A 115,343-nucleotide genomic window follows, 5' to 3' on the forward strand; every position below is an offset into this window, starting at 1 on the left:
TACCTACTGCTCCATCCCGCGATATTGGATTGCAAATGTACGACTATTTTTTTAAATTCCTAATTTTTCTTTTAAATAAAGGAGTTTTATGAAAACTATTCATTTATTTGTATCTTTGTTTTATGGCAAAAATATTAAAAATTTATCCTGATAATCCTCAGGAAAATCTTATTAATGAGGTCATTAAAACCTTAAATAACGGTGGATTAATTATTTATCCTTCAGATACTATTTATGCATTAGGCTGTAATATTTTTGATATCAAAGCCATGGAAAAACTGGCTCAATTAAAGAAAATGAAGCTTGATAAAGCACAATTTTCGATCATTTGTAATGATCTGAGTCATCTTTCTGATTTTACAAGACCTATTGACACTTCTGTTTTCAGATTTTTAAAAAGTCATCTCCCGGGACCTTTTACATTTATTTTAGATGCCAATAAAAGTGTACCTCTAGCCTATAAGGGACATAAAACCATCGGTATTCGTGTTCCTGACCATCCTATTCCACAACTTATTGTTGAAAAGTTAGGCCACCCAATTGCTTCCACCTCTATCAGAGATGAAGATGAAGTAATTGAATACTCTACAGATCCTGAATTAATTGCTGAAAAATACGACCATTTAGTAGACATTGTTATCGATTCCGGTTATGGTGATAATGTAGCATCTACGATCGTTGACCTTACTTCCGGAGAGCCTGAAGTGATAAGACAAGGAAAAGGAATGATCTAATTGGTGATATTGCTTACTAAAATGAGTCTTAATGGAAAATATTCTTTAGGAATAATCCTTGCTTTTACGCTTCTTGCATTGGCAATGCTTTATTCAATCCCTTTGATAAATGTGATCACAGATTCTAAAAGCATTAATACCCATGTTTTTTTCTACAGTAGGATTGTTCTTTGGATGATTATGTCATTAATTTTTTGTTATAATGCCGTAATAGAAAAAGAGCCCTTCTTTCTTTGGAGAGAGAAAAGATATTCTTTATTCTTTTATATTGGAACTGTTGTCTGTCTTTATTTTATCTGTGCGGTCGGAGGAGCATTTATTAATGCTGTCATTATGACTTTACATCGGGAACAAATCAGTAATAAGCTTATTCAATTGCAATCTTTGTTTAAGGGTAATTATTTTCTCATCATTTCCATTTGCCTAACAGCAGGTGTTGTAGAAGAATTGCTAATGAGAGGCTACATTCAACCTAGAGTAGAGAAAATATACCATAGCCCGATTTTAGGAGTCTTGGCGTCAGCTGTTTTATTTGGCATTCTCCATAGCACGTATGGAACGATAGGCCAAGTCGTAATTCCATTTTTTATTGGAGTAGTTTTTGCTATATTTTACAAATTATATTCGAATATTAAAATCCTTATTATCTGTCATTTTATGTATGATTTTATCTCTTTGATGATCATGAATTTTATTGATATTAAACACTTATCTTCTTTTTAACATTATGAAAATTATTACATCACCTGCCAAATTAATGAATGTAGAAAACTCAACTGATTTGCTGAGATCTACTACTCCCAAGTTCATTGAAGATGCAGAATTTATACAATCTTTTTTAAAGCATAAATCCCCCAAATACCTTTCCGAATTAATGGAGATCTCTCCTAAACTGGCGGATGAAAACTGGGAAAGAAATCAAAAATGGAAATCAAATCCAAAACCAAAAGAGTCTGCTCCTGCAATGTTTGCTTTTACAGGTGAGGTCTATAGAGGTCTTGATGCAAAAACTTTGGATAAAAAAGCTATAGATTATCTGCAAAAACACTACAGAATGCTTTCCGGATTATATGGTTTACTAAAACCTTCGGATAAAGTAATGCTGTACAGACTGGAAATGGGTCGTCATTTTGAATTTGATCACTATAAAAATCTCTATGAGTTTTGGCGTGAAAAAATTACTGAGCAATTAAATTCGGAGATGAAAAAGAATGAAATTTTACTTCACCTAGCCAGTAACGAATATGGAAAGGTAATTGACAGAAAGAAACTGAATCATAAGGTAATTGATTTCGATTTCTATGAGTTAAAAGAAGGAAAATTAAAAACCATTGTTGTCTATACTAAACATGCAAGAGGTCTGGTTGTGAGATTCTGTGCCGAGACTAATGCAAAAACACTTAATGATGTAAAAGCTTTCAATTATGATGGCTACAGAATAGATGAAGATAAGTCAACTGATACAAAATTGGTTTTTACAAGATAAATGACAATATCAGAATTCAAGATATATTTTAAGACCGAACTTCAGGATCTGTATACAGAGTCGGAAAGCACATTTCTGTATTCTATTTTCGTTGAAAAAATTGTAGGTTTTGACTCATTTCAGCAAAGAAGGTTTTCACATCAGGAGTTATTGGTTGATGATGAAAAAAGACTTCAGGGAATTATTTTAGAATTAAAAACCAATAAGCCCTATCAGCATATTTTAGGAGAAACTGAATTTTACGGAATGAGATTTTTTGTAGATGAAAATGTTTTAATACCACGTCCTGAAACTGAAGAATTACTGGAAATAGCTATTGATAAAATTCAACGTTTAATACATAATACTCAGGATTTAAAAATTCTCGATATTGGAACAGGAAGTGGAGTTATTCCTTTAGTTTTAAAGAAGTATTTTCCTGAAGCTAACGTTTCATCCATTGATTTTTCTGAAAAAGCTTTAGAAACAGCAAAAAAGAATTCTGCTTTTCATCAACTTGATATTAATTTTATCCACGGTGATTATCTGAATTTTGAACTTACTGAAAATTATGATATTATAATTTCAAATCCACCTTATATTGGAATGGAAGAGGAAATTGAAATTGTAGATTCTGTGAAAGAGTTTGAGCCTAAAATGGCGCTCTTCTCTCCTACTTCCGATGCTTTGATCTTCTATCGGAAGATCGCAGAAGACTCAAAAAAACACTTGAATGAAAATGGAATGTTATTTTTAGAAATCAATCAAAAGCTTGGTCTTGAGACATTGGAACTTTATTCCTTTTTTTCAGAAGCTCAACTGGTTAAGGATCTGTCTGCGAATGACCGGTTTATTATTGGAAGAAAATAATACAATCAGAATTTTTTAGTTCCGTATCTTTAATTAAAATTCCGAACGTTATGCCACACTTTATTGTAGATTGTTCAGAAGAGGTTTTAAATATAAAATCTCCCCATGAAATAATGGATGCCGTATACGAAGTAGCCGAAGCGTCGGGGCTTTTTGCCAAAAATGATATTAAAGTTTGAATTACACCTTTCAAATATTATAAACTTGGTGATGAAAAGAATAATTTCATTCATATTTTCGGAAATATTATGGCGGGAAGAAGTACTGAGCAGAAAGCTAATCTATCAAAACAGATCATTAAACGATTTAATCAGATGTTTCCTGAAATTCCCATCTTATCAATGAATATCACAGAGTTTGAAGCAGCAACATACTATAATAAATCACTGATTGATCCTGAAAATACTAATGGTGACAGACATTTCAATAATAAATAGTACATTTTCTGTTTCATATTTATCGTTTGAATTAATAGATCCATCAAATATTTCGTTAATTAATACTACAATTTATTAGTAACTTTCGTTCTTAATCATTGCCTTTAGCAACCAAGGAAATGCATTTCCTTTACAGCATTTTTAGATAATATGAAGTTGTCGATATCAAACAATTAAGTCACTATGGAAATTAAAAATCATATCATTAATAACACAAAAATAGCAGAAATCGTTACTGATGAACTTATTATACAATCGGCTCAAGACAGTCTGGATCTCTTAGGAAATATTTACTATCAGGGGTTCGACAGATTAATCATTTATGAAAAAAATATGACACCGGATTTTTTTGATCTTAAAACAAAAATTGCAGGTGATATACTCCAAAAATTTTCTAATTACAGAATGCCGTTAGCCATTATTGGAGATTTTAAAAAATATGAAAGTAAAAGCATTAAAGATTTTATTTTTGAAAGTAACAAAACAAGACATATTAATTTTGTAGCTGTGCTTGAAGAAGCATTAGAAAATTTTTCAAAATAAATAATTTTTCTTTAGTTTAGAGGATCAATAAAGATTAATTTATTCAAATATTCCCATAAAATTATTTTATGGATTTTTTATTTTCATTTTTCACTAAATGAAAGTATTTCAGAACGTTACTACTCCATATATTAGAAATAATCTATTAAATAGATAATATAAATAATAATTTAAATCATAAAATTATTTTTAATTTAAAATTTAAGCCAAATAAAAATTCACATCTGAAAGACAGGGGATTAAAGTAATTTATTCCTATATTTGCAACAAACACAAGAAGTATGAATTTTAGTTATTTACCAGCCGGACAATATTGATATCATCATATTAAGGCTTTTAACTCACATTTTTTTCACTCTTTTTTAACGGAATTTTACAGAATCTCTTCTTAGAAGTTCTTATAATCCTACAGCAACTTTTGTATGGCGTAGATTAAATCTTATTATGCAGTAAAACTAACTGTTATAGATTTTTTCTGCCATTCAAAGCTATTTTATTAAAAGAAACTGATATATAAAACACAAATTATTTCATAGATCACAAACCTTAACAAAAAATAAATTACACTATGATGAAAAATCATTTCTTATCCTTCGCTTTTTTATTTATTGCTTTATTTTGCCAAGCCCAGGTTGGGATTAACACACCTAATCCTGATAACAGTGCTGCTCTGGATATTTACAGTCAAAATCGAGGAATGTTAATTCCCAGACTCACGACTGCTCAAAGAAATGCCATTGCAAGTCCGGCCAATTCACTGCTAATTTATGATACTGACAAAAAATGTTTAAGCCAGAATATCGGTACCCCTACAAGTCCGGATTGGTTATGTATCAGTGGTAATGCTGTTAAAATGTTTTACATGCCAAGTGTTTCCTTTGATACTTCCAAAAATGCCAATGCTCAAACAAAGGATTTATATACATTATACAAGAATCAATTTGGGTCTCCGAAAGCAAAAAGTACTAGTGCACCAGCATCTATTCCCTTTTTCCCGTCTAATAAAGACCTTTACTATTATGTAACTGATGCCGATTCCAATGTATTTAGTAACATCTCCATCTCGGACACAGGTGTCATGACGTATGATGTAAGAGCAGCAGCAACAGATTGCTCTTTTATTAATATTGTTTTTGTAGTAAAATAATTGAGTTATGATGAAAAATATCTCAATTTCAGTATACAATAAGCTTTTATTTATTTCTCTATTGTTCATTTTTTCTCAAAATATCAGAGCTCAAAACGAACAAGGAACAGGTTATCCGTATTTCGTGAGCTTTACCCAAGGATTACAACCTCAGGAAGCTTATAAAGTAACGACAAGTGGTGTTCAAAATGATGCAACTTTTACTACCGATGGCTTACGCCTGACCAGAAGCGTGAATAATATCTCTGGTGGAGTTATATTGGCCGACAGAATATTTAAAAGTGATCAAGGAATAAAATTTGAATTTGAATATGTAATCTATGGTGGAGGCTCCAATGGAGGAGATGGTATCTCTATATTTTTAATCGATGGATCAATTCCTAAAGAACAGCTCAATATTGGGTCTTACGGAGGTGGATTAGGTTATACTCATGTTATGAGAATTTCGAGATGGGGAGGAAATTTAGAAGGGCTTAGAGGAGCTTATTTAGGCATTGGTCTGGATGAATTTGGAAATTTTAAAACCAGCTGGCGTCAGGGAGACAGAACAAGGAATGGGCTTACCGATGTATCAATAGCCGGATGGCGCAGTAATATAACTTTGAGAGGTAAACGAGGAAATCAATATTTATCATCTTCTGAACCTGCCGGATACAATGGGTATCCGTTACTCTACAGTGCGGCGACCAATGTGGCTGCTTCAAGTAATAACCGGTCAGTCTATCTGGATGTTCAAACCGGCAAGCATGTAGGTATTAAAAACCCAAACTTTAGCCAGTTCAATATAGAAAGTGGTGGAAACTCAATTCCTCAAAGTGATACGGACGTAAGATTCCGTAAAGCATATGTAACGTTAGTCCCTAATCCTTCAGGTGGTTATAATATTACCTTAGAAATTCAACATGGTAATGTTAAAGAGAAAATCGTTGACAATTATTATTATCCAACGTCTTTAAAATATACGGAGAATGCCATGCAAAATAATCAGGTAAGAACATTGGATACTTCTCCTCCTGCTACTTTCAGAATTGGATTTGCAGCCTCAACAGGTGCTGCTAAAAATATACATTTATTAAAAAATTTGGGCGTAAGTAAACCTTATGCAGCTGAAGTAACAGATGATTTATTTGAAGGATGTCCTAAAATAAAATCGATATACTCGCCATTATTAAATGACGCCGCTTATTCTAAAAAAAATGAACAAAATCCTCCCACGGCTTCTTATGATAACATTGATTTCAACTCGTTCCGGTTTTTGGACATTAATGGTAATGTCATTCCAAATATTGTGGGTGGAGTTTACACTAACAATGAAGGCACCTGGACCTATTATCCCTCTACGGGAAAACTTTCTTTCAAACCAGCTGACGGGTTTACCGGAGTTGCTCAGATAAGATATGATATTAAAGGTGGAGGCAGAGACGGAACTGAGATTCCTTATAATCAGGAAGACTACAGATCAATGCCTGGATTGATACAAGTCAACATCTCAAATTCTAACAACTGCAGTAAATCCTGCGTTATTTCGAATAAAAATGTAACTCAAAAAATAAAAACCGAGTAAGAATTAACAAGAAACACATCATCCTAAAGCCGATTCTTTAGGATGATTTTTATTAAAGAGCAATTGTATCAATTCAGATTGACTTTAGCTCAACCCTAAAAATCAATCTATTTTCATTAGCCTAAAATATTCGATAGCATCTTGTAGTGCTTTGCCTACAAGCTGATACTGAATCCTCAATTCTTCTATTGATTTCTGATTGGAATAGTAATTATGAACCTGCAGAGCTTTCATATTGGAAGTACAGAGGTTCGTTTTTATATTCATTTTTCTCAATCCATCTCCTATATAGCCTAGAATACTCAGAATTGTATCAGGAATTGGGATCATAACTGTTTTCTGATTGGTAATATGGTTTACTTTTTTAAAAAAATCTTTATATTTTAGGTTTTCATTGGCTAAAAGGTATTTTTCACCGCTTTTTCCTCGTTCCATAGCTTTTACAACTCCATAGGCTACATCTTTTGCATGAACAAAATTTTTTCCGCCTTTAGGGTAAAAAATTACTTTCTTCTTCCAGGCCCAAAAGATGATTTTTCCAGAACTGGGCTTATGATCATATGCCCCTATCATAAAAGTAGGATTAAGAATAATGACATTTGTACTTTCAGTATGTTGCAACAAATAATCCTCTGCCTCCAGCTTGCTTTGAGCATACATCGATTTTGTAAAAGGATAACGTTGAGGGTTCTTTTCATCTCCAGGGGTTTTCTCGCTTCCATACCCCAGAGTATTAGCTGAACTAATAAAGACAAATCTTTTTACACCACAAGCTTGTGCCTGTGTAAACAAATTTACTACTCCATCATAATTCACCCTCTTATAATCTTTGTAATGAATAAGATTCTGACGGGTTTCTGCGGCAATATGGATAAAGCTGTCTATTTCCGGAAGAAATGAAGAAATATCAGAAAATAAATCCCCTTCAACAAGCTTCAGGTTCTCGTTCTTTTCACCCAAATAGCTGCTTTTCTTGCGCACCAAAGCAATAACAAAATAACCATCTTTTAATAATTTTATAACAACATTAGTTCCTAGAAGTCCTGTAATTCCGGTCACAAAAACTTTTTTCATGCTTCTATTTCTTTTTTAATTGCATTTGTCATCAACGGTAATTTGATCCAGATAGGCAAAATTTTCATAACAAGCCAGCTTATTGGATTTACCATGATCACAGAATCCCTTTTGAATAATTGATTAACGCAACGTGCAGCTACTTTATTGGGATCTAATAAAGTTAATTTCCCTAAAAAACCCTGTTTTTCAATTCTCTTGCAAACATCTATATTTGTTTTCATCGCTCCCGGGTTTACAACACTTACAAAAACGTTGGTGTCTTTCAGCTCCTCATGCAAACCTCTTGAAAATGAATGAATAAATGTTTTGGAAGCAGGATACACCGTTTTAAAACCAATAGGTGAGAATGCGGCCATACTGGAAACATTTAAAATATAAGCCTTAGGCTGTTTCAATAAATTAGGTAACAGTTGATGGGTCATCATCGATGTAGCCATAACATTAACCTGTAGAATGGTATTGATGTAATCGGGTGTAGCATCCACAAATTTTTGTGTTCCTCCTAATCCTGCGTTATTGATCAGAATATGAATATTAAAAGATCTGTTTAGCTCTTCTGTAAGATTCAATACATTTTCATTCGAAGAAAGATCAATCTCATAGTAATGTGTTTTTACTTCATAGCTGTCAGCAATTCTTTCACTAAGCTCCTTTACGTTCTGATTGGGTAGGCTAATAAGAATGACATTAATCTTCTTCCTAGCAAGATGTTCGACGAAGGCTTTACCTAATCCCTGGCTTGCTCCTGTTACTACAGCGAATGATTCTTTGGTATCCATAACAAAAAATTATGGTACAAATGTATCTTCATCAAGCACTTTTTCTGTTCCAGATTATATGCATGAACACATTTTGAACAAATATATAAACAATTAAAAATCAATCAATTAAAAACAATGGAAGTTAAAATTTATAAACCTGAACTTATTTTTTGAACTCTGAAGGAGTCTTATCTGTGAATTTTTTGAAAGTAGTGTTAAAAGATGTCTTGGAATTGAATCCTGACTCGTACGCAATTCCCAAAATGGAAAGCTTGTTTGCGCTGTTATTTTTTAAAAGCTTTTTAGCGTGGTCAATTCTGTATTCATTGACAAACTGGAAAAAGTTCTTTTGAAATCCCGTATTGATCACATAAGATAAATGATGCGTAGAAACAGAAAGCTGCTCGGACAGTTTAATTAGATTAAGTTCACTATCGAGATAAAGCTTTTCTTTTTCCATTATCTTTTCAAGCTCTGTTTTGATTCTTAATAATTCATCATCAGAAATTAACTTCCGTTTTACCTCTTCGTTTTCATCTTCAGTATTAATTGATATCAGCTCTTCACGCTGTTTCTCTTCAACCGGATAAATTTCCTTTTGTTTTAAAGAATAAAAGGCTACAAAATAAACAACCAGTAAGAACGCTATATTAATGAAAGCATTCAGCGATGTTGAATTGTAGGAAAGGTTATAAATAACATATATAATATTGATGATAAAAATAATGAGAATGATATACTCCAGCCAATTGAGATTAATCCCTTCTGTATTTGAGGAAAACTGCTGAATCCGTTTTTGATGTTTTCTGATGGTAACATAGGAAAGACCTGTATAGAACAGTGCCTGAAATAAGATCAGCCCTATAAATACATATCCAAACAATCTTTGGTCCTCAAAATTTCCAAACCGCTGTAACAATAAATTAGCAAGGAAGATAATGGGGAGGATGGCATATTTTACATCCGAAATCTTAAATTTAAAGGAGGGATTAGAAAAAAATAAGACACTGAAATAAAACATAATGGGTGTCAGAAACTGGATAAACTGAACAATGAGAATTGAATGAAATTCTACCTCAGATCCTTTAACTAATGAGCAAATTTCATCCAGCCAAAAAGTTGACCACAAAAAAAGAAATATCCCAAACCAACGGTTGGCTTTAGTGTTAACTTTAAGTGGATTGGTTAGTTTTAATAGAGAAAGCAAAACCAATGAACCATATATAAGTATAACGATAAAACGATTTAACTCAATTGTGTTCATTGGTTTTGATATTTTATATAAAGATAACTTTTTTATCCTATTCTTTTCCTTATAAAAATTTCATAGCTTAAATAGGCCAATGGAAGCGACATTATTCCAAGATAAAGTATATTGCTCATTGCCAAGTCCGGATGTAGTAAAATAGCATATACTAAACCAAAAAATGCACCTCCCAGATGAGCTGAATGTCCTAAATTATCCCATTGCTTTGGATTTAACATCATATAAACAGAATAACCGAAATATAATGTTCCAAAAAGCCAACCTGGTAAAAAGTTCACACTAATTTCATTCGGAGCCATTGCAATAGCTGCAAAAATAATTCCTGAAACCGCACCCGAAGCTCCAATAGCAGAATACCAGGGTTGATTCTTATAAATTAAAAGACTAAATAAATTACCAAGAAGCATCGAGCCAAAATAAATGACTAAAAAGCCTATTTCCCCAAAGAAGCTAATTACTGCCCCCTGAAAAAAGTATAGAGATAACATATTGAAAAACAAGTGCATAAAATCTGCATGTAAAAAAGCAGAGCTTACTAATCTAATGTATTCCTTTCGGTTTGCGATTGCAGCAACATTAAATTTATATTTTTCAAATAAACTCACATTATTAAGTCCCATGTAGCTTATGATACATGTAACAGCTATAATGATTAAGACAACTATACTCATAATAATTTTTAATGTTTAATTTTCACTATCATCACTCTCAAACAGGTCTCCGATGATACCTCCATCTTCATCAATCCCTTCTGTAGGTTCCGGTTCTTCATATACTTCAGGCTCTTCCTCTTCGATTTCAGGTAAGACAACATTGATCGCTTTTACCTTAAACTTGGTGAATTGATTTCCTATCGCTTTTATTCCCTTCACCATTATAAATTCGTCGATATTCACTGTTTCAGGATCACGTTCTTTTCCTTTTTCCTTAGCAAAAACAATTTCCGCCGTAGATCCATTTGCCACAATCACATTTTCAACAAATGACTTGCTATGTTCCGATGGCATGAAATTCTGTGGATTGGTATTATTTTCCAATAAAAATCTCTTAATGAAATACATATCCTTTTCACCATCGTAATAAATACAGGTTACAGGTTGTTGTGGTCGCCACTTCTCTAAAATCAGATACTCATCATCAAAGCGGTTTCCAAGGTCAAAACTTACTAATTTCGCTTCACCATTAGAATTGATCGTTAAGATTTTATCATCCCCTTTAAAGCTTCCTAATAAAGTTCCTCTTCCATCAGCATTTAATCTTCTTACCGTGTCATCAAACCAGATCCTTCTTGGAGCCAGCGTAGAAATACCCTCTTCCTTAAGATCTACCTTTTTAACTGAATATTTGGTTACCAGATTTCCTTTAGAATCACGTCCTTTAATCGCTAATTCAGAGAAATCGATATCCATTTTATTTTTTCTGATTCTTGGATTCGGTTTCAAAAGGACTGTAACTGTTTCTGCCTCTCCATTTGGATTTGCAGAAAAGTAAAGCATCTCTGAACCTTTTTTATCTGAAGCTAATGGATAATCAGTATTTCTCGTTACTCCTGTTACAGAGAAACGTTTCATATAATATGGTCCTTCTTTACCTTCACGATAGATCATATTATAAACCGTCCTTTTATCATTTTTCTTCCAGATCGCAACGTGTAGAAGGTCTTTCCCTATAAATGTTTTAGCCTCTACTTTAACGATCTTCATGCTTCCGTCTTTTCTGAAGGTAATGATATCATCAATATCCGAACAGTCGAACAAATATTCATCCTTTCTTAATGATGTTCCAATAAACCCTTCTTCACGGTTGACATAGAATTTTTCATTAGCCACAGCCACTTTAGTCGCATCAATAGTATCAAAAATCCTAAGTTCTGTTCTTCTCTGTCTGTCTTTACCGTATTTTTTCTGAATATTTAAATAATATTCAATTGCATAAGCAATAAGATTGGCTAAATTATGCTTTACCAACTCTATCTTACCCTCAAGAGCTGCAATGTTTTCTTTAAATTTATCTAAATCAAATCTTGAAATTCTCTTGATCCTGATCTCGGTTAATTTTAAAATATCTTCTTCAGTTACCGCCCTTAAAAGATGTTTTGTATGAGGTTTTAAACCTATATCAATCGTTTTTATAACATCTTCCCAGGTTTCTACTTCTTCAATATCGTGATAGATCCTATTTTCAATAAAGATCCTTTCCAGTGAAGAAAAATGCCAGCTTTCCTGCAATTCATGAAGCTCGATCTCCAGTTCCTTTTTTAATAACGAAACCGTATGTTCCGTATTCATTCTTAAAATTTCGGAAACATTCAGGAACATTGGTTTATCTCCTACAATTACACATGCATTGGGAGAAATTGTAACCTGACAGTCTGTAAAAGCATATAAAGCATCAATTGTTTTATCTGGCGATACATCATTATGCAAATGGATCAGAATTTCTACTGTATCTGAAGTATTATCTTCAATTTTTTTGATCTTGATCTTTCCTTTTTCATTGGCTTTTAAGATAGAATCTATCAGGTCACTTGTCGTTTTAGAAAAAGGAAGTTCAGAAATAACTAACGTATGTTTATCTGTCTGTATTATTCTGGCTCTTGTTCTTACTTTTCCACCTCTATGTCCATCATTATATTCCGAAACATCCAAATATCCTGCAGTCAGGAAATCTGGAAACAACTCGAACTTTTTACCTTTAAGATGAGCAACAGAAGCATTGATCAGTTCATTAAAGTTATGTGGAAGTATTTTGGTCGACAGTCCTACCCCGATACCTTCTACCCCTTGTGTCAAAAGCAAAGGAAATTTTACCGGCAAATCAATGGGTTCATTATTTCTGCCATCATATGATTTAGACCATTCTGTGGTTTTAGGATTGAAAACAACTTCAAGAGCAAAAGGGGTTAATCTTGCTTCAATATATCTGGCAGCAGCTGCAGAATCTCCAGTAAAAACGTTACCCCAGTTTCCCTGGGTATCTATCAGAAGTTCTTTCTGCCCGATCTGTACCATTGCATCTGTAATTGATGCATCACCATGTGGGTGATATTTCATGGTATTCCCTACAATATTAGCTACCTTATTATAACGTCCGTCTTCCAGCTCCCGCATGGAATGCATAATCCTTCTTTGAACCGGCTTTAATCCATCATAAACTGATGGAATTGCTCTATCTAAAATCACGTAAGAAGCATAGTCCAGAAACCAGTCTTTATAAAGTCCGGAAACTTTCTTTAAGCTCTCACCTTCATGCGAATTTTCTTCTGTCATTATTTGTTTTAACGTTTTTTCTCGTTATTAGCTTTTACTACTTTATTTAAAGAAAATTTTAAATCGTTTACTTCTTTTGTCGTTAAATAAGAAATTTCATACTTCAACATTGTTGAACCTGTATTCTTACTTGAAATGGTGACATATAGTCTTTTTATAAAAAGTAGATTTACTATTTCATATTTTATTAATTTATACTTTGGAAACTCATCACTCAACGGTTTACTCAAAAATGGAAGGATATTCCGGTTTTTGAAATTGAGAGCTTCTCCATCGCTATCATATTCAAAGATCTGTCTTCCTGTAAGGTAGAAAGCACATAGCATCATCAATGGGATAATGATTAATAAATAGCTTTCTGACCCTAAAATTTCAAATCTATATTCTTCTAAAAAGAAGGCTACAATTCCGCCCATTAACATCATTATTAATAGCGTATTAATAAAGTTATAACCCGGCGCTTTATTGCGGTTACTTAATCTCATTAGTATTTGTGTTTTCGTTAAAGTTTGTTTCTTTTTAGGTTATCTTAATTTTGGTTAGAAAGTTTTTGGAGGGATGATTTTAACTTTCTACTTCGTTTATAATTTCTCTGCTATCAATATCGCCATCTTCTACCACTAGATTTTCAAGAATAAAAACCTGTCTGTCCGGTGTATTTTTACCCATATAAAATTCTAAAAGCTGTTCAATGGTCTGATCTTTTCCAACGACTACAGGTTCAAGACGAATATCTTTGCCTATAAAGTGTTTAAATTCATCAGGTGAAATCTCTCCCAATCCTTTAAATCGGGTAATTTCCGGGTTCTTTCCTAATTCATTTAAGGCTTTTACCCGCTCCATTTCACTGTAGCAATATCTTGTCTCTTTTTTATTTCTGACCCTGAATAATGGGGTTTGAAGAATATAAAGATGTCCATTCTTAATCAAGTCGGGGAAAAACTGTAAAAAGAATGTAATCATTAAAAGACGGATATGCATCCCATCAACATCGGCATCGGTTGCAATGATAACATGATTATATCTTAAGTCTTCAAGACTCTCTTCAATATTTAAAGCAGCTTGTAATAAATTAAATTCTTCATTTTCATACACTACTTTTTTTGTTAAGCCATAACAGTTCAATGGTTTCCCTTTTAATGAAAAAACGGCTTGGGTTTCAACATCTCTTGATTTAGTAATTGATCCGGATGCTGAATCTCCCTCAGTAATGAAGATCTGTGTATCTCCTTTTCTTTCTGCTTTTTGATCATTATAGTGTTGTCTGCAATCACGAAGCTTTTTATTGTGAAGCGATACTTTTTTGGCTCTTTCTCTGGCCAGTTTCTGAATTCCTGAAAGTTCTTTTCTTTCTCTTTCTGAAATTAAAATTTTCCGTTGAATTGCCTCTGCAATCTCAGGGTTTCTATGCAGGAAGTTATCAAGTTTACTTTTTAAAAAATCAATAATAAACGTTCTTACTGTCGGACCATTCGGTCCCATATCATTGGAACCTAATTTAGTTTTTGTCTGAGATTCAAAAACAGGTTCTTCTACATTAATGGAAATTGCTGCAATAATAGACTTTCTAATATCTGATGCATCGAAATTTTTATTAAAAAACTCACGTATTGTTTTTACATATGCCTCACGGAAAGCATTAAGATGGGTACCACCCTGAGTCGTATTCTGACCGTTTACGAATGAAAAATAAGTTTCAGTCTGTGATCTGTCCGAATGGGTAATAGCGAGTTCAATATCCTCCTCCATTAAATGAACGATCGGATAAAGAATCTCGCCTTCCAATTCTTCTTCCAATAAATCTTTAAGACCATTTTCTGAATAATAGGTTTCCCCGTTAAAGATAATTTTAAGTCCCGGATTCAGATACGCATAGTTTCTGAGCATTCTTTCGATATACTCTTTTCTGTATTTGAAATGAAGAAATATCTCTCCATCTGGAACAAACGAAATTTCAGTACCATTTCGATCTGAAGTATCCTTTTCATCGTGATTTTCCGAAATAATTCCTCGTGAAAATTCTGCTATCTTCATCTTTCCTTCACGAAAAGACCTTACTTTAAAATATTCAGAAAGTGCATTTACTGCTTTGGTACCAACACCATTTAAACCAACAGATTTTTTGAAAGCTTTGCTATCGTATTTACCTCCGGTATTCATTTTGGACACTGCATCTACTACTTTTCCTAATGGAATCCCACGTCCAAAATCACGGACAGTTACCTTACCATCATCTACTTTTATTTCAATTCTCTTACCTGATTTCATTCTGAACTCATCAATAGAGTTGTCGAGAATTTCTTTAAGCAAAATGTAAATACCATCATCAGCAGAAGAACCATCTCCGAGCTTTCCGATATACATACCGGGGCGCAAACGAATATGTTCCTGCCAATCGAGGGTTCTGATATTATCTTCAGAATAGATTGGATTTATTTCTTGTGACATAAGTTATTTCAGCAAACATACAAAAGTACGAAAATGATCAAAATTATCCGAATTTTTCTAATTCATTTTTTAATAATATTATCTAATATGTATTGCATTATTGTCAAGCAAATTTTATATTTACGCCATTATTCAATATTAAGTGAAAAACCTATGTGATTTCTCTATATTTTTATTAATACTATTCTTTCCTTTTATCTCTTTTAGCCAGATCCCAGGATTGGTAAATTATAGTGAAGAGGATGGACTGAATAGTTCCACTACTTATACGATCAATCAGGATAACAAGGGGTTTATCTGGATTGGTAGTGACAATGGACTGTTCAGATTTGACGGAAGGGAATTCAAGCAGTTCAGTAAAAAAAACGGACTTAAGAACATTGATGTTTTGGGGTGTAACCCTCTGTCTAACGGAGAAAATTTCATTATGCCTTATTTAACTGATTTCGCTTATCTAAAAGATGGAAAAGTTATCAACTCAGATTACAATAAAGAGCTTAAAAAGCTTACTCATATATCATCAAGTTATAGCAGTGGAGATTCACTTTTCACATACAATTATGACAATCCCAAAGAAATTTTTCTATACAGACATGGAAAGGTAAAAGCGATTCCACTATTTATAGATAAGGGTCTGCCATTAATGGACAAATATTTTGCATTCTCTTACGACACTGCCAATCACTTACTTTATGTAACTAACGATCGTGATAAGATAGTCGCTTATAACATTCTCACCAAAAAGAAAACACTTTGTAGTGTTTCTATGCCTAAAATGACTATCTATAGAAGGGGGGATTATTTTGTTGCAAACCTTAATAATAAGGTGGAAATTTATAAGAGAAGTAATAAATATTATTTAAAAAAAATTCAGTCTTTTTCTATTCGTGAAAAGATTCATCAACTTGTTATAGACAAGAATTACAGACTTTGGCTTTGTCTGGATAAAGGGGGTGTCATTTATTATAAACAGACATTGCAGGAGGGGAATCTTTCCCATCCTTTAAAGCTTATGGATGACTTTGTCATGAATCATATTATGATAGACCGGGATAATAACGTTTGGTTTTCAACAAAAAATAACGGCATTTATTTTATTACAGAAAAGTTTTTCAATAACTACATTCATTTGCCTGTAAAAAATAACTCATCTTTCATAACGGCTATAGGAAAAAATGGCAAAAATATTGTTTTAGGATATAATGAAGCAAAAAGTGGTATTTTAAAATCCAATACTATAAAGGATCTAGTCCTTGAAAAAAACAGAAAAACCGAAACTAAAAGTATATTTTCAAAAGGAAATATGATTATTTTCGGATTTAATCTAAGTGTTATTCAATACAATACGCTTACCCACAAAATAAATCATCTGGGAGATTACAGTTTAAAGAGTATTTTGCCTTACACTGATGATTCTGTACTTATTTGTTCTTCTGAAAGCCTTACAGTTTATAATTTTACTACTCACCGTAAATTTAAGTTGCTTAATGAAAGGACTTACAACGCCTTATCCTACGACAAAGACAGTATTTTTGTAGGTGACTTTAAAGATTTATATAAGCTGAATGTTAAAACAAAAAAGAAGATCTTATTTCTGGAAGGGTATTATTTCACAGACATTAAAAAGCTCAAATCCAACATATATGTAGGATCTACCAACCTTAATGGCATTGTGTTTTTCAACAATAAAAAAATTATACGAAGAATAACTGAAAAAAACGGCTTATCTACTGATCAGATAAAAAAGATCGAAGTTGAAAACGAAAATATTTTCTGGGCCAGTACCAATTCAGGATTAAGCAGGGTTGAAATAAAAGGAGCCCATATTAAGATCAACAATTTCACCCAGACAGACGGACTCCCATCTAATGTAGTCGCTGGATGCGTAATAAGAGACGACACTATTTTTGCAGGAACATCAAAAGGTTTAGCCATTCTCCCTATTAACAACCTGCTGGCACAACCAAAATTTATCAATAAGAAAGTAATCGTTAATTCTGTTACGATTGGAGATCGGGAAATATTTAATCTCAATCGTAAAATTATAGGTCAGACCCCAGAAAATACGGTGACTTTTGATGTTAGTTTTCTCGATTATACTTCTCAGGGAAAGGTAAGCTACAAATATAAAGTTGAAGGTCTGAATGATGAGTGGCAAATCAGTAATTCATCTAAAATTACATTCAATGCCCTTCCACCGGGAAAATATACTTTTAAAGTTTTCGGACTGGGTTATAATGGAAAGCAGTCTTACTCTTCTACTGATCTTAGTTTTGAAATTAATCCCAAATTCTGGCAGACCTGGTGGTTTAAACTTTTAGTGATCATCATTATCGGTTCCTCAATTTTTTCATTAATCACATTATACTTTCAAAGGAAACGAAACAAAAAACTGGAAACACTGTATTATGAAAAGAAAATTGCCGAGCTTGAGCTACAGGCTATTAAGGCACAAATAAATCCCCATTTCATTTACAACTGCCTTAATTCCATTCAGTTTTTATTATATAAAAAAGATTATGTTGAGACAGAAAATTATTTAGACATTTTCTCTCAAATGATCAGAAAAACACTGCATTATTCAGAAAAAACTTTTATGCCGATTAAAGAAGAAACCGAGTATCTTTCACTTTATTTACATATGGAAAAACTCCGGCTAAAAGAGCAGTTTGATTATAAGATAATAGTTTCCAATACCGTAAATGAAAATTGGATCATTCCTTCCCTTTTGATTCAGCCTTTTGTTGAGAATGCTATAAAGCATGGAATCTCCAGTTTAAAAGACAGAAAAGGATTTATTCATATCCTATTTGACTATGTTGATTCATTACTTTGCATTACAATCGAAGACAATGGTATCGGAATAGGAAGCAAACCAGAATCTACTGCAAAGGCCAATTCTTTTGGTGTAAAATTATCTCAAAAAAGAATTGAAACATTCAGGCAGCTTTTTGAGACTAATATAACTTTAGAACTCAATGATCTTTTTGAAAAAGAGCAAAAATCAGGTACACAAATAAAACTATACATGACTCCTTATGAAAACGAAAGTACAAGTCTGCATCATTGATGACGAACAAGACGGAAGAGATTATATTTCTCTTTTGCTTAAGAATGAATTTCCGGATATTCAGATTTCATTTCAGGCTTCAAGCGTAGAAGAAGCATATATTAATCTTGTAAAGAATGCTCCGGACATACTGTTTTTAGATATTCAGTTAAAAGATGGGACGGCATTCGACCTGCTCTCAAAGTTTAGAGAAATCAATTCTCAGATCATTTTTATAACTGCTTTTGAGCATTTTGCAATTCAGGCTATAAAAAACGGTGCCACAGATTATCTCCTGAAACCGATAAAAAAGATGGATTTTATTATGGCTGTTAATAAGGCTTTAGAAATCAATAAAAAAAATAAAAGCTCCACAACAGCAATTAATCAAAATAAAATCAGCCTTCCTACTTTGCAGGGTTTTAAATTAACTAATATTACTGATATTGTACGTTGCGAAGCCGATTCCAGCTATACAACTTTTTATATGAGTGATAAGACGAAGATTATTGTATCTAAAACACTGCATGAATTTGAAGAATTTCTAGCGGATTATAATTTTTTCAGAATACATCATAAACACCTTATTAATCTCAGTCATTTAAAAGAATATATAAAAGGAAAAGGTGGTCAGGTTATTATGACGGATAATTCTGTTTTGGATGTCTCAGTACGTAAGAAAAATGATTTTCTAAATAAAATTGAACATATGGAATAATTACAAGGGATGTCAGATTTTTTATAAATAGTATACTCATCTATTCCTGCTTACTAGCCATACTCCTTTTACTTTAGGTTAAATAGTTCTTTTAGAATACAGATCTCCCCATTAAATAATTTAGTGGGGAGATTTATATATCTAAAAATACTCAATTTCGTTCAAAAAGCACTCAATTAGTCACAATTAAGGGAAGTTACATCACACTTACTAATGAAATAAGAACACTTATTAAATCAATATATTATGATAAGTAATATCGTTATACTTTTATCAGGAGTTCAATACACAAATTATTAATACTAAAGTTTTTCTTGGTTTTTGATTTATAAAATCAATATTATATAATGACAAGAATATATTTTTTTTTAATCTATCTATTACTCGGATCTCTTTTATTTAAAGCACAAAGTCCCTGTTCCGATTTCAACAGCACCACCAATCCCCAGGGAAATTGGAATACTGCTCCATATCCCAACGGAAATGTTCTTGCTTCAAGCGGCAGCCCTAATACATTTGACAATTCCCAATATCTCGCCTTAGAAGATCAGTCGGGGGGTTCATTTTTTATCAATACCACTGATTTTAAAAATTTAGGTCAACGCTTTTTGGGTCAATGCCTGTATTTTGATTTTTATCTCGAAAAAGACGGGAACTTTGGAGCTCCTATCCACCCTGCTATTCATATTATGGCAGGTGATAAGATCATAACATTTACTGCCAATATTACGGTAACTCCAAATAGCGGCTGGGTTCGCGTACGTGCTCCAATAGCTAATGCTACAGCCTCAGCCTTTCCAAGTAATGCAGAAGGAACATGGAGCATAGCAGGGGGAGTATGGACAGAATTCAATAATGTTATGAATAATTCTACCGCTGCAATGATCACTCCTGACTATACTTCCAATATTGGTGAGAGGGTATGGTACGATAATATCTGTATTAAATCATGCGATGGATGTTCTGCTGATTTTAAATTAGAGACTATATTTGGTAGCAACACCAATACAGCATCTGTAAAGTTAACGCTTAATAATCCAATTTTAGTATCTACACCATCCAGCCCTGGAAGTACCTATACAGTAACCTGGGGTGATGGAACATCATCGGCGTATACTTTATCAGCGTTAACACATACGTATGCCAATTCTGGTACTTACACCATATGCGTAACCGAAAAACAAGGAAAATTAACACTATGTACACGATGCTTTACTTTCTGTTATTCGAAAGCCAGCGTACCCTCAAAAGAAATTAATACAGCGAATACACCCCCTCAAATCGACATTAAAGCAATTGGCAAAGCAGAACTTGCCACAAATAATGACTACAAATTAGTTCCTAACCCAGCCAAAGCCTATGTAGATGTTCAAACAAATCTATCAGCGAGAGGCTCTGTTTCTGTGAGAATAATTGATATGTCCGGAAAAACAGTTTTGGAAAAATCCGAAACTTTAGAAAGCGGCCGTCAAAATATAAAACTAAATACTCAAAATCTTATTCAGGGAAGTTATATTGTTGAAATTAAAACCGACAATAAAACGAACTCTCAGAAATTACTTATTTCAAAATAAATCCTTTTGAAATCCAAAAATAGAGCTACCCTTTTGGGGTAGCTTTTTATAACTTCTTATTTTACTATTGAAAAAAATAAATTAAATTCGGTGTACATAAAATACCATCAATGATACAACTTCCTTTTTCCAAGCTTTCTGATATCGGAACTACAATTTTCAGCCAGATGACTCAATTGGCTAATGAAAACCAGGCAATCAATCTATCTCAAGGATTTCCTGATTTTATGCCTGACAATGAACTTCTGAACTATGTAGATGAATTTATAAAAAAAGGATTTAACCAATACGCTCCTTTAGGAGGTATTATGGGACTAAAAGAGGAAATTGCCCGAAAAATTGAAAACAGTCACCAGGCTATTTATCATCCTGATTCTGAAATTACAATTACCGCTGGCGGAACGCAGGCTATTTTTACCGCCATTGCTACCTTTATTAAAAGAGATGATGAAGTAATTATTTTTGAACCCGCCTATGACTGCTACGAACCCACTGTAGAACTTTTTGGAGGAGTTGTAAAACGTTTTGAAATGAAAGCTCCCGATTATGAAATTGATTGGAATGTGGTGAGGCAGCTGATCAGTGAAAAAACAAAAATGATCATTCTAAATAATCCTAATAACCCTTCAGGAAAGATATTAAAAGAAAAAGATATTCAGGAACTCATCAGTATTGTAAAAGATACATCAATACTTATTTTGAGTGATGAAGTATATGAAAATATTGTATTTGATGGAAAGCAGCATTTAAGTATCTGCAAGTATCCTGAACTGAAAGAAAGAAGTCTCCTGGTCGCTTCATTTGGAAAACTTTTCCATGTTACGGGCTGGAAAGTAGGATATTGTGCTGCCCCGAAGGCATTAACGGATGAATTCAGAAAAGTACATCAGTTCAATGTTTTTTGTGTAAACACACCTATTCAGCTTGCGTTAGCAGAATACATGAAAAATGATGATCATTACAATTATCTGAACGAATTTTTTCAGGAAAAAAGAGATTTCCTAAGACGAGGACTGGCCAATACTTCATTTGAATTGCTTGATTGTGAAGGAACCTATTTTCAAGCATTGAAATATGATAAAATATCTGATAAAAATGATTTTGAATTTGCGAGTGAATTAACGATTACCCATAAAGTGGCTAGTGTTCCTTTCTCTTCTTTCTACAAAAATAAACTGAACGAAAATGTGATCCGATTATGCTTCGCTAAAAAAGAGGAAACTTTAGAAAAAGCAATCGAACATCTCATGAAAATTTAATCTAAACAAATAACCACAACATGAAAGCCCTCAATTTAAACAAAGCTAAAATATTTGATTATTTTATACTAGTCATAAGATTCTTATTGGCTTATACCTTTATTCGTTATGGGTATTCTAAATTAACAGATGGACAGTTTGGTTTAAATGAAAATGAGCTTTTACAGCCTATAAAAGATCTAAACCTAATGAAAGTGGGTTGGTACCTATTCAGTTTTCAACCTTTTTCTTACTTTATAGGTGTATCTCAAATATTATGTGCCATTTTCTTATTGTTTAACAGAACAGTTCTATTAGGTGCATTATTGTTTCTTCCTATTGCTGCTAATATTTTAATAATAGACCTAACAATTATGCCAAAGCAAATGGCAAATGCTTTTGCTTTTCGTCTTTCTTTTTATATCCTTTTAGATCTGCTTATTTTCTATCACTACAGAGAGAAAGTAATAAATGCTTTTAAATCCTTAACATCAGGAATTAAGTTTAAATTCAAGCATCATTTCTCATTATATCTTCTTCTTCCTCTTTTTGCTCTTGTTCTTGAGTTCTCTTCAGCAATACCTACTGCTATATTTATATTTTTGAAGGAGCCTCAGAAAAGCTGGAACTATATCACAAGTATCGTAAATGTATTATTGAAAAATATTTAAAAAGCAGTAGAAAAATCCACTGCTTTTTTTTATTCTATTCTATTTCTAAAAGTTCTTACTGAATGTTCTTATTATATTTCTTATTACAATGCCATTCCTCCGGAAACTTCAATTCTCTGTCCGGTTATCCAACCTGCATCATCGGTACATAAGAAGGCTACCACTCCACCAACATCTTCAGGAAGTCCTGCTCTGCCCAGAGCGGTAATATTTGAAACCAATGTGTTAACTTCTTTATTATCTCTGGTTCTGCCACCACCAAAATCCGTCTCTATAGCTCCAGGAGCAACAACGTTCGCTTTGATCTTTTTAGGACCTAATTCTTTTGCCATATACTTTGTAAGCATTTCTACCCCAGCTTTCATTGATCCGTATACTGAAGATCCTGGTAAAGCCACTCTGGCAAGTCCTGAAGAAATATTGATAATTCCTCCACCTTCATTTATAAAAGGTAAAAACTTCTGACTAAGGAAAAACACACCTTTAAAATGGATGTCAACAATATCGTCCAACTGTTCTTCTGTAGTTTCTGAAATGGGTGAATACAAAGCTGTGCCTGCATTATTGATAAGATAATCAATGTTTGTACTTCCCATATTCTCTTGTAAATGATTAGTCACATTTTGTACAAAAGCATCAAAACTTTTTATATCTTTCGTATCCAGCTGATAAGCAACAGCTTTTCTTCCTAATGCTTTGATCTCATTAACGACTGTATCAGCTTCCTCTTTACTGGTTTTATAAGTTATAATAACATCAAGCCCTTTTTCAGCAATTCTAAGCGCTGAGTTCCTTCCTATTCCACGACTTCCGCCGGTTACTAATGCGATTTTTGTTTTTGGATTCATTTTTTGTTATTTTTAATGGGACAAAGTTCAGATATTTAAGAGTGTCGATGTTTGCTTCAATCAATCTTATATTTGCAAAATTCAAATCAAGAGCGAAACTGCAATGGATTGAAAGATGTTTTTCTCTTAAAAAAGTTTGAAAAATGAGCGATCTCCTCAAAACCGAGAGCATATGATATTTCGGAAACATTCCATGTAGTTTGTCTCAGTAATATCTTAGCTTCCTGAATAAGCCGGTCAGCAATAAATTCTGTTGTTGTTTTACCTGTATTTTCCTTAAGTTTTTTATTTAGATAGTTAACATGCACGGCAAGCCTGTCGGCATAGTCTTTTGCTGTTTTTAGCTGCAACCTCTGATCGTAGGATTCGATTGGAAACTGCCGTTCCAATAGTTCTATAAATAATGAAACCACCCTTAATGAAGCATCATTAGATGTTGATAATTTAGTTGCCGGTTGTAATTTCTGCCCGTAATGAATAAGTTCCAATACATAGTTTCTGATGAGATCATATTTAAAAATATAGTCAGATTCTATTTCATTTTTTATTTTCTTAAAAAGCATCTCTATTTCATTGGCGAGCTCATCATCAATTTCAAATAAAGGAAATCCTCCCGGCTGAAATATTGGGAGATCTTCAAGAGAATTGTGCGATTTATCTTTAATAAAAAAATCCTCCGTAAATACACAAAAACTACCTGACTGATTGGGATCCTCGGGAACCCAGTGATAAGGAACTTTTGGTGTAGCAAATAATAACGCATTATTTTTTATGGCGATTACTTTATCAGCATATTCAGCTCTATTGCGTCCGCGGATCAGACTTATTTTATAATATTTCCTTCTATTATAAGGCATTTCAGAAGTTGTTCTTGCTTTTTCGATCGTTTGTGCTATATCAAATACATTAAAATGGCCTATATCTTTATGTAAACCTTTTGGAAAAATACTTTCCAGATCTTTCCCAAGCTTAGCCGTCATTTCTTTATAGAAATCTTCTAATGAAGCATGAACAATTTTTTCCATAATCAAGAATTTGTAAAATTCAAATATATAAAGTTACGTAAATATTGAATTTGATTACTTTATTGCGATAAATAAATATTTTTCATAATAACGTGATATAATAAGTATTTTTTTATAACTTAGATTTAAACTAATCTATTAAACTCATTATCATGAAAAATCAAAATTTACAAAAAGGAAAAAAATTAAACAAAAGAGAGCTAAGAACAATTACCGGTGGTCTGCAAATGTGTATAGATCCTGACACTAATCAGTGTATTGCTTATGGACGCCAGTGTGCGGAATTTCAATGTAGATATATTCCTTAAAATTGATATTTTTTTTATACAACCACTCGTAATGAGTGGTTTTTTTATTCACAAAATCTTATAAAACCCTAACAACCTTACATATACAAACGGAGAAACGTGTAAAAAATAAATATTATTCATAAAAACGTGAGATACATTGAATTATTTTTAATACATTCGTTATCAACAAATTTATTAATTTATAATATGAAAAATCTAAACCTTGGAAAAGGAAAAAAACTGAACAAAAAAGAATTGAGAGTAATTACTGGTGGACGAATGATATGTATTGATCCATTTACGGGAAGCTGTAAAAGAGTCGGGGCATTTTGCGCGGAACCAGAATGCAGGCCTGATCCTATTGAACCATTAAATTAAATTCTTTAATTACTCACGATCATTTTAACTAACTTATAAAATCAATATTATGAAAAATCTAAACCTTGAAAAAGGAAAAAAACTGAACAAAAAAGAACTGAGAGTAATTACAGGTGGATTAATGCAATGCCGCGATCCAAAAACAAATGGCTGCAGAGTATTTTCAAATGGCTGCGCTGAGATTGACTGTCGTCCGGGATTGATTCCATAAGATAAAAAAGATTATAAGAAAATGCCACTCCACTATTGAGTGGCATTTTTTATTATTTAATTAATTACCCATTGTTTCATTAAAACAAAATACTTTTTTATTATTTACAACTAAATTAATCCTTCAAAAGTGACATAAAACTAATTATTTTTCCTACCTTAGTTTTATCTAACCTACTAAAAATCATTAACATGAAAAATCAAAACCTACAAAAGGGGAAAAAACTAACAAAAAAAGAATTAAAAACAATTGTTGGCGGGATGCTGGATTGCAAGCAACCTATTGCATGCCCTACTTACCCTTGTGATCCTCCACTTCCAGATTATCCAAATGGTTGTACTACTATTGCTGTAGGTTGTGCACAAAAAGAATGTCGCCCAGGAATTGATCCAGTATAAAAGACTGTTACCGAACAATCCTTTTAAAAATTTATTTATAAAAAACTATAAAAACAATCCTATATAAAGTGTTATTTAAAATAAACTTTATTCCACTTAATTTTTAACTAAAAATCCTTACTATGAAAAATCAAAATGGAAAAAAACTGAGTAAAAGAGAATTGAGAAGCATTACAGGTGGATTACTTGACTGCATCGATCCTGCTACAGGAGGCTGTAAAAGAATATCAATAAGTTGCGCTCAATTACAATGCAGACCAACAATAGAGCCTTAATAAAAATACTATTAAAAAAAATGCCATTCTTTAATTAGAATGGCATTTTTTTTAATATTCTATTCTCCATCTATTACCCTTCGCTGAATATTTTGTATGATCATTGCATACAAAAAACGCTCCCAAATTCATGAAAGCGTTTTTTTAATTACTATAACTTTAATATTCTTTATACGTTGAATCTGAAGTGCATAATATCACCGTCCTGTACGATGTATTCTTTTCCTTCTACAGATAATTTTCCTGCTTCTTTTACTTTAGCTTCAGAGCCATAGCTTAAATAGTCGTTATATTTAATAACTTCTGCACGGATAAATCCTTTTTCAAAATCAGTATGGATCACTCCAGCAGCCTGAGGAGCTGTCCATCCTTGTCCTATTGTCCATGCTCTCACTTCTTTAACTCCAGCCGTAAAATAAGTCTGAAGTTTCAACAGGTCATATGCTTTTCTGATCAAACGATTAACACCTGGTTCCTCCAAACCTAATTCTTCCAAGAAAATCTCTCTTTCTTCAAAAGTTTCCAATTCATTGATATCAGCTTCAATCTGAGCAGCTAAAACAACAATCTCAGAACCCTCTTTTTGGGCCATCTCATCGATTTTAGCAATCCATTCATTTCCATTTTTAATTGAATTTTCATCAACATTACAAACGTAAAGAACCGGCTTATTTGTCAACAACTGAACATCTTCAATAATAGCCTTTGTCTGATCAGTTAAAGGAAATTCTCTTGCATTTTTACCATCTTCTAAAAACTTCTGTAAATTCTGAAGAGTCTCATAGGTAAGAATATCTTCTTTTTTTCCAGATTTAATAAACTTTTTAGCCTTTTCAACCGCTTTTCCAACAGTCTCAAGATCTTTAAGCTGAAGTTCGATGTCGATAATTTCCTTATCTCTCATAGGGTCTACAGAACCTTCTACGTGAATAATGTTTCCATTTTCAAAACATCTTAAAACATGTATAATCGCTTCACACTCGCGAATGTTTGCTAAGAACTGGTTTCCTAAACCTTCTCCTTTACTCGCTCCTTTTACCAAACCTGCAATATCTACAATTTCCACAACAGCCGGTAAAACTCTCTCTGGGTTTACTAATTTTTCCAACTCAAATAATCTTTGATCTGGCACAGATACCGTTCCTAAGTTCGGTTCTATAGTACAGAAAGGATAATTGGCTGACTGGGCTTTTGCATTGCTCAAACAGTTAAAAAGAGTTGATTTACCAACATTCGGTAAGCCTACGATTCCACATTTCATATTGTTCTATTCAAAGTTTAATGTTCTATTCTGACTTCAAGGTTTATATATCTTCAATCATTAAAATTTTAAATCAAGCACCTTGAATTATAAGTTTGCAAAGATAGTGATTTTAAGACGAGTTTCATAATAAAAAAATCTGCCAAAAGTTTGGCAGATTTTTATAATTTCTATTTTACTGTTAAGGATTTGAGCCTGTAGCATTTTGAGCCAATGGGGCATCATCTGGTGTATTCTGTAACGTTTTATCTAAAGTAAATAAAGATTCATCTGTTGCACGATCACCACCGGCAATTTTCAACTTGTCAATTAAGTTCTGAGCCAAGGTTTCTTCTTCTATTTGCTCTTGTACGAACCACTGCATAAAATTCCATGTTGCCCAGTCTTTTTCCTGTAAAGAAAGATCAACAATCTTATAAATTGCAGTTGTATTATCTACTTCATGTTTAAAGATCCCATCAAAACAAGCAGTTAAGGATTCGGGATCAGCAGGAGGCACAGGAATAGCATCTACTTTAGGCTTTCCTCCTCTGTTTAAAACGTACTCCATAAATTTAATCGAATGATTTCTCTCTTCCTGCGCGTGTCTGTATAAGAAATTAGCAATCCCCTGATATCCTTTATCGTCGGCCCAAATTCCATAAGACAGAAATGTATGTGATGCATGAATTTCTTTGTTCATCTGATCACTTAAAGCTTTTTCAATGGCAGGTGAAAGTCTGTTGGTATTCATAATATTTATTTTTAGTGATTATGAATAAAATGATGCAAAAATGGTTCCGATAAAGTTTTTAATTTTAATTAAAACAAGAAAAACGTCCTATAAATAAACTGATAATCAATAATTTAAATTATTAATTTATAGTTATTCTAAAATAAAAACCAATTCTTATTAGAACTGGTTTCTATTTTTTTCGGGTTGTAAGCTGTTATAGCTCATGTTTTATATGGAATGACTATTTTACTTTCTTTGCCATATAATCACTCTCATTTCCTAATCTATCTACTGCTTTTATAGCCACAGCATTTAGTGTTTTTCCATCTTTATATTTTGGAATATCTTTTGAAAGTGTATCCAGTGTTAAAATTTCTGTTTCCCAAACACCATTGTACTGCTTAAACAGTACCCATTGAAAAACGTCTTTCAGGTTTTTACTGCTCCAGTTTGCCTGCGCAAAGCTTCCATTCTCCGTAATGAATAGTGTTGGAGTCAATATTGGTAAAGCTTTAATCCAAGGGCTCTTAGGAACCAAAGCTTTTTCTTTGTAGGGCCCGTTCTTCAATGTACTTAGCATCATTGGATTTTTTGTTAATCCCGCAATACTCCAATGAACCTCTCCGGCATCACTTTTTAAGATCTGTCTGGAAAGTTCAATTTGGTTTTTAATTTCATTAGGACGATCTGGCGTTCGAATTTCGACCGTGTTCAATCCCGGCCATAAATGACGATTCATTGTGTTTTCAGATTTCCACCAATTTAATAAAGCTTCAAAACCTTGTCCCTTAGAATCAATCGGCCAGTATAATTGTGGTGAAAAATAGTCTACCCAGCCCTTATTTAGCCATAACTTTGCATCAGCATACAATTCGTCATATTGAGAAGAACCTGTAATTCCTGCGGGGTATCCGGGCTTCCAAATTCCAAAAGGGCTGATCCCAAACTTTACATAACTTTTTTCAGCATGAATTTCTTTATAGATCCGCTCTACAAACTTATTTACATTATCTCTTCGCCAGTCAGCTCTGGATAATGTCCCACCACTATTTACATAAGTACTCCAGGTAGCATTATCCGGAAAATCAGCGCCTTTGTTATAGGTGGCATAAGGATAGAAGTAATCATCGAAATGAACAGCATCTATATCATATCTTGTCACGATATCTTTTACTACATTGGAAACGTGTCCCTGGGTTTTAGGATTTGCCGGGTCAAACCAATACATTCCATTCTTTAATCTCACAACAATATCAGAAAGCTTATTGGCCATTGACAGACTGTTTACAGAACCTCCATTCGTATGATGTGCTCTGTATGGGTTTAGCCAGACATGAAGCTCCAACCCTCTTTTATGTGACTCTTCAATCCAGAATTGTAAAGGATCATAATTGGGATATGGTGATCTTCCTGTTTCACCTGTCAAAAAATAAGACCATGGCTCCAAAGAACTTGTATATAATGCATCTGCTGATGGACGTACCTGGAAAATAACCGCATTGAAATTATTATCTTTCAGCATATCGAGCATACTGATTGCCTCAGCTTTCTGTTGATCAATAGACAAATCATTTCTTGACGGCCAGTTGATATTGGCAACACTTGCGATCCAGGCTCCACGAAATTCTCTGTTCACAGCTGGAAGAATGACTTTCAAATCTTCATCAACAGGTTTTACGGGATTGGGTTTATTCACTACCACCGGATCTTTAGGAATATTTTTAACGGGATTTGTTGTGTTTGGATTTCTGGTAGGTTTTACCGTGTTATTCTGAACAGTATGGGTACTTCCACAAGAGGCTAAGACACCCAGAAACAATACCAGTTTTAAATTTCTCATTTTCATAGTTTGCAAAACTACATTAAATTATTTTTTTTAGAATTTTAAAAATATTATAATAAAATGGATTATGTATCTTTTTAAACATAAAAAAGCCTCGAATTCTCGAGGCTTTTATTATAATAAGGAATTTTTATTAAGCTTTTCCTGATCTTTCCATTCTTTTTCTTTCTTCTTCAGAAAGAACTTTCTTTCTCATTCTGATGAAGTTTGGAGTTACCTCAATCGCTTCGTCACCTTGGATGTATTCCATACATTCTTCAAGTGAGAATAAGATTTTCGGGGCAACACCTGTATCTTTATCTTTTCCAGAAGCTCTCATGTTATTTAACTGTTTTGCTTCTACGATGTTTACAACTAAGTCACCTGGCTTGTTTTGCTCCCCAATGATCATACCTGCGTAGATTTCCTCACCCGGATCAACATAGAACTTACCTCTATCCTGTAATTTAGCGATAGAATATTCTGTAGCAGGACCTTGAGTTTTGCTGATTAACACCCCGTTGCTTCTTCCAGGAATAGCACCTTTGAAAGGCTTGTATTCTGTAAAACGGTGTGCCATAATAGCTTCACCCGCAGTAGCTGTTAACATTTGAGAACGCAATCCGATCAAACCTCTTGAAGGAATTTCGAATTCCATGTGTTGCATCTCACCTTTGGTTTCCATAATGTGAAGGTCACCTTTTCTCTGTGTCGCTAAATCGATTACTTTAGAAGCAAATTCTTCAGGAACGTCAACAACTAAAGATTCATAAGGCTCACATTTTTCTCCGTCGATTTCTCTTAAGATAACTTGTGGCTGTCCGATAGTCATTTCATACCCTTCTCTTCTCATTGTTTCAATTAAAACTGACAAGTGAAGAATACCTCTACCAAAAACCAGGAAAGTGTTTGCATCACCAGTCTGCTCAACTCTTAATGCTAAGTTCTTCTCTAATTCTTTAGTTAATCTTTCCTTTAGATGGTTAGAAGTTACATATTTACCATCTTTACCAAAGAAAGGTGAATTGTTGATAGAGAACGTCATGTTCAATGTAGGCTCATCAATTGAAGTTCTTGGTAATGGTTCAGGATTTTCAAGATCTACAAAAGAATCACCAATCTGGAATGCATCGAAACCTACTACAGCACAGATATCTCCGGCTTTTACTTCACTTACCTTTTTCTTTCCAAGACCTTCGAAAACGTATAATTCTTTTACTTTTCCTTTCAAAACCTTACCGTCAGCCTGTGCCAGACCAATCCATTGAGATTCTTTGATATCACCTCTGATTACTTTTCCGATAGCAATTCTCCCTAAGAAAGAAGAATAATCTAAAGAAACGATTTGCATCTGTAAATTTCCTTCCTCAACTTTAGGTTCAGGAACATATTGTAAAATACCATCTAATAATGGGAAGATATCTTCAGTTTGCTCTAATGAAGTGTTGAACCAACCTTGTTTAGAAGAACCATAGAACGTAGGGAAATCCAATTGTTCTTCTGTAGCTTCTAAGTTGAAGAACAAATCAAATACCTGATCGTGAACTTCATCCGGACGACAGTTTGGTTTATCAACTTTATTGATAACAACCAATGGTCTTAATCCTAATTCCAAAGCTTTTTGAAGTACGAATCTTGTTTGTGGCATCGGCCCTTCAAAAGCATCTACCAACAAAATTACTCCGTCCGCCATTTTTAAAACTCTCTCAACTTCACCACCAAAATCGGCGTGACCAGGAGTATCAATTACGTTAATTTTAACGTCTTTATAAGTAACAGAAATATTTTTAGATAGAATGGTAATTCCTCTTTCTCTTTCAAGATCGTTATTATCCATTATTAATTCTCCACTTTCCTGATTTTCTCTGAAAATGTTTGTAGCATGAATAATCTTGTCAACCAAAGTCGTCTTCCCGTGGTCAACGTGTGCGATAATCGCAATATTTCTAATGTTTTGCATGAATGATTTTTACGGGTGCAAAAATAGTGTTTTTTAATTAATTAATTAGTATGATTATGTATTATTTAACAAATTCATAATGAGAAAGTTAAAATAAATAGTGGAGTTAAGGCCTTACACTATAAGTTATCATATAAACTCTAAGTGCTTAATAGTCCGATTATAAGATCATACTTGATATATAATCTCAGGTATATTTTCTGAAAAAATAAATCAATGCTATTTGAATAAGAAGGATCAGTCCAAATTTAAGTAAGAAAGATTTTTTAGAAATTTTGTGCCTGAAAATCAACATTCCCAATATCGCACCAATTGTTCCGCCCAGAAATACTGAAATTAACAGGGTGTTTTCCGGAATTCTTCTTTGATGCTTTATAGCACGCCTTTTATCGAACCCAAATACAGCAAAAGAAAATAGATTAATAATCAAAAGAATGTAAATCATAAGTTTGCAAATGTAATAAAATTGGTAATTCGGAATTTCTCTGCATCCAACGATTGATAGTAATAGGTGGCTCTCGAAGCCACCTCTGCCCTCGAGGACCCCGGATCACATCAGGTAATCTCGGTATCAGATTCATTTCTTACATCTCTATAAGCAATTGCCAATTTTGGTAAAAGTTCCGGCATACCATTGATCAGTGCTTCTTTTTTCTTTCTGCTCCATCCCCGCACCTTCTTTTCCCGATAGAAGGAAAAATACACCTGTTCATACTCTTCAAAATAAATAAGATATACAGGAAGTCTTTTACGGGTATGATTGGCACCTTCACCCTTTTGATGTTGTAAAATCCGCCTTCTCAGATCATTTGTACTACCGGTATAATAGCTACCATCGGAGCATAGCAATATGTACAACCATCCTTTCATTGCTTTCTTTATGTTTTATATAAAGATAGAAAATTTAGTTAAAGGTGGCTTCGAGAGCCTCAGCCACCCGGTAGAATTCTATAACGTATAAAATTAGTCCAAAAAAAAGCATCCAATTTAAAGTATTAAATAAACCTTACTTCATCATCCTGGAAAAGTCAGTATTTTAGCGGTCTAATTTTACATAATGACACATATTGAATTCATCCAGAAGATTGTAAATATTTCCGAAAAAAGTATCCGTGCTACGCTTGAGCTATTGGCAGAAGACTGTACCATTCCTTTTATATCCCGCTATAGAAAAGACAGAACCGGAAATCTGGATGAAGTACAGATTGAACAGATTTCAAAAATCAATAAGCAGTTCGAAGAAATTTTAAAAAGGAAAGAAACCATTTTAAAATCTGTTGAAGAACAAAATGCACTAACATCAGAATTCAGGCAAAGAATAGAAGAAAGCTTCGATATTCAGGAGCTTGAAGATTTATACCTTCCTTTTAAGAAACGTAAAAAGACAAAAGCAGATACTGCAAAGGAAAAAGGATTAGAGCCTTTGGCAAAGATCATAATGAGTCAGAAAAGTAATGATCTTCAATCTTCAGTGTCAAAATATTTAAATGATAAAGTCATCTCTGAAGAAGAAGCTCTTCAGGGAGCCCGAGATATTATGGCAGAGTGGATCAATGAAAATATGTATGTCCGTAAAAACCTTCGTCGTTTATTTCAGCGTAAAGCTATCATCTCCTCTAAAGTAGTTAAGGCTAAAAAAGAAGAAGAGGGAGCTCAAAAATTCGCGCAGTATTTTGAATGGGATGAAAGCTTAAACAGAACTCCATCTCACCGACTTTTAGCCATGTTAAGAGCAGAAACTGAAGGTTTTGTAAAGGTAAATGTGGACATTGATAAAGAAGAGGCTATTGATTTCATAGAGAATGCCATTATCAAATCCAATAATGAAAGCGCTGAACAGATTGCCCTGGCTATAAAAGACAGCTACAAAAGACTATTGGAGCCCGCTATTTCTAATGAAACATTACAGGAGGCTAAAGAAAAAGCAGATAAAAAAGCAATTGAAATTTTCTCTGAAAACCTCAGCCAGTTATTATTGGCACCTCCTTTAGGTGAAAAAAGAATTTTAGCGATTGATCCTGGTTATAAAAGTGGTTGTAAAATTGTCTGTTTAGATGAAAAGGGAGATCTTCTTCATAACGAAACCATCTACCCTCATGCTCCGCAAAATGAATCAGGAATGGCTATGAAAAAAATCCGCTCTATGGTTAATGCATATAATATTGAAGCCATTTCTATAGGAAACGGAACGGCGAGCCGTGAAACAGAGTTTTTCATCAAGAAAATTGCCTTTGACAAGCCATTACAGGTATTTGTGGTTTCTGAAGCCGGAGCATCTGTTTATTCCGCGAGTAAAATTGCCAGAGAGGAGTTTCCAAGTTATGATGTAACCGTTCGTGGCGCGGTTTCTATAGGAAGAAGACTGGCAGATCCATTAGCTGAACTCGTTAAAATTGATGCCAAATCTATTGGTGTCGGGCAATATCAACACGATGTAGATCAGACCCAATTGAAAAATGAACTGGATTCTACGGTTATGAAATGTGTGAATTCCGTAGGGATCAACCTTAATACTGCGAGCAAATCATTGTTAAGTTATGTCTCCGGAATTGGTGAGAAAATGGCTGAAAATATCGTTAATTACAGAGCTGAAAATGGCGCTTTTGAAGACAGAAAGCAATTAAAAAAGGTTCCTCGATTGGGAGAAAAAGCTTTTCAACAGGCTGCAGCATTTATTAGAATAACCAATGGGAAAAATTCTTTAGATAATTCAGCTGTACACCCTGAAGCTTATGGTATTGTAGAAAAAATGGCAAAAGATCTTGGAATTAAATCCAATGAATTAATTGCCAACAAAGAGAAAATCGCTTTAATTCAACCAGAAAAATACATTACCGATGATATTGGTATTTTGGGTATTAAAGATATTCTAAAGGAACTTGAAAAACCGGGACTGGATCCCAGAAAGGCAGCTAAGGTATTCGAATTTGACCCTAAAGTAAAAAGTGTAAAAGATCTGAGAATAGGAATGATCCTTCCCGGTATCGTCAATAACATTACCGCTTTTGGATGTTTCGTTGATCTGGGAATCAAAGAAAGCGGATTGGTTCATATTTCTCAGCTAAAAGAAGGTTTTGTTTCCGATGTGAATGAAGTGGTAAAATTACATCAGCATGTTCAGGTAAAGGTTACAGAAGTGGATGAAGTAAGAAAAAGAATTCAACTAAGTATGATCTTATAAAAATGATATGAAAATATCAGAAATCAAGGAAAGAAAAATCATTAACAGACCTACTCCATATTTTGATGAGTTGGGTTATCGTATCTACCATGCTTATGAATATCACCTTCCTTATAATCCCAGTTATAAAGGAAATGAAACAGAAAGACTTTTTGCCAAGTGGATTGATATGCTTCCTTTCTGTCTCATTTTTTACTTTATATTCCACAAAGTGGTTTTTATAAGCATTTTATTTTCTGTTCCATGTGTTCTGATTTTGGGAACAATAACAGAGTTTTATTGGGGAACAACTTTGGGTAAGAAAATATTCAAAATTAAAGTCCTCGATGACTATGGGAATTATCCAAACTTTTTAAAATCGCTAAAGAGAAATCTTTTATGCCTGGCTAATTTCTCTCCTGTTTTTTCAGAATACACTTCCAGAACCGTTGCGATGGGAAGAAGAACAGGTACGCGAATGAATTTCAGTATGCATATGAATAATTCAATTTGTACAACTTATATTGTAAAAGAAAGTAAAATACCGGAAATCAAGGAACTTCTCAAATACCAGGGAAAACAAGATTTACTTGATCATGTTTCGAAATAAAAAACCGTCTCACTACTGAGACGGTTTCATTATATTATTTAAATTCTTTAGAATCTCTTCTTGGCTCTTTTGCTTCAGGCCATTTTATGGTCTCTCCTTTTTCATCCTGTGGCATTACCCTTCTCTCCCTGCTCGTAAATTCAGGATCTTCTGATGCCATATATGCTAACGTAGCTGTCAGGATCACATTATTTTTAAGCTCATCAAAAACGATCTTATCATAGGTATCTTTAGTTGTGTGCCAGGTATATCCGAAATACCCCCAATTCAGTGAGCTTAAAGAAAATCCAGGTACACCTGCTGCAACAAATGAAGCATGATCAGAACCTCCACCTCCAGGCATTCCTGGGAAGTCGGTTTTGATATTATCTCTTACGCTTTTAGGAGCAGCATTCAGCCATTTTCCAATATAATCATAAGACTTTACGAATCCTTGACCACTGATATTCACTACCCTGCCAGTTCCGTTGTCCTGATTAAAAACCGCCTGAGTTCCTTTCATAATTTCAGGATTGTCTGCTACAAATCCTCTGGAACCATTCAATCCCTGTTCCTCACTTCCCCACAGTCCTATTACAATGGTTCTTTTATTGTTGGGATAGTACTTTTTCAGAATCCTCATCGTCTCAAGCATGGTGAGCGTACCAGTTCCATTATCTGTAGCCCCTTGAGCTCCGTCCCATGAATCCAAATGCGCAGAAAGAATGACATATTCATCAGGCTTTTCTTTTCCTTTAATCATTCCTATCGTGTTAAAGCTTTTTGCATCAGGAAGTATTTTTGACTGGGCTTCTACTTTAATTTTTGGCTTTTGACCTTTTTCAGCCATCCTATACAGCATTCCATAATCTTCTACATCGATGTCGAACATTGGGATTTTTGTGGTTTTAGCACCAAAAATCCTATTGGCTCCCATAACTCCAGTCCAGTTGGATATTGCAATTCCTGCTGCACCAGCCTTTTCTAAAGCCTCTGGAAGTGTAGTATTATCATATCCTATATTCTTTACATAATCACGAAAATCTTTAGAAGCCTGTTCTTTTTCAGCTTTCAGTTTCTCATAGAGTTCCGGAGTACCAAATTCTTTGATCTGTTCATCAGAGCGGCCAATCTTTTGATATTGCGCCATCAATACAATTTTACCTTTTACAGAAGGTAACCATGTGTCGAATTCGGCTTTAGAAGATACCTTAGGAAGTACGATCACTTCTCCTTCAACAGCTTTTTTTGTCGCCGGGCTCCAAGCCAGTTGTGTAGCAGATAATGATTTTATACGCGGATAAACCATATCTACATGCGTAATTCCTCTCTGCCAGCCTTTCCATGTTCCAAATTGCTGAAGATTTGCATCCACTCCCCAAGAGCGTAAAGTCTTTGCAGTCCATTCATTAGCTGCCAGCATTTCAGGAGTTCCTACCAAACGGGGCCCAATACCATCAAGCAGCTCGTAAGCCATATTTTCGAGTTGAGAATTAGTATTCACTTCATTAACAAAACTTTCTACAACAGGATTGAGTTTTTCCTGAGATTTTGCCGGGACTTGTGCTAATGAAAACTGCGCTGCCAGAACGACTGCGGGCATTGCAAAAAAGGTGTTTATCTTCATAGTATTATTGATTGGACTAAAGATAAAAGAATTCGGGGAAATTAAAAAAAGGAATGAGAAAAAATTGATTCAACACCACTTATACATAAATCAGTGAAATGAATCACAATCTTTAGATAAGAATATCATTTTATTTTTAATTATTTTAGCACGACAAATACGGTAACTACCTATAAAAAAATGAAATTAACAACTACAATTTTTACAATTTGCTTAATAGCTGGTGGAAACAATCTTCTATTTTCACAAAATATAAATGAAGATAAAGCAAAAGAAATCATTGAAAAGGCTATTCAAGCGACTGGAGGCAAAGAACTTTTAAATAGTATAAAAACACTCTACTCAATTTCCGAAACTACAATGGACGGAAGAAAAGTAAATTGGATTACAAAAGAAATGGCTCCTAATAAAGGTAGTTTCGAGATTGAATACCAAGGGCGGATTGTTTATCGCTCGTGGTTTGATGGGAAAATCGGATATGAAACGGTAAATGGAGAAAAAAAATTAGCAGATCCAGAAGAGTTCAAAGAAAAACTTAATCGAAAGTATATTATGAATGAGCTGGCTTATTTAGATCCTTCTTTATACAAACTTGAACTTGTTGAAAATAATCCTGATAAAACATACAACGAAATAAAGGCGACTTCTACAGATGGAAAAGTGCTTCATCTATTTTATGATGCTAAAAGTTATTTATTAAAAAAAGAAACTAAAGAAAATCCAGACAAGAATGCCTTTTCAACTGTAATTTATAATGAATATAAGAAATTTGGAGCTCTAATTTATTGTTCTAAAACTACATTTCCTACTGAGGATGGAGAGCAAATAATAACATTAACAGATCTTTATTACAATAAAAAAATCTCAGAAAAAGATTTTAAATAATAATAAACAAGATTGTTCTATTGTCCCCTAAAAAAATAGGCCAGCTAAAATAGCTGGCTTATTTTTATTTTTTTGATTCTTCAACAGAAACTTTTCTGAAATCTTTGAACAATTTACTTAGTTCTAAAGCTGATTTACGAGCTCTTGTTCCAGCTGCTTTGTTTCCTTTTTCAGCTTGTTGGTTTGCTTCAGTTGTAAATGCTTCAAATTCCGCGTTGATTTTTTCGATTAGTTCTTTCATTTATTTTAAAATTTAGGGTGCAAATATAGGTTTTATGGTGATTCCAGCCTAACTGTGATGAAAAAAAATTAGAAATATTTAAAAAAAATACTCCTTGGGAATAAGCGATAATCATTTAAATAATATAAAGCAAATAAAATTTTTAATTTAAAGCAAAATTGACCTCTATATTTATCTTTATAATAGAAATCATTATAAAAAAAATTCTATAAAAGAAGTTCTATAAAAAAAGGGAAAATGTTTTTAAAAGTTCATAAGCTGAAAAACAATGGAAGATTTTAAATATCCAGTCTTTTCCTTTTATCGGTTTTATGTACCTTCGTTTTTTTAATAATCATTCGCTTGTCGTCAGTATGGAGTTGCCAAAAGAATATATTTTACCGGATACTTATATCAGTACACTTTCGATATATGAACTTTTAAAGCACACCCAAACGGCAAGATTCATAGAAGAAAAGGACTTCCGGGATATTGAACCTATTGCCCTTGAAATTAACTCCGGGGTTTTCACCAGAACAACTTCAGTAATCAGTTTCCCAAATGTTTCGGTAAGTCAGGTAGGATCTGCATTGGTGACGACATGTTCGTGCGAAAACCCAACCGATAAACTTTGTGAACACCAGGCAGAAATTATTTATTGCATTCTGGAACAAAAAAACTATCGGATTTTCTTTGACACTAATCTACGACAAAGAACACTGGTTGCCTTTGCTAAAGGTTTTGGTTTAGAAAACGAGCCTCATCTTGATACCTTTTTTCATCTGAACTATCAGGATGGAAAGCTCGACATTCAGCCTAAAATTAAAGAGCTGTTTCAAATTGATGAGCATGCTATTAAACAGAACTTACTGCCACTGCGAAAATCAGTTCTCAAAGAACTGGCGATACAGGATACTGATAAAAGACAAATAATGGTTATTGGTAAACACCGTTATTATAATTTTTTGAACTTTTCATTAATGGAAGCTGAGGTTACCCGAAATGGTAAAATTAAAAACCCTGTTACCCCTATTGATGCAATGCAATTGATCTGGAAATCTGAGCAGCCATCAGAAATTAAGTTTTACACAGCCATTATTGCTTTTCAAAATAAATTTAATAAAGAACAAAGCCCAACAGAGTTGGAAGCTTTGAAATTGATCGTTCAAAATCCTTTGGAGCTCGATGTATACTACCATGATCCTCATCTGGCTGAATTTGTTTCATCTAAATCTCTGATTCCTGTGGCGCTTAAGCTTCTTAAAGCTGAGATACAGCTGACCGTACTCAAAAAAGATCCGTTCTATGAAATCACAGGAGAGCTCCTCTTTAATGATATTTCACTGCCATTTAAAAATATCATTATCCGAAATGATTATTTTATTCATTACCAAAATACTTTAAGCTTAATTGAAAATCCTGACATGCTTCGGGTCATTAAGTTTTTTAAATCTAACAATGAAATTCTTCTCATCCACGCTTCAAAGTACGAGAACTTTCTGCAGACCGTTTTAGCATCATTAGAACAGTATATTCACATTAATTACAGTTATATCCATTCTGCGACTCCCGTACAGCTGCAAGAAAAGAATTTCGGAACAGAAAAGATTATTTATTTGCATCAGGAAGGCAATTACGTGTCGATTACTCCGGTCATGAAATATGGAACTGTAGAAGTAGCTGTTTATTCAAGAAAACAGCTGTATGACACAGACCAGAATGGAAATCAGTTTAAAATAGAACGAAATTATGAGGCTGAAACCTCTCTTACTTCTATTATTATGATGCAGCATCCGGAATTTGAAGAACAACTGGAGGCAGATGAATATTTTTACTTACATAAAAATAAATTTCTGGATGCAGATTGGTTTCTAAAAGCCTTCGAAGCGTGGAGAAATGAAAAGATAATCATTCTTGGTTTTAGTGAACTAAAGAACAACAAACTGAACCCGAATCGTGCTAAAATCAACATTCAGGTTACGAGTGGCATTGATTGGTTCAATGCTAAACTGAGCGTCCGTTTCGGAAAAAAAGAAGCAACCCTAAAGCAGGTGCACCGTACTCTCCGTAATAAAACAAAGTTTGTACAGCTCGATGATGGCACGCAAGGTATACTGCCCGATGAATGGATCAGTAAAATCACCAAATACTTTCAGGCGGGTGATATCGATGAAGAATTATTGAAAATCCCTAAAATCAGTTTTACTGAAATTTCAAGTTTGTTTGAAAAAGAGATTTTAAGCGAAGAGGTACAAGCAGAAGTCCTTTCTTACTCAAACCAATTTTCCATGTTAAGAAAAGCTCCGGAAATCCCTGTTCCAACTGAATTAAAAACCAATCTGAGAGATTACCAACGGGAAGGATTGAATTGGTTAGGCCTTCTCGACAGTTTCAATTTTGGTGGATGTCTGGCCGATGATATGGGATTAGGAAAAACAGTGCAGATCATTGCTTTTATTTTATACCAAAGAGAAAAATATGGAGCAAATACAAATCTTATCATTGTACCAACTTCTCTTCTTTTTAATTGGCAGGAAGAGCTGGAAAAATTTGCCCCCTCTCTTAAAGTATTGCTGCATTATGGGCCAGACAGGCTAAAGAATATCGATCATTATCATGAATATGAAATCATATTGACCAGTTATGGGATGCTGCTTTCAGACATCCGTTTCCTTAAATCATTTCGCTTTAATTATGTTTTTCTCGATGAATCACAGGCGATCAAAAATCCCAATTCGGAAAAATATAAAGCTGCCCGTCTGTTACAGTCCAGAAACAGAGTCGTACTGACAGGAACACCTGTTGAAAACAATACCTTTGATCTTTACGGACAGCTTTCGTTTGCATGTCCGGGATTATTGGGAAGTAAGCAATATTTTAAAGACGTTTACGCCATTCCAATTGATAAATTTGAATATGGTAAACGCACCATCGAACTTCAACAAAAGATCAATCCTTTTATTTTACGAAGAACGAAAAAGCAAGTCGCAAAGGAGCTTCCTGAGAAAACTGAAATGGTCATCTATTGTGAAATGAACGCAGAGCAGCGTAAAATCTACGACCTTTATGAAAGGGAGTTGCGTGATTTTATATCTGCTTCCACTGATGATGAGACTTTGAAAAACAGCATGCATGTGTTAACGGGCTTAACCAAACTCCGACAAATCTGTAATTCTCCAGTTCTGTTGAAGGAGGGCCATTCCGGAGAACATTCTGTAAAGATTCAGCTGCTAACTGAGCAGATCGAAAACAAATCAAAAGAACACAAAATTCTTGTGTTTTCACAATTTGTAGGAATGCTGGATCTGATCAAAAAAGAACTTGAAGATAAAAATATTCCTTTTGAATATCTTACAGGGCAGAGTAAGGATCGTGGCTCCAAAGTCCACCGATTTCAAACGGATGAAAATATCCGGGTATTTCTTATTAGCTTAAAAGCCGGAGGTGTTGGTCTTAACCTTACTGAAGCCGATTATGTTTATCTCGTAGATCCATGGTGGAATCCTGCCGCAGAAAACCAGGCAATCGACAGAAGCTACAGGATAGGACAGACCAAACATGTCGTAGCAATACGAATGGTTTGTTCGAATACGATTGAGGAAAAAATACTGAACCTCCAGAAGAAAAAAAGCAAACTGGCACAAGGACTTATAAAAACAGAAGAATCCAAAATACTTGGTTTCGGCAGAGCTGATTTGCTAGAGATATTGGACTGATCCGGAAATAAAACCTTCTTTACAGTTAGCTTATGCGATTCCTTATTGATTTAATCAAAAATCAACAAGTTTCCGTATCTTTGATTTTTATAATTTTTGAATCATGAGTGATCATTTAGAAACGATAGAAGATTATTACAGAAACATCAGGGAAAACCAGTTAAGAATGTTTGATTCCCATGATTTTGAGTTGGGAAAATCACATTTTAACATTTCTATGCGGAAGTATTGCAGCTTCAAGAGCCCTTATAATCGCCGGGATTATTATAAAATAAGTTTTATCATAGGTAAAGGTACTTTTCAGTATGGGCAACAAAAATTATACATAGACCGTCCTGCTTTATTCTTTCCTTCTCCCAACATCCCTTATTCATGGGAATGTGACGGAGATCTACAGGAAGGCTATTTCTGTCTTTTCAATCAGGAATTTTTTAATGGAAATTCTGAATTTAAATTATTTAAAAAGACTTCCTTATTTAAAGAATGGAGCATGCCTATTGTCTTTTTAACAGAAGAGCAAACCCAATTGGTCACTGTTTATTTTGAACAAATGTATAAGCTCAATAACTCCACCTATCCATTTCGTTGTGGCAGTATAAAAAGTCATCTTGCATCCGTTCTACACCTGGCATTAGAAAATCGCGTGGAAGATGTTGATCCGGACGAGCTTCCTGCTAACGTCCGTTTATACCGTATGTTTGATGAATTGCTTAATAAACAGTTCCCGTTAGACTCTCCTGCTTACCCGCTTGCTTTAAAAACAGCTTCGGATTTTGCCGATCACCTCAACGTACATGTCAATCATTTAAACTCTTCCGTAAAATCGGTAACCAATCTTACAACAACACACATCATCAAGGAGAGAATGTTCGAAGAATCTAAAAACCTTTTAAAATACACCAACTGGGATATTGCTGAAATCGGCTATACATTAGGATTCGACCAACCTTCTCATTTCAATAATTTCTTTAAAAAGCACTCAAACACATCACCGCTTAAATTTAAGCACGCTTTCTAAATCTTTGAATTTTGTAATTTTTACTTTGTCTTTTAAAATAGATATCAAAGATTCTTGACGTATTTTTGTATCGTTAAAAAAAGAATGAACTATGTTGAGAGAAGCATCTGAACAACGCATCAGATTAATCACTATTATGGCCTTCATATCAATCCCATTATCAGGGTTTGTTACAGATATCTATTTACCGTCTTTTCCATCAATGGCCAAGGGAATGCAAGTTTCGGAAAAAGACATCCAGATTACCCTTACCTCCTATTTGCTTAGCTATGGAATTTCTCAATTATTTGTAGGTGGAATTCTGGATAGTATTGGACGCTACCGTCCAAAACTGGCAGCACTACTTCTATTGGTAGTAACGAGCTTTTTAATCACCATGACCAATAGTATTTTACTGATATGCCTGCTTCGTGTTCTTCAGGGAATAGCTGTTTCTGTAATGGTTGTTGCCACCCGTGCTATTTTCGTAGATATTTACGATGCAGAAAAAGTAAAACATTATCTGAGTTATTTTACTATCGTATGGTCACTTGGCCCTATTTTAGCACCTTTCCTTGGTGGTTATCTTGAAAAATTGTTTAACTGGCATGCGAACTTTTATTTCCTTGCTTTTTATGCTGGGGCTATATTCTTATTTGAATGGTTTTTCAGTGAGGAAAGTCTGCCTGAGAAAAAGAAACTGAATCTTTCAGAAAATATCAACCTTTATAAGATGATGTTGAAAAACCGCATTTTTATGCTGGGAATTATTATTCTGGGGCTAAGTTATTCTATTGTCATGTTATTCAATATTACAGGCCCTTTTATTATTGAAAATACTTTTCACTTTACACCGGTCGTAATCGGATATTGTACTTTGATCCTTGGGTTTTCCTGGATGATTGGTGGCTTCATTGGAAAGAAGCGTGTTTCGTTAGGCTTTAAATCAAGAATACTACAGCCTATTATTTTACAGTTAATGCTTATTACAGGATTAATCACGGTAAGCTACTTTACAGAAAGCTTATATATCATGATTCCATTCGCCTTTTTCATTCATATTTGTTCGGGAATCTTATTTACTTCCTTTTTTACGACAAGTATGTTATACTTCCCCAAGAATGCAGGTACAGCGGGCGGACTAATGGGTGGACTGGTTTACATCATCACCTCTGTTACAAGTTTTATTATCTCAGTAAGCGGAACTGTTTCCTTACAAAAAGATCTCTCCTGGCGGTATTTAATTATTGCCATGATCCTTTTCGGTATTATACTTACCATGAATCACACCTTAAAAAAAGAAAAAGCAGAGAATTGATCTCTGCTTTTTTATTTTACACCTCCTTTATTTAAGATGTAATTTTACAAATTACTACAATCCAATTGTTGGTGCCTGCAATACAATTGTTGGTGGATAATACTTTCATGATAAGCTAGATCTGAACTAATATTGCACTGTCAATATAGAATTACTATGATTTTTATGGCGGATACGGAAATTTATTTTTCTATTTTAATTAAAATAAAAATGATAAAAAGTTTAAAACAAGGTGTCAAAAATAGTAGCATTCGTCAGAAAACAATGGAAGCAGATATTAGTTACTCTAGTCATTTTTGCAGTATGGAGTCTGGCAGCCTTTCTATTTCTCATTACTCTAATTCTAATATTGGCACCCATAATAGATTCGTTGATGAATAATATTCTTATTGTAAACAGCATATAAACTAATATTGCAAATTATTGTAATTTTAATAGGTATAGCAGAAATTTATTTTTCTTTTTACCTATTTCCCATTAAATTATAAAAAACTAATAATAAAGTATAAAAATGATAACGTTCGTCAGAAAACAATGGAAGCAGATACTGATCATTCTGATGGTTTACACGCTATGGAGTCTGGCGGCATTTTTATTTTTGATCAGATTGCAGGGATTGGAGACGACCCTTAAACAATTTGGAACAGGCAAAATGCTTTACATCAATTTTATCCACACTATTGTTAAAGGCACTATTGTATATTATATCCTTATTTATCATCTGGCCATTCCTTTAATAAAAACCAGGAAATGGAAAAAAATACTTTTACAGGTGATCCTGTTTTTCATCGCATTAACTGCTTATGAATATGTATGGAATTTTAATATCCAGGGTTCAAAACCCACCGACGCCGGCTACGTGACACCGAATGTATTTTTTCTCACTGCCGCATTGCTTGATGTAGTTATTATAATGATATCTGTTTTCTTTGCCACTTTAATAACTTCCAATGAGATGCGTAAACATAAAGAAGAACTTGAAAAGGAAAAATTGAAAGCTGAACTGGCTGCTATAAAATACCAGATCAATCCTCATTTTCTCTTTAATTCATTAAGTTTTATTTATACAAAAACAATTAAAACAAGCCCGGAAGCAGCTCATACCGTACACCTGCTTTCAGAAATTATGAGCTATGCCCTGGACGATTGGGATGAACTTGGAACTGTACCTCTGGCATTGGAAATTGACCATATGAAAAAAGTAATAGAAATGAATCAGATCCGGTTCAATCATATGCTGAAAGTGAAATATCATGAAAATATTGAAACAGATGATGCCTATGTATCTTATGTTCCCACTTTAGCTTTCGTTACATTGGTAGAAAATGCTTTTAAACATGGGGAATTAAATGATGAAAAAAACAAGGTAACTATAGAGCTGGAAGCTACCAAAAGTAAAATCTACTTCCTGGTTAGCAATAAAAAGAAAAATGGACCAAAAGAACCTTCAAAAGGAATAGGATTAAGTAACGTCCGACAGCGACTGGAACTGATGTATGGTATCAAACATTCGTTTACCATCAAAGAAGATGAGAACTATTATTTAAATGAAATAACCATAAATCTTTAGATCATGATCAATTGTATTGTTGTAGATGACGAAGCCCACGCTATAGAATTACTGACCCTTCATATTGAACAAACCCCCTTTTTAAAGCTGGTAGGTTCCGCAATGAATCCGGCAGAAGCGCTACAGCTTTTGAATACAACCGATGTAGATCTTATTTTTCTGGATATCCAGATGCCGGGAATGTCCGGTGTTGAATTTCTACCCTTACTGAACGATAGGTATAAGGTTATACTAACGACAGCTTTCAGAGAATATGCCCTTGACGGATTTGATCACAACGTTGTAGATTATCTCCTGAAGCCCATTTTCTTTCCAAGATTTCTAAAGGCTGTACAGCGCGTGCAAGAAGGTATTTCTTCCCCTAAAAAAGAAATGGAAGATGATTTCATCATGGTGAAAACAGAATATAAAGGGAAATTGCTAAAGATCAAGATCCAGGATATTATTTATATCGAAGGAAAAGGAAAATACGTTTGCTTTCATACTAAGGATGGAGAACAGGTAATGGCTCTTCTTAATATTGGCGGGCTAGAAAATAAACTACCCGGTGACCGTTTTTTACGTATCCATAAATCCTTTATTATTGCCATTCCTTTTATCATGATGATCCATGGAAATCTGGTACAATTAGAGTTCACCAAAAACCAGATTCCCATTGGCCAGACCTACCGTGATAATTTTATGGGACAAATGCTCAACAAAGTAATCACCAATAAAAAAGACGAAGGTGAACAAGAGCCTAATAATTAATATCTATTTCAAAACATATTTAAAAACCAAACAATTAAATTATAAACAAAAAAAATGCGAAAATCATTATTTATCCAATCCGTTGGAATTTTAGCCCTTTCAGTGGCAACATCATGTGCACCCTCTTACTTTGGAAAAACCTACGCTCCTACTCAAAACGTAGATGTTTATTTCGCTGCGGGAGATGTAAAAAGAGAGCACGAAACTATGGGGACAACAGAAATAGACCAGGGATTCAGTTCTATGGATAAGATGCAGCAGAAAGCCATTGAGCTTGGAAAAGCCCGAGGTGCTGACGGTGTCATTATGAAACTGACAGAAGAAGTTACGGGAAGCTCTAAGAGCGATTTTGGAAATGTAAAAAAAGGCAGCAAAAACGATACGTATAGTGGCGGATCTGTCACCACCAATATGAAAGTAAAAAAAATACAGGCCACTTTTATCAAATATAAATAGGATCTTTAAAACTTATTTAAGGCAGCTTTTCTGACTTCTGTCGCAGATCATATTCTACTGTTAACTGCAAATTTCATCTGTTTTTCAATCATTTCAACATCATTTTAATAGCTTGTCATATAGCTATTGGAAAGCTATGTGTCATAATCAAATATCAATCCCCGAAAAATAGATTTGAAAATATCAGAAGTCAGTTAAGCCTGCTGATTATATCCAATACAACCTGTAATTATTAAAAAATCAATCTATCTTATTATTGAAATAGTCGTGTTTATTATGAACAATTCAGATTGTTTTTATCCGGAGTCAAAAGTGGCTTCGGATTTTTTCAACTAAGAAACAAGCTTCTTTTAATTCAAAAAATATTATAAAAAATCGAGGAATAACTTCGTTTTCTTACAATTTACATCCTCTCTAAATCGGTAGATTTGTTTATCAAAATATTCTAAAAAAATATCATCATGAAAAAGATTCTTTTAAGTATTCTTGCTTTAGTAGCTGCATTAGTTCTCATAATTGGTATCCTTGAGCTTACCAGTAATTATAAAGTTACGGAAGATATTAACCGGAATGCACCCGTAAAAACCCAACAGCAGATCGTCATTCATGCTTCTGCGGAAAAAATATATAAAATTATGAGTGATGTCAATCACTGGTCCAGTTGGAATAAAGATATTCAGGATCCGGTAATGAATGTTCCTTTCCAAAAAGGCAACAGCTTCGACTGGAAAAGTGGTGGCCTTACCATTCGATCAACTTTACATACCACAATTCCGTACCGAAAAATAGGATGGTCCGGACCCGCTTTCGGCGCTTTTGCAATCCACAACTGGATGTTGGTTCCCAATGGTGATTATACAACAGTAATTGTGGATGAAAGTATGGAAGGATGGCTGGTTTCTATGATGCACAAAAAGTTCCAGAGCCATCTTGAACAGTCATTACAAGTATGGCTGAAAGACTTAAAAACTGAAGCTGAGAAATAAATAATTCATCTAAAAAGGGATAATAATTAATAAATATATTATTAGTAATTGTAATCCTAAAATTTAAAATTAAAATTTTGTACTTTTATAGTCTAATAACCTGTGTTATTACAATCTCAACAGTTTATTAACCTCTCGTTCACGCGGGAGGTTTTATTTAAAAAAAGATTTCTTGTTAGTTTTACAACTGGAAAAGTTGAGACCTCTCAGAACTGAGAGGTTTTTTTATCAACTCTTATTTTTGCTTATTAAATAACCCGTTTCTTAATTTTATATCCATTCTTCCAGCAAATGATACCAACTGATGCTGTTATCAGAATGTAATAAAAATACAGCAGATGCCTTTCTGGTATTTATTTCTCCATCAGCATTTTGTTTTTCTACATATTCTGCCAAAGCATGTTGTCCTGAAAGTTGAATATTAATCTCAGAAACCTTAATCTCCATTTCTGAAAACCTTCCAAAAGCATCAGGTAACCAATTTACCAAACCTTCATAATCCAGTTCATTTCCCCTACTCCCTTTCATTCGGAAATAAGGATGAAAATCCTTCAACATAGCTGACAGCAATGCTTCTTTATCCGGTGTATTTCCTTTGAACCAATTTTCAATTTTCTCATGAAAATCCAAAATCTCTTTCTTTACTAAATCTTTTTTATCCATTTCTTTTTATGTTGTTTCGAATAATTAAATGCAATGATCAAACCCAGGATCTGAAAACCTCCAATAGCAGAAAGAGCAATAACAATCGCATCAGACATCTGAGTTGTTTCTGCAATTGAGAAAAAAAGTGAACCAATAACTGCACCTCCAAGAACACTCCCTATCTGAATAGCAGTGCTTACAACTCCTGAAGCCTGTCCGGCTTCATTAGCAGCAATATCCGACATCACATTCTTGAGCATTGCAGGCATAACTGTTCCATGCCCTGATCCTGCTATCAATAATGCCAGATAAACACAAAGTCCCGGTTCGGCATCCCAATAGAACATAAAAGCCGATAAGAATATCCCAATAATCAACAAAAGTAAACCTGCTTTAGTGAGGCTAATACTGCTTGCATTTATTTTAGTACTGATTAATGGAGCCACAAAAAAACCTATTCCATAAGGTAAAATCGCCAATCCTGTATCTAGCGAAGACCACAATAAATACTTTTGAAGATAGAACGGATAACAAATAAAAAGTCCTGCCGTAAAATTGTAGATTAAAATAATACAAAGACCCAGACTAAATGTTTTGTTCTTCAGAAGACCTGTATAGATTAACGGCGTTTTTCCTGATCGCTCCAAACGGGATTCATATTTAATGAAAATATAAAAAAACAGCAATCCTAAAATTATCATCATAAAAATCCAGATCGGCCAGTCTGAATTATTTCCTTCTATCAGAGGATATATAACACATAACAAGGCGCCAATAATAAGAAGAATTCCTATAAAATCTATATTTGTTTTTTTCTCGGATCTGGTTTCCTGAAGGACCTTTGACACTCCAATAATACAGATCACAGCCACAGGAATATTAATTAAGAATACAGACTGCCACGTAAATCCAAACAGCTGAAGTTTAAGGAGTATCCCACCAAGCAACTGTCCCATAATCGCAGCAAAACCAAAAACAGAACCAAATATTCCGATCGCTTTAATCTGTTCTGTGGAGGGAAATATCACTCTTATATTTGCCAATGCTTGTGGAGCCAGCATTGCAGCACCTACCCCCTGTAAGATCCTGAACCCTATTAAAAAATAGATTGTCGGTGAAAAAGCACATCCCGCTGAAGCAATCATAAAGACATAGAGACCTATAATAAACATCTTTTTCCTTCCAAAAATATCACCAAATCGTCCGCCACAAACTACTAATGCAGCATACGTTAATCCATAAGCAGCAATTACCATTTGTAAAGAAGCATTACTTGCATTAAAATCACTTCGGATCGCAGGCAGTGCAATGTTGACAATAAAATAATCAAGAGGTGAAAGGAAAGCTCCCATCGTAAGGAAACCTAATGCCCGCCATCTTTCTTTACTATATTCCATTCTAAAATTCTTACAGCAAAGAAACCATAATAAATACACGTATATTTGTACAATTAAAGGTTTATTATGTAAGATTAAATACCATGAGCAGAGAAGGAATCGATATATTTTCAGTACAGGAAAAAGAGCTTAATGATCAGACATTTTCAGTAAATTCCAGGCAGTCCTTTACCATAGTTTTTATTAAAGCGGGAAAAGGATCTGTAAACGTAGATGAACACCATTATGACTTTAAAACCGGTAAATTTTTCCTATTGAATACCTCGTTGATTTATCATTTTTATGCTCAAAAGGCCAGTTTAATTGTCATTCAATGTCCGCTTCATTTTATTGACCAGATCAGAACTGAGGCAGACCGTATTGAAACCTGTGAAAATCTGAATAAACTGAATTACATTTCTAATAATTATCACAGCAAGGCCGGCTGCATTTTCCGCAATAATGAAGATCTCCAGTTTGCTACACTTTTAATCTATAATATACTGAGAGAATACAGATCTATATCCAACAAAGATTATCTCATTATCCAGCAATCCATTTCCATTCTCCTTAATCTTGTGGCCCGGAATCTCATATTGAGCGACACTAAAGAAGTAAACGAAAACAGCACTGAGTTCCTGGTTATGAAAATCATTAGCTATGTTCAACAGCATATTAAAGATCCTGAGAAAACAAAAGTCACTGTTATCGCTCAACAATTCGACCTTTCTAAAACTTATTTCGGTGAATTTTTTAAAAAAAATGTGGGTGTTGCCTATCAGTCATATCTACTTGAATATCGTTTGAAACTGGTCGACACCCGCTTAAAATTCAGTACGATGAGATTAAAAGAAATTGCTGCTGAATTTAGTTTCAATGATGAAAGTCATCTGTCTAAAACATTTAAAAAACACAGAGGATTAAGTCCTTCAGAGTACAGAAAAAGTTAAAACACAGAAAATAAAAAGCCTTAAACTTCCGTAAAGTTGTTTAAGGCTGTTCTCATACTAGCTAGTAAGCTCTCACATTGTAATAGAATTCATGGTTTTGATGGTTTCAATTCTTTAGCACTAATAGTATATTTTACCGTGTTCGATCTTTAACGTTTTTTCATTTTCCATTTTTTTAACCGTTCGTATAACGGTTTCTACCCGTAGGCCAGTCAGATTAGCAATTTGTTTCCGGGTAAGTGGAACCTGAAAAGAATAAGGTCCATTGTCAGAGGTATCTCCTTTTAAATATTCAATTATGGTTTTAATTTTAAAAGAAGGATCTGTAGCCGAAATATTGAAGAGCATTATATATTTATAATAAAGTCTGTCGGCAAGACATCTGAACATATTTAAAGACAGTTCCTGGTTTTGGTTTAATAAATTGAAAAAATCAACTTTTGACAATTTCAATATTTTACATTTGGTTTTAGCGACAGCACTCATTGGATAAGGCTTTTCATTAAACAATAAAGATTCACCAAAACTTTGACCGGCGGAAAGAATATTTTGTGTAAATTCTTTTCCATCCTCATGGTAATTGTTTAATTCGACAATACCATCTACAATCTGAAAATAGAATTTAGGCAGACCTCCTTCATGAAAAATACTTTGATTGATATCATAATCTTCGTAGTCTGCACCGTAAGCTAATAGTTGATCTTCACTGATTATCATATAAAAACTTTTTTAAGGTTAAGCGATGAATATCTTAGTAAAAATGGTACTAACTGCCGTACAAATACCGAGCCATATTTATTAATTTTTAAAGATAATTGCAATAATCATCATTAAAATATTAATTTTAATTAATAATTAGAGAAAAAAAGCAGTTTAATCTCAATGATATTTAATTTAGATTGAAAGAAAGCTAAACCACTTTTGCTTTACGGGTAATTTTCGCCAGCCAAGAGGGGAAAAATCTTTTAAGAAAAACTCCCATAACTTCCCTGCCTCCGATAGCTGACTGATATTTTTTCTTTTCTATAGCACTAAGCATCTTTCTTGCAAAAACATCAACAGGCATTCCTTTCTTAGTGGCATCATCCATTGTTCCCTGTACTGATCCGTCTCCTGTAACCGCATTAATTGAAATATTGGTTTGTATAAAGCCAGGGCAGATAATCGTGATAAGAACTTTATCTTTATACAGCTCAGCACGCAGGGAATCAAAAAAACCATGCAGTGCATGTTTTGCCCCACAATAACCACTTCGCATTGGGGCTCCGAATACTCCCATCAGACTGGATACTACAACAATTTGTCCACCACCGTTTTTGATCATGTAGGGCAGCGTCGCCTTAGTAAGTGCCACTGTTCCGATATAATCAACCTCTATTAAATGTTTGTCCACTTCAATATTAGTTTCCATGGCTAAAGAACGTTGTGATAAGCCTGCATTATTGATTAGGATATCAATGGTTCCGAATTTTTCAATTGCTTTTGCGGCAATAGCAGGCATATTTTTATAATCATAAAGATCTAATGGTAATATCACATAACGATTTTGTGCCAATCCTATCTTTTGTGCAATTAACTCCAGCTGCTCCTCTTTTCTTGATGAAAGAATGATCCTTGCTGTCGTTTTTGCCAATTCAGTTACGAGTGCTTCTCCTATTCCAGATGAAGCTCCTGTGATCCAGATTGTTTTATCATCAAAATAATTATCCATACCGATCTTATATTTTAAGTTTTTATTTCCGTCCACCAATATATTTTCCGGCTGTCATTCCAGAAAACAGACATCCACCAAGAAATGTCCCTTCCAGGGCACGATAGCCATGCATGCCACCACCTCCAAATCCTGCTACTTCTCCGGCAGCATATAATCCTTCAAGCACCGTTCCATCCTCTTTTAAAACCTGCCCATTAAGATTTGTCTGAATTCCACCCAGTGTTTTTCGCGTTAGGATATTTAGCCTTACTGCAATCAGGGGTCCATTCTCAGGATCTAATATTTTATGTGGAGTGGCAACTCTTCCTAGCTTATCGCCGATATATTTTCTTGTACTCCGGATATAATTAACCTGTGTGTCTTTTGAAAACTTATTATCCAGTTCCCGGTCTCTGGCTTCGATCTGCAATTTTATCTTTTCATATTCTAAAAGATGATCACCTGAAAGTTCATTCATCCTTTGTACAAGATCCTTCAGGTTATCGGAAACAATAAAATCTTTCCCGTGTTCTTTAAAAGCTTCCACAGGTCCGGGAGCTTTCTTACCGAAAATCCTTTTTAAAAAGAGCATATAATCTTTATTGGTAATATCCGGGTTTTGTTCTGATCCTGAAAGGGCAAATTCTTTTTTGATAATTTTCTGTGTCAGGATAAACCACGAGTAGGAAAAGCCCGTATCCTGTATATATTTCAGAGTTCCTAAAGTATCGAATCCTGGCAAAAAAGGCGCCGGAAGTCTGTTTCCTTTTGCATCAAACCAAAGGGATGATGGCCCGGGAAGAATCCTGATTCCATGATCCGGCCAAATAGGATTCCAGTTTTGAATTCCTTCTGTATAATGCCACATCCTGTCGCGGTTGATGATATTAGATCCTGCATTTTCAGCAATCCCTATCATTTTTCCGTCCACATATGCAGGTACTCCACATACCATATTTTCAGGAGCTTTTCCTAATCTTTCCGGCCAGTTTTTACGCACAAGCTCATGATTCGCCCCTATTCCTCCGGAGGCAATAACAACATGAGGTGCATTATATTTAAATTGTGAAACAACCGTTCTACTGGTTGCTTGCCCTCTCTCTTTATTATCATTTTCCAACACATCACCTTCAACACCTGTTATCTTACCATTTTCCATAATAAGATTAGTAACCCGGTGCCTGAATTTCATCTCTAGCAGTTCTTTTCCCTTTGCTTCATAAGCTTTTTCAACAAAAGGTTTTATGACACCAGTACCTGTACCCCAGCTAACGTGAAAACGTGGCACTGAATTTCCATGACCATCCGCCGATCCATCCCCTCTTTCTGCCCATCCCACCATAAACATCAGCTTAATTCCCATTTTAGAAATATAATCATACTTTTCAGTGGCCGCAAACTTCAGATAAGCTTCCGCCCATTGCTTCGGCCAGTAATCTTCCTCGCGGTCAAAACCTGCCGTCCCCATCCAATCCTGTCTTGCGAGTTCATAAGAGTCTTTAATTCCCACCCTGCGTTGTTGGGGTGAATTGATGAGGAAGAGTCCACCAAAAGACCAGAATGCCTGACCCCCGATGTTCTGTTCTGTCTCCTGGTCGATCAGCAATACTTTTTTTCCGGCATTGGTAATTTCCATAGCAGCGGTAAGCCCTGCTAATCCGGAGCCGATGATAATTGCATCAGGTTGAAATTCTTGGTTCATTTGTTTTCTTTATCAGTCTAGATTTCTGTAAACTAAGATAATCGTTTTTAAAATTATAATAAACTGATATACCGATCTTTCGTTTAAATTCTTTCAAAATTTAGTATGTATTAAATATGATATTTAGTAATATCTTAAAAAAGATTATCTTTCATCAAATAAGAACTACCATGAGAACATTAACGATTCAGTTATTAACGATCCTTAGTTGCTTAATGTGGTCGACAGCTTTCTCACAATCAAAAACATATATACCAGTTTCTAAAGAGCTATATCAGACCATTTTGAAGAAAGACAGTCTACTTTTTAGTGCAGCTAATTCCGGAAACATTGAAAAGCTAAAAACTTTCTTTACAGAAGATCTCGAATTTTTTCACGATGTAGGAGGCTTGACAGGATATAAAGAAACTATTGATAATTTCAAAAGAGTTGCTGAAAACTATGGTTATACCAGAAGAGTTCTCGAACCAGGTTCTATAGAAGTTTATCCAATCAAAGATTATGGAGCAGTTCAGACGGGAGTACATAAATTCTGCCGTTTGGAGAATGGAATACTTATCAATTGTGGAACGTTCAAATTTGTTCATGTTTGGAAAAATACCTCTGATGGTTGGAAAATCTCAAGAGTCATAAGCTATGGCCATTAAATAATCTTGTACATTTGCAATCCGTTTCTTAATTGAAGATTCCCATGAACATTGAATATCGAACCCTTTTACCTTATGAAAGCAAAATATACAGAACCATTCGATTAGAAAGTCTGGAAAAATTTCCGGAAGCCTTTGGAGCTAAATATGAAGAGGCCTTACAAATTGAGAAATTCCGAATGGAAAGTGATATTGAAAACCAACTATCAGAAAGATTTGTCGTTGGAGCTTTTGCTGATCAGGAGTTGGTCGGAATTTGTGCTTTTGTAAAAGAGAAAGATCATACCGGTCATCTCTATCAGATGTATATTAAAGAAAATTTTCAGGGGAGAAATATTGGATTAAGATTGATTCAGGAAGTAGTGAATGAAGCTGAAATCCGATTTGATGCCATTGAAATTATTTTGGAAGTAACTCATAACAATGTAAAAGCCTATCAGCTATATAAGAAATTCGGATTTAACGAAGTCATTGAGGCTCACAAAAGTAAGGAAAGTAACCACCATATCGTTATGAGGTATTATAAAAATCAATTTTAACACCATTTTTAGAAATTCAGCAAAATACTTTCCGCCTATTTTTTTGAAAGCCCAAGTGAAGCAATAGAAATTTATTACTTTCAGTGTACTATAGAATTAGTGGTGATTTTAGTTTTATCAAACTTCTTTTCTTTCTAATTTATTTTGAATAAAAGGAACCACAACTAACGGGTACTGCTCTACTTCCAAATGACTTTTATCCAATCCAAAATTAATATGATCTTTTACAGACAGATAACGCAAATTGTAATAAGCTTTCATAATGAAATTCTTCCAAAACGGTATCCTGTTATCATAAGAAAGGAAACTATCCATCAGAATAAATTTAAAATCACCTATTTTATTTTGCTGATAAGCCTGCTCCAGGGAATCAATAATATCTATTTCCTCTTTTTCTATCATATCATTCACGACCTGTTTAAAATAGTAGCCAACCCTTGGTTCTTCACGGAATCCTAAATCAAACTGTACATAATAGACATCATTTTTTATAATAGTATCAACAGAATATTTCTGTGCATAAGGTTCGTCCAGGATATTTACATGTACAAACCAATAAATATCAGCTCGTTTTGGCAGTCCGAATTTTAATATTGAATCTATGATTGTTTTTTCAATCTTCTTTTCAGAATTTGAGGTAGTAAGATAAACGAGATTTGTTGCATATTTCGGTATATTTTCATCCACACTCAATTTGTTAAGCGTTGGAATATAGTCCGCTAATTTTTCAAAAGACTGAATATCCGATTTTATTTGTTTTCCCCGCCACCAAACATACATAATGGCAAATAATGAAAATCCTATTATTAAAGTGATCCATCCACCATCTTTTACTTTTTGCAGATTGGCGATCAGGAAACTCATTTCTACTGTTAAAAAGATCCCAGTAATGATTATGTTTAAAATTAAAGGAACTCTTTTTATTCTTAAATAAGAATTGATCAGCAAAGTACTCATCAGCATTGTAAGGGTAACACTTAGTCCAAAAGCGGCTTCCATTTTGGTACTTTCCTTGAAATGTAAAACCATACCGACACATCCGCACATCAGAAACCAGTTGATAGCAGGGATGTATAACTGTCCTTTTACATTACTTGGAAACAACACCAAATGTTTAGGCCAGATATTTAGCCTGATTGCCTCGTTGATCAAAGTAAAGCAACCACTAATTAAGGCTTGTGAAGCAATAATTGTCGCTAAAGTTGCAATTCCTAAAGCAAGCCAGAAAATAGATTGTGGAACAATATGATAAAAAGGACTTAAGTTTCCTACTTCCTCACCTACATGATTGAGTAACCACGTTGTTTGTCCGGCATAACTTAGTATTAAAGCAATTTTTATAAAGACCCAGCTTATTCTTATATTATTTCTTCCGCAATGTCCCATGTCGCTATATAATGCTTCAGCACCTGTAGTACATAGAAAGATACTACCCAAAAGCCAGAACCCTTTCGGTTCATTTACCAGCATCTGATAGGCATAGTAAGGATTTAATGCCTTTAAAACACCCCAGTTATCACTTAATGCCATTGCCCCTAAAACTCCGATAAATCCAAACCAGATTACCATTGCCGGACCAAATACTTTACCTATTTTATCCGTTCCAAATTGTTGAAAAATAAATAAAACAATTAAAATCCCTATGATCACAGGAACCGTGTTAAATCCCGGAATAACAGCCTGAACGCCCTCTACTGCAGAAGCTACTGAAATTGGTGGGGTAATAATCCCATCAGCCATTAAAAAAGCACCTCCCGCCATTGCAATAAAAACGAGCCACTTGCCACTATATCTTCTTACCAAAGCATATAATGAGAAAATTCCGCCCTCGCCTTTATTATCAGCCTGCAGGGTAATGAGTACATATTTTATTGTAGTTTGAAAAACGAGTGTCCAAAAAATACAGCTTAAGCTGCCAAGCGCAATGGCTTCAGTAATAATTTTATGATGAAAAACTGCATTTAGCGTGTATAATGGTGAGGTACCAATGTCTCCAAATACAATACCTATAGCTATTAATGATCCTGCAAGAGTAATTTTCTTATGAAAATCTGAGCTATTCTGTCCGGTCATATGATGTTTTAATGCAAAATAAGTTAAATTTTACAATCTAATTATCAAAGATGTAATATTTTTTTCTTCAAAAAAAGATTAAGCCTCACAGCTAACTGCTATGAGGCTTTTGTGATAGTTTTATTTTATAATCAATCTGTTATGCTCTTTTTTTATAAACCCTCATTGCAAAAATATAAGCCACGATCATAATTCCCATACACCATGCAAGAGCAACCCATATCTCATTACCCACAGGTTGGTTTGAAAGTAATGCGCGGATAGCTTCAACTATTGAAGTTACAGGTTGATTTTCTGCAAAGGCACGAACTACAGATGGCATTGATTCTGTCGGTACAAATGCAGAGCTTATCAATGGCAGAAAATGAATTGGATAAGCAATTGCAATGGCTCCATCTACAGATTTTGCAGACAGTCCTGCAATGGCGGCTACCCAAGTTAAGGCCAATGTAAATAGAATAAGTATCCCTGCCACAGCGAGCCATGATAATATTCCTGCAGGTGAACGAAAACCAATAATAAGGGCCACTAGAACCACTACAACAACTGAGATCACATTGGACACCAATGAAGTCAGAACATGACCCCATAATGCAGCAGAACGTGCAATTGGCATAGAGTGAAATCGCTCGAATATTCCCCGTTGTACATCGGTAAACAGGCGGAAAGATACATAGCCTATACTGTTTGCAACAGCAATCAGAAGTATACCGGGTAAAAGATAATTTACATAGTTATCCGTACCTGTTTGAATGGCACCACCTAGCACATATACGAACAATAGCATAAGTGCGATCGGCATGATGGTAACGGTGACAATGGTATCCATGCTTCGGGAAACATGACGGATAGAACGCCAGAACATAATAACCATGTCAGTGAAGAAATAACTCTTTATTGTTTCCATTTAGTTTTCATTTTTTTTACCGATGATTGCAAGAAATATTTCCTCCAGAGTCGGCTGTTTTTCAATATATTCTACTCTTGCTGGCGGAAACTGTTTTTTAAGCTCCGTTAGCGTACCACTTACAATGATTTTGCCTCCGTGAAGAATGGCAATTCTATCTGCAAGCTGCTCAGCCTCATCCAAATACTGTGTGGTAAGAAAAATTGTTGTCCCACCATCAGCAAGCTCTTTAACAATCTTCCATACTTCAATACGAGCCTCAGGATCTAATCCGGAAGTAGGTTCATCAAGGAAGACAAGCTGCGATTTTCCAACAAGGCTCATAGCGATATCAAGTCTACGGCGCATCCCTCCTGAGTAGGTTGATGCCCTCCGGTTGGCAGCATCAGATAAACCAATGCGTTTAAGCAGATCATCAGCAACCTGGTGTGGATCATTAAGATGTCGCAGCCTTGCAATCATAACTACATTTTCCCGTCCTGTTAAAACCTCATCTACAGCTGCAAACTGTCCTGTCAGACTAATTGATTGTCGTACATTATTGGGTTTTAATAAAACATCGAATCCGTTTACAGTCACGTTTCCGCTGTCTTGTTTTATCAGCGTACTCAGTATTTTGACAATTGTTGTCTTGCCTGCACCATTGGAGCCAAGTAAGGCGAAAATACTGCCTGCTTTGACTTCAAAATCTACTCCTGTTAATACAGAGATATCCTTATAGGATTTTTTCAGCCCTTGTACCGAAATGGCAATTTCATTCTGTAACATATTTTCCTAATTATGATGTTAACAAAGTGATACCGGCCATATCAGCTTTTCCATTTTTCAGGAATTCATAGGTCATTCGATCTGCGTGACAGTCAATAAACTGTATCTTTTTCAGATTATTATTTTTAAAAAAGGTATTTATAAGTGTTGAATTCTGAAATGTAACCCTTTTAAAATCAGAATTTTCAAAATAACAATCCTCCAGTCTACCATCGAAAACAATATCTTCAATCTGTATCCCAATAAAAGAGGTCCTATTCCATACTGCACCTTCAACGGTATTATTGATGAAAGCCCCGGATTTAAATTTCACGCCTGAGAAATCAGCTTCGGAAAAATCACAACCTTTGGTATGGCTTTCTAAAAATTCAGCATCTTTCAGTGAACACTCAATAAACTGATTATTAGCAAGGCTGGAGCCCAGAATATGACTGCTGCTCATATCAGATGTTGAAAAGTCGCACCGGTCAACATGATTTCTTTTAAGAAAATTAATTCCAGTAAGATTGGCGCCAAAGAAGTCACAGCTTTTGATGTAGCTTTTTGAAAATTCAGTTTCTTTCAGGGAGCAGCCTTTAAATATATTATTGACTAAGTTGGAGTTCTGAATCTTGCTTCCGCTAATGTTGGAATCTGAAAAATCACATTGATCAACATTATTCCCTTTTAGGATAAGACCTGATATATCCGACCCAATAAACTTACATTTCTGTATATCGGACGAACTGAATTTGTCATGAAGATTATTTAACCCCGAAAAATCTGCATCTATCCAACTTCCGTTTGACATATTCCAACTGGGCTTTTTCTCATCTTTTCCGGATAAAGGTTCTTCATTTTTTTCAGCTAAAGGTTCAATCGGGGTTTCCCCAGGGATTGCTGACTGAAAATTATCTGAAAAATAATTAAGATCAACACCCAGAATTTCCGCAAGACGGATAAAAGTAGTGATATCGGGCATTGATTCGCCACGCTCCCATTTTCCAACAGCCTGTGAGCTTATGAATAAACGCTGGGCAAGCTGAGCTTGTGAGATATTAATTTTCTTTCGTGCCTCGACAATTTTATTGCCAATGATTTTAGTATTTAACATGATCGTATTTATTTATTTTTTCGACACTACAAAGGTATTGGGGCCTATTTCCAGAATCAAAAAAATACAGAAACTTATAGTTGTATTTACGCTACTTTTAGTTGTAATCCACCACTGTGAGTGGTCTATTGAGTTATTTCGATGAATTGCTCTTCATAAGACCTGAATAGATACATTTTCTTTAAAAAACTAATGATCTATTTTTTCTGCTATCCTGTCTTTCTTTAATATCAATTTATATTACTTCCATTCTGCCCTGTGCATGATAAAACTGCTTTCCTGTTTTACGAATCCTACTTTCGGATAATACTCCATCGCGGTTGGCACTGATAAAAGCAATACCATCGATTGCTCACCCACTTTTTCTTTCGTTAAATTGATCAGTTTTCTTCCAACACCTTCTTTTTGATATTCACCTCTAATGGCAAGATCGGAAAGATAGCAGCACCAAACCCAATCTGTAATGGATCGCGAAACCCCTACCAACAGATCATTATGCCAAGCTGTAACAATGAGATCTGAATTGTTGAGCATCTTTTGAATCCTTTCTTTATCATTCGTTGGGCGAGGCAGCCCCGCATTATCATAAAGTTCAATAACCTGATCAGCGGTTGGTATTTTATCTGTACTGTATTTTATTTCCATGGTTCATATATTTTTTTATTCATAATTATTCTTTAAAATTGATGTCTTTGTTTTTTATCATGGTATTTCTAACGTCAGATATGTAAAATCAATTAAGATCATTAGTTAAAATAAGTATCTAAATTAAACATAAAATATATAAATCATCTGCATACAAAACACAATATAAATTTCATACAATACATTGATTAATATTGATTTATATTTGTTTTTGAAAATAATACGTATAAATAATTTTCCACAAATCATTAAAAAATGAAACTTAATCACCTTAATTTAAGTGTTCCAGATATAGCATCAGCGCGTTCTTTTTTTGAAACTTATCTGGATTTTACCTGTACCGACAGTAAGTTAAACGATTGCCTTTCCGTATTAAACGGTGAAGATGGCTTTATCTTGGTACTGATGAGCCAACAGATGAATCGTAATGGAAACAACGCTTACCCGGATAGCTTTCATATTGGGTTTTATCTTAAAAATGAAGCGGAAGTTCTGGCGAAATTTGAACAGTTAACAAGCGCTGGTTTTATTCTGGAACACGAACCACAAAGGATCAGAAAAGTCTTTGGTTTTTATTATCTGCATCAGAATATACTTATAGAAATTGTCTGCGAACTTCAGGACCCCAATGAATAGGTATTTAAACTTATAAAGCATAATAAACAGCAAATTACGACTTAGTTTTCGTTATATCTTTTGCTATATCTAAATAAATAACAGCTCTAAACTCCTATTAATAAAGGGTTTTTAATTTTTATTATGTTCAGACATAATAATGTTATATTTACTCCGTTTACTATACACGTAAGCTCATATTTTGAGTTTTCATGGTTATTAGTTTTTAATCCTCAACTTCGGTTGGGGATTTTTTTGTGAGCTATAAATATAATAATCCCTTTCTACCAGAAGACTTTGTTTATAAAAACGCCTACCCCAAAAACCTTTAAATAAAAGATTTCGACAGTCTCCTTTTTTAAAATCCTTTTTTTAAATTTGACTCATATTTGTCATATATTTGTAAAAACACATATATATTTTGGTTATGGAAAAGCTAAGAAGTTTAAGAAAACAAAGAGGAATATCACAGGAAAAAATGGCTAATGCAATTGCCACTGATCCTTCCAATTATTCACGCAAAGAAAGAGGTGAGGTAAGGATATACGATGATGAATGGGAAAAATTAGCAAAGTTCTTAGAGGTTCCTGTTGAAGATATTAAAGAAGAAGTTGTTGCAAATATTGTCAATAATAATGACAGTACCACTTTCAATGATAACGCAGGTAACTTTAACCAATACTATACTATTCCTAATTCTATCATAGAGAACTTACAAAGTTTTATTAAAGTATTGATGGAGCAAAATGAAGCTTTGAAGGAGGAAAATAAGAAATTGAAAGGTTAATAAGGGTAACAGTACCTTTTTTTTTAAAAATATAAATACCACTTTAGAAGCGGTATTTTTTTTTGAAAATTAATAATGAAAATTTAAAGAATAGTAGAGTTAAAATCTAATACAAGATTACAAATATTTCTAAATCCTTTTACAAAATCAAAATTCAGTTTTTCTCTTAACTTTACAGGAATACGAAGTGAGCTCACCTAATAGAGATGGCTTTATTTGACTCGTTATTTATTATGGATTTTAATAACATTTATTTTAAAGATCAATACTTAAATATTGAAAACTCTTTCATGTTGGAAAAGATTGATATAACCTCTTTTGATGACATCATCATTTCCCATGAATTTCCGACCCGGAAATACAAGTTGTACATGTTCTTTACACAACCTGTAAAATATGAACCAAGGAAAGGCTTTATTAATAAATTGATTTGCGCGATCTTCAATCACAATAACAACCCTAAGGAGATCAAGAGGTCTTATTATGATACTTCTGTAGAAAAATTGCTTCCAATGATTAAGCAATGTCTACCGGAGGCTAATATTCCAGATTTAAGAAACAGTGTATTTTGGGGAACAGAAGACGAAAAAAATGGGTTTCAAAGAACCCTTCACATTTACAGTAGGGATAAACTTTCTTTAACCGATGTATTTAAAAAGCATAATATGATGCGTAAATAAGAGGCCTCATAAGTTTCTTAAACCAGTTTAAGAAGGTATAAAATCAAAGTATATAAATTTGTTTCAAGAAATTAATACAATGGCATTACATACTCCAAAACTCGTCGCTGGTATATCCATCCCTGATAGCAGTTTAGCCAAACAGGCTACTGAACTTTTAATTGAACACGGTTCAGAATTCCTTTATAATCATTCACTGAGGACGTTTATTTTTGCCTCATTGAATGGCGATCAAAGAAAACTGGTTTATGATCCGGAACTTTTATATATCTGTTCTGTTTTTCATGACCTGGGACTTACGCCACATTACAGCAGTCCTAATAAACGTTTTGAAGTGGACGGAGCCGATGCAGCACGTAATTTTCTGAGGGGACATGGCTTATCAGATCAGACCTTACAATTGGTTTGGGATGCCATTGCACTGCATACTACACCAGGAATTGTAGAATATAAAGAGGCTGAAGCGGTATTACTAAACTCCGGGGTTGCACTGGATGTGGTAGGAAAAGGATATGATCAGCTATCGGATACTATTCGAAAGGAAATTACAAGTTATTTCCCACGCACCAATTTTAAGAAAACAATTATACCCACTTTTTTTGAAGGGTTCAGACATAAACCACACACGACCTACGGCAACATGAATGCTGATATCTGTACCTGTATGATCCCAGGTTTTAAAAGCCCCAATTTTTGTGATGCCATCTGGCAATCTCCCTGGGAGGAATAATATATAATTTTCAAACTCAGGTCTGTAGTATAATTTAAAAAAGAGGCTGCTCACAGTGAGCAGCCTCCTTATACCTAAAAAAATTTTATCAAAGATGATTAAGGGGTTACATAGAATCTTGGCCCATGATATTTCCACGTGTCATTTCCATATCCCAATTCATTAAAACTGGTTGTATAGAAATGTGATCCTCTTTTAGTATTGAAATATTCGTATACCGGAATGTTAGTTCCATTTAAATTGATAGGTGCACCTAACATTTTAATTTTCCTCCAACCGTTTGCTTCTTGCAATTCATCAATAATTCCACTAATATAAGAATCCCCGGTGTTTGTATTATGCCAAATTGTAATATAAGGGTTACTGGTTACGACAGGACCTACAGCTCCTAAAACTCTCTCTTTAAAATAGGATGCAGGAAACGGGTGATCCTGAATGGTATAATAATGTTGCATTCTAGAGTCACTGTAGTAAGCTTGAATTATGTTAGGCATTTCAAACTTAGCCTCTCCATTCTGTGTTCTTGCTTTTGCTGCCACTACATTCATGTTTTCATCATTTTGCATATCTGTATCAGATGAGCAGCTTGTGAAAGTTAAAAATACCGTTAATGTCAACGCTGACATTCTGAAAAAATTTCTCATAAAACTGTTTAATTATTTAACGTTAAAGTTTTGACAAATATACAAAAATTCTTTAATTAGTGATTAATAAATACCATATAAATACTATTAACATTACATTTATTACAAAAATTATATCACTTATTAGTGTAATAAAACAATCAATATTAACAAATTTTAAATGATAAAGAATTTAAACATTCTTTTTATTAAATTATTTTAAAATGAATTATAGAAGTGATAATTTTTTACACAATCTCACCAACCGTTTCAATTCTTAATAAGAAATCTTTCACTAGTATTTCATTGTGTCTTCTTACATTTTGAATATCTAATTGTTTTTTTATAGCAGAATTATTTTAAAATACGTTCTAAAACAATTCACAAATCAGGGATCGTATAAACAACTGTAGACAAATTATTTAACATAAAAAAAAATATTAAAAAAACACAAGTAAATAATATTTATATCTATACATTTGATTAATTAACACATAAATACAATGAGAAAAATTTTTATTATTGGTGCTTATTTAGGGATATATTCTTTGAATGCACAAACGACCATTTTTGAAGACAGCTTTGAAAGCTATGCAGACTTTGCTTACACGACAGGAACTGTTGGCAGTTGGACTTTAACAGACCTTGATGGTAAAAACTCGTATATTTTAAACGGTTCTAGTTTTCCTAATCAGTCGATTCCAAAAGCCTTTATTGTCTTTAATAAAGCAGGAATAGTTCCGGCTACGATATCTGACCAGACAGGTGCCAGAACTGGTAATAAGGCAATGGCCTGTTTTAATGTGAGTACTCCAGCTCCACTTGTCAATAATGACTGGCTGATCAGTCCTAAGATTACTTTAGGATCTACTGGAAATAATGTTAGCTTCTGGGTAAAATCAATCAATGAATTATACGGTGAAGAAAAATTTAATGTATGGGTATCTACTACAAATACCAATACCACAAGTTTTACTAAGCTTAATCCTAATGTGATTGTTACTCCAGCTGTCGTAGAATATAACCAGCATACTTTTAATTTAGATGCTTACGCCGGACAAAGTGTATATATTGCTATACAGTGTGTTTCAGATGATCAGTTTGCCTTGTTTGTTGATGACTTTAAAGTTACAACAACAGGAACCTTAGGTACTTCTGAAACGTCTAAAGCTTCTTCTAATATCTCTGTATATCCAAATCCGGTATCCGACATTCTTACTGTTAAATCTAAAGAAAAGATTAATAATATAGAAGTTTTCGATATCAGCGGAAGAAAAGTAAATGCTACTTTAAATAATGACAAAGTTGATGTGAGAGCTTTAAATTCGGGAAGTTATATCATCAATATTGAAACTAAGGAAGGTAAAACTACTGAGAAGTTTATCAAAAAATAAGTACTGACAGACTTGAATTCATAATTGAAAAACACTCCAAATGGAGTGTTTTTTATTGGATACAAATCCACTTTCTACATTTTCCTATTGTCGACAATGACATCAAATGGGTTTTCAAAAGAACTTCTATCTTTTAAATATTGCTTGTCTTCTTCTGTTAATTCATCTGTTCCCAGCCCAATGTCTTCCCACTCCTTTCCCTCCTCTCTTCTATGGGCAAATTCAATACTTTTAATTGTTGGTTTTTTATTTAATCCTAAAACAGTCAGATCCATCAATTGACCTTCTTTAATTTCACCCTTCATAATTCGTCCAAACAGGAAAAACTGTCGTCCTGTAATTTGGAAAACATAATCAAGTTTAAACTGAGCAACAACTCGATCTCGCCAACTATGTCCACAATACCTGCATTGCTTTGCCCTTGGTGTACGGGCAAGTTTATAACACTTCGGACAGTTGTTGAAAAATACCTTTTCTGGAGTTTCAGCCATAATCCGCTTAGCTACTTCTAGTTCAAATTCTTCAGGAGTACTCTGAATATACATATGATACTGCAATGCTAACATTTCATCATTAGTCATCAAATTGCTAAAATAGTTTTTGATATAGTCTACAGTCTCTTTTTCCACGTTCAGTCTTATTTTGATTCTTACTCAGTGAAAAGGATTTTCAATCAGAACCTTCCTTTTCCATTTCTGTATTAATATTTCCTAATTTTCACACAGGAAACACCATTTATTTTTAGCTTCTTCCCTATTTTTTTTAGTAAGCCTGTTTTTTCATCACGCCGGAATACAAAAACATTTCCGCTACCTGCATTGGCTACAATTAAAAACTTCCCTGTTTCATCCATATCAAACACCCGTGCCTGTTTTCCATAAGTAGATTGATAACCAACATTTTTTAATGTTCCATCATTAAGAATTGAAAAAATGGCAATATTATTTTCATCACCCCGATTAGAAGCATATAAAAACTTACCGTCTGGAGAAATGTGAATGTCAGAGCTTTCAAAATTTTCTTTAACCTCATCTGAATGGGTATTGATCCTTTGGATATTCTCTAGTTTCCCATTATCATATGAATAAGCATCGACTGCTCCACCCAATTCTTCAATGCAATAGCCAAATTTACCATCGGGATGAAAAGTAAAATGTCTTGGTCCAGTTCCCGCATTGGTCGTTATAAAAGGCTGTTCAGCAGTTTGTAATGGTTCGGTTCTATCACCTTCAAATCGATAGGATCTAATTTTGTCCGCACCCAGATCAGGGGCAAAAAGGTAATTAAAGTCTGGTGAAAAAACAGTTGAATGAACATGGGAGCGGTCTTGTCTATAAGGATTGATACTCCCTTCTGAAAACTGAAAATTCTGAACACCCGGCTGTATGGTTCCATTTTCTAAAATCGGATATACAGAAATACTTCCTTCTGTATAATTTCCATTGACCAGCCATTTTCCATTCTTGTGAACAGTTACATACACCGGATTCTCACCGCCACTCTTTTGACTGTTGATAAAACGGAGCGTTTTCTTTTCGGGATTAAATTCAAAACTGCTTACACTTCCTGCATTTTGCGTTTTACTTTCGGTGCATGCAAAAATGTATTTCCCATTGGGAGATAAAGTTAAATAGGACGGATTTAAAACACCTTTAAAAGATGTTATTTTAGATAGTTTTCCACTAATGGTATCCAGTTGGTATACATAAATACCTTCTGTAGTTTTATCCCGGTTAAAAGATCCGAAAAAGACGTAGTTATTTTGTGAGTACAGATGTATTGATGCAAAAACGGCAACGGTTAAGGCTATTAATTTTTTCAATTTCTTTAAAGTTTATTGGAAGCTCTGGTAATAGAGTAATACTCCACAAATTTAATCATTGTACCCATTCATTGCATCAGATACATCTTTATTATTTTGATGTATAAAGTAAGTTGCCAAATCTGTATTGGAAAATCCGGTAAAATTCGCTTGGCGCAACAATGTCACCAATTGTCCCCTATGATACGTAGCGTGATTAACATAATGAGGAAGTGTTTGCCAAAACAGCATTTGTTCTTCTCCACCTCTTGGATATCTAATCGTGATTGGCTGTTGATAATGATCTTCAGGATAGCTTTCTATAAAGCTTTTTATGTCAACGGATGCCTTTTTCCAAATTTCTATCAACTCACTTTTCGTCCCTTTAAACTCAGTTGATAAATAAATTGGATCAGGAGTATTTGTCCAGAAGTCAATCCAAATCTTTTTGGCACTGACCATATGGACAACTGTTTGTTTAATACTCGTGAAACTACTAACAATAGGGCGCTCCCATTGCTCATCATTAATTTGATCAAGCCATTCAATCGTAATTTGGTCTGCCCAATTGTTGTAATTAACTAATTCTAAAAAAAACTTTTTTGTCATTTTACTTTTTATTTTAAGTTCAATGCAAAAGTAAGTTCAGGGAAAGCTATAAAGCTGTAGTTAATCGTTCAAAAGCTGTTTATAAACGTTCACATTTTGTTGCTGAAATTGTTTTGGACTTATTCCATAAATCCGTTTAAATGATTGAGAAAAACTTGAATGATTTTCATATCCAACTTCGTAAAATACTTCGCTCGGGTTTTTGTTTTGTAGTAATAGTGATGTTGCTATTTCCATTTTCTTTTGCAGGAAATATTTACTGGGTGCCACATTGTAAAGTCTTAGAAATTTTCTTTTGAAAGTAGAAATGCTTGTATGGCACAAAAAGGCTAATTCATCTAATGTAAGATTATTGGTGAGATTTTTTTCAACTGCTTTCTTTATTTCAATATCTGAATATTCTTCCATTTTTCTTGTTTGAAATGACAAGATAGCACTGGGGTATTTTTCAAGGAGATATAGCATTAATTCTTCAAACTTCAGTTGCAGCATTTGTGTTGAGACAAAAGATGATTTTTGCTGAATTAATTTAAGTGATAAAATATAATGGTTAATGAATTCATCCTTTTCAAATACGAGAAAGGGCTCTTCAACTTTTTCTGCATAGGCAGAAATACTTTTAATAATATGATCATATTTAATAAAAAAATGCGAGAGTGCCTGATCATTAAAAAAAAATAAAGTGCTGCGGTATTCATTATCAACAGAAAGCTTTTCTGTCATTAAACAATTATTTGAAGAAAGAATGGCAAATTGAGCGTTCGTAATTGTAGTTGCTTTATTTGCATAATGCAACACTTTTTCACCTTTTTCTAAAAAATTAATAAAATTCTCCTGAAGGAGTATTTTATTTCTTTGAGCCTGTTCCTTAGAAATGTAGCTGTATGTGCTAAGAATATCTCTGTCTGGTTCTCTGTTCACCTGTTGTTTGATCGTTTCCATAGTCCATCTGATGTCTTAGATGAGGATTCAGTTATATACAAATGTAGTAAACAGAATTCATTCTTAAGGAGTTTTAGTTTTTATTGAGACGCTCTATAATTAATGACGAAAAACATTTAACTCCTGTTCTGATACTTTCTTCGTCCACCTGAAAATTAGGTGTGTGATTCATCGCAATAATTCCTTTTTCAAAATTGGAACCACCAAGTAAGAAATAAACGCCGGGTGTTTTCTGTTGGAAATAAGCAAAGTCATCATTAAAAAATGGAACCTGTCCGTAATCGGGAGTGACTGCATTTTTTCCATATATATTATCAAGCGTTTTTATAGCAACTCCTGTTAATTTTTCGTCATTGATCACTGTGGGATTTTCCTGTATAAATGACAACGAAAGCAATTGGTCTTTATAACCGTTCTCTTCTATTATTTTCTTAACACGAGGAATGATCTCCGTCAGATGAGATTGATCTGTTTCATATAAATAAGCTTCCAGGAAGAATTGATTGTTCTTAGAACGGGTAGAAAAATGTTCATCAACAAACAGATAGTTCTTAAAAATAGTATTGGGGTTCATCAATCCAATTTTTGGATCAACCATATTTTGTATTTCCCATGGCTTACTCCCAGTAGTTGCACGAAATAAGGAACTACTGATCTTTTCCATTAATCCTTTTGCATCGTCTTTTGATAGTTCATTTTTTAACTGGATTCGTATTCTTTTCTGATAGGCAAACATCTCATTGGGTTTAACCATTATTTGTCCTACCGGTAGAGCTGACACATGCAATCCGTAGATCTCATCAGGATTTATTTTGGACAGCAATCCACTATCAACCATCGACTTGGCACCCACAAAGGTTTCTTCTTCCGGTTGAAATATAAAATACACTGTTCCCTTTATAGATTCTTTATTTTTTGAAAGGACATCAGCTATTCCCAATGCAATTGCCATATGTACATCATGGCCGCAACCGTGCTGAATACCTTTTATTTTAGATTTAAAAGCCACTGCATCAGGAAAATCGTTTGGCAATGCATCCATATCAGATCTCCACGCAATTTTTTTTCCTTTTTTACCTCCTCTTAAAATTCCCACAACACCATGGCCATACACGTCTGTTTCCACTTCAAGCCCCAGATCAAGTAAATATTGTTTTATAATCTTTTGAGAACGAACTTCGTGACCTGCCAATTCAGGATTTTCATGAAAATCTCTCCTGATGGCTACCAGTTTTTTAAAGATACGATCTGTTTCAAGCTCAATAGACTCGTGAACTAAGTGCTCTTTTGTCTGTTTTGGATTAGCAGTTTTATTTTTCAGTTTTTGAGCAGATGCAATGGTAGTAACAAGGCACATTAAACTTAAAGCAAGTTTTTTCATAGTCTATGGACGGCAATTTTAAACACTTAAAATGATCAAACAAATATACCTCAAATGATATTTGCTAAATTGTAAAAATGTAAGCCTCTTCATGAAAACAATTATGGCGCTTGATCTGTTACATTCAAGCAATTTATACCACTTTATATCACTAAGTTATGTAAAAAAGGTTTATACATTCATCAAACGTCTATATTTCTGTATCGATTTGAGTAGTAGATTGATATTATAAAAAATACATTATATAAAACATTAATAAAATATCCATAATTATATTTTTCCGCCGAAAGTCCAGAATCTATAGAATATCCTGAAATATTAATTATTACAGCAATAACTAGCAATGCTAACCAAAAAAGAATAAAGCTTACCGTGTTTCCTTTTAAGTTATCTATGGATTTTTTATCTTTTAATGAATATGAATAAATATAATTAGGCAACCAGGAAGCCACTGTAAGTAGCATAGACAGATTAAAGGATATGAAAAAAGGGAACAATGTTAATGCCAACAATGCACAAAAAAAATAAATAGCTACAAATCTATTTTTATCCTCTTTTTCACCTTCCTTATAAATAAACAATGGAATATTCATCAGTAATAGAAAAAACAACACCCAAAAATTAAAGAAAGAGGATTTTTCTACATTTTTGTTTTCTAAAAACATATACAAATTAAAGCCAGCCCATATCAGGTTGATTCCTATTTGCACAAATGCAGATCGGGTCAATGGGCTGGTTTTCTTTTTATTCTCCCGGTATTGTTGTTGAACTTTTTCAAGTTCTTCTTGCAATTTCTTGTTTTTGCTAAACATTCCTTATCTAATGATTTGCAGGCTGTCCGTCCCCTTTGGAATATACAGTAACATGTCTATAAAAGTTTTTCTATTCATCCCATTTTTGTCAATATCATCATAGCCTAATAGAGACTCACCACGATTTAACCCTTCTTTTGGTTCTAATCTAACTATTTTATTATTGGCATAAAATTTCATCACATAATTTTCTATAGGATAAACATTTTGCGAATATTTATCTGAATTAGCACGTGTTGTAGATACAGATTTTCCCTTTCTACCTTTTGTTGACTGAAATTTTGTTATCATGTCTTTAGGAAAATACTCTGCCTGATACCATTCTGAGTCTGCATTTAAAAAAATTGTATTCAAATAGTCATAATCCTTTTCTTTAAAGGCTGAAACCATATTTTTATAGAAGCTTACAACTTTTAATTCTAAGTCTTTTTGATTTAATTTTGACAGGTCTTGTCCATCCTCCCATCCTTTTATAGTATAAGGTACAGAAGCTTCGAAATTCACGCTGGTTTTATATTCTGTTAACTTTGAATAATCAATGTTCTGATCACTATTCTTAAACTCTAATACCTCTTCCGGAGTTTTTATTGATCCATCCTTATTCCATGCCGTTTTTTCTACTTTCAGGATAAAGTTCTCACCATTCTCAAGAAAATTCTTTTGAGTTCCATTATTATCATATCCCGGATAAAGCTCAACCTCAATGCTTTGTTTCCCGCTTTTCAGAATAGAGGAATTAATATTTACTCTTGTCATTCCAGGAATTTTATCAAAGTTTGAATAAACAGGAACTCCATTTACCATTACTTTGAAGTTAAATATAGATTGGATATCTAATTGATAAAGCGGTTCATTGTCAAATTTCTGAACTTTTTTAGAAAGATATTCTATTCTCTGTTCTGCCGTCATTGTTTTATTTTTTGATTCTTGTGCACAGCTAATAAGACTTGCTGTCAATAATAATGTTAATATAAATTTTGTCATTATCTCATTATATTATAGGTAATTTCCAACCTGTTTTCCATGTATAGGCGTCTAGTACTACTATTTTTCCATCTGCGGTATAATGTATTCCGTCTTTTTCTTTTAATGCTTTTATATCACCTGCTCCTCCATCATCAGCAACAAATCCAAGACTGATATTAGCTTCCAGTAACAATCCTTCAAATTTTACTTCAGGCTCTACATAAATACTGTGGGTGTCAGCTTTTGTAACAAACTCCAAAGCTACTCCTGTCTTTACTTCAACACTGGCTTCAATGTATGCTTTTGATTTCCAAAAAACAAAAACTTTCATACTTCCATTAGCCTGTAAATATCCTTTAATAGCAACTGAAACCTTTCCACCAAATTTACAAGGACTTCCATCATCATCTTTCATAAGTCTGGTCGTAAAATCACTGCCGGAAGCAGTGTTAATACTTCCCTTTAAAGACCCAAAAATTTCACTGCTGATAATTAGATCTAAATTAATATCAAAATTATCACCTAATGCTTCATCAAGGACATCAAGTATAGCAACAACTGCAAGAACTACAGGATGTTTAATTTTGTATAGCAGCTGATAGAGATCATATTTTGCTTCAATTCCAAATAAAGGATCTAAATTAATTGCCCCTTCTATTAAAGTACCCATTACTGGAGTTTTCAAATCTGAAGGTGCTTCAGCACACCAGCTTACAGAAAGTCCCACTTTCGGAGGCGTAAGTTCGAAACTCCAATTGCTTTTACTTTCACCTCCCCTTTTTTTAATAAGCTCCTCTAGTTTTGCTTTACGGTTACTGATTGTGGCATTACCAGAAGGGGAATTTCTGGTAGTTTCGCTATTATTTCCTTTAACAATTTTTTCAATAAGTTCCTTTAAATTTACAATCTTTTGAAGAAACTCTTTAGCTTTACCAAATTCAGAACTAAAATCGAGTGCTGCATACGGCCGGTCAAATTCACAAATCAGATTGAATTCTGCATCAAGTGTACCATGTGCTTTTTTAATAAGATTCGTAGCCTGACTTCTTACAGAATTACTTTTACGCGCCCTGTTTCTTTCCTGCGAAGCCTGTTGAATTTTTCGTTTGTTTTTTTTCTTTTTATCTTTTGGAATATTTCCTTCCTGCTGGGCATTTAGCTGCTTGATACGTTCATCGGCTTCCAGCTCTTTAAGTTTCCATGTTTCATGATATTCTTCCCTTAAATCATTGAATTTTTCACCATCATAATTATAAGCTATCTGAAGAGTCCATTTTGTATCTGGATAGACAATAATATTTAATGGGGTGCGAAATGCACACGTATTGAGATTTACGGGGTATTTTTGAGCAGCCCAGCTACTATTGGGCCAAATGGTGTTTACCAGACCAATCAAAGGACTCATTGTATTGCCCCAACTGTAATCATAGCCTATCTTTAACTTAAGCAATTCATCAGTCGGAGGCTGATATTCAAACGGATAAGAATCTTCTAATATTTTAAAGCCTGATTGTCCTTTCACTTTTTTACCGCCCGCAACCAAAGTAATCGCCTGGGTCAGGGTACTTTTATTTTCTGCTTTTTTTGTCTGTGCTTCACCTCCACTAAATAGTTCTTTGCTTTCCGCTAATCTCCATTTCCTTTTTTTTGTGGTACTATCGATCTTCAGAAGCTCTTCTATTTTTGAGATATCTATTACTTTTCCTGTATGCCTTAGCTTACCTTCATACAGACAATCTTTTGAGTTGACGTCTTTTAATTCAATGGTCAGTTCTTTTCTCATTTTATCTACTCCAGCAACAACAGGAAATATTAACTGTGTAGGATTTGGATTGTCTTTCAGTGGAAAAACCTGTATATCTACTTCCTCTTCATCCTTTTTATACTTCCCATGAATTTCTGAATAACCACAAGGTAGAAAATTAGCATAGTTCGTTTCAACATCTCCAACCAATATCACTTGATTTCCTGTAGGTTCAAGCAAAGAAACCCCAGTATGTAATTTTACTATATTAATACTATTCTTATCGCATTCCAATTCCTTTCCTGAAAAAAAGACAGAGGCTTTTAATTGAATTGAATTTTGATCAAATTTATTATTTTCATCATTTGCATAAAAACTCCAAACAGGATCAACGTAAATATTTGTTATACATTTCTGGTAATTTACACCGTCTTTTAATTCACTTTTAGTGGTGTTAAAAGATGGTTTATTCTTAGAGAGATATACTCCTACTTCTCTCGTAATTTTAGGAAATGAATTGGGTAATTTTTCTTTATTAATTTTATCCAATTCTACTTTTTCACCATCTTTCTTCCATTTTCCATCCACTTTTTCGTGCATAGGTAAATCCTCTGCCTTATAATTATTGTCAAATAATTGTATTTCTATGTCTTCCCCATATAATCCATCTGTATAAATATGTAACTGAATAGTTTCTCCATATTTTACATCTCTGGTTATTTTTTTACCATCGTTATTAATGTCATATTCTCTCCATTCATAACCAAAAACTTTTGGTTTAGTTTTTACTTTTACAAATACTCCATTTTTTGTGCTGTTCCCTGGTTTACCCTTTCCGAGAATGTAAGGTTCCAACCATGCGATCCCACCCCAATACAGACTAATAAAATTCATGGAGTGGCCTTTAACCTTACCAATACCTACAGTGGTATTATAAGAACCTTCCTGGAAATCAGGTTTATGTTTACATACACTCCAGATCCATACTAAATTATTTTGTTCGTCAACTGCCAGTTTATCCCAGTTTTCAACTTCTGCTCTTAAATATGCTTTTCCTTCCTTTGGTTCCAGAAGGACATACTTATTCGTTTCGTTATACTGATCTTTACTTTCAGGATATATTTTTATTTTAGGACTATTCATGACAATACATTTAACTGGACATAACTTTGATTATCAACAAAAAAGGGTAACATCTCAGTTAAAACTTCCTTATCTGCATTCTTCGCATTCTTCTTGGTGGCTTCAGCTGTTTGTCCATGATTAATGATCATTATACAATCAGGGCCACCAATAGGGCATGTTGCCTTACTGTCTTCCAGTAAAACTTTTCCACTATTATCCTGAAGTGTTATCTTTTCGTAGAAACCACTCCATTGGGTAACTATAACCTGACAAGGATTATTATTTAATTTTGCACAACTTCCAAAAGTGTTTTTCTCAAACGTTTTGCCAATATCCATATGTGTGGCTATCAGTTTATCACCGCCATCCTTATCATTGATATAGCGTTTACTCTGTGTCTTCACCTTAAGTTTATCCGGCGTAGTACCAAAATTACACTTGCAGGTAGCACCTTGGCAGACTAAATGTTTTTCACTCATCTTGTATTTTTTGGCATTTATTTACTATGATCTATTCTGGTCATAAAACTGAAAATCAATTATATATTCTACCTCTTTTTCAAAAGTTGATAGATATCCATTGATTGAAAATATTTCGTTGGTTTCCTGATTAAATTTATACAAAAGCTCAACTTTCCCTTTTTTTCTGTTTTTATTGAACATATCTTCTTCTTCGGTTCCGGTTATCTTTAATGCTATTCTATTCCCTCCCGTATATTCATGACTTAAAATATATTCAACTTCATATCCGACATTACGTGAAAGACCTGAAAAGTAGATATCCAAAGAATCCTTCTTTAAAAAATACGGATAACTTTGATAAACAGGCATAAAGAACAGTTTATAAAATGTATTCCTGCTAAATAAATCTTTTTTTGAATCGATGTCAGCATATGCCTGGTTTAGCTGTTCTATTATTTCGTCTGTAACTTCTGACTGGTAATATTCTTTCAGTTTTGGAAAACATTCTGTTTGCCAACGTTTAGCAATGTCTTCATTATTCAGTATACTTTTAAGTTCTCCATTCTTGTTGGTAGAAACTTGTAAAGGGTACAAAACCTGTTCAGCTTTCTCAAACAGCTGCTCAATAATTTTGTCGATTTCCTGGTTATTTATATATGTCTTTTCCTTTATCAATTCAATATACGCTTCTGTTCTTTTTACTCTGATTGTATAATGAATCTGTAAATTTTTAGGCTTAAACTTTATAATTACCCCATACACTTTATCACTCGGTTTCTCTGGAAGTTCTATTGTCGAACTTTTCAGCAACCTAACGTCCCTTACCTTATATTTTTCTGAAGGAATATAGATGTATTCAACATATTTAGGTAATGAAACAGTCAGTAATTCTAAAAGACCACAGTGTCTATTATGAAAGCCCACAAGTTCTTCAGCTGTCATATCATATTCATTAGAGAGAATTTCCAAATTAAGGATTCCCTCTGTTTTTACTTTGATATATTCTTTTACGACAGAATCTTTCATAATTCTTTAATACCCTTTGACTAACAATTATTTTGTTGCTGGTGCTGCGTATCAGCTATTTCTTTTTCTTTCTTTCTTCAAATGAAGCCTCTGTTACCTTTCGGCTGTCATGATCTGATTTCGACTCAAATCCTATTTTAAGATATTCCAATTTCTTGGTCGCAGTATAAGTTAATTCATAATACTGTAACCTTCCGTCTTTACATTCCGCTCCCGGAGCACGGTAATCACCACCAAAAGTCTCAGTTGTAGTTCCTGAATCATTTACACCATCAATATCATCATCTACATATCCGAATTTACCTGAATAAGGAAGATCTGAACGATAAGAATTAATCTCCTCAACTTTCATACCCGCTTTTACCGGAAAACCATTAAGATTAACAGCTTCTTTATATACTTTAAAGGGATAGATGTAATTTTTCTTCTTTATTTCATTTTCAGCATTAAACTTTTTTACCTGATCATCACTTATTAATGATTTTCCACCCTCCATATTTCGAGCTGCTATATTTTCTCCAGATTCAAAATCTCTTGCGTGATTTAACTGCTGAGACTTACCTTCCGGGCTATCCAGATTGAGAAAGAAAATATACACTCCGGCAACTTCTTTATTATTGTTCTGCCAATCATCTATCGCAATACCCAAATCATCCCAGACATAGGCAAGATCTGTATCCCGGCTTGGTTTTCCCAATACTTTTATCCAATCTTCAATCGGTGTTCCCAACTCTAACTTTTTCCCTTTGTAGGTTAATCCACAGGATTCTATTTTAATAGTGGCTTGGGACACATCTATAGTTTCTTTTTTCATATTTTGACATTGAAAATTTAATATTGCAAATAACAGTACTGAAAAGATGATCTTTATTTTATTTCTCATTTTATTTATTACTTACAAGGTATATTGTTGAACGACTATTGTCATAATATCGACGTACTATTACTTTATCATTAAATGGATTTTTCCACTGCATTAAATTTATCTGATCCAGATTGTTGTTATAATATTTAAAATCCATACTATTCTTACCAATTTTCAGGCGGTAATAGGCATATCCATAAGGGTAGAATGAGAAGAAAAAGTGGTTTCCAGAACTGCTATTTCCTAATACAGATGTTTCATACAACTTTAAATTAGTTTCAGTCTGGATCATCTTTTTTCCTGAAAATAAACTAAACATCTTTTTTTTACCCTCATATTGTTTTTTTAATTCATAATCATACAGACAATACTCTTTATCTTTATAGGTATACAAAATATAACCCGAATCTTCAAAACTATAACAAGATATATAATTTGAACTTATTTTTCTCCCCAGAATCTTTAATTTTATACTATCAACTCTTTTTTGTTTAATACTATCGTTGTTCTTAAAATCCACTTGTGAATTTTCTAAGCTTGTACGAATAGAATCTCCAATTTTATATCCATTTATGATTTCAATCTTTTTTATTTTGGACCAAGGAAATGAATATTTATAAACCCCATCATTATTGTACACATAAATATTTTTATTCTCGTCTACCTCAATATTATAAAAATCATTTTTTACTTGCCATATCTTTTTAAAATCTCCATTGTAAACAAAAAGAGATTTATCACTGGTTGCATAATAATATTCTGAATCATGTTTTAAATTTATAATACTATCATTAATAGAATCCATTTTAAACTTAGAATCTGAAAGCTTAGGAAAAGAATCCTGATCAGGATGCTTATCTTTTTCCGGTATAGAATAATTACAACTAAAAAGAAATATAAGAAGAAGCAATCCTCCAATAGATCTTATAAAAGACGCTTTTCTCATTTGGTCATTTTTTCAAAATATCCCATGATTTCTTTTATCTTCTTTACCGCCTCCGTGTTCATTTCTTGTAGTTCGTGCTCTGCATGATCATAAATAGTACCATATTTTAGATCTTTTGTTATAGCAGGGTTTCTTGCTACCCAATCATTCAGATATTTATCACACCATCTTGCATTGGGAGATGATGGATGTACAAAATATGTTTTGGTGGTATAATCAGCTAAGGCAGAACCGTCCATTCCATTTTTAAACCTTGTGGTCACTTCTTTTATTGCCATCTTTGCCAGTTCTGCACTGATCTTATTCAGCGGATGAGAATAGCTGTCTTTTGCAATCTGGGAGTGAGAAGGATTAACACCATAATTGGTATTCAGATGGGACTGTGCTTCTGGAATAACCTCATCAAAAGAACCCAGCACCAAATTGAAAACAAGTTTCGGGAAAAAGGCCATGATCTGTCCGGTATACCCCATTCCTTTCTGAAGGTTTTCGGCACTACGAGCTCCTAATTTTTCAAAGAAATCCCTCGACATCCACTCTTTCTTGTCTGCATTCTGATATTCCTTTGCAAGAAAATCCTGAAATTTAAGAAATTGATTGAACCAAGATAGCCATGTAGCGAATTCTACACCCAGATAGCTGGAACTTTTCTCCGCTTTATCAGATTTCTGTCCTTTAGAAAGATCTTCCAGGACACTAATAATAAATTTCTCAGCCAGAGATCTTTGTCCCGGTACCCGTCTTTTGTATTCTTTGATTTTAGGATCAAACAAAAGGTCTCCCATTTTCGGTCCGACACTGGCCATTGTATCATCAGTCAAAAAACGACCGCTGACTACTGGAATTCCAGTATACTCTTTTCCTTTATAATAAGACACCCATGGATAAGCATCAACTCCCAGTCTTCTCAAAGAGATTTCAACAAAATTGGTATGTGAGAAATAATCTTCCAAAACGTGAAGTGCCCCTCCCAAATGTCTGAAGCCTTCCGGTGTTCCTCTTTTAGAAACCGCAAGTTTAAGTTGTTCTTTTACATAGGTAACAGAAGACGGACGTTCAGGAAAGTCTTTCCAAAAGAAAGATGACATATTTTTGGTTGCGTCTATTTTCCAGGACTGACCATTATCTCCGGCATAAAGTTTTTTTTCTGTACCCGTTCCATCATACATAAAAGAAATAACCTTTCCTTTATCATCTTTAGCATCAGATTCATCTGCCAGTCCAAAAGGATTATCAATATGCTCTTCCGGACGGTAAATTCCAAGAATATCTTTTGTAAGGCCTCCATATTCTTTATTAAATTTTTCTTCCAGTGTTTTATAATCGTCAGCAGGATTTTTTCCCGCATCTTTCAATGGATCAAAAACAAATTCTCTAATAGCCAGAATTTTGATCAACTGCACCCAGCCTTCATGTGAAAGCTGCATTGGGCTTACTTCTTTGATCACCTTATTTTTCTGGGCTTTAATAGCCGCATTAGTTCCTCTTACTGTAATTTTTACAATTACCTGGGAAAAATCCCTTAACCAGTTTCCAAAATAAATTTTACGAACCTGTTCTTCTGTATACAGCTCTTTTGAAACTAAAGCTTCAAATTCTATATCTCCATGAGCAAAAGCGGCATTTTTATTGTGTTTCCTGTTTCTTCCGGCACCGTAATTGGAAATATCGTCAGTAGGATCTTCATCATATTGCCTGTCTTCTTCCACATACGCCGTGACTTTGGAATGTAAGGTAGAAAAGTCTATGATAAGATCACCCTTAAAAGTAGGAAGTTCTGCCTTGGCAAAATTCAGCTGAGATTCATTAAAGATGTCAAACCTAAACAAATAATAAGCAAACTTTGCCCCTTCGTCTATCACATCTGTATCAGGAATTCCGTTGGAAGTTAGTTCTGTACGCAGAAGATTATCTATATGGTGACCATATTCTTCAACCAGCGCTGCCATTAATTCAGCTCTTTTATCATTGTCTTTCGAAGCTTCTTCTACAAACTTTTCATTAACAATTATTTTTTTCCTTTTATTACTGTATCCGGCGGGACCACCTCTCCTTCCTACCAAACCTTTAGAAACAATAATTTCAGGAGCTTTGATCTTGTTATCGCTCAGATCTCTGTAAAGCCTGCTTAATGCCTCAGCATCGATCTCATAACCGAAAATCTGGGTCATAAATAACATGAAGGTAATCTCTCCAAGCTCTTTTGCAAGACTCATCAGCTGCTCGTGAGCATAGGTACTTTCAAGTTTATATTCACTTTCCTGCACATCTATCGGAGGTGGAACAAATTTTTCCGGCTCTCCGTAAACTACCCCATTCTCTTTTCCTATCTGGATAACTTTACTTCCAATATTTTCAATGTCATCTTTAGAGTACCTTTTATAGTCCCCACCGATAACTTTGGTGATATTCCCTTTAACAATTCTTGTTCTGCTCATGGCTGTAATGATTTAAAAATTATTACCCTTCTCTGAGCTGTTATTCTTTACCGTTTTATCAGAATGCTGTTCGTTAGTACCCGTACTTTGTGTTATGATCTTACCTTCACTTACTTCATTTCTCTCTTTCTTTGTCTCACTGTGTACATCTCCATCTATAATTTCCGTAAGTTTTCCTGTAATCATCATACTTGCATCACCAACAACAGAAGTAATTTTCATCGCACCAACACTTTGTGTGTCATTCATTGTAACAGATTCGGTTTTATTCATCCCCACTATATTACTTTGATCGGCACCTACAGTAGTGCTCATATTTTGCCCTACATTAATCATGAGATTTTCTCCTGCTATAAAGGTCATATTTTTGGGAGCACTTACTGTAATATTCCCTTTGCCATCCATAAAATAGGAATTGCCACTAGGATCTTCAATAAAGATACTTCCTTCAGTATCATTAAAGATTACTTTATTACCACTTCTTGTCTGAATGGATTTAATATGATTTTCAATTCCTCCACCCAGAGCTACCTGACCATGAAACATTCCACCCATTGCGAAAGGAAAATCGGGATGATTATATTCGAAGCCTATCATAACCTGATCTCCAACTTCTGGAACTGCTACAAATCCTCTATTCTGAGTAATCTGATCAGTACCTCCTGCATCGGGGCTCATCATCCGGATAAAATGGGTCGTATTATTTTGCTGCCAATCGAAACGTACCTTGATGCGGCCTTGATTAAGAGGATCGGTATTAGAAATGACTGTTGCAATTTGAGGCACTGCATTGGGTGTTTCAAACTGAGGTTTTGGCATAAAACCGGTTCCATCGGCTATCGCTTCAAACGATCCTGTATAATATCCTCTTGCATCTACTTCGTGAATGGCTTCTGTGATCATTAATTTCGTAAAATGCGAGGTTTGGTTTGTGTCCGGCTTTCTCATTTCAATATCTGCAGTACATCCCGGATATAAAAATGGGACTGTGGTATTTCCAGAAACCGTAAAAACCTGAACAGCTGCACTTCCTGCAGCGCTTTTTTGAGATTGATCTACATCTAATGAAATATTAGCATTAATAGGAGCCGGAGTTAATGACTGACTTGTAAAAATATTATCATTCAACTGGTAAGCATTTGAAGCTAACTCGCCAAGGTGCTGAATGTTTGTAGATGTACTTAACATTTTTGTGTTGCCGATACTGTCATATCCAAAAAATTGGGGTTTGGTATGTACCGCATTCATCTCAACTTGCACATCAGTTACATTGCTTCCATAAACAAGCTTTACCGGTTTCTCTGAAGGAGGAAGATTTCCAAAGCGCAGAACATACCCATCATAATAAAACTGCTCTCCATAAGCCTCTGCAATCCTTGCCAGGTAATTATAGTGGGTTTCATTGTATTGAGCACTGTAATTGATATAGCTCTTATTCCGGCTGTCTACATTAAAATCAAATTTCCCTGAAGCTGAACCTAATGTTTCTTTGATAACGTTTTCGGCAATAATCCCTGTGTTTACAGATTGATCCCCTCCGAAACTTTGTGTATGAGGGGCAGAATCCATTAGGATAGTAGGGCTTTTTCCTCTTAAAATAACATTGCCCAGACTCATCTTATCCTGGCTGAAGGCTACTTTTGTAATAAGCCCCACAAAACTTCTTTCTGGGCTCTCATTTTCGGCATCCTTATACCTAAATGTTACGGTCAAACGCTGTCCTAAGAACTTTTGACTATCCAAAAGGTTATGATTTTGTGCTTTACCTAAAGAATCATGCGCTAAAATTAACTCAAAATCATGGTGTTTTTTGGCACTCTGTTCTAGTCTGAAATGTTTAAAATGCTTGATTATATGGCCATCTATAACGATATCCAACTTGATCACACGGTTTATACCTGCGATGTTATTCTCTGAAATTCTTTCTGAGTTGGAAATACTTCTTTTCATTGGTGTTATTTCATGAAATATAGAAATATTTTACCTTTTCATCCTCTTTTAGTATATAAATTTAAAAAATTGTAGTAGAAGTACGATTTTTTTTAATGAAATCATTTGGATTTATTTGTGCTATTTTAGAAGTATTAAAACATTTTCAGATCAGATTTACGCATAGAATATTTGCCTGTTTTAATTAGTATTTTACTTTTTGGGAATTGCAAAAGTAAAGAGAAAAACCCAAATAAAGCGATTAAGTTGCATTAAGATAAAAAGAAAACAATCTGCTTATTAAATTGGTGGATATCTATAAAGCAAAAAACCTTCAAATTAATATTTGAAGGCTTTATTTTTAGCAGAGTATGAAGAATTATCAAAAATAGATTCTAAACCGCTGCAAAAATTTTTAATTTATTTTAGTCTAAGGAGAAAATATATGTAAATAAAACATCAAACAATTAAATCACAGTTCCTCCTTTCGATTGAAAATCTTTCTTAACACGCTCGTATCTTTCTAAATCTATCGGCTTAGAGGCGTTCTCTATAATGCTTGATTTAAAGCCTAAATCTAAGGCATCATTAGCTGTATAATACACACAAAAATCAGCTGCCACACCACAAACTGCCACCTCTGTAACTCCTCTACCTTTAAGATAATCGGCCATGCCTGTAGATTTTTTCCTACCATTATCAAAAAAGCCACTGTAGCTATCAATTTCTTTATCCATCCCCTTTCTAAAAATAGCTTCAATAGCATTCGTTGAAAGTTCTGGAACCAATTCAGCTCCTTTTGTTCCTTGGATACAGTGCTCTGGCCAAAGCACCTGATTTAATCCGTTTAATGATATTTCTTCAAAAGGTTTTTTATCCGGATGGGAGGTAAAAAAACTTTTATGCCCTATTGGGTGCCAATCTTGCGTGGCTACTACGAGATCATATTTTGACTGTAACTCGTTAATTGTTTGTACAATTTCATCACCATGGTTAACAGCTAGTGCGCCTCCCGGTAAAAAATCATACTGTACGTCGATAATAATTAAAGCATTCATAAATAAAATGTTATTAGTTTAATGGTTGAAAGCAAATTTAACCATTTTTCCACATAGTGTGATTTTTTTTCTTATAAAGCATTATATTTTATCACAATTTATTGAATTAAATACCATTTACGCATTTAATATCAACTTACACATATAATAAAATTACTTTCAATACTATTTTCTCCCTACTATAATTTTTATCACATTAATTTCAGGCTAAAAAACAGCACTATTAGAAATCTAATAGTGCTGTTTTTTCTTGAAAATGATTATTGGTTTTTAAATCCAACAACTAATCATATTTCTTTAAACTAATATTTTTCAGCCTTTTGCTTTTTCATCTGTAAAAAACAGAAATCCTTCCTTTTTCTCAATAAGCTGTAGTGGATACAATTTAGGATTGTATTCTCCATTTAACACCTCATTCAATGCCTGTTTTTTTGACTCACCAAATGCAACGACCAGTATATTTTCAGCTTTATTGATCAATGGTGCAGTTAAAGTGATCCTGAACATTTCCTGAGGTTTCAGATAATACGCAGAGACCCATTTTTCATTTTCATCCAAAACACTTTCACCTGGAAATAAAGAGGCAGTATGCCCATCATCTCCCATTCCTAGAAGGATAAAATCAAAAATACCTTTATCTCCAAGAACACTTCTGATCTGTTGCTCATATACTTTAGCATAATCCTCAGGAAGTATTCCGTCCTGATACATTGGAAAAATCTGATCTCTATTCACCGGAACTTTATCAAGAAGGGTTTCGAAAGTCATCCGTGCATTGCTTTTATCATCATCCAGAGGAACCCATCGCTCATCTACCCAAAAGAAGTACACCTTATTCCATTCAATTTTTTCTGCATATTCTTGCGTTGTCAACAAATTAAAAATTGCTTTAGGAGAAGAACCTCCACTTAATGCTACAACAAAACGATTGTTTTTCTGAATAGATTTTTTTGAAAGATCAACAAATGTATCAGCTGCCTTTCTATATAATTTTTCCAGATCTTCAAATATGGTAATATTCATTTTTAGTCTATTTAATTTATATTGTTACACCCAGCTATGACCTTGTCTTTCAACCAATGCAATACTTTCTTTTGGTCCCCAACTTCCTGCTTCATAGTTTGGAAAAGATGACTCTTTATTATTTTCCCAGGCTTCCTGTATGGTTTTTACAACATCCCAGGCTTCTTCTACCTGATCAGAACGCATAAATAAAGTAAGATCACCTATAAGTGCATCCAGCAATAATGTTTCATAGGCTTCAGGAGTATCTTCCTGACAGGCCAAATTATCAAAAATCATTTCAACCGGCTTTAAAACCAATGAAAGTCCCGGTTTTTTTGCCATAAACTGCAGTCTAATATCCATCAGTGGCTGAATATTGATAATAAGTCTGTTAGCTGATAAGTGTTGAGAACTCTCTGAAAATGTGGAATGTGGGAGTGGCTTAAACTGAATGGTAATATAAGAATGCTTCTCTTTCATTTTTTTTCCGGTACGAACATAGAAAGGAACATCCTGCCATCTTTCATTATCCAGATAGAATTTTACAGCTACAAAAGTCTCTGTATTAGAATCCCCGGCAATCCCATCTTCCTGATGATAACCTTTAGCCTCAACTCCGTTTATAACCCCTTTTCCATATTGACCTCTTACTGCATAATGATCAACCTGATCAGATGAAATCCTGCGAATCGACCTAAGGACATCCACTTTGCGATCTCGGATCTCGCCCGATTCTACTGAAGCAGGAGGCTCCATAGCAACCATACACAGAATCTGTAATAAATGATTTTGAACCATATCCCGTAATGCTCCGGTCTGCTCGTAGAAAGCTCCCCTAGTTTCAACGCCCACTTCTTCGGCAACTGTAATCTGTACCGATTCTATATATTTATGATCCCATAATGGTTCAAAAATAGAATTTCCAAATCTAAAAGCCAATATATTTTGTACCGTCTCTTTTCCCAAATAATGATCAATACGGTAAATTTGTTCTTCTTCAAATGTTTGTGCCAAAAGACTATTGAGTTCCATCGCCGATTGTTTATCATGACCAAAAGGTTTCTCAATAATGATACGATCTTTTTTAGAATCAGAAGCTAATGAGGCATTTTTAATGTGATTGGAAATAGTGGAAACAAAATCAGGTCCGATCGATAAATAAAACAACCTGTTCCCTCTTGTTCCATAGACCATATCAAAATCCTCTAATTTCTGATACAGGTTCTTATAGGAACTCTCCTCATCCAACTGATGTTGAAAATAGGTAATATGAGCTTGGAAACCTGCCCAATCTTCTGAAGTTATTTTTTTCCGTGAAAAATTTTCAAGATTTTCTTTAATGTAATTTTTAAAATATTCGTTGGTATTATCCGCCCTTCCCAGTGCCAGGATATTAAAGCCTTTGGGCATCCTGCCATCTATATATAAATTATAAAATGCCGGGAAAAGTTTTCTTTTTGCCAAATCTCCAGTAGCACCAAAAATGATTATCGTCGTTGGTTTTAGGATTTTATTTTCGTTCATTTTTCCGAATTTTAGTTATTTGTACTTTCCCAAGAAGTATGAAAAACACCTTCTCTATCAATCCGCTGATAGGTATGTGCTCCAAAATAATCACGTTGAGCCTGGATTAGATTTACTGGCAACGATTCCGTGGTATAGGCATCAAAATAACCTAAAGCAGTCTGAATTCCTAAACTTGAAATTCCATTTAAGGCAGCAAACGCAGCTGTTTTTCGCAATGAATTAACTTTTTCTTTAACAATGATTGAGATCTCTTTATCCAATAAAATATTGGAAAGATTAGGATTCCTGATATATGCCGAATAAAACTTTTCTAACAGAACTGAACGAATAATACAGCCTCCTCTCCAAATTTTCACAACGTCCTTTAATGGAATCTCAAAATGATATTCATCAGACGCTTTTACCAATAAAGATAAACCTTGTGCATAGCTGATTAAAGTAGCCAAATAAAGGGCATCTCCCACTTCCTTGATAAATATATTGATATCCTCCGGACTTGTAATTTCTTTTTCTGAATATAACCCAGAAGCCTGAATTCTTTCATCTTTATATGCTGATAAAATTCTCGATGTAACAGCAATATCTATTGTTGGGATAGAAACACCAATTTCCATAGCTTGTTCTGAAGTCCATTTTCCAGTTCCTTTTGCTCCCGCTTTATCTAAAATCTGATCTACAAGATAATTATCCGTTAATGAATCCTTCTGTTGAAAAATATCTCGCGTGATCTCGATCAGAAATGAGTTCATATCACCATTGTTCCAGTCTCTAAAAACTTCGTATAACTGCTCATTATTTAATTTAGCTCCTCTCTTCAGTAAATCATAAGCCTCACTGATAAGCTGCATAATGGCATATTCAATTCCATTGTGTACCATTTTCACATAGTTTCCGGCAGAACCTTTTCCCATATAAGCTGTACAAGCTTCCTGATCAACTTTTGCAGAAATGGCTTCAAGCATTGGCTTAAGAAGATGGAAAGCTTCCACATCTCCACCCGGCATAATACTAGGTCCTGTTCTTGCACCTTTTTCACCTCCTGAAACTCCCATTCCCATAAAGTGCAGATTTTTTGATGCTAAATCAGCAATACGCCTGTTGGTATCTTCGAAATAAGAATTACCAGCATCAATAACGATATCCCCACTGTTTAAAAGTGGTGTAATGCTTTCCAGGACTGCATCAACTGGTTTCCCTGCAGGAACCATAAGAATGATTTTTCTTGGGGTTTCTAACGCAGATACAAAATCTTCTAGTGTTCCTGTACCTTTTACTTTCATTTCTGAAGTTGCACCTTCTTCAAGTTTTTTTACCTTCTCTTTATCAAGGTCAAATCCTGCGATTGAAAACCCATTATCAGCAATATTATAAAGAAGATTTCTCCCCATTACTCCGAGACCAACCATCCCGTAATTATATCTCTCCATTTTATTTATATTAATATGAATTCTGTTATTCCTGTTAAACAAAGAATAAATTTACGCAAATGCCTATGAGGAAAAAAATAAAAGAGCGGAAAAGTTCCCTAACTTTTTACATATAGCTAATTGATAAGCTGATAGTATGATGCTCACTTTTATAATCATACTTAAGAATAAAAAAAATCCGACTCTTGTCAGAATTTTATGTAAACGCCATCTGTTCTATTAATTAGGGCATATATATTTCTTTAAACGGTGAATAAAAGCACAATTCTTTAGTATTCTGTATCTAATAACTGAATGGGGCGTTATAATTATGAAAATAATCTATCAAAAAATGACTGCTATTTAGTACAATTAACTATATATTTGCCAAAATTTAAATTCATGAACTACAAACTTGCGCTTAATACGCAGGAGCCTAACTCTAACATTGTTTTTAATACAATTATATTTGATTCATTCAAGATTAATATAATTGAGAGGTATGCTGGATCAATGAGTTCTCATCCAAAATTATGCGAAGTTATATTTAAGGTCAGAACTTTAGATGATAATCTGATTGAAAAAAGAGATGGTAATACAAGGGTAAAAATCACAGGTAGCGATTTCGAAGCCTATCTGAAATTAACTCAAAAACTGAATTCATACGAATATAAAAACAAACTGATCAATAGAAAAGACAGCGAGCAGGATTATGTTCATTTTATTCTGGGTTTGGTAATTTCTAATTATAATCTCAATTAGTTTTACTTTTTTTGATCAAATTTGTAACCTATCCGGTAAATATCAGTTCGTCCGGGGCTTTCTGGAAGATGAGAACTGAAATACAGGTACCCAGCCTCATTAAAATTAACCGAAGGTCCAAAGGTCCAGAATTCTTCAGCATTGATTTGAGAAGGTAATGGTGTTGGGACACCAAAGCTGTTCTTATTTTTATAGGACACAAAAAGAGCTGCTTTTTTATTTTTGCCAACAAGTGAAGTAAAAATCAAAGTATGATTGTCTGGCAATAGAACGGCATCAAAATCATCTTCCGGGCCATTAACTTCAGATCCCAGATTGACCACTTTTGAAGAATTTCTTAATGGCAATTCAACCGTGAAAAGATCCTGACCACCAAAACCGCTGTGTCCATTAGAAGAAAAAAAGAGATTCTTAGCTTTAGCATCTGTTACAGGAGCCCATTCATTGCCGGAGGTATTAATTTTATCCCCCATATTTACTGGTGGATCAAAAGCATCTGTAGTTGCATTGTAACTTGCAAAATAAATATCATCGCCACCAAAACCCTCTGGGCGATTGGAAAAAAAATATACTCCCTTTCCATCTGGCGAGAAGAAAGGATCAAAATCATTAAAATCACTGTTGAATGTTGCTGGTTTGGGAGTTGTCCAGTGTCCGTCTACATAACTTGACTGCCAAATATCCATATCCTCTTTTCCTTTAATCCAGCCAATTCCTCCCCAAAGCATTTTTTTATTATCGGGGCTAAAGGACATCTTTACGTCAGCATTAGGTGTTGATACCAAAGAAGGCATAAATAATTCAGAATGATCTTTGAAGATAATTTTTTGGCTTTTTACAGGTACTGAAATAAACATCATTATGCTTAAAATACCCATGCAATATTTTGATCTATTTTCCATAGCACTCAATCTTTTTAAGATATTCATTTCCTAATGGTGAAAGTTCATAACCTACCAGATGACTTATCGTTAGACCCAGGTTCTTTAGTTTTCGGATATTAAGTTTAAGCCACTCTTTTTCAAATCCCGTCAAATTTGCAATTCCAATTGCGTGAAGCTTAGGATTTTCTTTTATAGTACATAAAACAGATTTTGTCCAGGATCCATGTTTACTGAATTGATCCATGCGCTCCAGCTTTTTTGTCAGATCTGTAAATTGCTGTTGTGACAGTTCCGATTGTTCTCTTAACTTAATACGTGGATCTGTGGAATGATAACTTACTTTTATTTTAAAAAGTATTCCTGTGCTGTTGTTCTTAAACGATTTTTGCAAATCCTTTTTATCAATAAAACCTGCATTTAAAGCATCTTCATCGGTTATATCATTTTCATTCACGGTTTCAATGTTATGGATTTTAACTAAGCCGATAGAAGTATGTAAAAGGCTTCCAGTCTTTACAGAAGCCTTTTGCCAGTTGCGAAAAGCCAATGTAATTTTTCCAGATTTGATACCTTGCAGATGTACTTCCTTAAACAGCATACTTCGTTAAATTTATTCCATTTCGTAGCTTAAAGCTACATTTAATCATAATTGTATTTAGTTTAAGATAAATATACTTAAATAAATTTTTAATGGATTAAACTATTTCATCCACAATAAGAGAGCATAATTTTATTGATCTAAAGCTTTTACTAATCCAAAAGTGTCTTCCAGCAAGGTATATTTTACAATCAGCCCATCAATAATCATTATTTCAGTGAAAAATAGTGATCTGAAATTTTGACCAGTTTTAATCATAATTGTTTCAAAACTTCCTGAACTAAGTACTACATTTCCATCGGTTACTATATGATCAATTTTTGCAGAAACGGGTTTTGTATTTTGCCATAAAAGCTCAAAAAACGCTCTTACCTGACTACTGGTTTTTCTGTGTCCCAACCAAGGTGCAATTGTTTCGTTACCTGGAACATACCAGTCCAGCTTTTCAGGGAACAGTTTCATTATCATTTCAATATTACGTGCTCCCAATGCTAAATAATATCTTGAAACGACATCGATTGGGGCCTGGCTTTCAATTAATTCCATTTATTTACTTTTAAATTATTATTTGCCTGCCAGATTCAATTCACTTGATCTGGCAGGTTTTAAGTTTTATTTTAGCCCTTCCAGAAGTTATCCTCCTGTGTCATATCTGCGGAAAAAATATCTACTCTTGAGATTTTATCATGCTCAACCGTATAAATATCCGTATTGTAGACATCAAGTTTTTCTCCGGAAACTTTTTCTGCTGTCCAATGTAGCTGGCATGCAACCCGGTTATCATTTATGCTAATGGAATTAAAAGCATTTAATTTTAGTGTATTACCTGTAATGGCAAACATCTTTCCTACCATTTCAAAGACTTCCTGCTGAGAATTCTTCAATCCTGAAACATCATTATTTCCAGGCTGGGACCATTTTACTTCAGGGTCTAATAAAGAACCAATTTTTTCAAGATCAAGTAGTTTAACGGCTGTCAAAAATTCTGTCACTAATTGTTTTTGTTGATTTTCCATACAATTTTTTATTTTTTGTCTGGGTCAAAGTTCGCCGCTTTACCTGAAATCTGACATACCCCAAAACGACATTTAATGATCATTTCCCGCCAAACTTTACGCTCACCTGCCAGAATATTAATATTTTAGCATACTATAGTGATCTACCATGGAAGACCAATCTAAAAATTTCTGCTCAAAATTAATCAGCTACACAGTTCAGCGAGATATTTCTGCTGATCAGCTACTCCTTTCTTCAAACATCACTCTAAAGGAACTGACCAATTCAAAAGAGCCACTTAGCCCCAAACAAATTGATGATCTATGGATTAATGCAGTTACCATGACCAAGGATAATATGTTTGGCCTTCATCTTGGAGAATCCTTACAGTTGCAGGCTCTTGGAATAGTAGGAGAAATTATCAAAACAAGCAAAACTGTAGGTGAAGCACTGATGAATGCTACTCCACTTACCCGCTTGATCACAACGTCAGTCGAACTTAGTATTTTCAAGGATGATCATCATTTCTCTATAGCTTTTATCCCTCTCAACCCTTCTTGGCATAAGAACATTGTCGACATACAAATAGTCGATCTTTTAATGGTTTTGGTGATACATGAACTTAATGGATTATTATTTAAAAAACTTTATCCCAGCTCCGTCAGCTTTGCCAGACCATTGGAGAATCCTGACGAATATGAGCGTGTTCTACGTTGCAAACCTCAGGACAATGCAAAAATCAACCAGATTTCATTTGATCTGTCTTATTGGGATGAAAGAATTATAACTGCCAATCACGAACATCAAAAACTTCTGCTCAGCCAATCAGGTATTTGGCAAAATAATGTTATTACCGAGCCATTATTTAAAGACCGTGTGTACAATTATATACGTGCAAACTCTTATCTGAAAATGATTACCCTGGAAGATCTCGCAGGTAACTTCAACCTCAGTACACGAACTCTTCAGCGTAAATTAAAAATTGAAGAAATTAATTTTCAGCAGCTTGCTGATGAAGCGCGTAAAAACCTGGCTTTAATGTATCTTAAAAATGATTCTTTTCAAGTAACTGAAATATCCATTATGCTAGGTTATAATGAATTAAGTGCATTTATACGTGCATTCAAACGATGGACAGGAATGTCCCCTGCACATTATCAAAAAACGTTACGCCAATCACTAAAAGAAGTTTCTTCTTATTAAAAAATATTTCAAACGTATTGACCCGAACACTATTGTTAAGTATTTAACTAACCTAACTCGCTCATCAAGCTGAGTACTTTCCGTTAACTGATTTCTGGCAAATTTCAATAAAGATGGTTAGATTAAAAAATATCCATTATAAAATAAAAATCATCCATTTCTTACGAATGATTAACAAATCATCTTTGCAACAGACAAAATTTACATATTTAAAACCTTAAAAATTCAAACAAAATGTCTGTTTCTGATCTATTTAAACCACTCACTCTGCTGCATGGTCCGGCAATGAGAAACCGTTTCATGCTGGCTCCATTAACCAGCCAGCAAAGTGATCATGATGGTACCGCATCAAAATATGACCAATTGTGGATGGAACAGCTTTCAAAAGGTGGTTATGGATTGATACAAACCAGTGCCGCTACTGTGGAGGCGGGAGCCATTGCATTTGAGCGTCAGTTGGGTATTCACAGTGACAAGCATCTGCCTGGATTGATTCAAATGGCTACAGCTATTCGAGAAGGAGGTACATTATCTGCAGTACAACTCCACCATGCCGGACATCGTGCTAAACCAGAATTAGGAGGAATACCGGCTCCTGCTTCAGATAAAACATTACCGGGTGTCGCAGCTATCACCACTGAAGAGGTTGAACGAATCCGGGACAGTTTCATTGCAGCCGCAAAGCGGGCACAGCTTGCTGGGTTTGATGGGATATCAGTTCATGGTGCTTTCGGATGGATTCTTTCTGAATTTTTATCTCCCAATCTGAATGACCGCAAGGATCGATATGGAGGTAGCGTAGAAAACAGGGCCCGCTTCACCATGGAAGTCATAGAAGGTATTCGCAAAGCTTGTGGCCCTGATTTTCAGATAGGCTGGAGATTATCGATTGAACGATATGGTCTTCGTCTAGAGGAATTGCGTGAAATTACTGCAGAGATCTTTAATCGTGAGTTGATTGATTATCTTGACCTTGCATTATGGGATTCGACTCAGATTGTTCGGGATGGAACCTATCAAGGAAAAACGATACTCAGTGTTTTCACAGAACTTTCTCGAAAAAACGTTCGTTTAGGAGCAGCCGGCAAGATAATGAGTGCTCAGCGAGCCGGAGAATTACTTGATGAAGGCTGTGATTTCGTATTGATAGCAAGGGCAGGTATTCTCCAACGGGATTTCCCTCTTCAGGTACAGGCCAACCCTGTCTACGACAGCCCAAAGCTTCCTGTACCAGCAGAATACCTTCGTCAAGGGGGCCTAAGTGAGCGGTTTATCGATACCATGCGAGGATGGCAGACCTTTGTATCTCCAGGTTCTAAATAAATACATCCATTTACTTAATTCTTAAATCAATAAAGTGAACCTTTTACCTAAGGGTTCGTTTTATTTTTTTAGTGTATCTGTGCTGAATTAATAACAAATTAAATAATGCAAAAAATCTCCATTATAAAGTAAAAATCATCCATTCCTTAAAACCTGTTATTACTACATCTTTGCAGTGTTAATAAATTTTTTATGAAAAAAACAGCAATTATTATTCTTTCTGATCCAAAGGCTGGTTCAGAAGAAGCAATGGGAAGAGTCTTCAATGCATTAGCATCTGCATATGAATTTAAAACTGCAGGTGAAGATGTAAAGATCATTTTTCAGGGTACGGGTATAAGATGGCCTGAGCAGCTTGAAAAGCCTGAGCATCCGATAAATGGACTTTATAAGGAAGTAAAGGATTATGTTCATGGCCTTTCTAAAGGGTGTGTTGCGGTATTTGGTACAGAAGTTTCAGGTTATGATTTATTGAATGAAAATGAAGTTCCGGGAACTCCTGGTCTGCCAAGTTTACTTAATCTCAGAAACGACGGTTACCATATTTTAATTTTTTAATCAGCTTTACAATTGCCCTCCTGGTAAATCAGAGGGCAATTTTTAATCTTAGATCATACATATCGATTATATGTAAACTGCATAATGAGTTTGAAAAATATTAATTAAATTGCACATATCATGTTATCACAGTCTGTATATACGCTCGTTAATCAACAGAATGGAAATTTGGCTTTCAAACTATTTGAGTTTGATAACAATAGTTATTTCGATCATGTTCAGCGTAATAATTATTTCACTCTTATATTAATTACATCAGGTGAAGGGATTGCCAAAGTTGACTTTTGTAATTATTCGTTTAAAGAGAATGCATTGTTTGCCTTTTACCCTTACCAGTCATTTATGTTGTGCTCAAAAAGGGCATTAATGGGTATTTCTATACAATTTCATCATGATTTCTTTTGCATTTATCGCCACCAGCAGGAAATTGCAGCTAATGGTATTCTATTCAACAACATCTATCAACAGCCCTTTATTTATCTTAATGAAAACTGTAAAAGCACCATATTAAATCTCATCCAGGGAATCGCTAATGAACTAAAAGATGAAGCCTTCAGGAAAGATGAAGTTCTTGTTTCCTATCTTAAAATTTTGCTGGTAATGGCTACAAGGATAAAACTTGAACAGCAATCCATTCAGGACGCAGAATATCCGAATGGAAAACAACAATTTTTGATCCAAAATCTCAAAAATGCAATAGAAGAGAATTTTCGGATAAAGCATTCCGTCAGTGATTATGCGGATCTTCTTAATCAGACCCCTTCATCTCTGGCACGGATCACAAAAAATCATTTTAACAAGACACTTTCTGATCTGATCATCGAACGTATTATCATTGAAGCAAAAAGAGAATTATATCTTACGGATAAAACGATCAAAGAAATAGCGTATGAGCTTGGATACGAGGATGAATACTACTTCAGCAGGCTCTTTAAAAATAAAACAGATATTTCACCTCAAATTTATAGGAATACCATTGGATTTAACAAAGGTAATTTATAATTAATATCAATTTAAAATTTTATACTTTTTAAAGGAAAATTAAATACCGTATTAGCAATGAGCAACTATAATAAATACATACTTGAATGTATTGAACTCGCCAAACAGGCTTTGGAAAAAGGAAATCCACCAGTCGGATCTTTGCTGGTTTTTAACGATAAAATTATTGGCAGAGGAATCGAGTCCGGAAAATCTACAGGAGATATTACACAGCATGCAGAAATTTTAGCGGTAAAAGATGCATTGGAAAAAGGTTATCGGGATACATTAAATCAATCTATTCTTATCTCTACACATGAACCCTGCATTATGTGCTCCTATCTTATCAGACATCATAAAATTGCAAAAATTGTCTTTGGCGTTTCTGTTCCTTCAGTTGGCGGACAATCTTCGGAGTTTAAAATCCTGGAGACTGAAATCATTCCAAAATGGGGTAAAAAACCTACAATTGAATCAGGAATATTGCAACATGAATGTGAACTCCTGAATCAGCAATTTACAGATTATCTATCCAATCAATAAAACCTCATGCAGGCTTCTTTGATATAGATCTTAGATAAGTCAAAACATTCTTATCAATTTCCAAAATTCACAAAATGAGGAATGTCTGTTCCAAAATTGTTGATTGGCAGAAGGTTGTTTCTATTACTATTAAAATCAAAAACCGAATTATTATCGAAAGGAACACGGGGATAATAGGTAAAAGAAATCTGGATCCTATTGAAAACGAGAAATGGATTATTAATTAAGACACCAATTCCTATTTTTGTGTTTGCATTTGTTTTCAGGAGTTTATCATCAGGCATCCCTAACCAACCGACTGCTGCAGTTAAATACGGACTGAAATGAAAGTTCTTCCACGTTTTATTAATAAACAGTTGAAGTTGATATCTTAAAACCAATTTTTTAGTTCCTATATAATCTGAATTATAAACAGGAAATTCATCTGCAGAAGAAAGATTAATTCTGTCTTTATAAGTATAATTATGTTGTGGATTTCCCAATGCCAGAGTCGGAGAAAAGAAATGTCTTACTTTAGCAAATTTCCAATCCATAAGATGGGTAAAATAAGTTCCATCCAATCGGAAAGATTCACGATTTTGGTCATCTTCATTAAAAAATCTTCCAAACTCAGCTTTCAAATTGAAATAACCCAACTTTGTAAATTGACCATAAGATCCTGAAATTCCCACATAGGGTTTAACATCATTACTTCTTGATAAACCTCCTGCAGTAAAATTTACCGAATTACCATAAGCAATATCCTCCGGCAGATCATATTGAAAAATATTCTTCTGAACCGAAAAATTCCTGTGAATAAATCCGATAGACATGAGAAAACTGTTGTATGAGCTAAAATACTTATACTGATCACTTTCAGGACTGTCTTTGTATTGATAATTTTGAAATCTCCCAACCACTGAAATATTGCTGGAGACTTTTTCACTTGGGTCAGATGAAATAGGGATTTGATAACCACCCCATAAGTCCTGACTGAACACTTTGATCTGAACTTCCGGATAAGTCGTATCAGTTTCTATAGGAAGCAGAACATTTCGCATAAAATATTCAAAAGTAAAACCACCTGCCCATCTTGTCAGAGGTGAGAAAAAATCTCTTCTGACATTGAAATTGATCCTCTCATTTCTAAAAAAATCACGTTCCCCCAGAACCTGGGCATTGATATAAGAACCAAAAAGATTATATGCTGTATAGCTTCCCAAAAGATAGTTTTGTTTTTCCTTGGAATCATTTCTATAAAGAAAATCCAGGGTATGGCCTAATCCCAATACATTTTCTTCGGTAACTCCCAAACCTATTTTACTTCCTGAATAGCTGACTCTCGGTTTTAGGCTCCAGGAATCGAGAACCTTTACAACAACATCAATAGAATCTTTGCTGGAGGTACTATCAGAAACACTGATATTAACTCTGTTTATAAAAGGCATTGTTCTCAGCAAACGTTCAGATTCGTAGAGTTTCTGAGCATTATATACTTCACCTTCCTTAAAAAGCAAATAATTATTAACTGTAGAAGTTTTTGTGTTAGAATGAAGATGATCAGTCAGCCAATCGTACCATTTGAGTTTTTCTTTATTATCTTTAGAGCCATATCCAAAAGGATCGATGGTCTCTACCCGGATTTTTCTGATATATTTTTTATTGTAAGTCTCCTGAAGCATCTTTTCGGTCCTGGATTTAACAGAAGCTGAATCCGCTTCCCTACGAAATATCAAACGATGAATGAATTTGGTAACTTTTCTTTGATCTGAAAATTCTTCTATTTTATAATAAAGAGAATCTTTTTTTTCCTGTGCATTTAAAAAGGAAAAACCACTTATAAGCATAATTAAAATTACAATCGATCTAGTCATTAGTCATCAAAAATTCAATAAGGTTTCTAATATCAATTTATAAGCCAATAAAGATTAAAAACATACTAATATCTCGAAATATTCATGTAAAGATTAGAAGTCGTTGTTATTTTGAATTTTCGAAGGCAGCAGAAACATAGCTTAGTAGATAAGAACCTTACCATAAACCATTGCGGATATACTGGATTTTGAAAATATGGCAATTATTATCATTTAGTGTTAAAGAATTAAAATCTTCTTAATTTTTTCAATTATAAGGCAAATATCCATTTTCGAAATCTTTAAATGAGTAATTTAGCATTGGATTAAAAATGCGCTAAGATATTTATGAAAAATATATTCTTTTTATTGCTTCTTTCAATTGCACAACCTGTATTGTCACAAACTAAATTAGAAAAAGCAATTACAAATCTTGAAAATAACTACGAACAAGAAAAAGTATACCTACTTACCGACAAATCACAATATGTAGCAGGTGATAAGATATGGTTTAAAAGCTTTGTATTTGATGGCTATAATCGTTCTGCATTGTCTACCACTCTATTCGTTGAATTGTACAATTCCGATAAAAAATTAATAGACTGGAAAACCATACTTCTAACGAATGGTGAAGGCAGCGGAGATTTTAAACTGAAAGAGGACCTTCCTGAGCAAGTTTATTTCGTAAGGGCTTATACGCCTTATATGAATAATTTTAGTGAAGATTTTCAGATTGTTAAAACTATTCCTATTTACAATCCCAATTCAACTGAAGCGTTGGAAATTTCTAAAAATTCTGATTGGTCCGCTAAAGCTTTTCCGGAGGGTGGAAATTTCATTAATGGTATGCCAACAAAATTTGCCGTAAGATTATCAGGCGATGCTTCTTTACCGGAAAGCTGGACCGGAAAAATAATAGACATACAAAATCCAAATGTGCCTATAACGACCTTTACATCTTTTGATAAAAATGTTGCATCTTTTAAAATTACTCCGGTTTTAGGAAAAAAATACCAGGTCATCATTCAGGATAATACAGGGAAAAGTCAGACCATAGATCTCCCACAAGTTGCAGGCAGTGGTGTTAATCTGGAAGTTTCCAGCTCTAAGGAAGGTATTAAATACAGCTTAAAAGGAGTTAATCTAACACAACAGCTCCAAAATTATAAAATCGTTGGAACCATCAATAATCATCTTGCTTATAAAGCTAATATCACTCAGTTAACCAATGAAGCTTCAAGTCTTATTCCTACAAAAATTAACAATGGAAACAACGGTGTTTTACAATTAGCCATTTTTGACGGCCAAGACAATCTGGTCGCACAAAGACTTTGTTTTATAAAGCCCAATAATTTAAAAATTGAAAAAGCAGAGATTATCGGTCAGAATTTAAAACAAACGCCAAGATCATTCAACAGCATTGATCTTTCACCAGAGTCTGTTTTTAAAAATTATACTGTTTTGGTAAGTGAGGATGACGGTAGCCACAATCAGGACGAAGAAAATATACTGAGTAGCCTTTGGTTAACAGGAGATTTTACTACAAAAATAGACACGCCAGCACAATATTTTTCTAAAACTGCCAATAGCGAAGCTTTGGATGCTCTGCTTATTTCTGAAAACTGGAAGAGATTTGACTGGAACTCTTTACTTAGCGGATCTTTACCGGCCATTAAAACCAATTCTCAAAAATTTCTTTCTTACAGGATAAAGCCACTTAAAAACAATGCTTTGCTGAAAGATACTAATGTAAATTTAGTATTAAAGTTAGGTGAAAATGAGCCTGTCATTAATCAATTCAAAACCGATCAAAATGGATATATCTATTTAGACAACCTTAGCTTCAATGAGCCTCTGGATGTTTCATTATTTGTAAATTCAGAAAGTAATAAAGAATCGGGAACAGATAATTTATTCGTTACCATAGAACCACTGGTAACTCCTACACAATTTAAAGGCAGTTTCCCAAGTACAAAATACAAATTGGTGAAAGCCGCTGAAAATAAAAAAGTTTCTCCAGCAATTTCCAGAGCCATCAACACTCAGAAAAACATAAAAAAAACAGAGAATATTGATGTACAAATTGAAGAAGTAAAATTAGTAGGAAAAAAGAAAGATCCAAAAGAAGACTTAGACAAACAACTTTCTACCGGAATGTTTAGTTCTATCAATTCTACAATTTTTGACTTTGTAAATGAAGACCAACAGGCCGCAGGATCAAACAATATACTAGATTGGCTGCAGGGAAGAGCTGCTGGATTAACATTTCAAAGAGATAACTCAGGTGTGAATGTCCCTTACATTCGTGGTCAGAAGGCTAAGTTATATTTGGACGAAGTACCTACTGATCCCAGTATCATTACAAGCCTTCCTATAAGCAATATTGCGATGGTAAAAATCATTAAAGAATCAGGGTTAATAGGTAATGCCGTTGCAATCTATACCATGAAAGGAAATATGAAATCTAAAAATAATGTAAAAGAAACCCAAAATAACAATTCATCTATACTAAAAGGTTATGATAAACCTTCAGAATTCCCTATTGAAATGTTAGATGATGATTCTCCAGCGAAAATTGAAAATGACACCCGGGAAACACTCTATTGGAATCCAAATTTATTTGACAGTGATTATGTTCCGCCGATGATTAAATTTTATAATAACGACAGTGCAAAACAATACAAAGTACTTATCATAAGCTTTGACGAAGACGACAATCTACTTTACGATAAAGAAATTTTAAAATAATATATTTCTCTACATTAAAAAGCCTTTCAAAATAATTGAAAGGCTTTTTTAATATTTTAAAATGTCCTCGTGGTTTGAGGATATTCTTTTTGTCAAAATAAATTCAGTACATTTAAAATATATCGAGCGATTTATTTATGAGGAAGAAGCAAGCTTGCCCATTACATTTGATAACTATTGTCTGGTTTTTATCGATTGCATAAATGTAACTTATTTACCAAGGTATTTGTTAAGGTTCCTTAACCATAACCTAAATCCGCCCAACATTGGGATACATAAGATTGTGGGTTACTTTTTAATACGATTAATGACTTCTTGTTGTGTCATTTTCTTATCCAAATATACTTAGATTTTTAGCAATATCTTTACCTGCATATGGAGGAAATACATCTAGTTCTAGATCAGGGTTTCCTACTAGTATAGATTTTCTATTGCTTAGTGCTTCGAAACCTGCTTTTCCATAATATTTACCCATTCCTGCATAACCTACGCCGCCAAACGGGAGACTGTCTATAAAGCAGTGTACGTTAGTCTGATTGACACACCCTCCACCAAAAGAAACGGCATTTAGGAAATAATCAATATTCTCCTGGTTTTTACTAAAAATATAAGCAGCTAAAGATTTGGGCTTGCGTTTAATGATTTCTATAGTTTCTTTTAGATCACTGTATATTAGAATTGGAAATACAGGACCGAAAATTTCCTGCTGCATTGCGGGGTCTTCCCAAGTACTCGGGTATAAAATAGTAGGCTCAACATACCTATCTTTAACATTAAAACGACCTCCTAAAACCACTTTTTCAGGAAGGATGTATGATGCAACTCTTTCAGTATCGTGTTCACTTATCATTCGGGCAAAATCTGGACTTTGACTTGGATCTTCTCCATACATTTTGACTGTTGCCTTTTTTAGCTTATCAACAAATTCATCGGCAATACTTTCGTGTATATATACATAACCTGGCGCAATACACCACTGACCAGATATAGCCATATGTCCCCATAGAACACGGTCAACAGCAATGTCTAGATTTGCCGTTTCATCTACGATCGTTGGATTTTGTCCCCCAAGCTCTAAGATAATAGGCGTTAAATTTTCGGCAGCTGCACGCATCACGACTTTTCCAACAGCTGAGCTACCAGTAAAGAAGATAAAATCGAAAGGAAGTTTAAGTAGTTCTGTGATTTCTTCTCTCCCTCCTGTTACTACAGATACGGATTCTGGTTCAAAATATTTGGGAATTAACTCAGCAAATAATTTAGCAACTGTAGGGGTCGTATTCGCGGGTTTTAAAATTACAGGATTTCCAGCAGCAATGGCAGCAATAGCTGGGTCTAATAACAATAAAACAGGAGCATTAAACGGACCTATAATTAATGTTGTACCAAATGGTTCTTTATAGATTAAACCTCTGTTACCTGTTTCTTCTAATCCTATTGGTATCTCCACTGGTTCAGGAGTCATCAGAGCTTTCAGATTTTCTTTAAAGTATTTAATTACTCCCAAAGGAACGGTTATCTCAAACAATTGCTCGAATGGCGGCTTATTGAAATCAGTTTTCAAAGCCTGACATAAGGTTTCTTGATTTTCGGTTAAGAATTTTTCTAACCTGTTGAGTTGATCTATTCGCCACTCAAAGGTTTTGGTAACATCGGTATAAAAAAATTCTTTTTGTTTGTCAAATAATGATTGGTAAGTATTCATAATTTTGTGTTTTTGGTTAATTTTCCTGATAAATTATTTCTAATTTTAGTCTGATAAACACCCGACCTTATTTATTCTGATAAAGCCTCAATAACTAATTGAGATGCCAGAAAGCTACTGTGTTGTTGTTGGGCAGTAATCAACCTACCATCTCTAATGGCAAATGGTTCCAATGCTCCGGCAACTTCAAAGTTGGTATTTGGGTTTTTTCTAGCTTCTGTTTCAATGGTGTAATCATTTACCGTCATTCCAAACATTTCGTTGATCATATTTTCTTCACTATCTGCAAACCCAGTCCAGGTTTTTCCATCTGCCAGGAGTTTTCCATCACTTAATTTTGTCCATAAAAGCAAAGATGTTCCGTGGCAAATTAAACAGGTAATTTTTCCAGCTTCATAAAAATCGGCAATCAGTTGATGCAGCTTAAGATCATCTTTGAAATTAATTAATGGCGCTCCACCACCCGATACACAAACGGCATCATAATCGGCTATATTGATATCTGCAATAGGAAGGGTATTTTCCATCCATTGACCAAATGTTGAGTGATGTACAAAACCAATACTTATCAAATCGTTTGGATAAGCACCTTGAGGGTTTTCGGGATTGCTGTGTCCATCAAACACTACTTTACCACCATTGGGAGAAGCCACATCTACATCATAACCTGCATTGATAAAATCAAAAAATGGTCGTGTCATTTCTTCGGCAAAAAATCCAACTTCCATTCCGTGGAGTTGTGCTGCATTGGAAACCAAACACAAAATCTTTTTCTTAGGGAAAGTATGCTTGGGCTGTTTTCTAATAATATTCTTTTGTTGGTTCATAACTTTTATTTTTTTTATTTTTATTTATTTAAGAAATTGCCCTTTTAATAGCTGCTATTCTTGTTTCCCAAAAATCTTTAGAGACTTTTGCATCTGGCACCAATGTATCAAATACATGTGTCATACCTGGATAAATATTCAACTCTACCTGTACACCTGAGGCAGCTAATTTCTGGGCATATTCAATACCTTCATCCCTTAAGCAATCCATTGTTCCCACAGCTATATATGCTTTGGGCAGATTACTCAAATCTTCTACCAAATTGGGTACTGCCTTTTTATATTCGCTTTCAGGAACACCGGTAAGATAACTTTGAAAACCATAATGATTCATCCAACTATCCCAAACTCCTATACTACATATTTCTTTGTTACTTTCAGAAGTAACTCTAATGTCGAGCATAGGATATGCTAGTACTTGTAAACATATTTTAGGACCTTTTTCATTTCGGGCCCTAAGGCTTACTGAGGTAGATAGTAATCCTCCGGCACTGCCCCCTCCAACAACGATCTTATCTGTATCAATTCCAAATTCAGCTGCGTTATCCGATACATATACCAAGCCTTCGTAACAATCATTCAAAGGTTTAGGATAAGGATTTTCTGGTGCCAAGCGATAGTTTACGGAAATGATAACACTATCTAATTCCAATGCCAGTTTATATAAGGTGCTGTCTTCCTGTTCTGGTAATCCGCTGATCGTTCCCCCTCCATGCATCCAATAAAGAAGTGGTTTTGGATTGGTCGCTGTTCGTGGCGTAAAAACTCTTAACTGTATTTCAATCCCGTCGCTGTTCGTGAAAAATTTGTTCTCTACTTTTAATTCAGAGGTGCTATTGACACCTACTTGCAGAGCCATTTGTTTTAATGCACCACGAAATACCTCGTGGAGAGGTGTTCCATTGGGTAGAGCAGGCTGACCAGCATATTTTCTTAGTATTAAGGCCAGTTCAGGGTCTACGTTTAATTGATATTTCATTTGTGTTTTTTATTATTAGAAGATAAACCTTAAAAAATCAGCAGTTTCCAGGCTGCTGATTTTTAAAATATTTCTAACTTATCTGGTTGTATAACCACCATTTGAGAAAATAGTTTGCCCAGTAATCCACCATCCATCAGTTACTAAGAATGTAATTAATGGAACGATATCTTCAGGATCTGTTAGTCCTGTTTTACTAAAGCTACTTAATGCTGCTGCAGATTTGTTATAAGCTGCCGAACCATCGGTTTCCTGACCATAAAAGAATGGAGTTTCCATAGGACCAGGTCCTACAGCTGTTACCGAAATCCCTCTTGATCCAAACTCCTTAGAAGCTGCACGGGTGTAATGCTCAATAGGAGCCTTACTTCCTGGGTAGATAGCATAATCATTGGTATAGGCTGCTAACAATGAACTAACAATTGTACAAATCTTACCATTATCAGCAATTTTTTTTCCCGCCTCTTGTAAAAAGAAGAAAGCAGCTTTTGAATTTACAGCAAAAATTTTGTCGTAGTCTTCTTCTGTTACGTTCACAATTGGTTTCTTAATAACCATACCTGTAGTATTTACGGCTATATCTACTTTTCCATATTTTTCGATCGCAGCATCAAACAATTTTGTATTGTTTTCTACTACTGTTAGATCTCCTTGTATTGCAAAAGCTTCTCCACCTGCTGCGATAATATCAGCTACTGTTTTGTCTGCATCTGGTTTAGTTGCATCACTATTGAAGTGCACTACTACTTTAGCCCCTTTACCTGCAAAATCTAAAGAAATTAATCTCCCTAGGTTTTTCGCACCACCACCTACTATGGCTACTTTGTCTTTTAAATCATTTCTTGACATACTTTTGTGTTTTTTTAAATTAAATAAATTGAGAAAATAAATATGAAATCATTCCATTGGAAAATATACCTTTCTAATTTTATATTATTTTTAAAAGCAATATAAAATTAGGTTTAGTCCTTTTTTTTTGCAATCTATTTGCATTTAATTGATAGTGGAAACAATTCCTCCATTGATGTAATTTGTAGTACCTGTAATCCAGCGCGCTTCAGGAGATACAAGATAGAGTGCCAAACCTGTAACATCTTGGACATTGCCAATGCCCCCGTCAATAGACATAGATTTAAGCCATGCAATGTTTTCATCTGATTCTGCAGGATAAAAAAACGAAGTATCAAGTGGCCCTGGCGCAATACAATTGACTGTTATCCCACGGTTCCCTATTTCTTTGGCAAGCGATTTCGAAAAATGCTCTAATGGAGCTTTACTTCCTGCATATCCAGCATACGTAGGCGCGAAAGCAGCTACCATTGTTGTTACGAAACTTAAAACTCGTCCATGATTAGCCATCTTTTGTGAGGCTTCTTTCAATAGAAAAAATGCTGCTTTTGCATTAACATTGAAGAGATCATCGAACTCAGTCTCTGTAAATTCAGCTAACGGCTTACGTATTATTTTTCCAGCTGTATTGATAAGAATATCAACCTGTCCAAATTCGGCAAGCGCTGCATCAAAAAGTTGTGTGGCTTGTTCCGGCCGTGTTAAATCAGCCTGAAATACAATAGCTTCACCGCCGTATCCACGTACAACAGATGCGACCTCCTCGGCTTGTTCTCGCTTTGAATCACTATTATAATGAACAACAATCTTAGCCCCTTCTTGTGCCAATAATTCGGTCAGTGCTCTACCAACATTAGCTGATGCCCCCACCACAATTGCAACCTTGCCAACAAAACGGCGGGCTCCAGTGCTCGTTGCAGTTGGATAACTTGTTGAAGTTAAATCTTTCATAATCTTTGTGTTTTTTAATTAAGAACTAAAGATATAAAAAAAAGCATTAATCACACTATTGGTTGAAGCTACCCATTTTTTTGTACAACCTGTACCAAGTCCATTATACCATTTTTAATTTAATTTCGCCCAAGTAAAGTTTGATGTAATGCTTTCAGCTTTATTAAATTCAACAAAGGTGCTTTTTAAATTTTCAATACTTTTTTCATTAATTGAAATGCCTGTTTGTAAATAAAAGTATATTTCTTTAAGATTTGGTTTTATAAAATTATTTTGAAAATCTTCATCTAAGTTATCAAGAGCAGATTGTGATTTTATATAATTTTTAAGTCTTCTTCTTTTTACTGTTCTGTAAAATTTAATACTGAAGTATTTAACAACGTTCCAATAATCACACCTGCAATAGGAGTTATGATTTTCATAATTTCGATGTTCATAATTAAAGAGTTTTAGATCAAATTTATTTTGTCTACTTGTGGTAATACAATACCCTTCAAAAAGAAAATATTATATTTGAAATGAAAAGGTAATTTTTTTCATCATTTGTGTTTTTTAAGTCTCTCTTTTTGTGGGAGGTTTTTGTATTAGGTCTAATTAAAAACCTTTACCAAAATTGTGGTATAGAACTGCGAAAAATTATATTAACTAATTTATTTATTAGTAAAGAAAACCTAAAGTGTATATAAAAAGAATAACCCCTATAAATAGGGGTTATTTGTGACCGCAGAAGGACTCGAACCCTCACTGTCGGAGCCGAAATCCGAAGTTCTATCCATTAAACTATGCAGCCAGTTCAGGTAGTGAATTCTAGGACTTAGGTAATTTTTTACTTGTATCCTCCAATTTTACTACTAGAAGGTAATCTTCACACCGCCCAAAATTTGAGCTCCCAACACTTTATATCCTTTATAGGTTTGATAGTTTGAGTTCAGAAGATTATTTCCGGTTGCGAAAATACTGAAATTTTTGTGAAATTTATACTCTGCGGAAAGATTTAAATCAGCATAACCACCAACTTTGTCATTGGTATTCTCCGTAGACTGGTATACCATTGCCGGATTGGCTACTCCTTCAATTGAGTAAGAGTTTGTTGTTCTGTCACTTGCAAAGATTCCTTTGAATCCTAACAATAATTTTTTATCCAACATGCCATACTTAGCTCCGATACTCGCATTGAATAATGGAACGTTATAAATGTTATCGAAGTTCTTCAAATTATATTTTGTGAAATGAAATTCACCGTCTAAAACAAGATTAGCTAAAGGAAAATACTGAATACTTCCTTTGATATCACTTACATTACCATCATCATAAATTGCAGAAAATGTATTTGCGAAATTATAAGCAGAGCGGTTCAATGTATAATCGTTGTTGAATAAATCATTTGCTTTAAAGAAAAGAATATCTCTCATTTTCCCGAAACCAGCAGAGAAATCATATTTAATTGTTTCATCAATATCTCCTCTTAAACCTGCATAGAAATGATATTTTGTTTCCGTTGGCTTCAGCATCTGATCAGAAAGGATAAAAGGATTCTGCTGTAAAAGATCACTATAAGTATTCAGCTTTAAACCTCCATCTACCCCACCGTAGAATTTAAATTCTTTAGCAGCAGCAACCTGAAATTCAGCTTTTGGAAACCAATAGCTTTTATTATTTTTCACCTGCTCCATCATAGTATTTGAATTTTTAGCATTCAAAAATGCAAATGAAGAACCTACCATCAAATAAGATTCTCCTTTAGCAAATGTAACTTTCGGATCTAAAGTAGCATTGAAAAAGTTGGATGAGTTTTTATCTCTGATGTCAAAATCTGTTTTTACGGTTTCTAATCCTACTCCTAAATCAGCATTCATCAGAATCCCATTTTTAGACAGTTCTACTGCATGTTTTGATAAATTAACCAAAACGGATGCCTGATTTTCCTGCGCATCAAAATGGTCTTTTAAAAATGATGATTTCACCCGTACATCGTTTAAGATCTCATTAGAATAAAAATCATAGTATCCATTCACTTTAAACTGATTCACCCTTTGGTCCAAATCAATATCCGCAGCAGGTTCTAATGCGTAGATCCCATAATATTTATTATTATCCAATCCATATTGAGCATTCAAATTGAATTTCCCTTTTTCACCATAAGAATTTAAAAAAGCTCCAATAGATGCCGAGCTCTGTTTAGAATCCCAGGCATATTCTTTTTTCAAACCTAAAGTCGAGAGAAAATGAACGTCTGCTCCTACTTCCAGTTTATTATTAAGTGTTTTAGAAATATTGGCATCACCAAGAATTTTTCCAAAATTCCCCATTCCAAATTGGAGATAGTTGTTTTGAGCTGTTCCCTCAAATTTTGGAGTTACATCCTGTCCCTGAATAGTCGAAGTTTTGAAGTCTGAAACCGCTGGAACATCCGTAATTTTATATTGTACAGGATTCTGAGATTTCTCTTCAGGCGGGTAATTCTTAATCGTTTCAATAGAAGTTTTTTTCTTTTCGATCTTTTTAACTTCCGGTTCTCTTTTTTTATTAAGAATCAGTTTCTCTTCTTTGATCTGGGAAAACGCAATCTGCGAAACCCCTAAAAATAATATGGATAATATTTGAATTCTTCTGTTCATTACGTATTGTATTTATGTATTCACGTAAAATGTATTAATGAATAATACCGATGAATACGAAGTACATTTTTATTTTTTGATCTGTTTTTTCACTTCTTTAGCTTCTGCTACGATTTCCGGGAAATCCTTGTAGTTGGCAATGATCTGATCACAAGTATAACTTGCCTGATAATTATCTTTTAAGCCAATATAATTTTTAGCCATTATTACCAGAGCTTTAGCTCCCCAATATTCTTCGGAAGAATAATTGTTCGCCAATTTGAAGATGGTTTCGTTGGAAGATTTGAAAGCTTTTCCTTTATTCTGGTAGAATGCTTTTGCATATAATGCTTCTGCCGCCACTTCTGTATTGGAAGACTTTTCAAGAGAAGCATATGCGGTCTGAGCATCTTTATCTTTGGAAGAGTTCATTAAGCTTCTTGCTTTGATCACTTTTGCCGTTTCAATTACTGCTGCAGAGTTTTTTGTATTAGCAATGACATCATTAGCCAGTTTTTCAGCCTGTGAGAAATCTTTTTCTTCAGCATACATCTTCATCAATTCTACGTTAGCATAGTTCTTAATATTAATATCAGAAGAGTTTTTAATGTTCTCTAAATATTTTTTGGCTTCGGCAGTATTACCTTGTGCTACATAAATCTGCGCTAAACGGGTCTGAGCATCATCCTGATAATCATTCTGAACGTTGGCAACCTCCTGCAACACTAATAATGCTTTTGTAGAATTATTCGTTTGATAATAACTTTCTCCCAATTCATATTTAGCCTGATAAAGGCCGTCTCCTGTTGGGTTTTGGGTTAAATATTTTTCGTAATAAGAAATAGCATTCTTGTAATCTTTCTTCGTGAAATATTGTTTTCCCGTAGAAAGATTGATCTCATCGATCTCTGAAGCATCTACATTAACCCCAATATTTTTAGCAAAGCTTTCGTACCCTGCAACATCACCACTTTTAGTGAAAATTGGTTTCGCTGCCTGAACAATTTTCTGAGCATACGCTGTATTCTTATACTGGTCCCCAAGAGTTTTTAATTCAGCAATCGCCTTATCATTTTGATTCTGATCAATGTAATTCTGAGCTCTGTAAATAGATGCATTGGCAATTAAATCTTTATCTGAAGATGTTTTAATTACTTTAGCGAAATAATCATTTGAATTCGCAAAATCATCCTGTGCTGCATATGCCGTACCTATTTCATATTGAGAATCATCATAATACTCAGATGTCGGATACTTAGATAAAAGTGATTTTAAACTGGTTATCTTTGCCTGAGTATCACCTTTAAATCCTAAAGCCATTCCTTTTTGATATAAAGTATAGTCTGTAGCATCTTCATTTTTATCATAGATCGCAATTGCATCATTCAGCTCATTATTGGCATAATGAATATCTGCTAAACGAAGTTCTGCATCGTTTTTAAATTCCGGTTTAGGATTAGTTAAATATTGTTTGAAATAAGTTTGTGCCTGATCAAACTTTTTAGATTTAAAATAAGCATAGCCAAGATCGTAAGGCAACTGTTGCTTTTCAGGGAAAGTTGCTGTAAGAAGTTTCTCATAACGGGCAATTGCAGAAGGATAATTTCCTTTCTGGTAATACGTCTGAGCCAGCCAGTATAAAGCTCTGCTGTTAAATTCTTTATTGATGTTGAAAGCTAGACTTCTTAAAAAATACTTCTCAGCTTCATCATAATTTCCTTTGTTGAACTCTTCAGTTCCCAGTAAATAAGAAACTTCCTGATCTACTTTGTCAATTTCAGGAGTGGAGCTTTGCAATCTGTCGATCGCATTGAGTGTTTCTTTATAATTTCCTGAGTACAAATAAGATTTCACCAAGAGAGACCTCATCTCTGAAGCATTGTCTGCATTCTGATTTTCATTGATATAGCTTTGAATAACCCCTGATGCACTTTCAAAAGGGTTTCCGATATCGTAGCTTAATTTTGCATATTGTTCATGAGCGAGCTTTTTCACCTTCGCATCATAATCCATCTGATAAGAAGAACGGAATGCTGAAAGAGCTTCCTGTTTTTTATCAACTGCCAGATAAGCATTCCCTAATTGGTAATAAGCATTTTGAGCCAATGCAGAATTGCTGTTTAAGAGCTGATTGTAATAAGAAACGGCTTCATCATATTTTTTCAATTGTGCAGCTACAAATCCCATTTCATACAAGTCATTTTCAGAAGGACTCTGCTGAACACTCAGATAATCTTTTAAGTGCGGATACGCTGAAGTATAATCATTCTTCATGAAATAACTTTCTCCAATGATCTTATGAACTTCCGCTTTATAAGAATCGGAAATATTTTCGTTCAATAACAGATTTCCTTCAGAGATCGCTTTATCATAGTCCTTATCATTGTAATACATCTGAACATAATACGGGCGAACAAGTTTAGCATATTTAGGCTGATCTTTTACAGAATCAAAATACTGAAATGCTTTATCATTCTGTTTATTAGAATAATATAAGTGCCCAAGCATGTAAGCAATATCTCCTTTTTGCGATTCATCCGCAGATTTGTAAGCTTCCTCCAGGGCATCAGTCGCTCCTTTAGAGTCTCCGGTCATGAATTTTGCGTACCCTAGTTTCAGAATATATTGTGTATTTTCCTCCTTTGAAAGCTGATACTGATTCACATTTTTTAAGGTCTCTAACGCCTTATCAAAATCTTTTTTAGCCAAATAATAATCCGCTAGTGGTAGATTAGCCTGAGCAAAATAAGCAGAATTCGGATATTCTTTAATAAAAGCAGTTAAACCTTCTTCAGCATGATTCTTCTGAAGGATCACTCCGATCACATTATCAAAAAACTGTGCAGCTTCTTTCTTAGACCTGGACAGATTTTGATTATAAAAATACTGTCTGGCATATTCGTATTGAGAAGCGTTGTATATTTTGGTCTGGTAAAGATTTTCGGCTAGATTGAATCTATAATTTTCTTTCTGGGTAAAGTATTGGGACTGTTGAGCATCGGAAATTCCGAAATAGATCACAGCAGCCGCTAAAAGTATTTTTTTTGATTTCATTCTTTATTTGAATAAAAAAATTAGTCTATATAAGTTAACGAAAATATTAAAAACTTATTGTTTAAGCAAGTTTTAAAAGGTTTAATAATCAAAAATATCAATTGAATACATTTCACTATTTCATGACAAAAATTGATTAATTTAGTGTCATAAAAGATTAATTATTTCAATATAAAAATATCAAATTAAATTGTTTAATCTGACATCCATTTTACAGCATCTAAAAACATACCATTACATGAAATTTAAAATACTTTTAGCATTAATATTTGTAAATCTGCTGCACGCCCAAAAGTTTTACTTTCCAAAAACTGCTGTGACGGACTCTACAATACTCGAAAAACAACTCCCTGTTCTTGCATCGGAACTTATGACCCAAAAGCCTTTGCTTAAACTTAAACAACAAAGTAAAGTTAACTTTTTGGATAACCTCTTCCGTTTGGAGATGCTTTCAAAAGATTATAAAAAATCTATAGCTACTTTATCAGATTATCGTAATGAATTCGCTGATCATGATATGGTTGGAAATAAATTCATCGCTCACGAAGTCTATAGTTTAGCTAAATTAATTGAAAAGAGGGACAATATAACCTTCCACAATGCACTTCAAAAAGCATTTGATAAGAAATACAAAAGCCTCTCCGATAAATTGCTCGTTAGATTAGGCACCTATTTTGACGGAGATGTCAACAATTTCCGAAAGCTTTTTAAAAAGGCGATTGATAAACAAAAAGATAAAGACAGTATAGATTACCCGTCAGCTTTGGCGTTATGTAAAAGTTATTTAAGTTATAAAATATATGCCAGCATTAAGCCTCAGATAATGCAATTGCTGGCTGCAAAAGATCAGGAAAAATTCATTATTGAAACTAAGGATATTAAATTAAAAAGTGGAAATACCTTAACGATTACCATTGTCAGAAAAAAAGAAAACAAAGCTCCACTCCCTGTTATTCTTAGCAATAACATCTACGCAGGACCAGTTGATGTACTTTTTGGAAAAAGAGCTGCCATTTATAATTATGTAGGTGCAGTTATCAATACCCGTGGTAAAAGAAACAGTAATGATGAAAATAATCCTTTTGAAAATGAATCACAAGATCTTTATGAAGTTATAGATTGGGTAAGTAAACAACCCTGGAGTGATGGTAATGTTGGAATGATTGGTGGAAGTTACCTTGGTTTTAGTCAGTGGGCAGCTGTAAAAAAATTACACCCAGCATTAAAAACGATTGTTCCTCAGGTAGCTGTAGGAATAGGAATAGATTACCCAGCTCAAAATAATATATTCATGAGCTATATGCTACAGTGGATCAAGTATGTTACTAACAATAAATTTACAGATGAAGCTGACTTTAATAATTTCCCAAAATGGGATTCTATCAACACAGCATGGTACAAAAGCGGAAAATCATTCAGAGCTTTAGACACTATAAGTGGTCAGCCCAACAAGATTTTTCAAAGATGGCTGGATCATCCGGGTTATGATGAATACTGGCAGAAAATGGTTCCTAATAAAGAAGATTTTGCTAACATAGATATTCCTATATTAACGACAACCGGTTATTATGATGATGATCAGATAGGAGCATTATCATATTTTAAAGCTCACCATCAATACAATAAGAATGCTAATCATTATCTCGTAATAGGCCCTTATGACCATGGAGGCGCACAAAGTTTTGGATATACCTATGTCAGTGGAAATCGTATCGATCCGGTTGCGAGAATAAGTATTGATGACCTTGCTTTTTCATGGTTTGATTACATTCTTAAAAATGGTAAGAAACCGGATCTTTTAAAAGATAAAATCAATTTCCAGGTGATGAATACCAACACATGGAAACACGTTCCTACCTTAGAAAAAATGCACACCTCAACCATCAAGTTTTATCTTCAGGATCATAAAGATATTCCATCCGTTTTTACTCAGCCTCCAAATAAAAGTTTCACTAAACAAACCGTTGATTTTAAAAATAGGGATCAAAAAGATTCTTATCGTCTGGTAAGTAAAAAAGACAGTGTAAAAGCGACCAATTCAGTTTATTTTGAAAGTGAAGTCTTAGACAAAGATCTTATTATAAGTGGAAATCTATCCGGATTTTTTAATGTCTCTATTAACAAGAAAGATTTTGACACTGATACTTATTTATACCAAATACAACCGGATGGTAAATCTTTTTTACTATCAACACATATCGTAAGAGCCAGTTATGCAAAAAACAATGCGGTTCGTCAACTTCTTGAACCAGGTAAAGTTGAACAAATCCCTATAAAAAATTCAATATTTATCAGTAAGAAAATAGAAAAAGGAAGCAAACTGGTATTATTGGTTGGCGTTAATAAGAATTCTGCATGGCAGATCAATTACGGAACAGGAAAAGATGTAAGTGATGAAACGATAAAGGACGCAAATGAACCATTGGAAATAAAATGGTATAATGACAGCTATGTGGAAATACCTATCTACAAAGAATAAAGGTTTTTATTTATTTAAACCACACCATTTTACCTAAATATTGTGGTCTTCGCTGACAACCAACCAAAAAATCATTACATTTGCTTTTTTTCAAACTCAAATATAGACATTGAATGAATCAACTTTTCAGAAGGAAAAACTATTCAGCAACAGACACATCGACTAGCCTTTTAAGGGTTTTAGGTGTTTGGGATATCGTTTTTTTTGGTATTGCAGCCATTATAGGAGCAGGAAGTTTCAGCAGTTTAGGTGAAGCAGTTTTTAGAGGTGGTCCCGGAGTTATTCTATTATATTTGATTTGTGGCTTTGCCTGCGGCTTTACAGCACTTTGCTATGCAGAGTTTGCAAGTAGAATTCCTACAGCAGGTTCTGCTTATACCTATGCTTATGCAAGTTTTGGAGAATTAATCGCATGGATTATCGGTTGGGCATTGATCATGGAGTATTCTTTTGGAAATATCTATGTTGCCTTTTCGTGGTCAGATTATTTTACCAGCTTTTTAGAAAGGTTGGGAATGCATATCCCAGATTATCTGACTTGCAGTTACACAGAAGCCAAAAAGGCTTTTATGAGTGGCTCTGAAAATAAGGAATTGCTTAATGCATGGAAATCTGCCCCTTTAATCGGAAGTTTAAAATTTATTGTTGATATTCCAGCATTGGTAATCAACGGATTGATCACATGGCTTTGTTATGTCGGGGTAAAAGAAAGTAAAAACTTCAACAACTCACTGGTTATCTTAAAACTAGCGGTTATTGTTCTCGTAATTTTAGTAGGATTCTCTTATATTAATACTGAAAACTGGACTCCGGTAAATCCCGAGACACATGTAGCTTCTTTCATGCCTAATGGTTTTGCCGGTGTAATGAGTGCCGTTTCCGGAGTTTTCTTCGCCTATATAGGGTTCGATGCTTTAAGTGTACTTTCTGAAGAAACTAAAGATCCTCAAAGAACATTACCTAAAGGGATGATCATCTCTCTTGTACTTTGTACAGTGATCTATATTGCTTTGACCTTAGTTCTAACGGGAATGGTGGATTACAGAAAATTTGATGGTATTGGAGATCCGCTTTCATTCATATTTGAGAAATCTAATGCTAATGTTGCCTGGATGGAACTCGTTGTTTCTTTCGTTGCCATTGTTGCAATCACCACAGTATTATTGGTGTTCCAAATGGGGCAGCCAAGAATCTGGTATGCGATGAGTCGTGACGGATTGATGCCTGAAAAATTCAAAACGGTACACCCAAAATATAAAACCCCTTCATTCGCAACT

The 115,343-nt window shown here is 34.2% G+C and carries 105 protein-coding genes and 1 tRNA gene (1 of these 106 running past the window's edge); 47 read left to right on the plus strand and 59 right to left on the minus strand.

Annotated features, from left to right (window positions below; genetic code table 11):
* Positions 1–122 precede the first annotated feature (122 nt).
* The 9 genes from J7E44_RS15660 (at position 123) to J7E44_RS15695 (ending at position 6,760) form a co-directional block, all read left to right on the plus strand.
* Positions 123–734, plus strand: a complete 612-nt coding sequence (locus tag J7E44_RS15660) for an L-threonylcarbamoyladenylate synthase (protein WP_214831330.1) — start codon at positions 123–125, stop codon at positions 732–734.
* Positions 735–755: 21 nt separating this feature from the next.
* Entirely contained in the window at positions 756–1,457 is a 702-nt protein-coding gene (locus tag J7E44_RS15665) for a CPBP family intramembrane glutamic endopeptidase (RefSeq protein ID WP_214831331.1), read from the plus strand.
* Positions 1,458–1,461: 4 nt separating this feature from the next.
* Positions 1,462–2,220, plus strand: a complete 759-nt coding sequence (gene yaaA / locus J7E44_RS15670; protein WP_214831332.1) for a peroxide stress protein YaaA — start codon at positions 1,462–1,464, stop codon at positions 2,218–2,220.
* A complete protein-coding gene (prmC, locus tag J7E44_RS15675; RefSeq protein WP_214831333.1) occupies positions 2,221–3,069 on the plus strand; it encodes a peptide chain release factor N(5)-glutamine methyltransferase in 849 nt (282 codons plus the stop codon).
* Positions 3,070–3,119: 50 nt separating this feature from the next.
* Positions 3,120–3,248 (plus strand): tautomerase family protein, encoded by a 129-nt coding sequence (locus tag J7E44_RS24280; RefSeq protein ID WP_353050500.1) that lies wholly within the window; start codon positions 3,120–3,122, stop codon positions 3,246–3,248.
* A 69-nt stretch (positions 3,249–3,317) separates the two neighbouring features.
* Entirely contained in the window at positions 3,318–3,506 is a 189-nt protein-coding gene (locus J7E44_RS24285) for a hypothetical protein (protein WP_353050501.1), read from the plus strand.
* A gap of 183 nt (positions 3,507–3,689) precedes the next feature.
* Entirely contained in the window at positions 3,690–4,049 is a 360-nt protein-coding gene (locus J7E44_RS15685; RefSeq protein WP_214831334.1) for a DUF4180 domain-containing protein, read from the plus strand.
* 568 nt (positions 4,050–4,617) lie between these two features.
* Positions 4,618–5,196: a phage tail-like protein gene (locus J7E44_RS15690; protein ID WP_214831335.1), complete on the plus strand. Its 579-nt coding sequence runs from the start codon at positions 4,618–4,620 to the stop codon at positions 5,194–5,196.
* A 7-nt stretch (positions 5,197–5,203) separates the two neighbouring features.
* Positions 5,204–6,760: a lectin-like domain-containing protein gene (locus J7E44_RS15695; RefSeq protein ID WP_251040606.1), complete on the plus strand. Its 1,557-nt coding sequence runs from the start codon at positions 5,204–5,206 to the stop codon at positions 6,758–6,760.
* A gap of 102 nt (positions 6,761–6,862) precedes the next feature.
* Here J7E44_RS15695 and J7E44_RS15700 read toward each other — a convergent pair whose 3' ends face one another.
* The 7 genes from J7E44_RS15700 to J7E44_RS15730 all read right to left on the minus strand — a co-directional run bounded on the left by J7E44_RS15700 (position 6,863) and on the right by J7E44_RS15730 (position 15,582).
* Positions 6,863–7,834, minus strand: coding sequence for an NAD-dependent epimerase/dehydratase family protein (locus J7E44_RS15700; protein WP_214831336.1), 972 nt, complete (start codon positions 7,832–7,834; stop codon positions 6,863–6,865).
* The gene (locus tag J7E44_RS15705; RefSeq protein WP_214831340.1) at positions 7,831–8,616 is read right to left on the minus strand and encodes an SDR family NAD(P)-dependent oxidoreductase; all 786 of its coding nucleotides are present in this window, start codon (positions 8,614–8,616) and stop codon (positions 7,831–7,833) included. The genes J7E44_RS15700 and J7E44_RS15705 overlap by 4 nt, the downstream gene beginning before the upstream one ends.
* 145 nt (positions 8,617–8,761) lie before the next feature.
* Complete coding sequence (locus tag J7E44_RS15710; RefSeq protein WP_214831341.1) at positions 8,762–9,862, minus strand: helix-turn-helix domain-containing protein; 1,101 nt, start codon at positions 9,860–9,862, stop codon at positions 8,762–8,764.
* Between the two features lie 32 nt (positions 9,863–9,894).
* Positions 9,895–10,536, minus strand: coding sequence for a rhomboid family intramembrane serine protease (locus J7E44_RS15715; protein WP_214831343.1), 642 nt, complete (start codon positions 10,534–10,536; stop codon positions 9,895–9,897).
* Positions 10,537–10,551: 15 nt separating this feature from the next.
* Positions 10,552–13,134: a DNA gyrase/topoisomerase IV subunit A gene (locus tag J7E44_RS15720; RefSeq protein ID WP_214831345.1), complete on the minus strand. Its 2,583-nt coding sequence runs from the start codon at positions 13,132–13,134 to the stop codon at positions 10,552–10,554.
* Between the two features lie 8 nt (positions 13,135–13,142).
* Complete coding sequence (locus J7E44_RS15725; protein ID WP_214831346.1) at positions 13,143–13,619, minus strand: hypothetical protein; 477 nt, start codon at positions 13,617–13,619, stop codon at positions 13,143–13,145.
* A gap of 79 nt (positions 13,620–13,698) precedes the next feature.
* The gene (locus J7E44_RS15730) at positions 13,699–15,582 is read right to left on the minus strand and encodes a DNA topoisomerase IV subunit B (RefSeq protein ID WP_214831348.1); all 1,884 of its coding nucleotides are present in this window, start codon (positions 15,580–15,582) and stop codon (positions 13,699–13,701) included.
* A 142-nt stretch (positions 15,583–15,724) separates the two neighbouring features.
* On the opposite strand from J7E44_RS15730, the gene J7E44_RS24290 reads away from it, so the two are divergent.
* The 5 genes from J7E44_RS24290 (at position 15,725) to J7E44_RS15755 (ending at position 22,832) form a co-directional block, all read left to right on the plus strand.
* Entirely contained in the window at positions 15,725–18,652 is a 2,928-nt protein-coding gene (locus tag J7E44_RS24290; protein WP_214831349.1) for a sensor histidine kinase, read from the plus strand.
* Positions 18,621–19,349 (plus strand): LytR/AlgR family response regulator transcription factor, encoded by a 729-nt coding sequence (locus tag J7E44_RS15740; RefSeq protein ID WP_214831350.1) that lies wholly within the window; start codon positions 18,621–18,623, stop codon positions 19,347–19,349. Before J7E44_RS24290 ends, J7E44_RS15740 begins: the two co-directional genes overlap by 32 nt.
* Before the next feature lie 347 nt (positions 19,350–19,696).
* Positions 19,697–20,923, plus strand: a complete 1,227-nt coding sequence (locus J7E44_RS15745) for a T9SS type A sorting domain-containing protein (protein WP_214831354.1) — start codon at positions 19,697–19,699, stop codon at positions 20,921–20,923.
* A gap of 110 nt (positions 20,924–21,033) precedes the next feature.
* Positions 21,034–22,182: a methionine aminotransferase gene (locus J7E44_RS15750; RefSeq protein WP_214831358.1), complete on the plus strand. Its 1,149-nt coding sequence runs from the start codon at positions 21,034–21,036 to the stop codon at positions 22,180–22,182.
* Between the two features lie 20 nt (positions 22,183–22,202).
* Positions 22,203–22,832 carry a DoxX family membrane protein gene (locus J7E44_RS15755; RefSeq protein ID WP_214831361.1) on the plus strand — a complete coding sequence of 210 codons (630 nt, stop codon included), beginning with the start codon at positions 22,203–22,205 and terminating at the stop codon, positions 22,830–22,832.
* A gap of 83 nt (positions 22,833–22,915) precedes the next feature.
* Here the strand turns inward: J7E44_RS15755 and J7E44_RS15760 are convergent, their stop codons facing one another.
* Both J7E44_RS15760 and J7E44_RS15765 read right to left on the minus strand, forming a co-directional pair.
* Complete coding sequence (locus J7E44_RS15760; RefSeq protein WP_214831363.1) at positions 22,916–23,680, minus strand: SDR family NAD(P)-dependent oxidoreductase; 765 nt, start codon at positions 23,678–23,680, stop codon at positions 22,916–22,918.
* Positions 23,681–23,766: 86 nt separating this feature from the next.
* The gene (locus J7E44_RS15765; protein ID WP_214831364.1) at positions 23,767–24,705 is read right to left on the minus strand and encodes a helix-turn-helix domain-containing protein; all 939 of its coding nucleotides are present in this window, start codon (positions 24,703–24,705) and stop codon (positions 23,767–23,769) included.
* Between the two features lie 152 nt (positions 24,706–24,857).
* Here J7E44_RS15765 and J7E44_RS15770 point away from each other — a divergent pair, with 152 nt between their 5' ends.
* The 5 genes from J7E44_RS15770 (at position 24,858) to J7E44_RS15790 (ending at position 26,257) form a co-directional block, all read left to right on the plus strand.
* Complete coding sequence (locus J7E44_RS15770; RefSeq protein ID WP_214831365.1) at positions 24,858–25,013, plus strand: hypothetical protein; 156 nt, start codon at positions 24,858–24,860, stop codon at positions 25,011–25,013.
* Between the two features lie 189 nt (positions 25,014–25,202).
* Complete coding sequence (locus tag J7E44_RS15775) at positions 25,203–25,373, plus strand: hypothetical protein (RefSeq protein ID WP_214831367.1); 171 nt, start codon at positions 25,203–25,205, stop codon at positions 25,371–25,373.
* A gap of 49 nt (positions 25,374–25,422) precedes the next feature.
* A complete protein-coding gene (locus tag J7E44_RS15780) occupies positions 25,423–25,584 on the plus strand; it encodes a hypothetical protein (RefSeq protein ID WP_214831368.1) in 162 nt (53 codons plus the stop codon).
* A 191-nt stretch (positions 25,585–25,775) separates the two neighbouring features.
* Positions 25,776–25,982 (plus strand): bacteriocin, encoded by a 207-nt coding sequence (locus J7E44_RS15785; RefSeq protein ID WP_214831369.1) that lies wholly within the window; start codon positions 25,776–25,778, stop codon positions 25,980–25,982.
* A gap of 122 nt (positions 25,983–26,104) precedes the next feature.
* Positions 26,105–26,257 (plus strand): hypothetical protein, encoded by a 153-nt coding sequence (locus J7E44_RS15790; protein WP_214831370.1) that lies wholly within the window; start codon positions 26,105–26,107, stop codon positions 26,255–26,257.
* A gap of 169 nt (positions 26,258–26,426) precedes the next feature.
* On the opposite strand, the gene ychF is transcribed toward J7E44_RS15790, so the two are convergent.
* The 6 genes from ychF to J7E44_RS15820 form a co-directional block, all read right to left on the minus strand.
* Complete coding sequence (gene ychF / locus J7E44_RS15795) at positions 26,427–27,518, minus strand: redox-regulated ATPase YchF (protein WP_214831373.1); 1,092 nt, start codon at positions 27,516–27,518, stop codon at positions 26,427–26,429.
* A 181-nt stretch (positions 27,519–27,699) separates the two neighbouring features.
* Complete coding sequence (locus J7E44_RS15800) at positions 27,700–28,251, minus strand: ferritin (protein WP_214831374.1); 552 nt, start codon at positions 28,249–28,251, stop codon at positions 27,700–27,702.
* Positions 28,252–28,474: 223 nt separating this feature from the next.
* Positions 28,475–30,079 carry a glycoside hydrolase family 10-like protein gene (locus tag J7E44_RS15805; RefSeq protein WP_214831377.1) on the minus strand — a complete coding sequence of 535 codons (1,605 nt, stop codon included), beginning with the start codon at positions 30,077–30,079 and terminating at the stop codon, positions 28,475–28,477.
* Positions 30,080–30,209: 130 nt separating this feature from the next.
* On the minus strand, positions 30,210–32,015 hold the full coding sequence (typA, locus tag J7E44_RS15810; RefSeq protein WP_214831378.1) for a translational GTPase TypA: 1,806 nt from the start codon (positions 32,013–32,015) through the stop codon (positions 30,210–30,212).
* A gap of 187 nt (positions 32,016–32,202) precedes the next feature.
* A complete protein-coding gene (locus tag J7E44_RS15815) occupies positions 32,203–32,460 on the minus strand; it encodes a DUF1294 domain-containing protein (protein ID WP_214831379.1) in 258 nt (85 codons plus the stop codon).
* Positions 32,461–32,570: 110 nt separating this feature from the next.
* Positions 32,571–32,885 carry a GIY-YIG nuclease family protein gene (locus tag J7E44_RS15820; protein ID WP_214831380.1) on the minus strand — a complete coding sequence of 105 codons (315 nt, stop codon included), beginning with the start codon at positions 32,883–32,885 and terminating at the stop codon, positions 32,571–32,573.
* A 187-nt stretch (positions 32,886–33,072) separates the two neighbouring features.
* On the opposite strand from J7E44_RS15820, the gene J7E44_RS15825 reads away from it, so the two are divergent.
* Together J7E44_RS15825 and J7E44_RS15830 are read left to right on the plus strand one after the other, a co-directional pair.
* Complete coding sequence (locus tag J7E44_RS15825; protein ID WP_214831381.1) at positions 33,073–35,196, plus strand: Tex family protein; 2,124 nt, start codon at positions 33,073–33,075, stop codon at positions 35,194–35,196.
* 7 nt (positions 35,197–35,203) lie between these two features.
* Positions 35,204–35,785 (plus strand): RDD family protein, encoded by a 582-nt coding sequence (locus J7E44_RS15830; RefSeq protein WP_214831382.1) that lies wholly within the window; start codon positions 35,204–35,206, stop codon positions 35,783–35,785.
* 34 nt (positions 35,786–35,819) lie between these two features.
* On the opposite strand, the gene J7E44_RS15835 is transcribed toward J7E44_RS15830, so the two are convergent.
* On the minus strand, positions 35,820–37,391 hold the full coding sequence (locus tag J7E44_RS15835; RefSeq protein WP_214831383.1) for a M20/M25/M40 family metallo-hydrolase: 1,572 nt from the start codon (positions 37,389–37,391) through the stop codon (positions 35,820–35,822).
* Positions 37,392–37,571: 180 nt separating this feature from the next.
* Here J7E44_RS15835 and J7E44_RS15840 point away from each other — a divergent pair, with 180 nt between their 5' ends.
* Positions 37,572–38,276: a hypothetical protein gene (locus J7E44_RS15840; protein WP_214831384.1), complete on the plus strand. Its 705-nt coding sequence runs from the start codon at positions 37,572–37,574 to the stop codon at positions 38,274–38,276.
* 64 nt (positions 38,277–38,340) lie between these two features.
* Here J7E44_RS15840 and J7E44_RS15845 read toward each other — a convergent pair whose 3' ends face one another.
* Entirely contained in the window at positions 38,341–38,517 is a 177-nt protein-coding gene (locus tag J7E44_RS15845; protein ID WP_034684091.1) for a BF3379 family histone-like protein, read from the minus strand.
* 353 nt (positions 38,518–38,870) lie between these two features.
* Between J7E44_RS15845 and J7E44_RS15850 the strand changes: the two genes are divergently transcribed.
* From J7E44_RS15850 to J7E44_RS15885, 8 genes are all read left to right on the plus strand, one after another.
* Positions 38,871–42,212 (plus strand): DEAD/DEAH box helicase, encoded by a 3,342-nt coding sequence (locus tag J7E44_RS15850; RefSeq protein ID WP_214831385.1) that lies wholly within the window; start codon positions 38,871–38,873, stop codon positions 42,210–42,212.
* Between the two features lie 103 nt (positions 42,213–42,315).
* Positions 42,316–43,230, plus strand: coding sequence for a helix-turn-helix domain-containing protein (locus J7E44_RS15855; protein ID WP_214831386.1), 915 nt, complete (start codon positions 42,316–42,318; stop codon positions 43,228–43,230).
* 91 nt (positions 43,231–43,321) lie between these two features.
* Complete coding sequence (locus tag J7E44_RS15860; RefSeq protein WP_214831387.1) at positions 43,322–44,527, plus strand: MFS transporter; 1,206 nt, start codon at positions 43,322–43,324, stop codon at positions 44,525–44,527.
* Positions 44,528–44,692: 165 nt separating this feature from the next.
* Positions 44,693–44,908, plus strand: a complete 216-nt coding sequence (locus J7E44_RS15865) for a hypothetical protein (RefSeq protein WP_214831388.1) — start codon at positions 44,693–44,695, stop codon at positions 44,906–44,908.
* Between the two features lie 130 nt (positions 44,909–45,038).
* Positions 45,039–46,097 carry a sensor histidine kinase gene (locus J7E44_RS15870; RefSeq protein WP_214831389.1) on the plus strand — a complete coding sequence of 353 codons (1,059 nt, stop codon included), beginning with the start codon at positions 45,039–45,041 and terminating at the stop codon, positions 46,095–46,097.
* Between the two features lie 3 nt (positions 46,098–46,100).
* The gene (locus J7E44_RS15875) at positions 46,101–46,847 is read left to right on the plus strand and encodes a LytR/AlgR family response regulator transcription factor (protein ID WP_214831390.1); all 747 of its coding nucleotides are present in this window, start codon (positions 46,101–46,103) and stop codon (positions 46,845–46,847) included.
* 54 nt (positions 46,848–46,901) lie between these two features.
* On the plus strand, positions 46,902–47,303 hold the full coding sequence (locus J7E44_RS15880) for a hypothetical protein (RefSeq protein WP_214831391.1): 402 nt from the start codon (positions 46,902–46,904) through the stop codon (positions 47,301–47,303).
* 461 nt (positions 47,304–47,764) lie between these two features.
* Positions 47,765–48,289 carry an SRPBCC family protein gene (locus J7E44_RS15885; protein WP_214831392.1) on the plus strand — a complete coding sequence of 175 codons (525 nt, stop codon included), beginning with the start codon at positions 47,765–47,767 and terminating at the stop codon, positions 48,287–48,289.
* A gap of 270 nt (positions 48,290–48,559) precedes the next feature.
* Here J7E44_RS15885 and J7E44_RS15890 read toward each other — a convergent pair whose 3' ends face one another.
* Both J7E44_RS15890 and J7E44_RS15895 read right to left on the minus strand, forming a co-directional pair.
* The gene (locus J7E44_RS15890; RefSeq protein WP_214831393.1) at positions 48,560–48,952 is read right to left on the minus strand and encodes a hypothetical protein; all 393 of its coding nucleotides are present in this window, start codon (positions 48,950–48,952) and stop codon (positions 48,560–48,562) included.
* On the minus strand, positions 48,934–50,331 hold the full coding sequence (locus J7E44_RS15895; protein WP_214831394.1) for an MFS transporter: 1,398 nt from the start codon (positions 50,329–50,331) through the stop codon (positions 48,934–48,936). Before J7E44_RS15895 ends, J7E44_RS15890 begins: the two co-directional genes overlap by 19 nt.
* Positions 50,332–50,414: 83 nt before the next feature.
* Between J7E44_RS15895 and J7E44_RS15900 the strand changes: the two genes are divergently transcribed.
* Positions 50,415–51,260, plus strand: coding sequence for a helix-turn-helix domain-containing protein (locus tag J7E44_RS15900; protein WP_214831395.1), 846 nt, complete (start codon positions 50,415–50,417; stop codon positions 51,258–51,260).
* Positions 51,261–51,380: 120 nt separating this feature from the next.
* On the opposite strand, the gene J7E44_RS15905 is transcribed toward J7E44_RS15900, so the two are convergent.
* The 3 genes from J7E44_RS15905 to J7E44_RS15915 all read right to left on the minus strand — a co-directional run bounded on the left by J7E44_RS15905 (position 51,381) and on the right by J7E44_RS15915 (position 54,655).
* The gene (locus J7E44_RS15905; protein ID WP_214831396.1) at positions 51,381–51,977 is read right to left on the minus strand and encodes a Crp/Fnr family transcriptional regulator; all 597 of its coding nucleotides are present in this window, start codon (positions 51,975–51,977) and stop codon (positions 51,381–51,383) included.
* A gap of 193 nt (positions 51,978–52,170) precedes the next feature.
* Positions 52,171–52,971: an SDR family oxidoreductase gene (locus J7E44_RS15910; RefSeq protein WP_214831397.1), complete on the minus strand. Its 801-nt coding sequence runs from the start codon at positions 52,969–52,971 to the stop codon at positions 52,171–52,173.
* Between the two features lie 22 nt (positions 52,972–52,993).
* Positions 52,994–54,655: an FAD-binding dehydrogenase gene (locus tag J7E44_RS15915; RefSeq protein WP_214831398.1), complete on the minus strand. Its 1,662-nt coding sequence runs from the start codon at positions 54,653–54,655 to the stop codon at positions 52,994–52,996.
* A gap of 170 nt (positions 54,656–54,825) precedes the next feature.
* Between J7E44_RS15915 and J7E44_RS15920 the strand changes: the two genes are divergently transcribed.
* Together J7E44_RS15920 and J7E44_RS15925 are read left to right on the plus strand one after the other, a co-directional pair.
* Complete coding sequence (locus J7E44_RS15920) at positions 54,826–55,302, plus strand: nuclear transport factor 2 family protein (RefSeq protein WP_214831399.1); 477 nt, start codon at positions 54,826–54,828, stop codon at positions 55,300–55,302.
* Between the two features lie 44 nt (positions 55,303–55,346).
* Complete coding sequence (locus J7E44_RS15925) at positions 55,347–55,841, plus strand: GNAT family N-acetyltransferase (protein WP_214831400.1); 495 nt, start codon at positions 55,347–55,349, stop codon at positions 55,839–55,841.
* 117 nt (positions 55,842–55,958) lie between these two features.
* On the opposite strand, the gene J7E44_RS15930 is transcribed toward J7E44_RS15925, so the two are convergent.
* The 5 genes from J7E44_RS15930 to J7E44_RS15950 all read right to left on the minus strand — a co-directional run bounded on the left by J7E44_RS15930 (position 55,959) and on the right by J7E44_RS15950 (position 61,327).
* Positions 55,959–57,914, minus strand: a complete 1,956-nt coding sequence (locus tag J7E44_RS15930; protein ID WP_214831401.1) for a KUP/HAK/KT family potassium transporter — start codon at positions 57,912–57,914, stop codon at positions 55,959–55,961.
* Between the two features lie 139 nt (positions 57,915–58,053).
* Positions 58,054–58,821, minus strand: coding sequence for an ABC transporter permease (locus tag J7E44_RS15935; protein ID WP_353050502.1), 768 nt, complete (start codon positions 58,819–58,821; stop codon positions 58,054–58,056).
* Complete coding sequence (locus J7E44_RS15940) at positions 58,822–59,589, minus strand: ABC transporter ATP-binding protein (protein WP_214831402.1); 768 nt, start codon at positions 59,587–59,589, stop codon at positions 58,822–58,824.
* A 10-nt stretch (positions 59,590–59,599) separates the two neighbouring features.
* Positions 59,600–60,682 (minus strand): pentapeptide repeat-containing protein, encoded by a 1,083-nt coding sequence (locus tag J7E44_RS15945; protein WP_214831403.1) that lies wholly within the window; start codon positions 60,680–60,682, stop codon positions 59,600–59,602.
* A 240-nt stretch (positions 60,683–60,922) separates the two neighbouring features.
* Complete coding sequence (locus J7E44_RS15950) at positions 60,923–61,327, minus strand: GNAT family N-acetyltransferase (protein ID WP_214831404.1); 405 nt, start codon at positions 61,325–61,327, stop codon at positions 60,923–60,925.
* A gap of 255 nt (positions 61,328–61,582) precedes the next feature.
* Between J7E44_RS15950 and J7E44_RS15955 the strand changes: the two genes are divergently transcribed.
* The 4 genes from J7E44_RS15955 (at position 61,583) to J7E44_RS15970 (ending at position 64,139) form a co-directional block, all read left to right on the plus strand.
* Positions 61,583–61,963 (plus strand): VOC family protein, encoded by a 381-nt coding sequence (locus J7E44_RS15955; RefSeq protein ID WP_214831405.1) that lies wholly within the window; start codon positions 61,583–61,585, stop codon positions 61,961–61,963.
* 406 nt (positions 61,964–62,369) lie between these two features.
* Positions 62,370–62,729, plus strand: coding sequence for a helix-turn-helix domain-containing protein (locus J7E44_RS15960; protein WP_214831406.1), 360 nt, complete (start codon positions 62,370–62,372; stop codon positions 62,727–62,729).
* Positions 62,730–62,962: 233 nt separating this feature from the next.
* Complete coding sequence (locus J7E44_RS15965; RefSeq protein WP_214831407.1) at positions 62,963–63,409, plus strand: hypothetical protein; 447 nt, start codon at positions 62,963–62,965, stop codon at positions 63,407–63,409.
* Positions 63,410–63,488: 79 nt separating this feature from the next.
* Positions 63,489–64,139 carry an HD domain-containing protein gene (locus J7E44_RS15970; RefSeq protein WP_214831408.1) on the plus strand — a complete coding sequence of 217 codons (651 nt, stop codon included), beginning with the start codon at positions 63,489–63,491 and terminating at the stop codon, positions 64,137–64,139.
* Between the two features lie 98 nt (positions 64,140–64,237).
* Here J7E44_RS15970 and J7E44_RS15975 read toward each other — a convergent pair whose 3' ends face one another.
* On the minus strand, positions 64,238–64,783 hold the full coding sequence (locus tag J7E44_RS15975) for a hypothetical protein (protein WP_214831409.1): 546 nt from the start codon (positions 64,781–64,783) through the stop codon (positions 64,238–64,240).
* 482 nt (positions 64,784–65,265) lie between these two features.
* Between J7E44_RS15975 and J7E44_RS15980 the strand changes: the two genes are divergently transcribed.
* Positions 65,266–66,156, plus strand: a complete 891-nt coding sequence (locus tag J7E44_RS15980) for a T9SS-dependent choice-of-anchor J family protein (protein WP_214831410.1) — start codon at positions 65,266–65,268, stop codon at positions 66,154–66,156.
* A 74-nt stretch (positions 66,157–66,230) separates the two neighbouring features.
* Here the strand turns inward: J7E44_RS15980 and J7E44_RS15985 are convergent, their stop codons facing one another.
* The 18 genes from J7E44_RS15985 to gnd form a co-directional block, all read right to left on the minus strand.
* Complete coding sequence (locus J7E44_RS15985) at positions 66,231–66,785, minus strand: hypothetical protein (RefSeq protein ID WP_214831411.1); 555 nt, start codon at positions 66,783–66,785, stop codon at positions 66,231–66,233.
* 71 nt (positions 66,786–66,856) lie between these two features.
* Positions 66,857–67,978 carry a lactonase family protein gene (locus J7E44_RS15990; protein WP_214831412.1) on the minus strand — a complete coding sequence of 374 codons (1,122 nt, stop codon included), beginning with the start codon at positions 67,976–67,978 and terminating at the stop codon, positions 66,857–66,859.
* Positions 67,979–68,029: 51 nt separating this feature from the next.
* Positions 68,030–68,566, minus strand: coding sequence for a DinB family protein (locus tag J7E44_RS15995; RefSeq protein WP_214831413.1), 537 nt, complete (start codon positions 68,564–68,566; stop codon positions 68,030–68,032).
* A gap of 60 nt (positions 68,567–68,626) precedes the next feature.
* Positions 68,627–69,508 carry a helix-turn-helix domain-containing protein gene (locus J7E44_RS16000; protein ID WP_214831414.1) on the minus strand — a complete coding sequence of 294 codons (882 nt, stop codon included), beginning with the start codon at positions 69,506–69,508 and terminating at the stop codon, positions 68,627–68,629.
* 73 nt (positions 69,509–69,581) lie between these two features.
* Positions 69,582–70,889: a M20 metallopeptidase family protein gene (locus tag J7E44_RS16005; RefSeq protein WP_214831415.1), complete on the minus strand. Its 1,308-nt coding sequence runs from the start codon at positions 70,887–70,889 to the stop codon at positions 69,582–69,584.
* Positions 70,890–71,071: 182 nt separating this feature from the next.
* On the minus strand, positions 71,072–71,680 hold the full coding sequence (locus J7E44_RS16010; protein WP_214831416.1) for a hypothetical protein: 609 nt from the start codon (positions 71,678–71,680) through the stop codon (positions 71,072–71,074).
* A 24-nt stretch (positions 71,681–71,704) separates the two neighbouring features.
* Positions 71,705–72,685: a hypothetical protein gene (locus J7E44_RS16015; RefSeq protein ID WP_214831417.1), complete on the minus strand. Its 981-nt coding sequence runs from the start codon at positions 72,683–72,685 to the stop codon at positions 71,705–71,707.
* 7 nt (positions 72,686–72,692) lie between these two features.
* A complete protein-coding gene (locus J7E44_RS16020; protein WP_214831418.1) occupies positions 72,693–75,554 on the minus strand; it encodes a hypothetical protein in 2,862 nt (953 codons plus the stop codon).
* Positions 75,551–76,015, minus strand: a complete 465-nt coding sequence (locus J7E44_RS16025; protein WP_214831419.1) for a DUF4280 domain-containing protein — start codon at positions 76,013–76,015, stop codon at positions 75,551–75,553. Before J7E44_RS16025 ends, J7E44_RS16020 begins: the two co-directional genes overlap by 4 nt.
* Before the next feature lie 24 nt (positions 76,016–76,039).
* On the minus strand, positions 76,040–77,023 hold the full coding sequence (locus tag J7E44_RS16030) for a hypothetical protein (RefSeq protein WP_214831420.1): 984 nt from the start codon (positions 77,021–77,023) through the stop codon (positions 76,040–76,042).
* Between the two features lie 55 nt (positions 77,024–77,078).
* Positions 77,079–77,837, minus strand: a complete 759-nt coding sequence (locus tag J7E44_RS16035) for a DUF7738 domain-containing protein (protein WP_214831421.1) — start codon at positions 77,835–77,837, stop codon at positions 77,079–77,081.
* 70 nt (positions 77,838–77,907) lie between these two features.
* On the minus strand, positions 77,908–78,834 hold the full coding sequence (locus tag J7E44_RS16040) for a hypothetical protein (RefSeq protein WP_214831422.1): 927 nt from the start codon (positions 78,832–78,834) through the stop codon (positions 77,908–77,910).
* Positions 78,831–81,272 carry an HET-C-related protein gene (locus tag J7E44_RS16045; RefSeq protein ID WP_214831423.1) on the minus strand — a complete coding sequence of 814 codons (2,442 nt, stop codon included), beginning with the start codon at positions 81,270–81,272 and terminating at the stop codon, positions 78,831–78,833. The genes J7E44_RS16040 and J7E44_RS16045 overlap by 4 nt, the downstream gene beginning before the upstream one ends.
* A 12-nt stretch (positions 81,273–81,284) precedes the next feature.
* Positions 81,285–83,222, minus strand: a complete 1,938-nt coding sequence (locus J7E44_RS16050) for a type VI secretion system Vgr family protein (protein WP_214831424.1) — start codon at positions 83,220–83,222, stop codon at positions 81,285–81,287.
* Positions 83,223–83,668: 446 nt separating this feature from the next.
* Positions 83,669–84,259, minus strand: coding sequence for a bifunctional nicotinamidase/pyrazinamidase (gene pncA / locus J7E44_RS16055; protein ID WP_214831425.1), 591 nt, complete (start codon positions 84,257–84,259; stop codon positions 83,669–83,671).
* A 312-nt stretch (positions 84,260–84,571) separates the two neighbouring features.
* The gene (gene pgl / locus J7E44_RS16060) at positions 84,572–85,282 is read right to left on the minus strand and encodes a 6-phosphogluconolactonase (protein ID WP_214831426.1); all 711 of its coding nucleotides are present in this window, start codon (positions 85,280–85,282) and stop codon (positions 84,572–84,574) included.
* Between the two features lie 24 nt (positions 85,283–85,306).
* Complete coding sequence (gene zwf / locus J7E44_RS16065; RefSeq protein WP_214831427.1) at positions 85,307–86,788, minus strand: glucose-6-phosphate dehydrogenase; 1,482 nt, start codon at positions 86,786–86,788, stop codon at positions 85,307–85,309.
* 11 nt (positions 86,789–86,799) lie between these two features.
* Positions 86,800–88,218, minus strand: a complete 1,419-nt coding sequence (gene gnd / locus J7E44_RS16070) for an NADP-dependent phosphogluconate dehydrogenase (RefSeq protein ID WP_214831428.1) — start codon at positions 88,216–88,218, stop codon at positions 86,800–86,802.
* Positions 88,219–88,599: 381 nt separating this feature from the next.
* Between gnd and J7E44_RS16075 the strand changes: the two genes are divergently transcribed.
* Complete coding sequence (locus J7E44_RS16075) at positions 88,600–88,959, plus strand: prevent-host-death protein (RefSeq protein WP_214831429.1); 360 nt, start codon at positions 88,600–88,602, stop codon at positions 88,957–88,959.
* Between the two features lie 2 nt (positions 88,960–88,961).
* Here the strand turns inward: J7E44_RS16075 and J7E44_RS16080 are convergent, their stop codons facing one another.
* The 4 genes from J7E44_RS16080 to J7E44_RS16095 all read right to left on the minus strand — a co-directional run bounded on the left by J7E44_RS16080 (position 88,962) and on the right by J7E44_RS16095 (position 91,457).
* The gene (locus tag J7E44_RS16080; protein WP_214831430.1) at positions 88,962–89,861 is read right to left on the minus strand and encodes a TolB family protein; all 900 of its coding nucleotides are present in this window, start codon (positions 89,859–89,861) and stop codon (positions 88,962–88,964) included.
* A complete protein-coding gene (locus J7E44_RS16085; protein WP_214831431.1) occupies positions 89,851–90,441 on the minus strand; it encodes an ASCH domain-containing protein in 591 nt (196 codons plus the stop codon). Before J7E44_RS16085 ends, J7E44_RS16080 begins: the two co-directional genes overlap by 11 nt.
* Before the next feature lie 132 nt (positions 90,442–90,573).
* Positions 90,574–90,987 (minus strand): nuclear transport factor 2 family protein, encoded by a 414-nt coding sequence (locus J7E44_RS16090; RefSeq protein ID WP_214831432.1) that lies wholly within the window; start codon positions 90,985–90,987, stop codon positions 90,574–90,576.
* Positions 90,988–91,058: 71 nt separating this feature from the next.
* Positions 91,059–91,457, minus strand: a complete 399-nt coding sequence (locus tag J7E44_RS16095) for a nuclear transport factor 2 family protein (RefSeq protein WP_214831433.1) — start codon at positions 91,455–91,457, stop codon at positions 91,059–91,061.
* 148 nt (positions 91,458–91,605) lie between these two features.
* Between J7E44_RS16095 and J7E44_RS16100 the strand changes: the two genes are divergently transcribed.
* The 5 genes from J7E44_RS16100 (at position 91,606) to J7E44_RS16120 (ending at position 96,045) form a co-directional block, all read left to right on the plus strand.
* A complete protein-coding gene (locus J7E44_RS16100; RefSeq protein WP_214831434.1) occupies positions 91,606–92,640 on the plus strand; it encodes an AraC family transcriptional regulator in 1,035 nt (344 codons plus the stop codon).
* Between the two features lie 234 nt (positions 92,641–92,874).
* On the plus strand, positions 92,875–93,963 hold the full coding sequence (locus J7E44_RS16105; RefSeq protein ID WP_214831435.1) for an NADH:flavin oxidoreductase: 1,089 nt from the start codon (positions 92,875–92,877) through the stop codon (positions 93,961–93,963).
* A 192-nt stretch (positions 93,964–94,155) separates the two neighbouring features.
* Positions 94,156–94,521 (plus strand): DsrE family protein, encoded by a 366-nt coding sequence (locus J7E44_RS16110; protein WP_214831436.1) that lies wholly within the window; start codon positions 94,156–94,158, stop codon positions 94,519–94,521.
* Between the two features lie 120 nt (positions 94,522–94,641).
* Positions 94,642–95,523: a helix-turn-helix domain-containing protein gene (locus J7E44_RS16115; protein ID WP_214831437.1), complete on the plus strand. Its 882-nt coding sequence runs from the start codon at positions 94,642–94,644 to the stop codon at positions 95,521–95,523.
* A gap of 57 nt (positions 95,524–95,580) precedes the next feature.
* The gene (locus J7E44_RS16120; RefSeq protein WP_214831438.1) at positions 95,581–96,045 is read left to right on the plus strand and encodes a nucleoside deaminase; all 465 of its coding nucleotides are present in this window, start codon (positions 95,581–95,583) and stop codon (positions 96,043–96,045) included.
* 53 nt (positions 96,046–96,098) lie between these two features.
* On the opposite strand, the gene J7E44_RS16125 is transcribed toward J7E44_RS16120, so the two are convergent.
* On the minus strand, positions 96,099–97,898 hold the full coding sequence (locus J7E44_RS16125; RefSeq protein WP_214831439.1) for a POTRA domain-containing protein: 1,800 nt from the start codon (positions 97,896–97,898) through the stop codon (positions 96,099–96,101).
* Between the two features lie 327 nt (positions 97,899–98,225).
* Here J7E44_RS16125 and J7E44_RS16130 point away from each other — a divergent pair, with 327 nt between their 5' ends.
* A complete protein-coding gene (locus J7E44_RS16130) occupies positions 98,226–100,625 on the plus strand; it encodes a hypothetical protein (RefSeq protein ID WP_214831440.1) in 2,400 nt (799 codons plus the stop codon).
* A 331-nt stretch (positions 100,626–100,956) separates the two neighbouring features.
* On the opposite strand, the gene J7E44_RS16135 is transcribed toward J7E44_RS16130, so the two are convergent.
* The 8 genes from J7E44_RS16135 to J7E44_RS16170 all read right to left on the minus strand — a co-directional run bounded on the left by J7E44_RS16135 (position 100,957) and on the right by J7E44_RS16170 (position 111,587).
* Positions 100,957–102,330, minus strand: a complete 1,374-nt coding sequence (locus J7E44_RS16135) for an aldehyde dehydrogenase family protein (RefSeq protein ID WP_214831441.1) — start codon at positions 102,328–102,330, stop codon at positions 100,957–100,959.
* Between the two features lie 71 nt (positions 102,331–102,401).
* Complete coding sequence (locus J7E44_RS16140; protein WP_214831442.1) at positions 102,402–103,157, minus strand: type 1 glutamine amidotransferase domain-containing protein; 756 nt, start codon at positions 103,155–103,157, stop codon at positions 102,402–102,404.
* Positions 103,158–103,185: 28 nt separating this feature from the next.
* On the minus strand, positions 103,186–104,136 hold the full coding sequence (locus tag J7E44_RS16145) for an alpha/beta hydrolase (protein WP_214831443.1): 951 nt from the start codon (positions 104,134–104,136) through the stop codon (positions 103,186–103,188).
* A 78-nt stretch (positions 104,137–104,214) separates the two neighbouring features.
* Positions 104,215–104,985: an SDR family oxidoreductase gene (locus J7E44_RS16150; protein WP_214831444.1), complete on the minus strand. Its 771-nt coding sequence runs from the start codon at positions 104,983–104,985 to the stop codon at positions 104,215–104,217.
* Positions 104,986–105,129: 144 nt separating this feature from the next.
* On the minus strand, positions 105,130–105,936 hold the full coding sequence (locus J7E44_RS16155) for an SDR family oxidoreductase (RefSeq protein WP_214831445.1): 807 nt from the start codon (positions 105,934–105,936) through the stop codon (positions 105,130–105,132).
* Positions 105,937–106,654: 718 nt separating this feature from the next.
* A tRNA-Arg gene (locus tag J7E44_RS16160) sits at positions 106,655–106,726 on the minus strand.
* 61 nt (positions 106,727–106,787) lie between these two features.
* Positions 106,788–108,554 (minus strand): TonB-dependent receptor, encoded by a 1,767-nt coding sequence (locus tag J7E44_RS16165; protein WP_214831446.1) that lies wholly within the window; start codon positions 108,552–108,554, stop codon positions 106,788–106,790.
* 69 nt (positions 108,555–108,623) lie between these two features.
* A complete protein-coding gene (locus J7E44_RS16170; protein WP_214831447.1) occupies positions 108,624–111,587 on the minus strand; it encodes a tetratricopeptide repeat protein in 2,964 nt (987 codons plus the stop codon).
* A 238-nt stretch (positions 111,588–111,825) separates the two neighbouring features.
* On the opposite strand from J7E44_RS16170, the gene J7E44_RS16175 reads away from it, so the two are divergent.
* Both J7E44_RS16175 and J7E44_RS16180 read left to right on the plus strand, forming a co-directional pair.
* Complete coding sequence (locus tag J7E44_RS16175) at positions 111,826–114,066, plus strand: CocE/NonD family hydrolase (protein ID WP_214831448.1); 2,241 nt, start codon at positions 111,826–111,828, stop codon at positions 114,064–114,066.
* Positions 114,067–114,179: 113 nt separating this feature from the next.
* Positions 114,180–115,343, plus strand: partial view of an APC family permease gene (locus tag J7E44_RS16180; protein ID WP_214831449.1) — the 5' portion only. The gene runs 522 nt beyond the window's last position; the window shows 1,164 of its 1,686 coding nt (coding positions 1–1,164); it begins with the start codon at positions 114,180–114,182; the stop codon falls past the right edge of the window.

The sequence above is a fragment of the Chryseobacterium sp. ISL-6 genome, from assembly GCF_018613715.1.
GTDB lineage: Bacteria > Bacteroidota > Bacteroidia > Flavobacteriales > Weeksellaceae > Chryseobacterium > Chryseobacterium paludis.

What these genes read in the sequence shown, in the direction of transcription:
- J7E44_RS15790 (WP_214831370.1), top strand. Translation starts at nt 26,105, where the DNA reads ATGAAAAATCAAAATGGAAAAAAACTGAGTAAAAGAGAATTGAGAAGC.
- J7E44_RS15660 (WP_214831330.1), top strand. Translation starts at nt 123, where the DNA reads ATGGCAAAAATATTAAAAATTTATCCTGATAATCCTCAGGAAAATCTT.
- J7E44_RS15730 (WP_214831348.1), bottom strand. Translation starts at nt 15,582, where the DNA reads ATGTCACAAGAAATAAATCCAATCTATTCTGAAGATAATATCAGAACC.
- J7E44_RS15890 (WP_214831393.1), bottom strand. Translation starts at nt 48,952, where the DNA reads ATGGATAAAAAAGATTTAGTAAAGAAAGAGATTTTGGATTTTCATGAG.
- J7E44_RS16100 (WP_214831434.1), top strand. Translation starts at nt 91,606, where the DNA reads ATGGAAGACCAATCTAAAAATTTCTGCTCAAAATTAATCAGCTACACA.
- J7E44_RS15695 (WP_251040606.1), top strand. Translation starts at nt 5,204, where the DNA reads ATGATGAAAAATATCTCAATTTCAGTATACAATAAGCTTTTATTTATT.
- J7E44_RS15765 (WP_214831364.1), bottom strand. Translation starts at nt 24,705, where the DNA reads ATGGAAAAAATTGTTCATGCTTCATTAGAAGATTTCTATAAAGAAATG.
- J7E44_RS15915 (WP_214831398.1), bottom strand. Translation starts at nt 54,655, where the DNA reads ATGAACCAAGAATTTCAACCTGATGCAATTATCATCGGCTCCGGATTA.
- J7E44_RS15865 (WP_214831388.1), top strand. Translation starts at nt 44,693, where the DNA reads ATGGCGGATACGGAAATTTATTTTTCTATTTTAATTAAAATAAAAATG.
- J7E44_RS16105 (WP_214831435.1), top strand. Translation starts at nt 92,875, where the DNA reads ATGTCTGTTTCTGATCTATTTAAACCACTCACTCTGCTGCATGGTCCG.
- J7E44_RS15955 (WP_214831405.1), top strand. Translation starts at nt 61,583, where the DNA reads ATGAAACTTAATCACCTTAATTTAAGTGTTCCAGATATAGCATCAGCG.
- J7E44_RS15780 (WP_214831368.1), top strand. Translation starts at nt 25,423, where the DNA reads ATGAAAAATCTAAACCTTGAAAAAGGAAAAAAACTGAACAAAAAAGAA.
- J7E44_RS15875 (WP_214831390.1), top strand. Translation starts at nt 46,101, where the DNA reads ATGATCAATTGTATTGTTGTAGATGACGAAGCCCACGCTATAGAATTA.
- J7E44_RS16125 (WP_214831439.1), bottom strand. Translation starts at nt 97,898, where the DNA reads ATGACTAGATCGATTGTAATTTTAATTATGCTTATAAGTGGTTTTTCC.
- J7E44_RS15965 (WP_214831407.1), top strand. Translation starts at nt 62,963, where the DNA reads ATGGATTTTAATAACATTTATTTTAAAGATCAATACTTAAATATTGAA.
- J7E44_RS15815 (WP_214831379.1), bottom strand. Translation starts at nt 32,460, where the DNA reads ATGATTTACATTCTTTTGATTATTAATCTATTTTCTTTTGCTGTATTT.
- J7E44_RS15975 (WP_214831409.1), bottom strand. Translation starts at nt 64,783, where the DNA reads ATGAGAAATTTTTTCAGAATGTCAGCGTTGACATTAACGGTATTTTTA.
- J7E44_RS15835 (WP_214831383.1), bottom strand. Translation starts at nt 37,391, where the DNA reads ATGAAGATAAACACCTTTTTTGCAATGCCCGCAGTCGTTCTGGCAGCG.
- J7E44_RS16155 (WP_214831445.1), bottom strand. Translation starts at nt 105,936, where the DNA reads ATGAAAGATTTAACTTCAACAAGTTATCCAACTGCAACGAGCACTGGA.
- J7E44_RS16040 (WP_214831422.1), bottom strand. Translation starts at nt 78,834, where the DNA reads ATGAGAAAAGCGTCTTTTATAAGATCTATTGGAGGATTGCTTCTTCTT.
- typA (WP_214831378.1), bottom strand. Translation starts at nt 32,015, where the DNA reads ATGCAAAACATTAGAAATATTGCGATTATCGCACACGTTGACCACGGG.
- J7E44_RS15820 (WP_214831380.1), bottom strand. Translation starts at nt 32,885, where the DNA reads ATGAAAGGATGGTTGTACATATTGCTATGCTCCGATGGTAGCTATTAT.
- J7E44_RS15705 (WP_214831340.1), bottom strand. Translation starts at nt 8,616, where the DNA reads ATGGATACCAAAGAATCATTCGCTGTAGTAACAGGAGCAAGCCAGGGA.
- J7E44_RS15775 (WP_214831367.1), top strand. Translation starts at nt 25,203, where the DNA reads ATGAAAAATCTAAACCTTGGAAAAGGAAAAAAACTGAACAAAAAAGAA.
- J7E44_RS15885 (WP_214831392.1), top strand. Translation starts at nt 47,765, where the DNA reads ATGAAAAAGATTCTTTTAAGTATTCTTGCTTTAGTAGCTGCATTAGTT.
- J7E44_RS15860 (WP_214831387.1), top strand. Translation starts at nt 43,322, where the DNA reads ATGTTGAGAGAAGCATCTGAACAACGCATCAGATTAATCACTATTATG.
- J7E44_RS15910 (WP_214831397.1), bottom strand. Translation starts at nt 52,971, where the DNA reads ATGGATAATTATTTTGATGATAAAACAATCTGGATCACAGGAGCTTCA.
- gnd (WP_214831428.1), bottom strand. Translation starts at nt 88,218, where the DNA reads ATGGAGAGATATAATTACGGGATGGTTGGTCTCGGAGTAATGGGGAGA.
- J7E44_RS16145 (WP_214831443.1), bottom strand. Translation starts at nt 104,136, where the DNA reads ATGAAATATCAATTAAACGTAGACCCTGAACTGGCCTTAATACTAAGA.
- J7E44_RS15905 (WP_214831396.1), bottom strand. Translation starts at nt 51,977, where the DNA reads ATGATAATCAGTGAAGATCAACTATTAGCTTACGGTGCAGACTACGAA.
- J7E44_RS15925 (WP_214831400.1), top strand. Translation starts at nt 55,347, where the DNA reads ATGAACATTGAATATCGAACCCTTTTACCTTATGAAAGCAAAATATAC.
- J7E44_RS24285 (WP_353050501.1), top strand. Translation starts at nt 3,318, where the DNA reads ATGGCGGGAAGAAGTACTGAGCAGAAAGCTAATCTATCAAAACAGATC.
- J7E44_RS16170 (WP_214831447.1), bottom strand. Translation starts at nt 111,587, where the DNA reads ATGAAATCAAAAAAAATACTTTTAGCGGCTGCTGTGATCTATTTCGGA.
- J7E44_RS15995 (WP_214831413.1), bottom strand. Translation starts at nt 68,566, where the DNA reads ATGACAAAAAAGTTTTTTTTAGAATTAGTTAATTACAACAATTGGGCA.
- J7E44_RS15845 (WP_034684091.1), bottom strand. Translation starts at nt 38,517, where the DNA reads ATGAAAGAACTAATCGAAAAAATCAACGCGGAATTTGAAGCATTTACA.
- J7E44_RS15715 (WP_214831343.1), bottom strand. Translation starts at nt 10,536, where the DNA reads ATGAGTATAGTTGTCTTAATCATTATAGCTGTTACATGTATCATAAGC.
- J7E44_RS16115 (WP_214831437.1), top strand. Translation starts at nt 94,642, where the DNA reads ATGTTATCACAGTCTGTATATACGCTCGTTAATCAACAGAATGGAAAT.
- J7E44_RS16165 (WP_214831446.1), bottom strand. Translation starts at nt 108,554, where the DNA reads ATGAACAGAAGAATTCAAATATTATCCATATTATTTTTAGGGGTTTCG.
- J7E44_RS15750 (WP_214831358.1), top strand. Translation starts at nt 21,034, where the DNA reads ATGATACAACTTCCTTTTTCCAAGCTTTCTGATATCGGAACTACAATT.
- J7E44_RS15720 (WP_214831345.1), bottom strand. Translation starts at nt 13,134, where the DNA reads ATGACAGAAGAAAATTCGCATGAAGGTGAGAGCTTAAAGAAAGTTTCC.
- J7E44_RS15935 (WP_353050502.1), bottom strand. Translation starts at nt 58,821, where the DNA reads ATGGAAACAATAAAGAGTTATTTCTTCACTGACATGGTTATTATGTTC.
- J7E44_RS15665 (WP_214831331.1), top strand. Translation starts at nt 756, where the DNA reads ATGAGTCTTAATGGAAAATATTCTTTAGGAATAATCCTTGCTTTTACG.
- J7E44_RS16150 (WP_214831444.1), bottom strand. Translation starts at nt 104,985, where the DNA reads ATGTCAAGAAATGATTTAAAAGACAAAGTAGCCATAGTAGGTGGTGGT.
- J7E44_RS16130 (WP_214831440.1), top strand. Translation starts at nt 98,226, where the DNA reads ATGAAAAATATATTCTTTTTATTGCTTCTTTCAATTGCACAACCTGTA.
- prmC (WP_214831333.1), top strand. Translation starts at nt 2,221, where the DNA reads ATGACAATATCAGAATTCAAGATATATTTTAAGACCGAACTTCAGGAT.
- pncA (WP_214831425.1), bottom strand. Translation starts at nt 84,259, where the DNA reads ATGAATGCTTTAATTATTATCGACGTACAGTATGATTTTTTACCGGGA.
- J7E44_RS16030 (WP_214831420.1), bottom strand. Translation starts at nt 77,023, where the DNA reads ATGAAAGATTCTGTCGTAAAAGAATATATCAAAGTAAAAACAGAGGGA.
- J7E44_RS16050 (WP_214831424.1), bottom strand. Translation starts at nt 83,222, where the DNA reads ATGAAAAGAAGTATTTCCAACTCAGAAAGAATTTCAGAGAATAACATC.
- J7E44_RS16140 (WP_214831442.1), bottom strand. Translation starts at nt 103,157, where the DNA reads ATGAACCAACAAAAGAATATTATTAGAAAACAGCCCAAGCATACTTTC.
- J7E44_RS15825 (WP_214831381.1), top strand. Translation starts at nt 33,073, where the DNA reads ATGACACATATTGAATTCATCCAGAAGATTGTAAATATTTCCGAAAAA.
- J7E44_RS16025 (WP_214831419.1), bottom strand. Translation starts at nt 76,015, where the DNA reads ATGAGTGAAAAACATTTAGTCTGCCAAGGTGCTACCTGCAAGTGTAAT.
- J7E44_RS15700 (WP_214831336.1), bottom strand. Translation starts at nt 7,834, where the DNA reads ATGAAAAAAGTTTTTGTGACCGGAATTACAGGACTTCTAGGAACTAAT.
- J7E44_RS16015 (WP_214831417.1), bottom strand. Translation starts at nt 72,685, where the DNA reads ATGACAAAATTTATATTAACATTATTATTGACAGCAAGTCTTATTAGC.
- J7E44_RS15755 (WP_214831361.1), top strand. Translation starts at nt 22,203, where the DNA reads ATGAAAGCCCTCAATTTAAACAAAGCTAAAATATTTGATTATTTTATA.
- J7E44_RS16075 (WP_214831429.1), top strand. Translation starts at nt 88,600, where the DNA reads ATGAACTACAAACTTGCGCTTAATACGCAGGAGCCTAACTCTAACATT.
- J7E44_RS15690 (WP_214831335.1), top strand. Translation starts at nt 4,618, where the DNA reads ATGATGAAAAATCATTTCTTATCCTTCGCTTTTTTATTTATTGCTTTA.
- zwf (WP_214831427.1), bottom strand. Translation starts at nt 86,788, where the DNA reads ATGAACGAAAATAAAATCCTAAAACCAACGACGATAATCATTTTTGGT.
- yaaA (WP_214831332.1), top strand. Translation starts at nt 1,462, where the DNA reads ATGAAAATTATTACATCACCTGCCAAATTAATGAATGTAGAAAACTCA.
- J7E44_RS16080 (WP_214831430.1), bottom strand. Translation starts at nt 89,861, where the DNA reads ATGGAAAATAGATCAAAATATTGCATGGGTATTTTAAGCATAATGATG.
- J7E44_RS15850 (WP_214831385.1), top strand. Translation starts at nt 38,871, where the DNA reads ATGGAGTTGCCAAAAGAATATATTTTACCGGATACTTATATCAGTACA.
- J7E44_RS15960 (WP_214831406.1), top strand. Translation starts at nt 62,370, where the DNA reads ATGGAAAAGCTAAGAAGTTTAAGAAAACAAAGAGGAATATCACAGGAA.
- J7E44_RS16085 (WP_214831431.1), bottom strand. Translation starts at nt 90,441, where the DNA reads ATGCTGTTTAAGGAAGTACATCTGCAAGGTATCAAATCTGGAAAAATT.
- J7E44_RS15950 (WP_214831404.1), bottom strand. Translation starts at nt 61,327, where the DNA reads ATGGAAATAAAATACAGTACAGATAAAATACCAACCGCTGATCAGGTT.
- J7E44_RS15770 (WP_214831365.1), top strand. Translation starts at nt 24,858, where the DNA reads ATGAAAAATCAAAATTTACAAAAAGGAAAAAAATTAAACAAAAGAGAG.
- J7E44_RS15880 (WP_214831391.1), top strand. Translation starts at nt 46,902, where the DNA reads ATGCGAAAATCATTATTTATCCAATCCGTTGGAATTTTAGCCCTTTCA.
- J7E44_RS15740 (WP_214831350.1), top strand. Translation starts at nt 18,621, where the DNA reads ATGAAAACGAAAGTACAAGTCTGCATCATTGATGACGAACAAGACGGA.
- J7E44_RS15840 (WP_214831384.1), top strand. Translation starts at nt 37,572, where the DNA reads ATGAAATTAACAACTACAATTTTTACAATTTGCTTAATAGCTGGTGGA.
- J7E44_RS15830 (WP_214831382.1), top strand. Translation starts at nt 35,204, where the DNA reads ATGAAAATATCAGAAATCAAGGAAAGAAAAATCATTAACAGACCTACT.
- ychF (WP_214831373.1), bottom strand. Translation starts at nt 27,518, where the DNA reads ATGAAATGTGGAATCGTAGGCTTACCGAATGTTGGTAAATCAACTCTT.
- J7E44_RS16020 (WP_214831418.1), bottom strand. Translation starts at nt 75,554, where the DNA reads ATGAATAGTCCTAAAATAAAAATATATCCTGAAAGTAAAGATCAGTAT.
- J7E44_RS15945 (WP_214831403.1), bottom strand. Translation starts at nt 60,682, where the DNA reads ATGTTAAATACTAAAATCATTGGCAATAAAATTGTCGAGGCACGAAAG.
- J7E44_RS15745 (WP_214831354.1), top strand. Translation starts at nt 19,697, where the DNA reads ATGACAAGAATATATTTTTTTTTAATCTATCTATTACTCGGATCTCTT.
- J7E44_RS15760 (WP_214831363.1), bottom strand. Translation starts at nt 23,680, where the DNA reads ATGAATCCAAAAACAAAAATCGCATTAGTAACCGGCGGAAGTCGTGGA.
- J7E44_RS15855 (WP_214831386.1), top strand. Translation starts at nt 42,316, where the DNA reads ATGAGTGATCATTTAGAAACGATAGAAGATTATTACAGAAACATCAGG.
- J7E44_RS15685 (WP_214831334.1), top strand. Translation starts at nt 3,690, where the DNA reads ATGGAAATTAAAAATCATATCATTAATAACACAAAAATAGCAGAAATC.
- J7E44_RS16000 (WP_214831414.1), bottom strand. Translation starts at nt 69,508, where the DNA reads ATGGAAACGATCAAACAACAGGTGAACAGAGAACCAGACAGAGATATT.
- J7E44_RS15970 (WP_214831408.1), top strand. Translation starts at nt 63,489, where the DNA reads ATGGCATTACATACTCCAAAACTCGTCGCTGGTATATCCATCCCTGAT.
- J7E44_RS15930 (WP_214831401.1), bottom strand. Translation starts at nt 57,914, where the DNA reads ATGACCGGACAGAATAGCTCAGATTTTCATAAGAAAATTACTCTTGCA.
- J7E44_RS15725 (WP_214831346.1), bottom strand. Translation starts at nt 13,619, where the DNA reads ATGAGATTAAGTAACCGCAATAAAGCGCCGGGTTATAACTTTATTAAT.
- J7E44_RS15785 (WP_214831369.1), top strand. Translation starts at nt 25,776, where the DNA reads ATGAAAAATCAAAACCTACAAAAGGGGAAAAAACTAACAAAAAAAGAA.
- J7E44_RS16175 (WP_214831448.1), top strand. Translation starts at nt 111,826, where the DNA reads ATGAAATTTAAAATACTTTTAGCATTAATATTTGTAAATCTGCTGCAC.
- J7E44_RS15980 (WP_214831410.1), top strand. Translation starts at nt 65,266, where the DNA reads ATGAGAAAAATTTTTATTATTGGTGCTTATTTAGGGATATATTCTTTG.
- J7E44_RS15895 (WP_214831394.1), bottom strand. Translation starts at nt 50,331, where the DNA reads ATGGAATATAGTAAAGAAAGATGGCGGGCATTAGGTTTCCTTACGATG.
- J7E44_RS16120 (WP_214831438.1), top strand. Translation starts at nt 95,581, where the DNA reads ATGAGCAACTATAATAAATACATACTTGAATGTATTGAACTCGCCAAA.
- J7E44_RS15900 (WP_214831395.1), top strand. Translation starts at nt 50,415, where the DNA reads ATGAGCAGAGAAGGAATCGATATATTTTCAGTACAGGAAAAAGAGCTT.
- J7E44_RS15870 (WP_214831389.1), top strand. Translation starts at nt 45,039, where the DNA reads ATGATAACGTTCGTCAGAAAACAATGGAAGCAGATACTGATCATTCTG.
- J7E44_RS15710 (WP_214831341.1), bottom strand. Translation starts at nt 9,862, where the DNA reads ATGAACACAATTGAGTTAAATCGTTTTATCGTTATACTTATATATGGT.
- J7E44_RS15940 (WP_214831402.1), bottom strand. Translation starts at nt 59,589, where the DNA reads ATGTTACAGAATGAAATTGCCATTTCGGTACAAGGGCTGAAAAAATCC.
- J7E44_RS16045 (WP_214831423.1), bottom strand. Translation starts at nt 81,272, where the DNA reads ATGAGCAGAACAAGAATTGTTAAAGGGAATATCACCAAAGTTATCGGT.
- pgl (WP_214831426.1), bottom strand. Translation starts at nt 85,282, where the DNA reads ATGAATATTACCATATTTGAAGATCTGGAAAAATTATATAGAAAGGCA.
- J7E44_RS16095 (WP_214831433.1), bottom strand. Translation starts at nt 91,457, where the DNA reads ATGGAAAATCAACAAAAACAATTAGTGACAGAATTTTTGACAGCCGTT.
- J7E44_RS16135 (WP_214831441.1), bottom strand. Translation starts at nt 102,330, where the DNA reads ATGAATACTTACCAATCATTATTTGACAAACAAAAAGAATTTTTTTAT.
- J7E44_RS16110 (WP_214831436.1), top strand. Translation starts at nt 94,156, where the DNA reads ATGAAAAAAACAGCAATTATTATTCTTTCTGATCCAAAGGCTGGTTCA.
- J7E44_RS16005 (WP_214831415.1), bottom strand. Translation starts at nt 70,889, where the DNA reads ATGAAAAAACTTGCTTTAAGTTTAATGTGCCTTGTTACTACCATTGCA.
- J7E44_RS15805 (WP_214831377.1), bottom strand. Translation starts at nt 30,079, where the DNA reads ATGAAAATGAGAAATTTAAAACTGGTATTGTTTCTGGGTGTCTTAGCC.
- J7E44_RS15920 (WP_214831399.1), top strand. Translation starts at nt 54,826, where the DNA reads ATGAGAACATTAACGATTCAGTTATTAACGATCCTTAGTTGCTTAATG.
- J7E44_RS15800 (WP_214831374.1), bottom strand. Translation starts at nt 28,251, where the DNA reads ATGAATACCAACAGACTTTCACCTGCCATTGAAAAAGCTTTAAGTGAT.
- J7E44_RS24280 (WP_353050500.1), top strand. Translation starts at nt 3,120, where the DNA reads ATGCCACACTTTATTGTAGATTGTTCAGAAGAGGTTTTAAATATAAAA.
- J7E44_RS16035 (WP_214831421.1), bottom strand. Translation starts at nt 77,837, where the DNA reads ATGAAAAAAGAAACTATAGATGTGTCCCAAGCCACTATTAAAATAGAA.
- J7E44_RS16090 (WP_214831432.1), bottom strand. Translation starts at nt 90,987, where the DNA reads ATGGAATTAATTGAAAGCCAGGCCCCAATCGATGTCGTTTCAAGATAT.